This window comes from Paraburkholderia sp. Tr-20389, assembly GCF_017104565.1.
GTDB lineage: Bacteria > Pseudomonadota > Gammaproteobacteria > Burkholderiales > Burkholderiaceae > Paraburkholderia.
In genome coordinates, this window is record NZ_JAAGPD010000027.1 from 1 (window position 1) to 115,343 (window position 115,343).

Genomic DNA, 115,343 nt, shown 5'->3' on the forward strand with positions numbered 1-115,343 from the left:
TGGGGGCCCGCAGGCAAGAACACGGGCTGGCGGTGTGAGCCCGCTTTCTTTGCTTACTTTCTTTGCGGCGGCAAAGAAAGTAAGTGCCGCCCCGCACAGGGGCAACGCCAGCAAACCAGAAGCAAAAAGCGGATGCCGACGCAGAGCCAAAGCCTCAACGTAAATGCATGAACACCGACATGAATACGCGGATGCCAGCGAAACCAAGGCGCTCGCCAGCGAAAAAACCCAGAACGACGACCAGCGTCGCAGACATCGAAAAAAGGACCCAGCTATGTTAATAGCCCAGATCAGCGATCTCCACATCAAGCGCCCGGGCGCACTGGCCTACCGCCGTGTGGACACGGCACCTTATCTGAAACGCTGCGTCGAGCGTCTGAACCAGCTGGACCCACGGCCAGCCGCAGTGGTCATCACCGGCGACCTGGTCGACCAGGGAACCCCGGACCAATACGAACACCTCAAAGCACTGCTAGCGCCGCTGGCCATCCCCTACTACCTGCTGCCAGGCAACCACGACGACCGCGCCAATCTGCGCGCAGCGTTCCCGGACCGCGCAGAACTCCACGCCGGAGGCGACTTCATCCAGTACGCCATCGACATCGGCCCGCTGCACCTGATCGCACTCGACTCGATGGTCCCCGGCCAAAGCGCCGGCCTGCTCTGCGACGCACGTCTCGCCTGGCTCGAACAGCAACTCGACAAGGCCCGCAACAAGCCCGTGATCGTCGCGCTGCATCATCCGCCGTTCGTGTGCGGCATCGGCCATATGGATGAACTCCGGCTCGACCCGGCATCGGCCGAAAAAATGGCGGCCATCGTCGCGCGGCATCCGAATGTCGAACGCGTGATCTGCGGGCATGTGCATCGGCCGATGTTCGTGCGCTTCGGCGGCACGATCGCGTCCGCCGTGCCCGCGCCCGCGCATCAGGTCGCGCTCGATCTCCGCGACGATGCGCCGTCCGCCTTCGTGATGGAACCGCCCGCGTTCGCGCTGCACCGCTACGACAGCGTGAACGGCCTCATCACGCATCACGGCTATGTCGAAGCGGCCGATGGCCCCTATCCGTTCTACGAACCGGAAGGCACCTTGATCGATTAAGTCCGCACGAGCGCGCCACGACGGCCCAGCAAGCGAAAACAGGACGGCGGCAGCGCCCAGCACGATCCGCCCCGCTCCGGTATGATCGGCACGCTCGACTCTCTCCCGCCGGTCTCGTGCCGGCCGCCGCATCATGCCCACACCCGACACCCACCCTGCCGCGTCCGACCGCTCGCTGCGCGGCCTTCTTCTGCTGCTCGCGACCATCGCAGGCGTGTCCGTCGCGAACATCTACTACAACCAGCCGCTGCTCGACGACTTCCGCCAGTCGTTTCCGCAAAGCGCATCGTGGATCGGCGTCGTGCCATCGATGACGCAACTCGGCTACGCGGCGGGCATGCTGCTGCTCGCGCCGCTCGGCGACCGCTTCGACCGGCGCACGCTCATCCTGCTGCAGATCGCGGGCCTCTGCATCGCCCTGCTGTGCGCCGCCGTCGCGCCAAATCTTTCCGTGCTCGTGATCGCGAGCCTCGCGATCGGCGTGCTCGCGACGATCGCGCAACAGGCCGTGCCCTTCTCCGCCGAACTCGCGCCGCCGTCGCAACGCGGTCATGCCGTCGGCACCGTGATGAGCGGACTGCTGCTCGGCATCCTGCTCGCGCGCACGGCGGCCGGCTTCGTCGGTCAGTACCTCGGTTGGCGTGCCGTGTTCGGCGCGTCGATTCTTGCGCTGATCGTGCTGGCCGTCGTCATCCTGTCGAAGCTGCCGCACAGCAAGCCGACCTCGACGCTCGGCTACGGCAAGCTGATCGGTTCGATGTGGCATCTCGCCGTCGAATTGCGCGGCCTGCGCGAAGCGTCGCTGACGGGCGCTGCGCTGTTCGCCGCATTCAGCCTGTTCTGGTCGACGCTCGCGCTGCTGCTCGCGGGCGCACCGTTCCACTACGGGCCGCAAGCGGCGGGACTGTTCGGCATCGTCGGCGCGGGCGGCGCGATGGCGGCGCCCATCGCGGGCAAGTTCGCCGACCGGCGCGGGCCGCGTGCCATCGTGTCGCTGTCGATCGCACTGGCGGCCATCTCGTTCGTCGTATTCGCGGTATCGGGCACGAGCCTCGTCGGTCTGGTGATCGGTGTGATCGTGCTCGACGTCGGCGTGCAGGCCGCGCAGATCTCGAACCAGTCGCGCATCTACGCGTTGAAACCGGAAGCGCGCAGCCGCGTGAACACGGTGTTCATGGTCTGCTATTTCATCGGCGGCGCGGCGGGATCGGCTGTCGGTGCATTCGTGTGGCCGCTGTTCGGTTGGGTCGGTGTGAGCATCGCGGGTCTGGTGTTCACGATGCTCGCCGGCCTCAATCATCTGCGCGGACGTCCCGAGCCGCTGAAGGCCTCCGGCGCAGCGGACTGATTGCCGCCAACGCACGCACGCGAATCATCCGTCCCGGCTTATCGTTCGTCCAGACGCGCCTGCGCATATTCGTGCAGCGCGTCGAGCACCCGGTCGAACTCGAAGGACTTGTCGTAGAAGTGCCGCACGCCGTACTGCTGGCAGCGCTCGCGATAAGCAGGCAGCGCATGGTTGGTCAGCACGGCGGCGAAGGTCGACTCGATCAGGCCTTCCTTTTGCATATAGGCAAGCACGGGCACGCTCGATCCGCCCTTCAGCTGCAGATCGACGATCACGGCATCGAACGCTTCACCGTCCAAGAGCGCGATCGCCTCGTCGGCGGACTCGGCCTGCGCGGACACCTGCATCAGACCTGACGCGTCGATCGCCTCGACGATGCTGCGCCGGATCAGCGGCGAATCCTCGATCAGCAGCACACGCAGCGGCGCGTGGCCGGGATCGTCGTGTGCGGTGGCGGAGTCGGGGTTCATCGGTGGCGTTCCATGCGCGGGTCGTCGAACCGTCATTCGATCAAGCCATTCTTGATCGCGTAGTACGTGATGTCCGCATTGTTCGTCATGTGCATTTTCTCGAGCACGCGCGCGCGGTACGTGCTGACCGTCTTCACCGACAGATGCAGTTCGTCAGCGATGTCGGTCGGAATCTGCCCGGACGCGAGCTTGCAGAAAATCTGGAATTCGCGCTCCGACAACAGCTCATGCGGATGTGAAGTCGCGGGTCTGTCGAGACTGTTCGCGAGCGTATCGGCGACGGCCTCCGACAGATAGCGATGCCCGCGCGCGACCGAGCGGATCGCGCGCACGATCTCGTCGGGCTCGCAATCCTTGTTCAGATAACCGTTCGCGCCCGCGCGCAGCAGGTTGATCGCGTACTGGCTCTCCGGATAGCCGGAGAGGATCAGCACGTTCTGCTCGGGACGCAGCTGACGGATCACACGCAACGTGTCGATGCCGTTCTTGTCGGGCATCGCGATATCGAGCAGCACGACGTCGAACGGGTCGCCGTCCTGCTGCTCGCGCACGAGGCGTATCGTCTCGTCGCCCGTTGCCGCTTCCGCCGCGACGCACATGTCCGGCTCGTCGGCAACGAACTGCCTGAATCCGCCCCGGACGATCGCGTGATCGTCCGCTATCAGCACTCGAATCATCGTTCGTGTTTGACGCAGTGTAGAGAGCAAGGAAGCGCCGACGGCCGAACGCGCGGCGGCCACAGATGCATGCCGCCCGGCGCGTTCGCGTCACGCGTAACACATCCGCCTATTCGCGGCCCGTCAGCAGATCGGCCATGTCGTCCGCATGCTCTTCCTCGACGGCCAGAATCTCCTCGAACAGACGCCGCGTCGTCACGTCGCCGTCGCCGAGGTAACGGATGATTTCGCGGTACGTGTCGATTGCGATGCGCTCCGCGATCAGGTTCTCCCGAATCATGTCGGTCAGTCCGTTGCCTTCCTTGTATTCGGAATGCGAGCGCGCCGTCAGACTGTTCGGCGCAAAATCGGGCTCGCCGCCCAGCTGCACGATACGCGCGGCGAGCGTATCCGCGTGACCCTGCTCTTCATTCGCGTGCTCGAGAAACTCCTGCGCAACCGCTTCCGAATTGATGCCCTTCGCCATGAAGTAGTGGCGCTTGTAGCGCAGCGTGCAGACCAGTTCCGTGGCGAGCGCGCCGTTGAGCAGCTTGAGCACGGTATCGCGGTCCGCGCCGTAGGTCGACGTGACGGGACCTTCGTCCATATCCTTGCGGGCCTGTTGACGAATCCGTTCGAGATCCATCACGAACTCGCCTTTCGATGACTTCGACATTGACTGACTCCTTGTACCGGTATTGTGGGAATCGCACGCTGCCGCCCGCTATGCTGCGCGGCGTGCCGGCGTGCGCCGTGGCGTGAAGCGTCCGCTATGTCCGGAACACGCCGAGCAGCAGCGTGACGACGAACACGACCAGAAAGATGTAGAACAGGATCTTCGCTATTTCGGCGGCGCCGGCAGCAATGCCGGTGAAGCCGAACACGGCGGCGATGATCGCGATCACGAAGAACACGAGTGCGTAATGCAGCATGACGACGGTCCTCCCTGTTTGAGCGATGTGCTTGCGCTGAGCGGTGTGCTTGCGCGGCTCCGTTGAACGGTCCGCTACCAACGTTGCCGTCGGTCGTCGCTAATCGACTATCTTTTTCGTCACGACGAAGCCGAGCACGAGGAACACGACGCACAGGATCAGGAACAGCACGAACAGGAACTTCGCGATAGCCGCCGCGCCTGCCGCAATGCCCGTAAATCCGAGCAGCCCCGCGATCACCGCGATCACGGCAAAGAACAACGCCCACTTGAGCATGATGGCAACCTCCCTGGCTGATGTGTGGCGAATGGAACGCTAACCTTCATCGTAGGGAGCAGTTTGCGTACCCGCATTCGGGCGCGCGCTGTTTTTCATGTGGGAATCCGCCGACACCCGCTTTCGGCCGGCCTTCCGGCGCGTCGTCACGAACGCAAGCGCGCCGCATGACGCTACACTGTCGATGACTTCATGGCATGGAGATGGCAGTGTCAGGTGAAGCTCGAACGGGAGCCGACGCACGACTCGCGACCAGGTTGTCCAACTGGATGCACGAGCGCAGCTGGGCGATCGCGATGACGGTCGCGATCGTCATCACGTGCGGCGGTCTCGTCATTCTCGAAACGGCGCGGCAGCGTATCGCATCGGAATACGAAGCGGCCCTCGAAGCGCGCGGCGTGAGCATGCAACTGGGCGAACTCGACGGGCATCTCGCACGGTTGCAGGCGCACGAAAGCCGTTTTCTTCTGACGACCGGCGACGGCGACGCACGTGACTACTGCGCGAGTGCAGCGGATATCCACCGCAACATTCGCTCGCTCGATGCATATTTCAGGCGCGCCGCCGACAGTGCCGAGTTGGCCAGCTTCACGCAGATTGCCGCGCTGATCGACGCGCGCATCGGCAGCGGCGCACAGGCTCTGCAACACGCTTCGCCCCATCCACTCGATCTCGCCGCGTGCGGCAGCGCAACGCCGAAGAATGGCGTCGACGCGTCGCTCGTGACGAGCACGCTCGCCTTGCTGCGCGACAACGAAGAACGCCGCGCGCAACGCGCGCTCGATGCGAGCCGCGCCGACCAGCGCGTATCGACGCTGGTCGCGGCGGGCCTGTCGGCGCTCAACATCGTGTTGTTCATCCTGCTGTTCCGCAACCTGGGCCTCCAGCTCGACAGCCAGGCGCGCGCGCAGAAACAGTTGATCACGCAGCAGGAAGAACTCGATCGCCTCGTCAACGAGCGCACGCGGCAACTCGAAGCGTTGGGCTGGCATCTGCAGGCCGTCAGCGAAAACGAAAAGACCCAGCTCGCGCGCGAACTGCACGACGAACTCGGGGCCATTCTCACGGCGAGCAAGATGGACGTCGCGTGGGCACGCCGCAAACTGCAGGCGGCCGATCCCGTCGTCGCGGAGAAACTGACACGCGCGCTCGCGACGCTCGATCAGGGCATCGCGCTCAAGCGCCGCATCATCGAAGACATGCGGCCGACGGTGCTCGCGAATTTCGGCCTCGTCACCGCGCTGCGCACGCTCGGCGACGAAGCCGCGCAACGCAACGGCTGGGTGCTCGACCTGCATCTGCCCGACGACGAACTGCATCTCGACGAACAGGTCGAGATCGCGCTGTTCCGCGTCGCGCAGGAGTCGCTGACCAACGCAGCGAAGTACGCGCACGCGACGCAGATCACGATCGCGCTGAGCGCGGGCCACGGCGAAGTGGCGCTGCATATCGCCGACAACGGCATCGGCATCCTGCCCGGCGATCTGACGCGCACGCATACGCACGGGCTGATGGGCATGCGCCAGCGCGTGGCCGCGCGCGGCGGACGTTTCGATATCCGGCGCGGCGAACTGCACGGTACGGATATTCGCGTCGTGCTGCCCGTGCCGACCGTCGGCGTGACGCCTGAGTTGCAACCGCGCGAGCCTGACACGTCCGTCGGACAGGCGCCCCTCGAACGTCTTTGAGATAGCGTGTGCCGTCCTCGCCGCACCGCGTAGGATTGCGCCGACAAGAAAATCGTCGCGTCTCCGACAGCATCGCGGCAACGCGTCTCTTACCATGAAATCAGACCGGATCGGCTGGCGCAATGCCCCGGTCGGACGACAGGACGCGCATGACGCGCGAATCGATCGAAGCATCCGTCGAATATTCCTTCGAATATTCCTGAAAAGGGAGAAGACTCATGACACGATTTATCGCACTCCTGCTGCTCGCGGGCACCACGCTGATCGCCGCCTGCAACACGATGGCCGGCGCAGGCCAGGACATCTCGAAGGGCGGCAACGCCATCACGAACTCGGCCGAAAAACATTCGGACTGAATCCAAAGCCATTCCGCCGATTCGATCCGGTTCATCACGTACTGCAAGCCGCCGCGTCTAACGCGGCGGTTTTTTTTCGCCGACGCCAAACAGAACGGCGGCTCATTTGCATGAGCCGCCGTGCCGTTCCCCCTGCTACTGCTTTTTATCGGGCCTTGTCGTCTGTATTCGTTATTGGCCGTTCAACGTATTCGTCAATTCGAGCGCGGGTTGCGAGGTGTTGCCCCCCTGTGCGACCAGCAGGTGGATCTGGTTCGGCAGCAACTGGGTGAGCACGCCGCCGATCGGCACCGACGTCACCAGCCAGTCCGCGTTGTTCGCGAGATCGAACGAGTTCGACTGGAAGATCGGCGTCTTGCTGCCCGCCGTCGTCGCAATCAGCACATACGTGCCGCCCGATACATAGACGGAATCCTGACCGCTCGCGGGCACCGCGTTCTTGTACGACACGCCCGCCAGCGTCGGACTCGCGCTCGATATGTTGGTGTTGTTCGACGGCACCAGATACAGGTCGAGGTTCGAGGCATTCAGCGAGGCGTTGAAGCCACGCACGCGCGCGCTGCCCGACAGCAACCCCTTGTCGAACGGATCGTCGATCAGGCCGATATCCGCGCCCGACGCACCCGGCACCGCGATCACCGTGTATTCGTGACCCTTCGCGACATCCGGAAACGAACCACTTGCCAGCGGCGTCGTGCTGCCCGCAGTCGCATAAGCAACCGTGGTCGCACCCGTGTTGATATTCGCGAAGTTGGTCACGTTCTTGTACGCGATGTTCTTCTGCAACGCGCTGCCGTTGACGAGGAAGTCGACCGTCGGCCCGCTCGGAATCGCGTGCACGAAATGGATCAACGGATTCTGCAAGCCAAGCTCCTTGCCGACGTCGTTCGAACCTCCGCCGCACGCCGATACCAGCGCGGCTGCCCCGACGAGCGCCGCAATCGTTCTGATCGTTTTCATTTGCCACCTCTCCCTGTTGGGCCGAAGCCCGTTGATCTGCAGACGTGTCGCCTGCGCGGGCGGCCTGTTCGTCGTCGACGTTATGGTGTCGTTTTTCGTCGAGCCGGCGCGCCGGCGCATTCGCAATGGCGACGCGCCTTTCATGCGTCCACGAGGTCGGTCAGCGCGCGAATGATCGGTTTTGCCCGCATCGATTGGACGACTGCAAACAGCAATCGCTGTGCCGGGGCGGCCATTCGCGACGAAAGGCGAATAACGCGTCGTCAGGAATCCGGGGTTGGAAGCAATTAGAATTTTTCCTCGGAGGTTTTGCGTGCGCCCGCGTGTATCGTTCGAGCGCGTCCAACTTTACATGGTGCCTTGCATGTCTTACCCGCGGCTCTTGTCCGAACTCGATCTGGGCTTCACGCGCCTGCGCAATCGCGTCGTGATGGGTTCGATGCATACGGGCATGGAGGACCGCTTCTGGAACTATCCGAAGCTCGCCGCGTACTTTCGCGAGCGCGCGAAAGGCGGCGTGGGACTCATCATCACGGGCGGCATCTCGCCGAATCGCGAGGGCTGGCTGCTGCCGTTCGGCGGCACGCTGAACTCGGTCTTCGATCTGCACAATCACCGCAAACTGACGCGTGCGGTGCACGAAGAAGGCGGCAAGATCGCGCTGCAGATCCTGCATGCGGGGCGCTACGGCTACCAGCCGTTGGTTGTGTCGGCGTCGGCGTTGAAGTCGCCCATCTCGATGTTCAAGCCCCGCGCGCTGTCTATCGCGGGCATCGCGAGGACGGTGCGCGCTTACGCCCGCTGCGCGCGGCTCGCGCAACGCGCGGGCTACGACGGCGTCGAGATCATGGGCAGCGAAGGCTATCTGCTGAACCAGTTTCTCTGTCCACGCACGAACCGGCGGGACGACGCCTACGGCGGTTCGCTCGACAACCGGATGCGGCTCGCGCGCGAAATCGTCGAGGCCGTGCGCGCCGCGTGCGGCGAGCGTTTCATCGTCGTGTACCGGCTGTCGCTGATCGATCTCGTCGAAGGCGGCAACACGTGGGATGAAACCGTGCAGGTCGCTCGCGCGCTCGAAGCGGCGGGCGTCACGATGTTCAACACGGGTATCGGCTGGCACGAGGCGCGTGTGCCGACCATCGTCACGTCCGTGCCGCGTGCCGCGTTCGCACCGTTGACGGCGCGTCTGAAGGCAGCCGTCGACGTGCCCGTGATCGTCTCCAATCGCATCAACACCCCGGAGGTCGCGGAAGATCTGCTCGCGCAAGGCGCGGGCGATCTGGTGTCGATGGCGCGCCCGCTGCTCGCCGACCCGGACTTCGTCGCGAAAGCCGCCGAAGGCCGCGCGGACGAAATCAACACCTGTATCGCGTGCAATCAGGCATGCCTCGATCACACGTTCCAGAACCAGCGCGCGACCTGTCTCGTCAATCCGCGCGCGGGCCGCGAGACGGAACTCCTGTACACGCCGCTCGGTGCACATCGGCAGCCGCGCGCCGTCGCCGTGATCGGCGCGGGACCGGCGGGATTGTCGGCGGCGACGGTGGCGGCCGCGCGGGGTCATCGCGTGACGCTGTTCGATGCGGCCGACGCGATCGGCGGCCAGTTCAATCTGGCGATGCGTGTGCCCGGCAAGGAAGAATTCAGCGAGACGATCCGCTACTTCGGCAGCCAGTTGCGCAAACATGGCGTCGACGTACGGCTCGACACGCGCGTCGACCCTGCTCTGCTCGCGGCCACGCCCTTCGACGACGTGATCGTCGCGACGGGCATCGTGCCGCGCCGCCCGGCGATTCCAGGCATCGACGGGCCGAACGTGCTGTCGTATGTCGACGTGCTGCGCGGCGCGCAGGTCGGGCGGCGCGTTGCGGTGATCGGCGCGGGCGGCATCGGCTTCGACGTCAGCGAATTCCTGCTGCATCGGGCGGGCGAACCGCTGCCGCTGTCGCGGCAAGCATGGATGGACGAATGGGGCGTCGATCTGTCCGTCAGCGAGCGTGGCGGCCTCAAGACGCCGGCCCCTTGCGTTCCCGGGCGTGAGATCTGGCTGTTGCAGCGGAAGGCCGGCAAGCTCGGCGCGGGACTCGGCAAGACCTCGGGCTGGGTGCATCGCGCGGCGCTCATCCGCAACCAGGTGAAGATGCTCGATGGCGTGTCGTACCGGCAGATCGCGGGGCGCGGTCTGTTGATCGAGCGCGCGGGCAGCGAGCAATGGCTCGACGTCGATACGGTCGTGGTATGCGCCGGACAGGAGTCGCTGCGCGATCTCTACCCAGCTGGGTCCGCTGCTGCATCCGGCTCGGGTGCTACGTCTGCGGGCGGCGGTCCGCGCTTCCACTTGATTGGCGGTGCGTCGGTGGCGGCAGAACTCGATGCAAAACGAGCGATCCGCGAAGGCGCGGAACTGGCAGCGCGGCTGTAGTTCTTCGCGGCGGCGCCATCGCCGCTGCCGTCCTGCCGCTTATGCCGGCTTGCCGCGCCGCCGGTAGTCGAACCAGAACGACAGCCCGACGCTCGCCAGAATCACGCCCGTCGCGATCACGGTCGAGCGCGTCACGGGTTCGCCGAGCAGCAGCGCCCCCAGCGCCACCGCGACGACCGGGTTCACGTACATGCACGAACTCGCGATGATCGGGCTCGTATGCCGGATCAGAAAGCCGTACGCGACGTAGGCGGCCATCGTGCCGATCAGCATCAGATACAGGAACGCGAGCATCGGCAGGAAGTGCAGGTCCATCATCCGCTCGCCCGACACCCACGCGACCATCGTCGACATCGCGCCACCCAGTCCGATCTGGAGCGAAGTCGACAGAAACAGGTCCGACGGCAGCTTCAGGCGCGACGCGAGGTGCGCGCCGCCCGCCCAGAACAGCGCGCCGCAAAGGATCGCGAGACTGCCGCCCGCCGAGCCTTGGGTCTGGTCGCCGTGGCTGAGAATCGCAATGCCCACCAGCCCGAGTCCGACGGCGAACCATTCGCCCCTGGCGATCTTGCGCCCCGCAATGGCCGCGATGACGGTCGCGAAGAGCGGCACAGTCGCGACCATCACGGCTGCCGTGCCCGTGCCGACGGTACGCATCCCGTACGCGAGCATGCCGCTCGACAAGCCCACCAGCATCGTGCCGACCAGCCCGGCATTGCGGATTTCCGTCAGCGGCGGCCAGACGGGCTTGCGGCGCATCGCGAAGATGAACAGCCCCACGCCGGCGAAGAAATTCCGCAATCCCGACATCAGGAGCGGCGGGAACGAACCGAGCGCGACGTGCACGGCGAGATAGGTCGAGCCCCAGACGATATACACGACGCCGAGCGCGAGCGCGATCTGTCCGCCATGCGATTGCGGCAACCGGAACGGAAAACGGTCAGGAAGGTTGAACGCCACGTTAGCCCACCCGTGCCGGCAATGGCGCCGCGGCCCCGCTGAAAACCCGTGAACAGGACGGCAGACGCCGTGTCGACGACACGGCATGAAGGGCAAAGCGGGCTGGCATGGCAGTAGAGCGGTAAACGACGGTCGAACGGTTGTCGGACGGCAAGGGAGCACCAGGTCAATGGCGCGAATTGATGGCTTTCTTGATGCAGAATGCAACAACAGCGGCCAACGGGCGCGAATCGCCGCGCCGCCGAGCATTATGCAATATCTGGACAACGCTTCGGCAAGAGAATCGTAACTTTCGTTGCAAGGGAGACGAAAACGCAAAAATAGGCCGCGAGCGCGGGGCGCTACCGTTATCGCGTGTCGTTTGCTTAGGCTGACTGATTAATGAGCCACCCCGATCGAGCGCGAGTGCTTGCATCGGACGACGCCGGAGCGACTTCCCGGGCATTAATGAGAAAACAGCCTGAGTCGCAGACAGTTCGACCGACGACGCTGCAATCTCCCTGAAAGCCAGCCGCTGCGCGCCTGCCGCGCAGGTCGACACCACCTGCGCCCGCCGTTATCGCCACAATTTCAAGACGTGTTGCCAAACCCCGTCCCGCCAGGTTATCGTGTGCGCTGCTAACGCGGGGGTCCTGCGTTGTGCGTCGCCGGGAAGCAAGACGGCACTGCACGGCGTGGGTGAGAAATACCCTTTGAACCTGATCTGGATAATGCCAGCGCAGGGAAGCGTTCGGGCTCGCCGCTTCACCTGCCGTACCGTTTCACCCTCCTCGCGCGAACCCGGTCCACTTCCCCTCCGTCTCGTTCTCCTGCGTAGCTGTAACGCCCCACAATTGCATGGAGAGACGCATGAACGCCAACCCGAAATTCATTTCCGCGAACGCGCACGTCGACGAGGCCGCCGTCGCGCCGCTGCCGAACTCGCGCAAGGTCTACGTGACCGGTTCGCAACCCGACATCCGCGTGCCGATGCGTGAAATCACGCAGGCCGATACGCCGACGGGCTTCGGCGGCGAAAAGAATCCGCCCATCTACGTGTACGACACGTCGGGCCCGTACACCGATCCCGACGCGAAAATCGACATCCGCGCCGGCCTGCCCGCGCTGCGCCAGCGCTGGATCGAGGCGCGCGGCGATACGGAATCGCTGCAGGGGCTGTCGAGCGAATACGGCCGCGAGCGCGCCGCCGATCCCGCCACCGCGCAGCTGCGCTTTCCCGGCCTGCACCGCACGCCGCGCCGCGCACAGCCCGGCAAGAACGTGTCGCAGATGCACTACGCGAAGCAAGGCATCATCACGCCGGAAATGGAATACATCGCGATTCGCGAGAACCAGCGCCGCGCCGAGTATCTGGAAAGCCTGAAGACGAGCGGCCCGAACGGCGCGAAGCTCGCCGCGATGATGGGCCGCCAGCATCCGGGCCAGGCGTTCGGCGCGACCGCGTTCGGTCCGAACGGGCTGCAGGCGATCACGCCCGAGTTCGTGCGCGAAGAAGTCGCGCGCGGCCGCGCGATCATCCCCGCGAACATCAATCACCCGGAAAGCGAGCCGATGATCATCGGCCGCAACTTCCTCGTGAAGATCAACGCGAACATCGGCAATTCGGCCGTGACGTCGTCGATCGGCGAGGAAGTCGACAAGATGACGTGGGCGATCCGCTGGGGCGGCGATACGGTGATGGATCTGTCCACCGGCAAGCACATTCATGAAACGCGCGAATGGATCATCCGCAATTCGCCCGTTCCCATCGGCACGGTGCCGATCTATCAGGCGCTCGAAAAGGTCAACGGCAAGGCCGAAGATCTGACTTGGGAGATCTTCCGCGACACGCTGATCGAACAGGCCGAGCAAGGCGTCGATTACTTCACGATTCACGCCGGCGTGCGTCTGCAATACGTGCCGCTCACCGCGAACCGGATGACGGGCATCGTGTCGCGCGGCGGCTCGATCATGGCGAAGTGGTGCCTCGCGCATCACAAGGAAAGCTTCCTGTACGAGCACTTCGAAGATATCTGCGAAATCATGAAGGCGTACGACGTGAGCTTCTCGCTCGGCGACGGCCTGCGCCCCGGCTCGATCTACGACGCGAACGACGAAGCGCAGCTCGGCGAACTGAAGACGCTCGGCGAACTCACGCAGATCGCGTGGAAGCACGACGTGCAGGTGATGATCGAAGGCCCAGGCCATGTGCCGATGCAGCTCATCAAGGAAAACATGGACCTGCAGCTGGAATGGTGCGACGAAGCGCCGTTCTACACGCTCGGACCGCTGACGACGGACATCGCGCCCGGCTACGACCACATCACGTCAGGCATCGGCGCGGCGATGATCGGCTGGTTCGGCACGGCGATGCTCTGCTACGTGACGCCGAAGGAGCACCTCGGCCTGCCGAACAAGGACGACGTGAAGACGGGCATCATCACCTACAAGCTCGCCGCGCACGCCGCCGATCTGGCGAAGGGCCATCCGGGCGCGCAGGTGCGCGACAACGCGCTGTCGAAGGCGCGCTTCGAGTTCCGCTGGGAAGACCAGTTCAACCTCGGCCTCGATCCCGACAAGGCGCGTGAGTTCCACGACGAAACGCTGCCGAAGGACTCGGCGAAGGTGGCGCACTTCTGCTCGATGTGCGGCCCGCACTTCTGCTCCATGAAGATCACGCAGGACGTGCGCGACTATGCCGCGAAGGAAGGCATGAGCGACACGGACGCGCTGAAGAAAGGCATGGAAGTGAAGGCCGTCGAGTTCATCAAGAGCGGCGCGGAGATTTATCAGCGTCAATGATGCGCGCGTCGTTGCAACGCGCTCTCTAAAGCGAAGCCCGCCTGTCGTTCAAGGCGGGCTTTTTTGCGTGCGATTTTTACCGCGTTGGGTGGTATCACGCAGGTTCTTTTTACGTCACGCCGTGATTATTCGAGAGAGCGAAACATTTGATTACCAAACCGACACTTTCCTGACAAGCCCATACAAACAGAAACGGCACCCGGCGATACCATCGAATCACCCGATCGGGAGCGCAATTTGCGAATCCCGTCGATAGAAACATAAGGGAGTCGAATCATGAAAACCTTCCATCGAGTCGGTGCGCTGGCCACGCTCGTGGCCGTGGTAGCCAGTCTGTCCGCCTGCGACGGCATGACCCGACGACAACGCGATACCGCGATCGGCGCAGGCGTCGGCGGCGCAGCGGGGGCGGCCATCGGCGGCAATGCGCTGTCGACGCTGGGCGGCGCGGCCGTCGGCGGGGTGATCGGCAACCAGGTCGGCAAGTAACGCAGCGAAGTTTTGACTGAAGCGCGACCACGTGGATGACGCGGTCGCGCGCAACGTGAAATACGACAAATCGCCGTCGAAGGCGATGCAGGCAAACGGCCTCGACATCTCGCGCCTGCGATGCTGCGGGCGCGAGACTTCGGAAGCCGAAGGGAGATGGGCAGAGTCCGGCGCGCACGTACGCGCCGGACATGACCCTTGCCGTTCAGCTGTGCGCGCGGACCGTCCGCGTGAAATACCCCGTTACCACTTTGTGACGTACCCGCCGGAACGCTGACGTACTCTCAATAGATAGCACGCGTGAAACCGCTCGAATCGGGCGGGTGGAGTGCGCGCGCTGCGACATAACGAGGAGCACGTCATGAATCCGCTCGATGCAACGTTGCGCACCGCCGGCGCCGTTGCAGCGCTGGCATTGTCGGGCGCGTTGTCCGGCTGCTACTACTATGCGCCGTACGGCTACTATCCTGGCTACGGATACTATCCCGGCTATCCCGCCGCCTACCCCGCTGTGCCGACGGCGGCAACCCAGCAAGCCTACCCCGTCGCACCCGGCGACGCCGCGGCGCCGCCGTCGGGGCACGAAGAGTTCTCGATGCCCACCGATGCCGCGTACGGCATGCCGCCGGCCGGTTCCGACGTCGGCTCCGCCTATGCCGCGCCTGCGTACTATCCCGTTGCTTATCCTCCCTATCCTGCCTACCCGTATGGCTATCCTTACTACGGTTACCCCTACTACGGATGGCCCGGCTGGTGGGGGCCGTCGATATCGCTGAGCTTCGGCTACTGGGGCGGCTGCTGCGGCGGCCACTACGGCCACTACGGCTACTACGGACATCACGGCTATTGGGGAGGCGGCGGCCACGGAACCTGGGGCGGCAGTCACGGCGGATGGGGCGGCGGAAATACCTGGGCGAGCGGCGGCCACGGGCGGTCGCATTGAAACGACGCGCGCTGCATGCACGCCTTGTATCCGGGCGATGACGCGCGCGCGCCGATTACCAGGCGCTGCTACGAACCAGCGCCTGCTTCTATTCCCGCAACAGCTTCCTTCGTTTTCCCTGCTTGACGGAAATCGCCAGCGTTCTATGCTGGCGGTTGCTAGTGCAACACCTGTTTAATTACGCAGTCCCCCGCCCCCGCGTTCCCACTCCGCGCCGGGCACAGCCTTCATCCGTCCAGCCCTGCCGCTTCGCCGCGTAGGCGTAGTCTTCGCGTCGAATCGAACAACAACGAAGGAGACGTGATGTTTCATCAGCTATTGACGCCCATCGGCAACTCGCTGTTGCCATCGTTCATCGTTGCCGCCTTGCCTATCATCGTCGTGCTCGTACTGCTTGGCTGGGCTCGGCGCCCGGCGTGGCAGGCCTCGCTTGCCGGTCTCGTCGTCGGCTTGCTGATCGCGATTTTCGGCTGGCAGTTCCCCATCGGTCTCGCGCTCGATTCCGTCGCGGCAGGCGCCGTGTTCGCCTGCTGGCCCGTGATGTGGATCGTCGTGACGGCGATCCTGCTCTACAACATCGCGCAGTATTCGGGACGCTTCGCGGCCTTCCGCATGTGGATGATCGACAATCTGCCGAACGACCGGCGCATCGTGCTGGTCGTGATCGGCTTTTCGTTCGGCGCGCTGTTCGAAGGCATCTCGGGCTTCGGCACGCCGATCGCGATCACCAGTTCGCTGCTGATCCTGCTCGGCTTTCCCGCCCTCGAAGCGCTGACCTTCACGCTGATCTTCAACACAGCGCCCGTCGCGTTCGGCGCGCTCGGCGTGCCCATCACGGTGCTCGGCGCCGTCACGCACCTGCCCACCGATGCGCTCGCCAAGATGGTCGGCCGCCAGTTGCCGTTCTTCGCGCTCGCACTGCCGTTCTACGTGATCGGCGTGTACGCGGGCTTTCGCAACATGCTGCGCGTGTGGCCCGTGCTGCTCGTGTCGGGCGGCAGCTTCGCGCTCACGCAGTTCGTCACGTCGAACTTCATCAACTACAGCCTGACGGACGTGCTGTCGTCGCTGGTTTCGCTGATCCTGACCATCGCCTTCCTGCGCGTCTGGCGCCCCGCCGCCGATCCTGCGTTCGCCATCAACGTCGATCGCGTGAACGAGACGCGCGGCAAGATCACGGGCACGCAGGGCTGGTATCCGTGGCTGATCGTGTCGGCCGTCGTGATCGTCTGGACGATCGCGAAAGTTTTCATGATCGGCGACGTGAAGGTGCCGTGGCCGGGTCTCGACAAAGCCGTCTACATCACGCTGTACAACACGCCGTACGGCGCAATCTGGGACTTCCAGCCGCTCGCGACGGGCACTGCGATTCTCGTCGCCGCGATCATCACGGCACTCGTCGTGAAGCTGTCAGCGGCCGACTTCGGCCGCGCGATCGTCGATACCTGGGTGCAAACGCGCATCGCCATTCTGACGGTGGCTACCATCGTCGGCCTCGCGTATCTGATGAACTACTCGGGGATGAACTACACGTTGGGGCTCGGTGTGGCGTCCGTCGGCGCATTCTTTCCGCTGGTGTCGGCGTTCCTCGGCTGGGTGGCCGTGTTCCTGTCCGGTAGCGACACGTCGGGCAACGCGCTGTTCGGCAATCTGCAGGTGGTGGCCGCCAATCAGCTGAACCTGAACCCGGTGCTGATGGCCGCGACGAACTCGTCGGGCGGCGTGATGGGCAAGATGATCTCGCCGCAGAATATCTCGACGGGCGTCGCGACGACCGATCTCAAAGGCAAGGAAGGCTACGTGTTCGCGAAGACCTTCAAGCATTCGATCCTGCTGACCGTTCTGCTCGGCATTCTCGTATGGCTGCAGCAAAACGTGCTGCAGTGGATGATTCCGCATTGACGCATTGCACTACCGAAGCGGGCGCGATCCGTACGCGCCCGCTTCGCTGTACGTGCGCGCGCGTATTACGCGCATGCGCGATAACCCCCTTCCCCGCCGGCGAATTGCCGGTTCTTGCTATTTCATTCCATCGTGAAACGATGCGCGTAGGGCCGGTGTTAACATGCGTACGCATCGCGACTCAACTGCGCGCGACACCCTCACGATGAATCCAGTCAATGTCTTCCAGCTTCTGATCCTCGCCGCGCTATGGGGCGCGTCGTTCCTGTTCATCCGCGTCGGCGTCGGTGACTTCGGTGTCGCGCCGCTGATGGCGCTGCGCGTCGGCATCGGCGCGCTGTTCCTGCTGATCGTGCTCGTCGCGCGGCGTCCGCTGCGCGAGTCGGCCGCGACGCTGCGTAAGCGCGCATTGCCGCTGCTCGTGGTCGGCATTCTCAATTCGGCCGCGCCGTTCTGTCTGTTCGCGTATGCGGAAATCACGCTGTCAGCGGGCGTCACTTCCGTTATCAACGCGACCACGCCGCTGTGGGGCGCGCTCGTCGCCTTCGTGTGGCTCAAGGACCGTCTGAGCGCGCTGCGCAGCATCGGCCTCGTGATCGGTTTCGCCGGTGTGCTGATGCTCGTCTGGGATCAGATCGCCGCGCCGAGCGGGACCAATGTGTCGCCCACGACGACGGCGCTCGCGGCCGCCGCCGCGCTGGGCGCGACGCTGCTCTACGGTGTCGCCGCCAGCTACACGAAAAAGCATCTGATGGGCGTCGACGCGCTGACCGTCGCGACGGGCACAATGATCGGCGCGACCATCGTGCTCTTGCCGCTCGCCATTGCGTCGTGGCCGGCGGTTGCGCCGTCGATGAAGGCATGGGGTTCGGTGATGGCGCTGGGCGTCGCCTGCACGGGCATCGCCTACATGCTGTTCTTCCATCTGATCGCCATCGCCGGTCCGGCGCGCGCGATTACCGTCACGTTCGTCATTCCGATCTTCGGCATCCTGTGGGGCGCGCTGTTTCTCGGCGAACGCGTGTCGATCGGCATGGTCGAGGGTTGCGCGGTGATTCTCGTCGGCACGGCACTCGCGACGGGCGTCATCAAGCGTATTCCGGGCTTCGGCGGACGACGCGTTGGAGAACGCTGCTGAGTCGCGTGGCTGCCGGATTACGTTCGGCGCGTTAAACGCCGCCGCAGAGAAGAACAATAGCCTGCGCTTTGATCCTGGAGCGCAGGCCTTCACACCGTTCACCGCACATTCGCCGCGAAGCGCCCGGCATAGCGTTTTGCGGCTGACGGCGCACAAATCTCTGATTCGACGTGAAAAGCAGCGAAGGACGAGATTTCTCGCCACGACGCATGGCGGACGTTACGCCGTCACATCACGTGGAGCGCGGGCAGCGGCGGATCGACGGTCCGGCCCATACCGCGATCATCTGAACTTGTGCGGGCCGTGTTGACTTCGCCGGACGCGCGGCACGACACGACGCCCCGACTCACCGAACGACAGCATCGCGCCGCACATCACGGCAAGCACGATCAGACTTACAACCCACATCCAGTACGGTATGACGTCGAACATGGCCGGTCTCCTCGCGATGGCTGGCTGTCCGATGTACCAGCAAGACCCGTGCACGCGCGCTTCCCACCTTGGCCCGATTTGCAGGCAACAAAAAACCCGCGTGACCGATCCGTCACGCGGGTTTTTTCAGATGGCTGCGCAAGAAGCGCGGCCGTGACTATCAGTGCAGTTGATCGACCATCAGCGACATGATCTGCTTCGCCTGCGACGACGCATCGATATCGCCCTTGTCGTCGACGACAGCAACACGCGTCTGATTCGGCGTCACCGCGCGAACATTCACGCGATATTGCTTGGCAACCTTTTCCTTGCGGCCGTGGAACACCTGGCTCCAGAAGCCCTGCTCCGCCGACGTCATGTCCTTCGGATCGACATAGCGCACGAAGTAGAGGCCGCGCGTGCGATCGCGATCGTCGACGGTAAAGTTGCTGCGATCGAGCGCCAGACCGACGCGCAGCCACGCGCGGTCATACGGCTCGCCCAGCGTCAGTTCAGTGGACGACAACTGCGCCGAGGTCTCCGTCGCTGCCGACGATGGATCGCGGGTAGGCGTTTGCGCGGCCAGCGCGACGTTCTGCGCAGCCGTAGCAGCCGCCGCCGACTTGGCGCCCGCAGCCGCGTTCGGCGCCGTTTGCGACCCGGCGGGCGACACAGGCGCGACGGCTGCCGCATTGGCGGTGCGCGTGCCCGTATCGTTCTTGGCCAGCGTCGCCATCAGACGCTTCAGGTATTCGGTTTCGAGCGCGGGGTCGTTCGGCTTCGGTTCCCACTTGCTCGTGTCGTTGTTCGTGCCGCTGAGCGCTTCGCGCAAACCCTTCTGGCTGATGAACACGTACGTGCCGCCGTTCGGCGCCGCTTCGAGACGCGTACGGTATTTGTTGCGTTCGGCCGTCACGTACGAGTTGCCCATCGCCTTCGACAGCGTGCTGCGGATCAGGCCGTCGTTGATGGACGGATGCGTTTCGTTCCAGTCCGTCTCCATCACGCCCTTGTCGCGCTGGTCGACGACGAGCAGAAAGCCTTGCTCCTGCCAGAAACGGCGGATTTGCGGCCACGCCTGATCGGGATTCTGGTTGTCGAGCACCAGCCAGCTTTCCGTGCCGTCGCGCTGGATATGCATGCCGCTGACGACGGGCGCGACGGCTGCCGTGGCCGGCGCCTCGCTTTGCACCTGCTGCAGCGTGGACAACGACGTCTGACCGCTTTGCGGCGGCAGCGAACGCTGGTCCGCGGTTTCCTCCATCATGTTCGGCGGAACAGCGAGTGACACTTCCTTCGATTTCGAGTCGCTCTTGTAGTCGATTTTGGTCGGCGACGACGTGCCGCAGCCGGCGACCAGACCGCCTGCCATCAGCAATGCTGCAAACCGCTTGGTGAGACGAAGTTCAGTCATGTTCTGGGAATCCTTCCGCTACGCCACGGCAAGTCCGTGGACTAACCCATCATTTTACCGGCCCGGCGACGCGAAGTGCAAAAAGCAGGCGTTACCTTGCCTTCTCGCGAAGTCGATCGCGGCCAGATTGCGGCCCGGCCTGATCGTGGCCCGGCCTGATCGTGGCCCGGCCTGATTGCGTCGATCGGCGTCTCGCCGCCTGAGTTCGAATGGCGAACTTCGGCGCGCGCCGGCCCCGCGACGCAAAAACCGCCCGCATCATCTCACAATGAATCGGCACGCCGGCATTTCAGCCCATCTGACCGCCAGAGATTTAACGATTCGCCACAGTTTCCCGATTGTCCGCATGGGCCATTACCCCGCATTTAATCCCTTGATTTTATTGTACAAAGCCGCGAGAACGGGTTCGGCTCTTTTGAGATAGATACCTGCTCTGTGCGTCTAGTCGAATCGTGTCTGAAAACCCCGGTGATATCTTGAAAAAACGATCTCAAAAACGTTCGAGGCCCTCGGGAGACGCAGCATGACACGCATCGACACGCATCGCGCAATCGTAATCGCCGCTTCGGCCGCGTTCGTGTTGTGCTCGAATACGCTGACTACACGCGATGCGCGTGCCGAACTCGGCGGCACGATGACCGCGCTGCAAACCAATGACAACTGCCCACAGCGCGCGGTGCCGGGCAGCGCGGTCCGGGTAAGGTCGACCGTCGATGCCGGCGGCACGACCATCAACGAATACGCTACCTGCGGCGGGCTCGTCTTCGCCTACACATGGCAAGGTCCGACCATGCCGGACCTCACGCGATTGCTGGGGCCGTATGCGGAGCGGTATCGAGCGAAAGCGGCGACGCAACTCGGCGCATTTGGCTATCTTCACGCCTCACGCGTCGAACAGCCGGACGTCGTCGTCGAGTCGGGCGGACAGATGCGCAGCTATGTGGGTCGCGCCTGGCTGCCCGCTGCCGTTCCGAGCGGCTTTTCGCTCGCCGATCTGCGCTGACGTGAGCGTCACGATGACCAAGGCTCCGACATACGCAGCCCGATTGGCGCGGGACACGCTCATGGCGCTCGCTGTGCTCTTTGCGCTGATGGGCTGCGGCGGCGGTGGCAGTTCAGGCACACCGAACAGCGCCGGGAATTCAGCCCCGACCACGCCCGCATCACCGGCTGCCAGCGGCACGCTCACGGCCAGCGCGCCCGTGGCTGACAGCGCACCCAGTGCGACGGTGCCGCAATCGACTGTCCCCAATGTTCATCCGGTTGTCGTCGCCTCGACGCCCACGCAGACCCGCAACATGCTCACGACGAGCGTCACGGTCTGCGCGCCCGGCTCCACCAATTGCGTGACGATCGATAACGTGCAGGTCGACACGGGTTCGCAGGGCTTGCGCGTGCTCGCATCGCAGCTGCCCGCGAGCCTCGCGCTGCCAGCCGTCTCCGCCGTCACACCGGCGGGAACGACGAGCACAATCAGCGCGGAATGCAGCGTGTTCGGTACCGGATTCACATGGGGCGCGGTGCGCACCGCCGATGTCCGCATGGCCGGCCAGCTCGCCGCCGGCATTTCAATCCAGGTAATCGGCGATCCCGCCACCCCCAACGTCCCCGCCGACTGCGCCGCGTCGGGCCTGCCGATGATGACGCCCAGCGCGCTACGCGTGAACGGCATTCTCGGCATCGGCCTGTTCTCCGCCGATTGCGGCGGCGCCTGTATCACGTCGGCCGTGCCCCGCTGGTACTACGCGTGCGACGGGACGGGCGCGTGCGCGTCGACCACCCAGCCGCTCGGACAACAGGTCACCAATCCCGTCAGCCGGTTTGCGCTCGACAACAACGGCGTCGTGATCGACCTGCCCGCCGTCGGACCAAACGGCGCTGCGGCCGTCAATGGATCGATGATCTTCGGCATCGGCACGCAGGCCAACAACACGCTCGGCAATGTGACCGTACTGAAAACCAACAGCATCACGGGCTACGTGACGACCGCTCTCAACGGGCAACCGAACTCGCAGAGCTTTATCGATAGCGGATCGAATGGCCTGTTTTTCCCGAGCACGACACTCGCGCGTTGCGGTTTCTGGTGGTGCCCCACGTCGACGCAAACGCTGACGGCGACGCTAACGGGAACCGATGGTGCATCGGCATCGTCGGCTTTCTCGATCGCGAATGCGCAGACACTGTTCGCCACACAGAACTACGCGTTCGACAACCTTGGTGGGCCTTCGAGTGCGTTCGACTGGGGACTGCCATTCTTCTTCGGCCGCCGCGTCTACACTGCGATCGAATCCCGGTTGACGTCCGCTGGCCGCGGGCCGTATTACGCGTTTTGAGCATGCGTCGAAATTAACGCGCACGTTCCGATCGGCCTTCCTACGTAAGCGGGCGTGCCGCCTCGAAACACCACGCCCGCTTTCAGGCCAGGATCAGTTGCCGAGCACGATACCGATCCCGGCGCGCACAATCGTGCTGTTGCTTCCCGAGGACGCTACGCCCGCGTTGAGATTGATCGTCCCTTTTTCATTCCAGCGCGACACGCCCAGGCCGAATGCGGCCTGTCCACGGTAGCCGGCAACGCCGGCGTTGAGTGTCGTACGTCCCGGCAAATAGGGGGTGACGATCTGCAACGCCGAAGCGGACGCGATGCCCTTGCTGGTGCTTCTGTCGAGATCATGAATCGACCGGTAGGTTTGATCGACGGCGGCATTCAGCTGGTTCAGGTTGACGGCATCCGTACCGCGAGTGCCCGGCGCAACGTTGACGATCTGCCGCTCACTGCCCGCCTGACCGACCGACACGGTATTCGCCCGATCCGCGACCGAGCCCGCGCCTAACGCGACCGCCCCGCTGGCAAGCGCCTGGCTGCCCGCGCCGAATGCCGACGCATTGGCGCCGTTCGCGGCAGCCTGCGCGCCGATGGCTGTCGCTGCCACCGCGTTGGCCTGCGCGCCGCCGCCGAGCGCCGTCGCCCGATCGCCGTTTGCGACTGAGGCCGGACCGACTGCAGTCGCGTGCGTACCCGTTGCGGACGCCGCTTCCGCCGTGGCGTCTCCATTCGCGCTCAGGAACGGCGAGGATCCACTCAGAATCTGCGCATTAGCGACCTGATTGATCGCATCGTTCAATTGCCCGACATTGACTGCGTCGCTCGCCAACACACCATTGGCAAGATTGTGGATCGTCGTGCCGCCCGCCACGCCCTGCCCCAAGGTCACGCTCGAGTAGTCGACCTGTCCACTCGCACTGTCATACACCACCGCACTCGCCACGTGGCCATTGCCGTCGACCAGTCCGGCCTGCTTCAGTTGCGCGACGTTGACGGCGTCGGTGTCCGCCGTGCCTGCGGCGACATGCGTGATTTGCCTTTCGCTACCCGCCGAGCCGACCGATACCGAATTGGCGCGATCGGCCACCGCGTTGGCACCGAGCGCGACCGAATTCGAAAATGCAGCTTGCGCGCCGCCGCCGATCGCAACGGAATCCGTGCCCGTGGCGAGCGAATCGGCAAGCGTCGAATTGGCATGGAAGAAGCGCGGCTCGATACCGTTGTTGATCACATTGCCGAGCGCGACGTTGAGGTCGTTGATCGCGCTGGTGTTGCCCGTCACCCGGACGTCGAGATTACCGAGCGCGTCGCCAACGTTGCGAAACACGCTGCCGCCCACCCGATAGCTCGGCGGAACCACCGAGCCGTCCGTCGCGACCGACGCGCCGCCGCCGAGCGCCGATGCCACGCTCGTGCCCAGTCCGTGTAACTGGCTGCCATTGATCGCGTCATGGCTGGCCGCATCGACGACGCCATTCGCCACGTTGCCGAGTTGCACGGGCGCACCCGCTGCCGCGCCGCCCAACGTCACGCTGTCGTGTGCCGGAGAGTCGTACATCACCGCATCGGCCAGCCCGGAAGTCACGGCGCCACGCAATTGGCCGACGTTGACCGCGTCGGTGTCGGCCGTTCCCGCCGCGACGTTGATGATCTGGCGCTGCAGCGTCGCGTTGCCGACCGACACTGTGTTCGCCCGGTCGGCGTATGCGTTCGCGCCCAACGCGACTGCGCCATTCGCGAACACCTGACTGCCGGAACCTAGCGCCAGCCCGTCCACGCCGGCCGTGCCCGTGTATGCATCGGCCCCGATGGCCAGGGAACGCTGGCCGCCCGCCATCGCCCGCGAGCCGAGCGAAAGCGAATCCGCCCCGTCCGAAGACGCCATGTAACCGATCGACACCGCCCGGTCCGCATTGAAACCCGTCGACGCGCCGTAGCCGATCACCGTCGATCTGATGGCCAATGCCGCGGTACGCGCGCCTACCGCCGTCGATCCTATGCGCGCTGCGCCGGCGCCCGCCCCGACTGAGAGTGCGTCGTTGCCCGACGCGTTCGCGGACGGCCCGATGGCCATCGTGTTCAGTTCGTTCGAAACCTCGGTCGGCGCCCCCGTCATCACGTTAGTGCTCACCGCGATGTAGTCGGTGACGGAGGCTGCGAGCACGGCCGGTGACCAGGCCATGGCACCGACACTCACGGCGACGGCCACGCCGACGCAGCCACCCTGCGTTGGCCGCCAGTCCGGGCGACCATACAACCAAAATGCCCGCTCACGCTTCACACGCATTCCGCTCTGCAAATTGCTCATCGAAAACCTTGATACGAGAAACCACTTCTCTCCCCAAAACGCAGCACCACCCGGTTCCCGGCGCCACTGTTTCGGATACCGAATCATTGTGGACACGGTATTCGATGAGCGACGGCGCCTACGCCCCGCAGGGATGCCTCCTACGTACCGTCACTTCTTCGATGTCGGTTACGACAGGCAAATCCTACGGAGACGATGCAGCCGTCAATACAAGAAAACTCCCAAAGTCTGGATCGTTTGATTTGCGAATGCGACACGGTAGGCACGTCGACACGCAGCGTCGTGCGAAGAGAAAACGGCCGGGAGCAAACGCGCGATACGGGCGCACGTGCACCGACGAACGGTGATCACCGGCAGCGCGCCACGGCTGCCTGGTGATGGCGCAGGGCTATGCTCCGCCGCCGGCGAGGACCTGTTCGAGCGCCATCGAACGCGCGGCCTCCTCGGCTTCTTCGGGGGTATCGAACACACTGCCGGACACGTGGACCTGATGCCACTCCGGCTTGTCGGCGGCATTGCGGAAAATGCGAAAGCGCGCGCAGTAGCCGCGCGGCGTGACGGGGACCACGTCGATATCGACGGATGCACCTTCGATCTGATGTCTGACGAAGCCGTCCATGCTGCCCTCCTGACCTCTGCCTTGCACGCAGAAATCCTAGCATGGGGGTTCGAGGACTGCCGGTGCGATGCAGCATCCCCGCTGCACTAGCGCATCAACGCCGCGCGCAGCGGCGCCGCTCAGATCACTCGTCGGACGGGGCTTCGTCGGCCTTCGGGGCGTCCTTCACGAGGCGCGAGGGCGCGAGCCAACGGAAACCGGTCTGGCCGTTCGCGTCGTACGTGCACTCGGCTGCCGCGGCCACCACGGTCTTGTGCGGCCGGGACTTTTCGATCGCGGCGGTGACGGGCGCAAGCAGGCCCGCTTCGATGATGTTGGTATTGGGCGCCTTGGCGACGGCCGCTTCGGAAGCGGTTTGCGGATGCTCCAGCGTGCCTTCGACGACGACGCGGCTGCCGTGGATCGACGTGCCGGTGTGAACCACCTTCAGCGTGTCTTCGCCGGAGAGTTCCTTCGCCGACTCCCGCATCGTCTGCTCGCATGCGCCCGGATTCTTGTACATGGCCGCGCATCCCGCGGACAAGGCGGCGGCGAGCATGCAACATGCGATAACAGGAGTGCGGGTCTTCATCGATGTTCCGGAATTCAGGGCGACGGCCATTGTAGCCTGGCTCGCAGTCGCGAGCATGAAGCGCCGGCCGCCCTCAACAGGCAAAGGGCGCCCGCGGGCGCCCTCGAAGCAGTTCATGTGCGGCCGGAGCGCGCTCAGTCTTCCCAGCTATCCGGCAAGCTTTGCGTGAGCGTGGACACGAAGGTCGCCGTTTCAGGCTGCTGTGGCTGCGTGAAGATGTCGCGCGAACGGCCCTGCTCGACGATCGAGCCGTTGCTCAGAAACACCACATTGCGAGCGATCGACGCCGCGAGCCGCAGGTCGTGCGTCGCCATCAGCATCGTCATGCCTTCTTTCGCGAGCTGGCGCAGCACTTCCACCACTTCGGCGGCAAGGCCGGGATCGAGCGCCGACGTCGGTTCGTCGCACAGCAGCACTTCCGGCGAAGGCGCGAGCGCTCGCGCAATGGCGACGCGCTGCTGCTGCCCGCCCGACAACGTGACGGGCCACGCATCGGCCTTGTGCGCGATGCCGACTTTCTCCAGCAGCTCGAGCGCACGCACGCGGGCCCGTTCGCGCTCCCACCTCTGCACGGTGATGAGCCCTTCCATCACGTTCTCGATCACCGTGCGATGCGGGAACAGCTGGAAGTTCTGGAACACCATGCCCGTGCGGCGGCGAATCGCGAGCACGGCTTCCTTCGACGGCTTCTCCGTGCGGCTGAAGCGGATGCCCTGATCGCCGAGTTCGAGCGATCCGGCCTCCGGAATTTCAAGCAGGTTCACGCAACGCAGCAGCGTGCTTTTGCCGCTGCCCGACGGTCCGATCAGCGCGGTCACGTTGCCCTGTTCGAGCCTGAGATCCACGCTGTTCAGCACGCGATGATCGCCGAAATACTTTTCGATTTTTTCGAGGCGGATCATCGCTCAGTTACCCGACGTGAAAAGCGCGTGACGCCCGAAGCGGCGTTCGAGGCGCACCTGCGCGGACGACAGTACCGAGCTGAACACGAGATAGATCAGCGCGGCTTCCGTATAGAGAATCAGCGGCTCGTAGGTCACCGACGCAATGCGCTGCGCGGCCTGGAAAATCTCCGGCACCGTCAGCACGGCGGCAAGCGACGTATCCTTCACGAGCGCGATGAACGAGTTCGACAGCGGCGGCAACGCGACGCGTGCCGCCTGCGGCAGGATCGCGCGGCGCAGCGCCTGCGCGCGCGTCATGCCCATCGAGTACGCGGCTTCCCACTGTCCTTTCGGAATCGACTCGATCACCCCGCGTATCACTTCGGAGTTGTACGCGCCGACGTTCAGCGAGAAGCCGATGATCGCAGCCGTCAGCGGATCGAGCACGATCCCGACATTCGGCAGACCATAGAAGATCACGAACAACTGGACCAGCAGTGGCGAGCCGCGAAACAGCCACACATAGAAGCGCACGATCGCGACCGACCAGTTCGGCCCGAACAGCCGGATCAGGGCGACGATGAACGCGAGCGCGATCCCGATCGCAAACGACACGAGCGTCAACGGCACGGTGAACACGAGGCCCGCGTAAAGCAGCGGCCACAGTGATTCACCCATCAGATGCAACCAGGCAGGCATGATTCAGGCTCGCCCTCGTGCTTACTTCGAAACGTCTTTGCCGAAGTACTTTTCGGAGATTTTCGCGTACGTGCCGTCGACCTTGATCTCTGCCAGCGCCTTGTTGATGGCGGCCTGCAGTTCGGGGTTGCCCTTGCGGATCAGCACGGCCGAGTGATCGGAGCTATCCGATGCCGTGTCGACTGCGGCGATCTTTACCTTCGCGTCCGGCTTGTGCTTCTTGAAGTCGAGGAACGACAGCGAGTCGTTGACCGTCGCGTCGACGCGGCCCGACGTCAGCAGGTCGATCGATTCGTTGAAGCCCTGCACGGGCACCACTTCCGCGCCGTGCGCGGCCGCGATCTTGCCGAAGTTGCTGGTCAGCGTGTTGGCCGACTTCTTGCCCTTCAGGTCATCGAAACCCTTGATCGCGCTGTTGTCCGAGCGCACGATCAGTGCCGCGTGCGACACGATGTACGGCTCCGAGAAGTCGTACTTCTGCTTGCGCGCGTCGGTGACGGCGACTTCGTTGATCACGGCGTCGTAGCGGTTCGCATCGAGACCGGCGATCAGACCGTCCCATTTGCCTTCGATGAACTCGGCCTTGACGCCCAGCTTCTGCGCAATCGCACGGCCGATCTCGACGTCGAAGCCCGTCAGCTGGTTCGACGCATCGTGGTACGTGAACGGCGCGTACGTGCCTTCCGTGCCGATCTTGAGGGCGCCGGCGGACTTGATCTTCGCCAGGTCGTCGGCGGCGAACGCGGCCGTGGCCGTCGCGACCTGCAGCAGGCCGATCAGCAGAAGGGATCGAATCGACTTCATAGAGGTGGGCTCCGAGTTTCGTTATGTTGTTGACCGGCTGCGCGGCCGGTGTCCCACGGACTGGCGCGTCCTGGTGTCTCGCGGACTGCGCGTCCGGTTGCGTGGCGGACTGTAGCAAACAGGCCTTATTTCCACAACGCATTTCAAGCTTTATGAATATGCTGCGGCGGAATATGGCGGGGCGAAATACGTAAGTATACGGGGTTGTGGGCGGGGGCGCTTTTCGTTGTTGTTTTGGTTTTTTTTGCTGGCGGCGCCTTTCCTGGTTCAGGCTTTTGCGCTGGCATCCGCGCTATGTCTTTGGTTTGCGGCGGCGCCTCTCCTGGTTCGGGCGTTTGCGCTGGCATCCGTGCTATGTCTTTGGTTTGCTGGCGGCGCCTTTCCTGGCTCAGGCTTTTGCGCTGGCATCCGTGCTATGTCTTTGGTTTGCTGGCGGCGCCTTTCCTGGTTCAGGCTTTTGCGCTGGCATCCGTGCTATGTCTTTGGTTTGCTGGCGGCGCCTTTCCTGGTTCAGGCTTTTGCGCTGGCATCCGCGCTATGTCTTTGGTTTGCTGGTGTTGCCCCTGTGCGGGGCGGCACTTACTTTCTTTGCCGCCGCAAAGAAAGTAAGCAAAGAAAGCGGGCTAACCCCGCCAGTGCTAGTGATTGCCTGCGGGCCCCCGTCAGTTCCTACGCTTCATGCGCCAACGCGTTTGTTTGCGCCCGTTGCCAGCGTGCTAGCTGCACGCATCACCCGCTTCACATTGCCGTATCACGGCCTGCGTTACCAGATGGCCACCGCCGCCCAGGTGGCAAACTGTGTGTAGGCAGTCTCGACGTAGATGCTCCACTCCGGACTGAAAAGCGGATCGGTGTCGTAGGATCGCCAACGCATATGGTGCAGCAACCTACACACCGTTTGCCACCTGGGCGGCGCCGACGGGTCGCTGCCGCTGGCTGCGCTACGGGTGACTGGAGTGGGTGATGCGCCGGTTCGAGGCGCTGGCAACGGGCGCAAAACAAAGTGTTGCCGTGTGGAGTGCGGGACCCGTTGAGGGCCCGCAGGCAGGAACCAGCACTGGCGGTGTGAGCCCGCTTTCTTTGCTTACTTTCTTTGCGGCGGCAAAGAAAGTAAGTGCCGCCCCGCACAGGGGCAACGCCAGCAAACCAGAAGCAAATCGCGGATGCCAGCGCCGGAAATCGCGGATGCCAGCGAACAAAAGGCGCCCGCCAGCAAAAAAAACCAAACCGGCGACTGCGTCGCAGACAAAAAACGTCAACGCTCAACAGGCCGCGGCTCCCTAAGCCGATTAACGACCCTCACAGCGTCGTAATAAGCTGCATTGGGCGGACGCTTCAAATACTGCCCCGCGCCGCGCTGCGCGCGAAGATCGCCATCAGCCCACACATGCGCGCCGCGCGCAAATGTATGCACAGCCACGCCCTGCACCGTCATCCCTTCGAACACATTGAAGTCGACTTTCTGATGATGCGTCTTCACGGAAATGGTCTTCGTCGCAGCCGGATCCCAGATCACAAGATCTGCATCCGCGCCGACCTGCACCGCCCCCTTCCGCGGATAAAGATTGAAAATCTGAGCAGCATTCGCCGAAGTAATGCGCACAAACTCGTTCGGCGTAATGCGCCCTTGATTTACGCCCTCGTGCCACAACACCGACATCCGGTCTTCAACCCCACCGCATCCGTTCGGAATCTTCGTGAAGTCCTCACGTCCCATCGCCTTCTGCGATGCACAGAACACACAATGATCGGTGGCCGTCGTGTGCAACTGGCCCGCCTGCAAGCCGCGCCACAACGCCTCGCGATGCTCGCTCGTGCGAAACGGCGGGCTCATCACGTGCGCAGCGGCACGCGCCCAGTCGGGATCGCGATACACGCTTTCATCGATCACCAGATGCCCCGGCAGCACTTCGCCAAATACACGCTGTCCTTCATTGCGTGCACGTGAAATCGCTTCGACGGCCTCCCGCGACGACACATGCACGATGTACACAGGCACACCCAACACCTGTGCAATGCGGATCGCCCGATTCGCAGCCTCGCCTTCGACTTCGGGCGGACGCGACAACGGATGCGCCTCCGGTCCCTTGAAGCCCTTCGCCAACAGCTGCTTCTGCAACTGGAATACGAGTTCGCCGTTCTCCGCGTGCACGGTCGGCAGCGCGCCGAGCTCGAGCGAACGCGAGAAGCTGTTCACGAGCACTTCGTCGTCGGCCATGATCGCGTTCTTGTAGGCCATGAAGTGCTTGAAGCTCGACACGCCATGCTCATGCACGAGCGTCCCCATGTCGCGATACACGGATTCGTCCCACCACGTCACGGCCACGTGAAAGCCGTAATCGGCCGATGCCTTCTCGGCCCAGCCGCGCCACTCCTTGAACGCATCCATCAGCGGCTGCTTCGGACTCGGTATCACGAAGTCGATGATGCTCGTCGTGCCGCCCGACAGCCCCGCCGCCGTGCCCGTGTAGAAGTCGTCGCTCGCCGTCGTACCCATGAACGGCAGTTCCATGTGCGTGTGCGGATCGATGCCGCCCGGCATCACGTACTGATCGTGTGCGTCCACGATGTGCGCGCCCGCGGGCGGATCGATCGTGCGATCGACCTGCAGGATCGTACCGCCGTCCTGCGGGTCCGCAATCAACACGTCGGCTCTATGCGTGCGGTCCGCATCGATCACCGTGCCGCCGCGAATAAGAGTTGTCATCGCTTGCCTCCTCCGTCAAACGTCGAAATCAGATCACGCACTCGCCATGCTGGCGCCGGGACTGCGGCGCAGCTTCATCCACGTGCCGTACACGATGGATGCCAACGCCAACCCGACGAACCACGCATACGTATAGAGCGTATTGAAGATCGCGGGCACGTTCGGAAACGACGCGGGAAACGCGGTATGCAAAAAGCCGGGCAGATTCGGCAGCACGCCGATCACCAGCGCGACGACAGCGGCCATGTTCCAGCCGCCCGTGTAGCTGTATTCGCCGTGCTCGTCGAAGAGTTCGTGCTGGTCGAGCCGCGTGCCGCGAATGAAGAAGTAGTCGACCATCAGGATGCCCGCGACAGGTCCGAGCAGCGCCGAGTAACCGACGAGCCACGTGAAGATGTAGCCTTGCGTGGTCGCGAGAATCTTCCACGGCATCATCACGATCGCGATGGTCGCCGTAATCAGACCGCCCGTGCGATACGAAATACCCTTCGGCCAGAGACTCGAAAAGTCGTACGCGGGACCGACCAGATTCGCCGCGAGGTTGCAGCACATCGTATCGAGCGTGAGGATGATGAGCGCAACGCCGACGCCGATGCCCGTCATGCGGCTCGTCAGATCGATCGGGTCCCAGATCGCCTTGCCGTAGATCACGACCGTCGCCGACGTGACGACCACGGAGATCACCGAGAGCAACGCCATCGGCACGGGCAAGCCGATCGACTGCCCGACGATCTGATCGCGCTGCGTCCTCGCGAAGCGCGTGAAGTCGGGGATATTCAAAGCAAGCGTCGCCCAGAAGCCGACCATCGCCGTGAGCCCAGGCCAGAACGTGAGCCAGAACAAGCCTTCCTTCTTGCCGCCCGGCGCGAACTGCGAAGGCGCCGAGAGCATCGAGCCGACGCCGCCCGCCTTCGACGTCGCCCACCACACGAGCGCGATGCACATCACCACCTTGATCGGCGCGGACCAGCTTTCGAGCCAGCGGATCGAATCCGTGCCGTGCACGATGAAGTAGATCTGCAACGCCCAGAACGCAAGAAAGCACGCGAGCTGCCCGACCGAAATGTCGAGAAACGGCAGCGCCGCGCCGTGCAGCGCATTGCCCGTCAGAATATTGAGCAGCGTATAGATCGCGCTGCCGCCGAGCCACGTCTGAATCCCATACCAACCGCACGCGACGATCGCGCGCAACATCGCGGGCAATTTCGCGCCCTGCGTGCCGAATGACGAACGCACCAGCACCGCGTACGGTATGCCGTGCTTCGCGCCCGCATGGCCGATCAGCAGCATCGGCACCAGCACGATCAGATTGCCGAGCAACACCGTCAACACCGCCTGCCACGGCGACATGCCCTCTTCCGTCAGCCCGGCCGCGAGCATGTAAGAGGCGATGTTCATCACCATGCCGACCCACAGCGCGGCGAAGTGATACCACTTCCACGTGCGCTGCGCCGGACCCGTCGGCGCGAGGTCGTCGTTATAGAGACTGCTGCCGTGCGCGCCGGACGCGTGCGACGCGTCGGCGGATTGCGCTGTCTGCTTCATCGATGAATCTCCACTTGACCGCTTGTTGACTGTGGGTGCTTTTTCAGACCGTTGTATCTTCAGGCTGCTTTGGCAGGGTGCCGTGCATCTGCCGTTTCAGGTGCATCCGCCACGACACGTGCCGGATTGTTCGGATGCGTGGTCCAGTTCGCGTACTCGCCGCTATCGACGCGCTCCATCGTGATGCATTGCTCGACGGGACACACATGCATGCAAAGATTGCACCCGACGCATTCCGCATCGATCACTTCGAAATGACGCTTGCCGTCCTTCTCGCGCGTGATGGCCTGATGCGATGTGTCCTCACAGGCGATATGGCAAAGGCCGCATTGAATGCACTTGTCCTGATCGATGCGCGCCTTGATGTCGTACTTCAGGTTCAGGTATTTCCAGTCGGTCACGTTCGGCACGGCACGGCCACGAATATCGTCGAGCGTGGCGTAGCCCTTTTCGTCCATCCAGTTCGACAGACCGTCCGCCAGATCGGACACGATGCGAAAGCCGTAGTGCATCGCCGCCGTGCACACCTGCACGCTGCCCGCGCCGAGCACCATGAATTCGGCGGCATCGCGCCACGACGAAATGCCGCCGATGCCGGAGATCGGCAGCCCCGGCGTTTCCGGATCGCGCGCGATTTCAGCCACCATGTTCAGCGCGATCGGCTTCACTGCGGGACCGCAGTAGCCACCATGCGTGCCCTTGCCGTCGACGGTCGGCATCGGCGCCATCTGATCGAGATCGACGGCGACGATCGAGTTGATCGTGTTGATCAGCGATACGCCGTCCGCACCGCCCTTATATGCGGCGCGCGATCCCATACGGATGTCGCTGATGTTCGGCGTGAGCTTCACGAGGCACGGCAGCCTGGTACCTTCCTTCACCCAGCGCGTGACCATCTCGACGTATTCCGGCACCTGGCCGACAGCCGAGCCCATACCGCGCTCGCTCATGCCATGCGGACAACCGAAGTTCAGTTCGACGGCATCGGCGCCCGTGTCTTCGACCAGCGGCAGGATCCATTTCCAGTCGCGTTCGTTGCACGGCACCATCAGCGATACGATCAGCGCACGATCGGGCCAGTCGCGCTTGACCTGGGCGATCTCGCGCAGATTGACGTCGAGCGGCCGGTCGGTGATCAGTTCAATATTGTTCAACCCCGCGATGCGCTGACCGTTCCATTGCACCGCGCCGTAACGCGAACTGACGTTGACCACATGCGGATCGAGCCCGAGCGTCTTCCACACGACACCGCCCCAGCCCGCTTCGAACGCGCGGTTCACGTTATAGGCTTTGTCGGTGGGCGGCGCGGACGCGAGCCAGAAAGGATTCGGCGACGTGATGCCGGCAATCGTGCAGCGTAGATCGGCCATGTTCGGCTCCGTGGGGTTCGGTTTTATCTTTTGCTATCGGACTGGCGCGTGTCAGGCGGCTTTCACCGCGGCCAGCGCAAACGCCGCGTCGATCGATGCCGCCGCGAGCTTGCCGTCCTGCACCGCTTGCACCGTCAGGTCGATACCGCCCGACGCCGCGCAATCGCCGCCCGCCCACACGTTGTCGAGCGTGGTGCGCATGTCCGCGTCGACTGCGATGCGGTGTTGATCGAGCGCCAACAGTGCGTGATCGAGCCCGACGGCGACCAGCGTCTGGCCGATGGCCTTGAGCACCATGTCGGCTTCGAGCGTGAAGCGCTCCGTACCGCCATCGCTCGCGGTCCGTTCGAATTCGACTGCGGTCACCATGCCGTCGCCGCCCATCAATCGCACGGGCTTCGCATGCGTGACGAGCGTCACGCCCTGCGTCTGCGCGAACTCGCGCTCGGCCCAGGTCGCACTCATCGATTCGACGCCGCGCCGGTACACCATCGTGACGCTCGTCGCGCCGAGCTTGCGGCTTTGCACTGCCGCATCGACGGCCGTATTGCCGCCGCCGATCACGACCACGCGTCGCCCGACAGGCACGCTCGCAAGGTCTTGTGCCTCGCGCACCTGCTCGATGAAATCGACCGCATTCATCACGCCGCTCAACGCTTCCCCTTCGAGTTCGAGCGCGCGCACGCCCGTCAGACCGATCGCGAGAAATACGGCATCGTGCTGCTGCCGCAGCGCATCGAGCGTCACGTCTCGGCCCAGCGCAATACCTGTTTTCAGTTCGATCCCGCCCACCGACAGCAGCCATTTCACTTCGCGCTGCGCGAAGTCGTCGACCGTTTTGTACGCGGCGATGCCGTATTCGTTGAGTCCGCCGCCCTTGTCGCGTGCGTCGTAAATCGTCACACGATGCCCCGCCGCTGCCAGGCGATGCGCACAGGCGAGTCCCGCCGGTCCCGCGCCGACGACGGCCACATGACGTCCGCTATCGGGCGCCCGCTGCCACTGCACGGCGTCGTGCGCCATCGCCCAATCCGTCGCATGACGCTGCAACGCGCCGATCGCGACGGGCTTCGCATCCTGATGATTCCGCACGCATGCCCCTTCGCAAAGAATCTCCGTCGGACACACACGCGAGCACATGCCGCCCAATGGATTCGCAGACAGAATGTCGGTCGCGGCGCCCTTCAGATTGCCGTTGCCGATCTTGCGGATGAAGCTGGGAATGTCGATTTGCGTGGGACATGCCTGCACGCAAGGCGCGTCGTAGCAGTAGTGACAGCGGCTCGCGGCCGCGGCAGCCGCCGTGGGATCGAGCAGCGGCGCGATGTCGGCGAACTCGCAGGAAAGCTGATCGGGCGACAGGCGGTGCGCCGCGATATCGCCTGTTTGCTTGATGGCCATATACGTTCCTTCGACAAGGTGAGGACGTAGCCGTGCCTGCCGGCTTCGCTGGAACGAAGCCGGGACGGCGTGTTGTATGGATACAGCGTTGAAGCCTTAAAGCGTCATCGATTGCTTACGATGCAGGTTCGCAGGCGCGCTCTAGCATCGCGTGCAGCAACACGTTCGCGCCCGCCTCGATCCATTCCGGCGTCGCGTCTTCGATTTCGTTGTGACTGATGCCGTCCACGCATGGCACGAACACCATCGATGTCGGCGCGACTTGCGACAGATAGCATGCGTCATGACCCGCGCCCGACACCATGTCGCGATGCGCGTAGCCGAAACGCTCGGCCGCTGCGCGTACGGACTTCACGCACGCTGCGTCGAACTTGACGGGCGCGTAGTAAAAGATCTGTTCGAGCTGTGTTTCGAGGCCGATGCCGCCCGCGATCTTCATGACGCCCTCGCGCAACGCGGCATCCATCTTCGCGAGCACGGCATCGTCGGGATGACGGAAATCGACGGTGAAGAACACGCGGCCCGGAATCACGTTGCGCGAGTTCGGATGCACCTGCATCATGCCGACCGTCGCGCACGCAAGCGGCGCATGATCGAGGCCGATGCGGTTCACGAGATCGACGACGCGCGCCGCGCCGAGCAACGCGTCCTTGCGGCGCGGCATCGGTGTCGGACCCGCATGTGCTTCCTGACCCGTCAGCGTGATTTCGTACCAGCGCTGCCCCTGTGCATCCGTGACGACGCCGATCGTCTTGTTCTCGGCTTCGAGTATCGGCCCCTGTTCGATGTGCAATTCGAACGCCGCATGCAGTGGACGGCCGCCGCATTGCACGTCGCCCGCATAGCCGATGCGCTTCAGTTCTTCGCCGATCGTCTTGCCGTCCACATCTTTGCGCGAGAGCCCGTAGTCGAGCGTGAAGACGCCTGCGAACACGCCCGATGCCACCATCGCTGGCGCAAAGCGAGAGCCTTCCTCGTTGGTCCAGATTACGACTTCGATGGGATGCCCGGTTTCGATGTTGCGGTCATTGAGGCTGCGGATCACTTCGAGGCCGCCCAGCACGCCGTAGATACCGTCGAAGCGGCCGCCCGTCGGCTGCGAGTCCGCGTGCGAGCCCGTCATCACGGGCAACGCATTCGGGTTCGTGCCCGCGCGCCGCATGAACACATTGCCCATCTGATCGACGCTCACCGTGCAGCCTGCGTCCTTCGCCCAGCCGACGATCAGATCGCGCCCCTCCTTGTCGAGATCGGTCAGTGCGAGACGGCAGACACCGCCCTTCTGCGTCGCACCGATCTTCGCCATCGTCATCAGGCTGTCCCACAGGCGCTTGCCGTTGACGGTGATCGACGTATCGAGTCCTTGTTTCAACGCTTCGGATACCGCATTCATTCGTCTTGCTCCTCTGGATCAACACGCTTTGCAGTTCAAGCGCGAGCGGCGCAACAGGCGTCAGGTCTCTCGCGACGAAGTGAAACTGGTGCATCGGATTCGCTTTGGGGCACCGTTGCACGCGCGGCGTGCACGCTTCGATTTGCGCTCCCGTCGCGGTAAACCCTGGGCCGCGCGCATATCGCGAATCCTGTCCGACTGGACAGGTTGTAGCCGACTAAAATCTTTAAATCAATGTCTTTTGTGCGGGCTGGTACAGATCGCAGAGAGAGCGAGAAGCATGCCATTGCGATGCAGCATCGCCCGATGCGTGCAGAAACATGCGGCACACGGTTCCGCGCCGATCGCGACGCGAGCGGCTAGAATGAAGCGCGACGCGGCACAGAGGCCGCGCGAGGCCAACGATGAGACACGACAAGCCAGTGGAAGAAGCGGCAGTGAGCGACACGAATACCGACGACGCGCCCGCACCTTTGCGGCGGCGCAAGGCTCACATCCGCGAGAGCAACGAAGCGCATCTGCTCGCGTGCGCGGAGGCCGTTTTTGCGGAGCGCGGCTTCGAAGGCGCGAGCACGGCGATGATCGCGGAACGCGCGGGCTTACCGAAAGCCAACGTCCATTACTACTTCCCGACGAAGCTCGCGCTCTATCGCCGTGTGCTCGAAGATCTGTTCGAAGACTGGCACCGCGCGGCCAATACGTTCGAAGGCAGCGACGACCCGGTCGCGGCGATCGGCGGCTATGTGCGCGCGAAGATGGAACTGTCGCGGCGGCGGCCGCTCGGCTCGAAGGTGTGGGCGAACGAGATCATCCACGGCGCGGAGCACATGGCCGACATTCTCGAACAACGCGTGAAGCCGTGGCTCGATACGCGCGTGACCGTCATCGACGACTGGATCGCGCGCGGACTGCTTGCGGACGTCGATGCAAAAACGCTGCTGTACATGATCTGGGCAACGACGCAGCACTACGCGGATTTCGACGCGCAGATACGGGCACTGGGCGGCAAACGGGCATTGTCACAGAAGGCCTTCGACGCAACGACGGACCAGGTCGTGCAACTCGTGATTCGCGCATGCGGGGCGAAGTCGCCTGCTGCGTAGACGTGACGCCCGCACGCGTTCAGTACGTTTCCAGATGCAGACGCCCTTCGCGCTTGAGCTTTTGCCATAGCACGTCCCATTCGAGGCCGTGCTGATCGGCGATGTCCTTGAGCGACTGCAATACACCGTCCTCCATGCCCTTCAACCCGCACACGTAGATATACGTGCTGTCGTCGCGAAGCAGTTGCGCGACATCGACGGCACGCGCGCGCATGGCATCCTGCACGTAGCGCTTCGGCTCGCCCGGCGTGCGTGAAAACGCAAGGTTCGTGTCGATGAAGTCTTTCGGCAGATTCGTCAGCGGACCGAAGTACGGTAGCTCGGCTTTCGTGCGCGCGCCGAAGAACAACATCAGCTTGCCCGTGGCGCCCTTGAGCCTGCGCCGGCGGCGATACTCGGTCATCGCGCGCATCGGCGCGGACCCCGTGCCCGTGCAGATCATCAGCAGATGCGAATTCGGATGATTCGGCATCAGGAACGTGCTGCCGAACGGGCCGATCACGTTGACCACGTCGCCCTTCTTCAGATCGCACAGATAGTTCGAGCACACGCCGTTCGCCGCGTTGCCGTGATAGTCCTCCGTGACGCGCTTCACGGTCAGCGACACGTTGTTGTAGCCGGGCCGCTCGCCGTCGCGCGGACTGGCGATCGAATACTGGCGCGCGTGATGGGCGCGGCCATCGGCGCCGCTGCCTGGCGGCAGAATGCCGATCGACTGGCCTTCCAGCACGGGAAACGGCATCGATCCGAAATCGAGCACGATGTGATGGATATCGCTCGCCGTCCCCTCGTCCGTCAGCCGGTAGTTGCCGACGACCGTCGCCATCGTCGGGTTCTTGTGGGTGTAGAGATTCACATACGGGCGCGCCGCGGACCACGGCGGCACCACCGCGCCGCGCACCGTGTCGACTTCGATGCCTTGCGCTTCATCGGTGCTGTCGCTGCCGGCGGGTGTCGCGTTGCCCGCGGGCTCGGGCGTCGCGGGCAATGCCATCGTGCCCTGCTCGGGCAGCACGTCCCACGTGTACTGCTCGTCGATACTCCATGCGTCGGCCTTCAGCACCGTGCGCCAGTTGTCGATTGCGCCTGTCGGGCACGGCGGTACGCACGCCATGCAGCCGTTGCAGACGTCCGGCATCACGACGTAGTTCGTGCCGTCGTGCGTAATCGCATCGATCGGGCAGGTCTCTTCGCAGGTGTTGCAGCGAATACAGATCTCCGGATCGATCAGATGCTGCTTGAGTACTTCGACCGATACAGGCGCGTTCATGAATGTCTCCTGCCTCTGCTTTTCCTTGCCGTCGCGCTTGATGTCTAGTTGAAGCGCACGTATTCGAAATCGACGGGCTGACGGTTGATGCCCATCGCGGGCGGCGCGATCCAGTTAGCGAACTTGCCGGCCTCGACCACGCGGCCCATCAGCGACGCCACGTACGCGCGGTCTTCCGGCGTCGGCAGCCACTTCGCTTCGTTCGCGGCCCACTCTGCTTCGTCGATCACCCGGCCGTCGGGCGACACACGCGTGCCCGCGAAAGTGCCGATCTGCCGGTTGAACGCCTTGTGCGGCACGGTCAGACGGAAATCGATGCCGGCCTTCTCCAGCACCTTGTTCCAGCGCCCGACGCCCGCAACGGAATCCTTGATGTAATCGTCGCGCAGCACTTCGTTCATCGCATTGAGCATGGGCACTTCGCGTTCGACCAGCTTGCCGTCCGCGACATCGAGCAGCTTGTAGCTTTGCCCGTTCAACTGATGATCGTCGTCGCGCTTCGTTTCCTCATAGCGGCCCTTGAGACCGGAGTTGTAGAACGTCGCCGCATTCGACGACTGGTCCGCGCCGAACAGGTCGATCGTCACCGAATAGTGGAAGTTCAGATAGCGCTGAATGGTCGGCAGATCGATCACGCCTGCCGCGCGGATCCTGCTCACGTCGTCCGTCTTCAGTTCGTTCATCACTTGCGCGGTGCGCTGCACGACGCGCGACACACCGGACTCGCCGACGAACATGTGATGTGCTTCTTCCGTCAGCATGAACTTTGTTGTACGCGCGAGCGGATCGAACCCGGACTCGGCGAGTGCGCTCAACTGGAACTTGCCGTCACGATCGGTGAAATACGTGAACATGTAGAACGCTAGCCAGTCAGGCGTCTTCTCGTTGAACGCGCCGAGAATGCGCGGATTGTCGTCGTCGCCGGAGCGGCGGCCGAGCAGCGCTTCCGCTTCTTCGCGCCCGTCCCGGCCGAAGTAACGATGCAGCAGATAGACCATCGCCCACAGGTGCCGCCCTTCTTCGACGTTCACCTGGAACAGGTTGCGCAGGTCGTACATCGACGGCGCGGTCAGTCCCAGATGACGCTGCTGCTCGACGGAAGCCGGCTCGGTATCGCCTTGCGTGACGATGATGCGGCGCAGATTCGCGCGATGCTCGCCGGGCACATCCTGCCACGCCGCTTCGCCCTTGTGCTCGCCGAAGTGGATCTTGCGATCCTGATCGCCCGGCGTCAGAAAGATGCCCCAGCGATAGTCAGGCATCTTCACGTAGTCGAAATGCGCCCAGCCGCCGGGATCGACGCTCGTCGCGGTGCGCAGGTACACGTCGTAGTTGTGCGAGCCGTCGGGGCCCATGTCGCCCCACCACGACAGGAAGTTCGGCTGCCATTGTTCGAGCGCGCGTTGCAGCGTGCGGTCGTCGGCGAGGTTGACGTTGTTCGGGATCTTGTCGCTGTAGTTGATCGTGGACATGTCGGTTCCTTGAGCGCGATGCGGTTTCGGGATGTGCGTGCGCGTGCGTGGCTCAGACGCGCGAGACGTCGAATTGCGCCTTGCTGCCCTTGCCGTACACCTTGAGCGCACCCTTCTCGCCCACCGCGTTCGGCCGGTTGAAGATCCAGTTCTGCCAGGCCGTCAGACGACCGAAGATGCGCGTCTCCATCGTCTCGCGGCCGTTGAAACGCAGATTCGCTTCCATGCCCGTCAATGCATCGGGCGACATCGCCGCACGCTCCTCGAGTGCGATGCGGATCTCGTCGGCCCAGTCGATATCGTCCAGCGAAGCCGTCACGAAACCGAGGCGTTCCGCCTCCACCGCTTTCACCGGCTGACCGATCTTCGCGCGCGCGGCATCGAGCGGCTCGGTCTCTTCGTAGAAGCGCCGATCGAGCCGCGACTGATGCGTGACCATCGGATAGAGACCGAAATTGACTTCCGACAGCGTGATCGCGGGCTCTTCGTCTTCGTTCGCGGGCAACGCGGCCATGTAAGTGCGGTCGGCGGCGAACGCGAATTCGGCGAACGTACCCGCGAAACACGAACCCGGCTCGATCAGCGCAAACAGCGAACGCGACGACACATCGATGCGCGCGAGCGTGCGGCGCAGCAGACCGATCGTTTCACGCACGAACCAGTGATCCTTGTGCTGCAACAGCGTGGCGTCGGCGGCGAGCACGGCGCGCGCGTCGCCTTCCGTCTTCAGGATCCACGTACCGATGTCGAGTTCGTTGGTGCGCATCGACAGAATCGCGTCGTCGAGTTCGCGCGCGAATTGCAGCGGCCACCAGTTCGCGCCCTTCGCGACGATGCCGTCGATATCGGCTGGTTGCTCCGTCGACGGCGCTTTCGCCGTGAAGGTGGCCGTGCGCCTCGCGCGATCGATCGTCACATCGAGCGTCGCATACGTGAGGCCGTCTTCGCGGTCCGTGCGTTCGACGCGCGTCAGCGTCACGCCTCGCGCATCGGCCGGACGGTCGCTTTGCGCCGCGAGTTCCAGTGCGCGTGCCGCGATCGCCTGCTCGAACTGGTTCGGCTTCACGACTTCATCGACGAGACGCCACTCTTTCGCACGCGTGCCGCGAATGCCTTCGACCACCGTGCAGAAAATGTCGGCGCGATCGTGCCGCACCTTGCGCTTGTCGGTGACACGCGTGAGCCCCCCCGTGCCCGGCAGCACGCCGAGCAACGGCACCTCCGGCAGCGCTACCGACGACGAACGGTCGTCGACCAGATAGATTTCGTCGCAGGCGAGTGCCAGTTCATATCCGCCACCCGCACATGAACCGTTCACGGCTGCAAGAAACTTCAGGCCCGAATGCCGAGACGAGTCTTCGATTCCGTTGCGCGTTTCGTTCGTGAACTTGCAAAAGTTGACCTTCCATGCATGCGACGACAGCCCCAGCATGAAGATGTTTGCACCCGAGCAGAACACGCGATCCTTCAGGCTCGTGACGACGACCGTGCGCACTTCCGGATGCTCGAAGCGGATGCGCTGAAGTGCATCGTGCAGTTCGATGTCGACGCCGAGATCGTATGAATTCAGCTTCAGCTTGTAGCCGTCGCGAATGCCGCCGTCTTCGGCGATGTCGATGCCGAGCGTGGCCACCGCGCCGTTGAACGAGAGCTTCCAGTGCTTGTACTGCGAGGGATCGGTGCGGTAGTCGACTCGTGCGGCGGCAGTGTCTGCCGGGGACATGGCTGCGGACATGGAGCGTCTCCTGAGACGGTGCAGTTCGTTTAAAAGAACAATAGTGCACTGTACCAGCCGTGTAAAGCACTTTACTTCATGTTTTCGGGTTATCCCCTAACGGAACGGGCGCGCTACCAGCGCCGCCGCATGCATTACGTTTCGTCGCCCAGTTCGGCGGCCAACCGCGCGGCAAGTCGATCGCGCAACTGCAGATAAGCGTCGGCGAGCGTGCGCTCGCTCGTGTCGAAGATCATGTCGGCGCGGTTATAGAGTTCGCTGCGGCCCGCCAGGATGCGCTTCAGATCTTCCATCGCCTCCTTGTTGCCCGACATCGGCCGCAAATCGCCCTGCGCGACGACGCGGCGCATGTGCTCTTCCGGACTCGCCTGGAGCCACACGGTGAAACAGTGCGCGAGCAATGCGTTGAAGGTGGCGGGCTCCGACACCAGCCCGCCCGGCGACGCGATCACTGCCCGCTCGTGCTCGCCGATCACGGCCTCCAGCGCGCGCTGCTCGTAACGTCGATAAGCGCTCGCGCCATACAGCGAATGAATCTCCGACGGCGGACAGCCCGCCATCTGCTGGATCACCTTCGTGATCTCGATGAACGGCACCTTGCGCTCCTGCGCGAGCATGCGGCCGAGCGTCGACTTGCCCGCGCCGCGCAGGCCGATCAGCGCGATACGGTCCTTTCGATGCGGGTCGCGCGGCGCCTGCGCGAACATCTCGGAGAGGGCAACACGCGCGCGCTGCAGCGCCGCCTGATCCCGGCCGTGCAACAGTTCGCGGATCAGCAGCCATTCGGCCGACGACGTGGTTTCGTCGCCGATCACTTCAGCGAGCGGACAGTTGAGCGTCGCCGCGATCTGCCGCAGCACCAGCACCGAGGCATTGCCCACACCGGACTCGAGATTCGCGAGGTGGCGCTCCGACAGGCCCGTTTCCGACGCCAGCGTCTTGCGCGTCATGCCGCGGCGCGCCCGCAGCAGGCGCACACGCTCGCCCATCGCGGTCAGAAACGGATCGCGTTCTTCGCGCTCGGCTTTCGGCGCTTCGTCGTCGGCGCGCTGGGCTTGGGCCGCATCAGCGGAGTAAGTTTGATTCATATCGGACAGCCTCATCGCCTAGGTATATGTACTATAGTGCTTGACATGCTCAGGGTGAACGGTTAATTTTCGCCGCATATCGACGCAATAACAACGCCGCCAGCCCTCGTCCGGATGGCATAGGCGAAATCGGAGACGCTCGGCGATTGCGCACATGAACTAACGTGCGTGCCGACCGGCAGCAACCAGGTTGCAGGAAGCCAGGGCAACGCACGGGACGCGAGCGCGCCAACGCGCCAGTTCGGTTCTCGACACGCCGGGCCGTAAGGAGGCAAGCATGTCCCCCCAAGACTTTCAGCGTCTGATTGCAGGCGTGACGGCGGAGCTGGACGGCCGCTCGCTCGATGCATCGCTCGGCGCGTGGCTCAATGCGACCTGGCCCGCCGGCAGCGCGACCTACGACGTACTCGCCGACGCATGCCGCACGGGCGTCGCCGAAGGCTGGCTGTGCATTCGAGAGCATGGCGGCATCCGTTTCGGCCGCATCATCAAGCCCACGCCCGACACGCATGGATTTTCCGTCGACGTCGTCGACATGCTGGACATTGCCGGCCCTCATCACGTGCACCCGCACGGCGAAATCGATCTGATCATGCCGCTCTCCGAAGGCGCGACCTTCGACGGACATCCCGCCGGCTGGTGCGTCTACGGTCCCGGCAGCGCGCATCGTCCGACGGTTGCGCATGGTCAGGCGCTCGTGCTGTATCTGCTGCCGCAAGGTGCAATCGAATTCACGCGGGACACAGCCGCTGTCTGATGCGACGACACGTAGCCCTCACCCCTGCACTTCCGTTCCCACGCACGCCGCACCTCGCCGGAGGACACATGCAAGCCTTGCTGGAATCGCTGCCAGGCGAGCCCGCGCCGAAAGTCGAGCCGCCGCCCGCGCAGTTCAACTTCGCGTCGCATCTGTTTCGACTGAACGACGTGCGTGCCGACAAGCCCGCCTATATCGACGATGCTGGCGTCATGTCGTATGCGCAGCTCGAGGAACGCGCGCGCCGCTTCGCTTCCGCGTTGCGCTCGCTCGGCGTGCACGCCGAAGAGCGCGTCCTGCTCGTCATGCTCGACACAGCGGAATTGCCGGTCGCGTTTCTCGGCGCGCTGTATGCAGGCGTCGTGCCCGTGGTGGCGAACACGCTGCTGACGGCCGCCGACTACCTGTACATGCTCACGCACAGTCACGCACGCGCGGTGATCGCTTCGGGCCCGCTGGTGCCGGCTGTCGAGCAGGCGATGAGCGAAGCAGAACACGACGGCTGCCTGCTGATCGTGTCGCAGCCGGTACAGCTTGATCCGCCGCCGATGCATGTGCTGAGCCAGCTGATCGATGGTGCCGAGCCTTCATTGAAACCGAATGCATGTAGCGGCGACGACATTGCATTCTGGGTCTACTCATCGGGTTCCACCGGCAAGCCGAAAGGCACCGTGCATACGCATGCAAACCTGTACTGGACTGCAGAGCTTTATGCGAAGCCCATACTCGGCATCACCGAACATGACGTCGTGTTCTCCGCAGCCAAGCTGTTCTTTGCCTATGGCCTCGGTAACGCGCTGACGTTCCCGCTCTCGGTCGGCGCGACAGCGGTATTGATGGCCGAACGTCCGACCCCGGATGCGATCTTCAGGCGGCTCGTCGAGCATCGGCCGACGATCTTCTACGGCGTACCGACGCTTTACGCAAACATGCTGGTGTCGCCTAATCTGCCGCCGCGCGATCAGGTGGCGATGCGCGTATGTGCGTCAGCGGGAGAAGCGTTGCCTCGCGAAATCGGCGAGCGGTTCACGGCCCATTTCGGTTGTGAGATTCTCGACGGCATCGGTTCGACCGAAATGCTGCATATCTTTCTGTCGAACCGCGCAGGTGAAGTCGAATATGGGACGACAGGCCGTCCTGTGCCTGGATATGAAGTGGAGTTGCGCGACGAAGCAGGCCAACCGGTGCTGGACGGAGAAGTCGGCGATCTGTTCATCAAGGGGCCGAGCGCCGCGCTGATGTACTGGAGCAACCGCGAGAAGTCTCGCGCGACCTTTCTGGGCGAATGGATTCGCAGCGGCGACAAGTACTGCCGCCTGACGAACGGCTGCTACCAGTACGCAGGCCGCAGCGATGACATGCTGAAAGTGAGCGGCCAATACGTGTCGCCCGTCGAGGTGGAAATGGTGCTCGTGCAACATACTGCCGTTCTGGAAGCCGCCGTCGTCGGCGTCGATCACGGCGGTCTCGTGAAAACGCGTGCATTCGTCGTGCTGAAACAGACTGCCGATGCATGCGATGCACTCGCCGATGAACTGAAGTCGTTCGTCAAGGGCAAGCTCGCGCCGCACAAGTATCCTCGCGATATCGTCTTCGTCGACGATCTGCCGAAGACGGCAACAGGTAAGATTCAACGCTTCAAATTGCGAGAGCAGCTCAATAGCTGAAGAACGGAATGGCTGAACCTGTGACGACCTTGCGCGAGGCATCCGAAAGCGCCTCGATCGCGTTGCCGGCAAACGCGCAACGCGGCGCGCTGACGATCGAATATCGCTGGCTCAATGCGCACCTCGTCGATGCGCCCCTTGCCGTTTTCCTGCACGAAGGGCTCGGTTCCGTCGCGATGTGGAAGGACTGGCCGCAGACCTTGTGCGAGCGGCTCGGCATGCGCGGTCTCGTGTATTCGCGCCCAGGCTATGGACGCTCGACGCCGCGTCCGCATGACGTGAAGCTCCCCGTCGACTTTATGTCAGTGCAAGCGCGCGATATTCTCCCCGCGCTGCTCGATGCACTCGATGTGAATGCAGCGGAAAGAAAACGCATGTGGGTAATCGGTCACAGCGACGGCGGATCGATCACGCTGCTTTACGCTGCCGCTTTTCCCGATGCACTGGCAGGTGCGGTGGCGATCGCGCCGCATGTTTTCGTCGAGGACATTTCCGTCGCGAGCATCGCCGAAGCAAAGGCGGCCTACGAACAGACCGATCTGCGCGACAAGCTCGCGCGGCATCACGACGACGTCGATTCGGCATTCTATGGCTGGAACGATGTCTGGCTGAGCGACGCTTTCCGGTCTTGGAGCATCGTCGATGAACTCGGCTGCATTCGCTGCCCACTGCTCGCGGTGCAAGGGTATGACGATCACTACGGCACGATGGCTCAGATCGACACGGTCGCGCAGCGCGCTGTACAAACGCAACTGACGAAGCTCGATCGCTGTGGCCACTCGCCTCATCGAGATGCGCCAGAGGCGCTCAACGATGCGATCGTCGCGTTTATCCGCAAGCAGAGCGGTTCTGCTTCGAACTGAGTCGCGCATCGTGAAGTTCTCCACAGAATCCGTGACCAACCCTGTGGACAAACTGCCGATAACGCGGCCAAGTCATTGAACCGTCACACGGAATGCGCACTGCATCACATGCAGTGCGTTTCATGCTTATTCCGCACTTCAATGCATGCGCCGGGTGAGCATTTTTACCTGCATCTTGCTGCACATCGTTTCGCACTTCCTTTCCTCAGCTCACGCTTCATATTAGCTACACACGAGCTGGCTATCCTTTCGCGTCTCTCAAGCATGACGCCGGAGGATGACGATGCCCGCTCTGCACGAAACTGCATGTAGCCCGCGACGCAACCGTTTGCGTTTGACATTCGTCGTTATCGCGGCGTCCGTGGTTGTGGCAGCGTGCGGAGACGACGCGTCCAGCGAGTCGGCCTCGCAAGAACGCCCACAGCAGCAGACGCAACACCCGCAGCACCCGGCACTCGCGACGACATTCAATGCCGCGACCACGTCCGACACCACGCTTCAGACCCCGCAACCTTCCGCAGCGCAGGCACACGCCGTCGCACCCGGCGGCGCCAGCGCAGCCGATTCCACTGTTCTCGCACCACCCGTGATTCACACCGTCGACTGAGTTCGTCCCGTCGGCTTTCATGCCCCCGCGTGGAAGCCTCACCTTACCGTTTCTTTCCTCTCACGATCGAAGCCAACATGACCTCAAAAAACCGCCGTGATTTCTTGCGCGCAGCCGCCCAGGCAGCCGGCTCCGCCACCGCATTGACGATGCTCCCCCTCGGCATCCGCAATGCGCTCGCGATTCCCGCGAACAACAAGACGGGCAGCATCCGCGACATCGAACATATCGTCGTGCTGATGCAGGAAAACCGCTCGTTCGACCACTACTTCGGGACGCTCAGGGGCGTGCGCGGTTTCGGCGATACGCGCGCGATCAACCTGCCGAACGGCAAGTCGGTGTGGCATCAGCCGGGACTTGGCGGGGTCGGCGAAGTACTGCCGTTCCGTCCGACGGCGCCGAACCTCGGCTTGCAATTCCTGGAGGATCTGCCGCACGACTGGCCGACGACGCACGGCGCATGGAACGGCGGCCGCCACGACCAGTGGGTGCCGAAGAAAGGCACGACGACGATGGCGTACCTCACGCGCGACGACATTCCTTTTCACTATCAGCTCGCCGACTCGTTCACGATCTGCGATGCGTACCACTGCTCGCTGATGGGCGCGACCGATCCAAACCGCTACTACATGTGGACGGGCTGGGTCGGCAACGACGGTTCCGGCGGCGGCCCGGTCGTGGACAACTCGGAAGCGGGTTACGGCTGGTCGACATATCCGGAAGTGCTGGAAGCCGCGGGCATTTCGTGGAAGATCTATCAGGACGTCGGCACGGGTCTCGATGCAAAGGGATCGTGGGGCTGGACCAGCAACCCGTACATCGGCAACTACGGCGACAACTCGCTGCTCTACTTCAACCAGTATCGCAACGCGCAGCCCGGAAATCCGCTGTACGACAAGGCGCGCACGGGCACGAATGTGTCGGCGGGCGACACGTACTTCGACATCCTGCGCAAGGACGTGCAGAACAATCAGTTGCCGCAGGTGTCCTGGATCGTCGCGCCGGAAGCGTACTCCGAGCATCCGAACTGGCCCGCGAACTATGGTGCGTGGTACGTCGATCAGGTCTTGCAGATTCTGACGTCGAACCCCGAGGTGTGGAGCAAGACCGCGCTTCTCATCAACTATGACGAGAACGACGGTTTCTTCGATCACATGTCGCCGCCGTTCGCGCCGTCGTCGAGTGCGAACGGACTGTCGACCGTCGACACGACAAATGAAATCTATCCGGGCGGCAATAACGGTCAATATGCGGCCGGCCCCTACGGTCTCGGACCGCGAGTGCCGATGCTAGTCGTGTCGCCGTGGTCGAAGGGCGGCTGGGTGTGCTCGGAAGTGTTCGATCACACGTCGGTGATTCGCTTCATCGAAGCGCGTTTCGGTCACGGCCACAAGCTGTCGGAGCCGAACATCACGCCTTGGCGCCGTACCGTGTGCGGCGACCTGACGTCCGCATTCAACTTCAAGAATCCGAACGATGCATTCCCGACTCTGCCTTCCACCGCGTCGTACAAGCCACAGGATCAGCAGCGCCATCCGGATTACACGCCCGTGCCGCCGCTGGTCGGTTCCGTGCCGAAACAGGAATCGGGTGTGCGCCCTGCGCGCGCGCTGCCGTATGAACTGTTCGTGCGAATCAACGACAACAGCAACGGCAAACTGTCGATGCGCTTCGTCAACACGGGCGACGCCGGCGCGAACTTCCTCGTGTTCGAAGCACTCAGCGCCGATGCGCCGCGCACGTACACGGTCGAAGCAGGCAAGCGTCTCGTCGATCAGTTGCCCGTCAAGGCGGACGGATCATACGACTTCACGGTACATGGACCGAACGGGTTCCTGCGCCGCTTTGCCGGCAAGCAGACCACGCAGCACTTCTGGAACAGCCGCGATCGCGCGAATCCGGAAGTCGCGGAAGGCTACGATGTGGCCAACGGCAATCTGCAGCTGCGCCTGAAGAATGAAGGCAACACGCGCTGTCAGTTCAAGATCGTCAATGCTTACGACTCGGGCACGACATTGACGCATACGGTGCGCGGTGGCGATAGCGATACCGTCTATCTCGATCTGCGCCAGGTCTATGGCTGGTACGACCTGACGATCACGGTCGATAGCGATGCGTCGTTCACGCGCCGTATTGCAGGTCACGTCGAGACGGGCAAGCCGAGTATGAGCGATCCGGCGCTGGGCGCGTAAGCCGGCCTCGTTCCGGCATCAGTAAAAGCCCGTACCGTTGCCACGGTACGGGCTTTTCGATGTGCTGATGCCTGAAGCCAAGAAGGGTTATCCGCGCTTCGGGATATCCAACCCTCTGACGACGGCGGGACGCGCCAGAAAGGCGTCGAGCGCGCGCTTCACATGCGGGTAGTTGTGGAAGCCGACCAGATCGCCCGCCTCATAAAAGCCCACCAGATTTCGCACCCACGGGAACGTCGCAATATCGGCGATCGTGTAGTCGTCGCCCATGATCCACTTGCGCGTGGCGAGCCGCTCGTTCAGTACGTTGAGCAAACGCTTCGATTCGTTGATGTAGCGGTCACGCGGACGCTTGTCCTCGTACTCCTTGCCGGCGAACTTATGAAAGAAGCCAACCTGGCCGAACATCGGACCGATGCCGCCCATCTGGAACATCACCCACTGGATCGTCTCGTAGCGAGCGGACGCGCGCTGCGGCATCAGTTGTCCCGTCTTGTCGGCGAGATAGATCAGGATCGCGCCCGACTCGAAGAGCGGCAACGGTTCGCCGTCGGGTCCGTTCGGATCGATGATTGCGGGAATCTTGTTGTTCGGGTTGAGCGACACGAATTCCGGCGACAACTGATCGTTCGAATCGAAGCGCACCAGATGCGGCTCATACGCGAGGCCCGTTTCTTCCAGCATGATCGACACCTTGACACCGTTGGGCGTCGGCAGCGAATAGAGCTGGATCCGCTCGGGGTGCGCGGCAGGCCACTTCGTCGCGATCGGGAAAACGGATGGGTCAGGCATGAAAGATCCTTGTCAGTGTAGGTCGGTCGACAGCGGCCAATATAGACCGATTGAGTGGACTTTGCTTGCGGCTGAACGGCTGGGGATGCAACGCCGATCGCCGTCAATGCCGATGTCTGTGCCGATGGTGGATATCGGGAAAATGCGCATGCGTGTGCGTAATGGGCGCATGCCGGTGCGGGTGCACATGCGGTTCCACGCCGTCCCACTCGAAATCGTGTGTGTGCTGATGATGCGCGTCGTGCCGATGCCGATGGTTGTGTTCGAGCGCCTCGTGTGTGTGTTCGTGCACGTGACGCTCGCGCAGATGCAGCCAGACGCCGAGCGCCATCAGCATCGTCGCGATCCAGAAGGACAGCGGCGGCTGTTCGGGCCATAGCGCAAACGAAATCGCGATGCCGAACAACGGAGCCACGGAAAAATAGGCCCCCGTACGTGCAGTTCCAAGATGGCGCAGCGCGACGACGAACAGAACGAGGCTCACGCCATAGCCTGCGAGACCCGCGACCATCGACGCGCCGATCAGCACGGGCGCTGGCAGCGGTGCTCCCAGCCAAAGCGCGATGCCGGTATTCACGACGCCAGCCACCAGCCCTTTGACGCAGGCGATGAACATCGCGTCGTTGTTCGAAACCTTGCGCGTCAGATTGTTGTCGATGGCCCAGCACAGGCACGCACCGGCGACCAGCAGCGCGCCCGTACCCGCACCACCCTCGCCGGGCTGCCACGACAGCAGCGCGCCGCCGGCGACGATCGCCATCATCCCGAGAAACACCTGCGTATCGACATTTTCGCGAAACACGAACCACGCGATCAGCGCCGTGAACACGCCTTCGAGGTTCAGCAGCAACGACGTCGTCGCGGCCGGCGTCGTGCTGAGTCCGAACATCAGCAGCGCGGGCCCCGCGATACCGCCCGCGACGATTGCGCCGACCAACCACGGCAATTCGTTGCGCGGCATGGCGGGTGCCCGCTGTTCGCTCGCCTCCGGATTTTGCCGACAGCGTCGAACGAGCATCGCAATGGCAAGCCCGCAACCGCTGCCGAGGTAGAACAGGCCCGCCACCATGAACGGCGACAGTGCGCCGAGCAGCGCCTTGGCGAACGGAGTCGTCGCGCCAAAGAGCGCAGCAGCGAGGATGGCCGTGAAGGCCGCGCTATGACGTGGGTTCATGATGCGCTTTGCTTGCCTCGCCTCAACCCGCGCTGACCCGCTCGCCTGCCACGGTCTCGTCGGACTCGCCCGCGACGCGCGCGAGCACGGGTTCGAGCGCGCGACCCGTATGGCTCGCAGCGACGCGCACCAGTCCTTCCGGATCCGTCGACGCAACGATCGACCCGCCGCCTACACCGCCCTCCGGCCCGAGATCGATGATCCAGTCCGCTTCCGCGATCACGTCGAGGTCGTGTTCGATCACGACGACGCTGTGCCCCGCATTCGCGAGCCGATGGAGCACACGAATCAGCTTCGCGACGTCGGCCATATGCAGGCCGACGGTCGGTTCGTCGAGTACATACAGCGTGTGCGGCGCCTTCTGACCACGACGCGTGATGTCGTCGCGCACCTTGCTCAGTTCGGTCACCAGCTTGATGCGCTGCGCCTCGCCGCCCGATAGCGTCGGCGAGGGCTGGCCGAGCGTCAGATAACCGAGGCCCACGTCCTTCATCAGTTGCAACGGATGCGCGATATTCGACATCGACGCGAAGAAGTCGACGGCTTCGTCGATTTCCATGGTGAGCACGTCGCCGATGTTCTTGCCGCGCCAGGTCACAGCAAGCGTTTCCGGATTGAAGCGCTGACCGTGGCAGACATCGCATGGCACCTTCACATCGGGCAGGAAGCTCATGCCGATCGTGCGTACGCCTTGCCCTTCACATGCAGGACAACGCCCGTCGCCCGTGTTGAACGAAAAACGCGATGCGGTGTAGCCGCGCGCACGCGCTTCAAGCGTATCGGCAAAGAGACGTCTGATGGTGTCCCATACGCCGATATACGTGGCCGGACACGAGCGCGGCGTCTTGCCGATCGGCGTCTGGTCGACCTCGAGCACACGATCGATCGACTCGAAGCCACTGAGCGATTCGCAGCCTTGCCATGCATGCGCGACGTTCAGCGACGGCCGGGGCGCGCTGCGTGCGAGCACGCTCGAACGGCGATTCGCAGCGGGCGCGGCGTCCGCTTGCGCGGCCTTGCGCGCACGACGCACAGCAGGCGACGACAACACGGAGCGGCCGACGGCATCCAGCAGATTCGTCATCAGCACGTCGCGCGCGAGCGTCGATTTGCCGGATCCGCTCACCCCTGTCACGGCGACGAGGCGCCCAAGCGGAATACCGACCGTCACGTCGCGCAGATTGTGCAGCGTCGCACCATGCACCGTCAGCCAGTTTTCCGGAACAGCGGGCGCACGTTTCGTCGCAAGAGCAACGGGACGCCGCGCTTGCAACGGATGCAGGATCGGCTTCGCGAGGAATTGTCCCGTCAGCGAATCGGACTGCGCAGACAGATCGCCGACCCGCCCCTGTGCAACCAGCGTGCCGCCGCGCTTGCCGGCGCCCGGACCGATGTCGATGATGTGATCGGCTCGGCGGATCGTATCTTCATCGTGCTCGACGACGACGAGCGTGTTGCCCTTGTCGCCAAGCTTGCGCAGTGCATTCAGAAGAATCTGGTTGTCGCGCGGATGCAGACCGATGGTCGGCTCGTCGAGCACATAGCAGACGCCCTGCAGATTGCTGCCGAGTTGAGCCGCGAGGCGGATGCGTTGCGCCTCCCCGCCCGACAGGCTCGGTGCTGCACGGTCGAGGCTCAGATAACCAAGACCGACTTCTTCGAGAAACTGCAAACGGCTGCCGATTTCGCTGATCACGTCGCGTGCGATCTCCGCATCGCGACCGATGAGTTCGAGCCCGTCGATCCAGCGCCGCGTATCCGACACCGTCCATTGCGCGACGTCGACAATCGAGGTTTCGTCGAACGTCACGGCGCGCGCGGACGGATTCAGACGCGTGCCGTGGCAATCCGGACACGCCTCCTCGCCGACACCTTCCGGCTCCTGCTCATCCGACGGCAAGGTCTGCTCGCGGCCGCGATTGTCGTCGACGAGCACGGTGTCGTCATACGCGGCGCGCTGTTCGCACGTCAACGCGAGACCCGTACCGACGCAGGTCGTACACCAGCCATGCTTGCTGTTATACGAGAACATGCGCGGGTCGAGTTCCGCGTAGCTGGTGCCGCACACGGGGCAGGCGCGCTTCACCGACAGCACCTTCACTTCGCCGACATGTGCCGTAGGACCGTTGCGTGTCATCGCGTGTTCGAGGCCGTCGAGCGGCGCGAGCAGATGCATCACGCCCTTGCCTGCTTCGAGGGTTGCGTCGAGCAGACGGCGCAATTCAGATTCCTTGTCGGCCGACACGACGATGTCTCCGACCGGTAGCTCGATAGTATGTTCGCGGAAGCGATCGAGCTTCGGCCACGGATCGACGGGTACGAATTCGCCGTCGACGCGCAGATGCGTATTGCCACGCGCCTTCGCCCACTTCGCGAGGTCGGTATAGACACCCTTGCGGTTCACGACCAGCGGCGCCAGCAATCCGACGTGCTGGCCTTTGTGGTCGCGCATGAGCTGCGCAAGGATCGACTCGACGCTCTGCGATGTAACGGGCGCACCGTCATGAACGCAGTGCTGGATGCCGAGTTTCACATAGAGCAGGCGCAGGAAGTGCCACACCTCCGATGTCGTCGCCACCGTACTCTTGCGTCCGCCACGCGACAAACGCTGTTCGATCGCGACGGTGGGCGGGATGCCATACACGGCATCGACTTCGGGACGGCCTGCGGGCTGCACGATCGAGCGCGCATAGGCATTGAGCGACTCGAGATACCGGCGTTGTCCTTCATGGAACAGGATGTCGAACGCGAGCGTCGACTTGCCCGAACCGGATACGCCCGTGATGACGTTGAACTTGCCGTGCGGAATGTCGACGTCCAGCGCTTTCAGGTTGTGCTCGCGCGCGTTCACGATACGTACGACGTCCTCGCCTTCCACGGCACGCCGTGCGCGTGCAGCGTTCAGCGCGGTCTGCAGCGGCATGCCATGCGCAGCGGCTTCCGCCTTTTCAGCGGCTTCGGTTGGCTCGATGGCCTGGCCCATCGCGCGGTCGTATTGCACGAGCGCTTCGCCTGTGTGCGAACCGGGGCATCGCTTGACGTCTTCCGGCGTACCTGCGCATACCACCAGGCCGCCCGCATCGCCGCCTTCGGGACCGAGATCGATCAGCCAGTCAGCCGCGCGGATCACGTCAAGATTGTGCTCGATCACGATCAGTGAATGACCGCCCGCGAGCAGCTTGCCGAAGGCCTGCATCAGCTTCGCGATATCGTCGAAATGAAGGCCCGTGGTCGGTTCATCGAACATGAACAGACGTGCCGGTGCCTGCCTGGCGCCACCTCGCGCCGTCCGCGCCTGCGCGGTTTCGGCGAGAAAGCCCGCGAGTTTCAGACGTTGCGCTTCACCGCCCGACAGCGTCGGCACCGGTTGGCCCAGCTTCACGTATTCGAGACCGACATCGACGATGGGTTGCAGCACGCGCAGCACTTCACCGTCGCCGGCGAACACGCCGACCGCTTCGTGCACGGTCAGTTCGAGCACGTCTGCGATGCTCAGCACGCGCTCGCCGCGCTCGATCTTCACTTCGAGCACTTCAGGCCGGTAGCGGCTGCCGTCGCAATCCGGGCAACGCAAATAGACGTCGCTCAGGAACTGCATTTCGATATGTTCGAAGCCCGAGCCGCCACATGTCGGGCAGCGGCCGTCGCCCGAGTTGAAGCTGAACACGCCCGCGCCATACCCGCGTTGCAGCGCGAGTGGCGCCTTCGCGAACAGTTTGCGAATTTCGTCGAACGCGCCGACGTAGCTCGCAGGGTTCGAGCGCGTGGTCTTACCGATGGGGGACTGGTCGACGAAGATAGCGTCGCTGATCTGCTCGACGCCCGTCAGACTGCGGTGTGCACCCGGCGCTTCCGTCGCCTTGCCGAGTTGGCGCGACAGCGCGGGATACAGCACGTCCTGAATCAGGGTCGACTTGCCTGAACCCGACACACCCGTCACGCAGACCAGGCGTTGCAGCGGAATCTCCACCGTCACGTCGCGCAGGTTGTGCTGGCGCGCGCCTTCGAGCGTGATGCGCGGCGTACCCGCGTCGACGGGCCGGCGCGCCCAGTGCGCCGCGTCGGCGACATGCTTGCGCCCGCCCAGATACTCGCCCGTCAGCGTACCCGCCGAGCGGATTGCGTCGGGTGTGCCGTCGTAAATGATCGTGCCGCCGCGTTCACCGGGCCCCGGCCCCATGTCGATCAGGCGATCGGCGGCGAGCATCACGGACGGATCGTGTTCGACGACGACGAGCGTATTGCCCGCGTCGCGCAGACGCTGCATCGCCTCGACGATCCGGTTCAGATCACGCGGATGCAGACCGATGCTCGGCTCATCGAGCACGAACAGCGTCTTGGTCAGCGACGTGCCAAGCGCCGTCGTCAGGTTGATACGCTGAACCTCGCCACCCGACAGCGTGCGGCTCTGACGGTCGAGCGTCAGATAACCGAGGCCGACGTCGCACAGATATTTGAGGCGCGTGCGCACTTCGGCGAGCAGCAGTTTCAGCGCGTCGTCGAGCAGCGCACTGGGCAATACGATCTCGTCGAAGAAGCGCCGGATGCGCTCGATGGGCAGCAGCATCAGGTCGTGCACCGTCAGGCCCGGCAATGCTTCGAGCTGCGCACGTTTCCAGTCGACCCCGCGCGGCATGAAGCGCTGCGCCGGCTCGAGCACGGCGTCTGCATTCTGTTTCGAACCCAGGCGCCACAGCAGCGATTCCGTTTTGAGACGCGCGCCACCGCATGTTTCGCAGGGCGTGTAGCTGCGGTATTTCGACAGCAACACACGGATGTGCATCTTGTACGCCTTCGACTCCAGATAGCCAAAGAAACGCTTCACGCCGTACCACTGCTTCTGCCACTCACCGTCCCAGTCCGGCGAACCGTTGATGACCCAGTCGCGCTCGTCGTCCGTGAGTTCTGACCAGCGTGTATCACGGCGGATGTTGGCCTTCGCCGCATAGCGCATCAGGTCGTCCTGACACTCCTTCCATGCAGGCGTTTGCATCGGTTTGATCGCGCCGCCGCGGAGCGTCTTGCGCTCATCCGGAATCACGAGCCCCAGATCGACGCCGATCACACGCCCAAAGCCCCGGCACGTGTCACACGCGCCGTAGGCCGAATTGAACGAGAACAATGCGGGTTGGGGATCGGCATAGCGCAGGTCGCTGTCGGGGTTGTGCAGCCCCGTGGAGAAGCGCCAGATCTGCGGCTCGAGGTCTTCGCCATCTTGCGCCTGCGACAGCACGTAGACATTGATGCGGCCGCCGCCACGCTTTAGCGACGCCTCGATCGCCTCGACCACTCGCGACTTTTCGACCTGATGCAGACGAAAGCGGTCGGCGACCACGTCGAGCACCTTGCGCATGCCTGTCGGCGATGCCACTTCGCGTTGCGCCTGGACGCGCGTGTAGCCGCTCGCGGAGAGCCATTGCTCGACTTCCGCCTCGCTCGTCGTGTCCGGCAGTTCGACCGGAAACGTCAGCACGATGCGCGGGTCGTCGGTGACCGTGCGGGCGTCCAGTTCCGCGTAGATGGTTTCGGGCGTATCGTGCCGGACAGCCTGCGCGTTCTTGCGATCGAACAGTTCGGCGGCGCGTGCGTAAAGCAACTTCAGGTGGTCGTTCAGTTCCGTCATCGTGCCGACGGTCGAACGCGAACTGCGCACGGGATTGGTCTGGTCGATGGCAATGGCGGGCGGCACGCCGTCGACGCGGTCGACCTGCGGCCGGTCCATCCGGTCCAGAAACTGCCGGGCGTACGCGCTGAACGTTTCGACGTAGCGCCGCTGCCCTTCTGCATACAGCGTGTCGAACACGAGGCTCGACTTGCCCGAGCCCGACGGGCCTGTCACCACGGTCATTTCGCCCGTGCGAAGGTCGAGGTCGACGTTCTTCAGGTTGTGCTGGCGTGCGCCACGAATTCGGATAGTTCCGTTAGATGACAATTTGCCTGTCCGTCTGAATGAGTTGGCCGGGGCATGATGGCGGGCGGAAAGCGGCCATACCTGCCGATGCGGCGAGGTTCGTGCGGCGCGCGGAGCCTGCTTCAACGAAGGCCGCCACGCCGGGTAGGTGGATACTATACTGTATGTTTATACAGTTTTGCACGCCGATTGCCCGATGATCGCGTGGCAAACGGCATAAGGCAGATGACCAGTGTACGACGCCGACGGGCTCGCCTGGTTCAGGTGGGAATCGGGTCAATATCGGCGCAAGTTGTGCTGACCACTGGCTGTTGACGCCGGAAAAGAAAAACCCGGTGGAGCACCGGGTTCGAATGGCCGTCCCCCACAGCCCTCGGGCGAAGGCTGATCGGCCGCTTACCACACGCCATCTGTCGCCTTGCGGCGGTCGAATGCGCATCGACGATGGTCTTCGTCTGGTTCGCCCCCCGGCGGACCACGAAGCGTCGGACGACTCCTCGCAGCACTTCTTGCATCGTCCGAACGCCGAAACAATGTATGAGCCCAGCCTTAACGGAAACTTAAATCGTGCCGATCCGGCGGATCGAATGCGGTGCGCCGCACAGAAAATCCTGGAATACGACCACCTGGTTGATGGCAGTTCGACAGGCGCTACCTATCATTCTTGAGAACGCCGAGGTGGCGGCATCGAGTTGCAGATCCAGTGGGAAGGATCCGCGCGCGGTGCGGGCTCCCGAGCGCCGCGAACTGCGGCGCCCGTCACGGTGACGGCTTGCCACTGGCCGGCATCGCGACGACCGAAGTGGAGGTGCGCAATGAAGTTCATTGTTCAGTGGAACGGGCTGCCGACGGCGCAGCAATCGGCTGTCGAGCGCTTCATGAAAACGGGCGGCGCGTTGCCGCCCGACGGCGTCAGGTTGCTCGGACGCTGGCATTCGATCGGCGAGTTGAGCGGATTCGCGATCATCGAGTCCGACAACACAGCGCCGATGGCCGCATGGGTGCTGCAATGGGGCGATGTGTTTACGTTCAGGGTCTCGCCCGCCATGACCGATGAAGAACTTGGGGCTGCGTTGGGTGCGTATCAGGCGGGGAAGTGAGGGGATCGCGTGACGGGCTGAGGGCCGGCTCCGCTTTTTCTATTGCACGCGGATTAATCAGGATGACGATACAGTTGCATCCGCACCGAACAATGCGCTGAAACCGTCCGTGCAAAGAAAAAAGGACTTACGGTTTGCACCGTAAGTCCTTTTTATCCATCTGGTCGGGGCGAGAGGATTTGAACCTCCGACCACCTGCACCCCATAAATGTGAAAGCTGTTTCGCCAACGTTCGCCAACATCCGGAGTTTGCCCCGCAAGCCTCATCCCATATACGATTCACTCAAGTCACCTCTTCGAGCACATTCGCGAAATTTCGAGGCGACCCGCGCTCCAGGTATGGGTAAAAGTATGGGTAAATTCTAGAGGCGAGTAATGCCAACACTAACAGAGTTGAAAATGAAGGCGCTCCGGGCCGACGACAACGGGAGCACGCTGAGCGATGGCGGAAATCTGTTTGGACGTGTCCGCAGCAAAACTTCAGGCGCGATTGCTGTGAGCTTCACGTACCGGTACAAACGCGATGGCAAGTTCCGAGACCTTTCATGCGGCACTTGGCCGAGCAACTCACTTAAGGAGATTCGTCAGCAGAGAGACGCGGCGCGGGCGCTGCTGGAGCGCAGCATTGATCCGCTGGAGCGCAAACGCGTCGACAAACTCGAGATTCGTGTCGCTGAAACAACACGCCTAGCGTCGCTTCAAGAGAGACTCGCGCGCCCAACGGTACGAGAACTCTATGGCCGATGGGTCTCGCTTGAGTTGTCGAAGCGCAAGGACGGTGGCAGCGAAACCATGCGAGGCTTCGAGAAGGACGTCTTGCCAGCGATTGGCCATATGCATGCAGAAGACGTCGCTCGCTCGCACGTAATGGCGATACTCGACGGCGTGCTCGCACGCGGTGCGAACCGTCTGGCAAATCGTCTCCTGGGGGAAATGCGCCAGATGTTTGGATTTGCACATGTTCGGGACATCGTGCAAACCGATCCGACCTTCCGAATCGCGAAGAAAGACGTCGGCGGACGAGACACGGAACGTGACCGCGTGCTGGCCGAAGCGGAAATCCGCACACTGCCAGCGGCGCTCGCTGAATCGAACCTGCTCAAGTCGACTATACATGCAGTCTGGCTAATGCTCGCAACCGGCGCGCGGGTTGGAGAGGTAACGCTCACGCGACGAGGCGAGGTTGATTTGGACGCTGGTACATGGACGATCCCCAAGGAGCACGCAAAAAACGGACGTGAGCATGTGATCTACCTATCGGAATTCGCGAAGCGCCATCTTGCCTCGCTGCTTGAACTGTCTAGCCATAAGGTCTGGGTGATGCCCTCGCGTAAGGAGGAGAGACCAACCTCCGCTAAGGGCATTACCAAGCAGATTGAAGATCGACAGGTTGCCCACTACAAGCGTGCGGCGCATTCAAAGCGTACTGCCCACGCTCACACGTTGGAGCTTGCAGGCGGCAAATGGACGCCACATGATTTGCGTCGCACGGCAGGTACGCTAATGGGCGAACTCGGCGTCGATAGCGACGTGATTATCAAGTGTCTTAACCAGACACAAGAACACAAGGTTAAACGGGTCTATCAACGACAAATTCGCCTTAACGATCAGATTGAAGCGTGGCGCCTCCTCGGTGAACGCTTAGATTTGCTCACTGACGAACAAAATTTCAACGTCGCAACGATGTCCAGTTCGCGCGCCGCTTGACAAGTGGTAAACCCGCGCCTTATTCTGTGATCGTCACTGAAACAGCAGTGACCAGGTTTGGCGACCTGGATAACCTATGGCGGACAACCGCCTTCCGGCGGTATTTTTTCGTCCGCACGCCTGCGCACGTCCCTTCAATGGGCGGGCCCTGGCGGGGAGACTTTCGAGTCTGCCGGTTTCCATAGGTGCCGGTTCGCCAACCCTGCCATGTGCCCGCTCACCCCGTTTGGCGACGGGAAGCGAGCCCCAACATACCTACGGAGCCCGCATCATGCAGTCACAAGTCTTTCACTCCGGGCATCAAGCCCAGCCTTCCGAGATAATACGCGCCGCCCTCCGAGACGCAGCGATCGCACCGACCATCTACGACGCGTTAGATGTCACGGGTGATGCGCTCCGACGAGTGTTGGAGCTTGTCTCGGAGGGCGGACATGTCAAAGCTTAGACTCGTGGTTTCGAACTCTGCGCCGACTACCCGGCGGCGCGCCACTCGACGAGCCGAAACGGTTGGCTCTGTCACGCGTGTCGCGAGGGAGGTACCCAACTCGAACGCCATCGCGGCACTCGAGAAGATGCTGGGACAAGCGCGCGCCGGTGAGATAACGGGGATGGTGGCGGCGTTCATCGATCCGGAAGGAGCATGTACGTACATGCTAAGTGGCGCTGCCGTAGATTCGCCTGCCGTAACCGCCGAGGTCACAGCAATGCTTGCGGCAAGATTCGGATAAGCGCCACCAGCGGCCAGGATCATTGAGCCCCCTCGCGGGCTCTTTTCACATCTGCGGATCGGTCCGCGCGACCTGGGACCAAGATGCACAGACGAATGACCATGCAAAGCTTCTTGCAGGCTCATTTCGCCACTCTGCGAACGATCAAAAAACAAACTGCTAATCCATTAGCGACCCGCCGCGACGTACAACCGATTGATTGTTAGGCAACTTATAGCCCTGCGATGCGCATATTGTGGCGCTCGCGCAACCAACGTGTTAGCAACGCAATAACAGGTGGCGCGTTCATTTAGGAGGTGCCCGTTTCGCTTCGCCATAATTCGAAACATCACGCGAGGTTCCGACCCGCGTGGGGTTTTTATCCAACCATTTTGGATATCTGACGATGACCGAGGAGCAGCGAACCGTGAGCCTAGCAAACGCATACCCATTTGATCATCCTGCCACCCGCACAAAGCCGACGCCCACGCATTCCGCCTCGTTGGCTGCCTTCAACTCGAATAGGGAGCGCGCGATTCGGCTTCCCGAAGTAAAGCGAATCACTGGCTTAGGTACGACGACGATCTATGAACTCATGGGTCAAGGCAAGTTTCCGAAGAATTTCTCGACAAGCGCGAAGGCAAAGGCGTGGCTTGAGTCCGAGGTCCAGGACTGGTTGTCTAGGCGGGCCGCAACGCGGAACGCCGCATAACACAGAGATTCCTGAGATGACGATATCTATGACCAGCGGTGGCGCGCAGGAGGATGGACAATCTCGCTCCTGCAACCAGCGCAACCCGAGGAAGGATCACGGAGGAAACGCCTTGTGATCGTCGCCCCGGACTTTGTCGACCATTGGAAGACCCGCACGCTGGTCGGCCTCCTCGGCGACGACGAGGTAGCACCGGTCTATGTCATACGGCTCTGGGCGCACTGCCAGCAGCGACGGACATCCGTGTTCGAGTCGCTACCGACGCCAGCACTCCGAGCCATATGCCGTTTCCCGGGCAATGCCGAGTCATTCGAGTCCGCCATGGTCGAAAGCGGGTTTATTTCGCGAGATGGTCAATCCATTCGAGTGAATGGATGGGATGAGTACAACGCCGCGCTCATCGCAAACTGGTCGAACGGCCAGAAAGGCGGTCGACCGCGCAAATGCGGGCATCAAAGTACCCAGACCGAACCCGAAACAAACCCAAAAGAAACCCTTGGGTTTCCTGAGCAGAACCCAACGGAAACCCAAGGGGTAACCCACGACGAACCGATAAGAGAAGATAAGAGTAGAGAAGACAAGATAGGACCACAACAAACTTATGTCGAGTTGGCACTCGACGACGCTTCGCTGGGCGAGAATCGCAATGGTGAGCAAGGCGTGCAGCAACCGCCTGCCGAAAAGCCGAAGCGGACCCGCAAGGCTACGACGTCAATCGAAGACGTAGAGGCGGTGTTCGACTACTGGAAGGCGAAGCGCGAACATCCACGCGCCAAGCTCGATGCGAAACGTGAGAAGAACATCCGCGCACGCCTCGCTGACGGCTACATGGTCGCCGAACTGTGCCAAGCAGTTGACGGCATCGCGAAATCGGCGTTCCACATGGGCGAAAACGACCAGCAAACGGTCTACGACGACGTCGAACTGATCTGCCGCAACGCAGGGAACGTCGACAAGTTCATCCGGCTTGCTGACGCCCCGTCGCCGTCATCGCTGTCGAAGGCTGGCGCGAAGACCGCCGCAGCGGCACAACGCTGGCTCGCACGACAAGTAAGCGGCAATGGTTAACGGCGACAAACGACACGAACTGTCCAATCCGCCTACTTTTTCACATGTTCAACGATCGGCCGTAGATGTCTGCGGCCGGTCCCATTGGAGACGCAAGTGCTCAAGATTTTCGGTGGCAAGGCAACGACGAACGAAGTAGCGCAATCGGTGAGCGCAGAAGCTGAGGAGATCCGCCTCGACGAGCAGACGGTGCAACGCTTGCTCAGCAACCTCGAGGCGATGAGGCTGGTCCTTGACCGCTCAAAGGCTGAAGCTGTGCGCTGCCTCGCGGACCCTGCGGCAGTACTGCCGCAAGAACTGCAGCGGGCGCTGGTTTCCGAGCGCGACGCCCAGGCCGCCTATGACGCGGCGGTCAGCGAACATCGATGCGCCGCCGACGCGCTCTTCGAGCGTCAAAAAGAGATCACCGAGCGAAGGGCCCGTGAAGACTCGGCCGCGAGAAAGACCGCGTTCGAGGCGGCGCGGTCAGCCTATTGGGCGCAGTGCGAGGCGCTGATCAAGCCCGCGTTGGAGGTGCGCTGTCTCGCCGCCGCTGCTGGCGTGTGGATGCCGACCTGGCAACCCGGTGATCTGCTTTTCGCTGACGACTCCGATATCAGCGTGGCGGGTCAGGTGTTGTCGATTTGGCGGAGCATGACGCCGTGACGCAACACTGGACGCGTTGATACGCCACGGGATTTAGGCTTTGGTTGTCCAACGCTGATAGCATTGATGTATGTTGCTTTTGGTGCGCCCGATTATCTCGCGATGGTCTGGCGCTTTTCGTTAGCGCCCGCATTGCGATCTGCAATCGGGCGTTTTTCGTTTGGAGCCCCGTATGTCTCAAAGGATCATTCGCTGCCCGGACGTTTGCGGTCGCATCGGAGTTAGCAGGAGCAGCCTCTACCGGCTCGTCGCTGTGGGAGAGTTCCCGCAGCCCGTCAAGCTGTCGACTCAAGGCCGCGCGGTAGGTTGGCTTGCAACGGACGTCGACCGGTATATCGAAGCGCGTGCGGCAACTCGCCCAGTCGCATAGACGGCCCGGCATTTCCCCTGATCCGCCGCCTACCACTGCTCCCTCCTAAGCACCGCTCCTCACATCCCCCGTAGTCCCTGTAGCTACTCCCCATCATTCGCGCACAGTCCGCCAATCGTGGCGTCGCTTGCGCGCCAAACACCAACTATGACAACCATCGCATCACCACTCTCCGGAAGCGAGATCGGCGGCGCTTTGCTTTGGCCGATCCCCTCGAGCAGCCTCAGTTTGCCGACAACGATCAACGGGAATTCGAGCGTTTGATCGGCGCTGATTCAATCCTGCGGCTACCAGAAGATCACCGTCGGCCTGAAATCTACGCAAGCTGGACAGATCCAAATTCAGCGATTCCTTGACGCCGCCGGCTCAGCGCCGCAGGGAGCGCCGATCACCGCCGCCCTCTCGGCGAACACTGCTGGTGTCGCGAACGCAATCGACGGCGTACCGTTCCAGTCCTTCCAAGTCACAGTAACCAACACCGGCAGCTCGGCGGCAGCACTGTCGGGCGTGCAGGCAATTCTCCAGAGTGCTTAACCCATGACCACACTTCCGCAAGAAAGCTCAACACCAACATCGCGGGACCAGATCGTAGGTCGGCAACGCGAGGACCATTCGATCGCGGATGACCGTCCAACCATTTATCAGGAACCTGCCACCGTCATCGGTGGTGTTGGCTACGGGAGAGCCGGTTGGTACAGCGTGCCAATCCGGGCGCAGTAGTGGCCCCACTGCGCTCGGCGATCGATCGCCCGCCGCTGCAGCACTCAACTCGGTGAGGCCTCCCCCCCCGTATCACCCTCTCGCGATCGCTAAACGCGCGCTTCTAAACGAGCCCGCTGACACGATCTACCCCGCTGACTAGCCGTCTGCGTCAGCGCGTCCCCCGAAGCCCCGCAAACGCGGGGCTTTTTCTTTTTTGGAGCCCCCCTTGGACCGCCAATCGGTTTATCCCGGCCAAATCCCTCTTGAAACCGACCTCCTGAACACGAACCGCAACGTGCTGATCGCGGTCGGAAAGATGCTCTCGGACATGCTCGGCACGTCGACGTATGCATCGGGTCTCGGGTGCGTGGCGACGGCGCCCGCATCTCTGAGCGTGCAGGTGCAGCCCGGTCAGCTCTATGCGCTGCAGAACCTCGACAACACGGCGTATTCGTCGCTCGCGCTGGACCAGACGCATCAGATCGTGAAGCAGGGCATCGCGCTCGACGCGACGACGCTGGCGTGCGCCGCGCCGACGACGGCGGGCTACTCGATCAACTACCTAATCGAGGCGAACTACGCGGACGTCGACACGAATGCGGTGGTGCTTGCCTATTACAACGCGACCAACCCTGCACAGGCGTTCAGCGGGCCCGGCGGCAACGGCCAGCCGAGCATGACGACGCGCGCGGGTAAGGTGGTGCTTACGCTCAAGGCTGGCGTCGCCGCCGCAACCGGCACGCAGATCACGCCGGCGGTCGACAGCGGCTGCGTGGGCCTGTGGGTCGTGACCGTGGCGAACGGCCAGTCGACGATCACCTCGGCGAACATCTCGCAGTACCCTGGCGCGCCGATCCTGCCGACGTCGCTGTTGCAGTCGATGATCTCGAACAACCTCGAGTACGGCATCGACAGCGGCGCGGCTAACACAGTACAGGCTACGTTCCCGCTGCCGCCGACGTCGCTCGTCGACAACCAGCAGTTTTGGGTCAAGATCAAGACGACGAACACGGGCGCAACAACCTTTACGCCCAACCCCGGTGTGATTGCGGCCGCCCCGGTTGTCGGTGGAGCGCATGCAGCGCTGCAGGGCAACGAACTGGTCGCGAACGGCCGCGCACTGTTCGTCTATCGCACCGACATCGCTTCGTATGTACTGGAGTCATGCACGGGCGCTTCGCTGCAGACCTCTCCCGCGACGCAGAGCCAACACGCTGCTCAGATTGGGCAATCCTTCCCGTCCGTGAGCTCGTCGGTTGCATCGAACGCGCTCACGGTCGGTCTCACAGGCCCGACCGCACTCGCATTTCGCAACCCGACGCTCACCAATGGCGCGCCCGTCGTCGGTTCCGTCTCGGTATCGCAGTCGTTGACCGTTCCTTCTGGCGCGACGCTCGGCAGCGCCAACGGGGTTCAGGCGACGTTCGCGATCCTCGAGTTGTACAACGGCGGCTTGCCGCAACTCGGCATCGTGAACCTGTCTGGCGGCGTTGACCTGTCCGAAACCGGTTTGATCAGCGCGACAGCGATCTCGTCGGGCGCAACTTCAGCGAGCACGGTCTATTCGAGTTCCGCAGTCTCGAATAGTCCGTATCGGGTCGTCGGCGTGATTCAGTTGACGGAAGCCACTGCCGGCACATATGCAACTGCTCCGACATTGGTGCAGGGGATGGGCGGCCAGGCGTTCGCGGCGTTGCAATCATTCGGGGTGGGCCAGACTGAACAGAGCATGGTGGGCAGCCGGGCTATCGGTACCACGTATTACAACACTACGGGCCGCACGATCTGGGTCAGCATCCTCATGAGCAGTGCATCAGTTGCCAACGCTCGATTGCAGGTGGGAGTCGGTAGCGCGATCTTCTACGGAGACGGCGCGCAGGTCGCTGGTGGAGCGTTCGGGATTCAATTTCCTGTTCGTCCCGGTCAGTCTTATGGCGTCGGCTATCAGGCCGGCAGTGGAACGCTTGCTTCTTGGTGGGAGATTCGATAAATGACGTTTGCTGACCAGTATTACTTGGACGCGTCGGGCGGCCTGCACTTTCTGTCCCAGCAAGACCACGCCAACGCCATCGCGCAGGGACTTTCGATCCCGGAAGACTCATGGACGATCGCTACGCCCGAACAGGTCGAAGCACTCCAGAACCCACCTCTTACGACTAAGCAAAAGGCCGAGCAGATCCTTGCGGGCGGATTGACCGTCACGAGTGCGGGTACGCCGGCGCTCAACGGCACCTTTCCGGTCGACGCGCTGAGCCAGTCCGACATCATCGCGATCGAGACCAGCCTGAATGCCGGGAAGGGATTCCCGGGTGGCGCGACCACCTTCAGCTATCCGGACGCGACTGGCGCGATGCGCGCGTTCAGCGAGTCAAACTTCACGGACTTCGCGGCCGCTGTGCGTGACTTCGTGTACGGCTGTCGCGGGGTGATAGCTGGAGCGTCGACGGTGCTGCCGGTAGCTTCGGTGGCCATCCCGTAATTTAGTCAGCCTCCGGATGACGCAGAAACCCCCGCCGGCAGCGCCGCGCGGGGCTCTTTCCGCTTACTTCGCCTTCAGGTTGTGCCAAACGCGAGCGACCGACTCGGTAACGATGACCTCGAACTCGAGTCCTGTGGACTTAGCAGCGGTCTTTGCCTTCGACAGAACTTCATCGCGAGTCGCGGTCCCGTCGTAGTTGTATTCAGCGGTCGGGAGGTGATATCGATTCCCTTTGCTGTCTGCGATGTAACGCGAGAACCCCTGCTTCTCCATTGCGCCGTGCAGCTTTTCGTAGTCGTCGCTTTCTCCGTCGTGCAATTCGACCCGCGTGGTGAACTTCGTCATTTCGAATCCTTTCGATTAAGCCGTCGGCAAACCGTTCCAGCGCGCGTCATTGAACTGCACCGTGATGATCGAACCAGTCTTCCCAATCGATGCAACGGCCAATTTCGCGAGTTCCAGGACGGCGTTGGTATCGATCTCAGCGACGGAGTAATACTCTGCCGTCGGTAGCTGGTAACGCACTCCTTCGTCATTAGGGATGGTCCGCATGAACTTCTGCGCTGCCATCGCCGCGTGGAGATTCTGATAGTCCGAAGCGTTCGCGTTGTGTAGTTCGACGCGTGTCAAATAGCTGTTCGCCATTCTTAAATCCCTTTGCGCGTGATTGACGGTGTCCGGCCCCCGAACACCTTTCGCGCAAATGGGGGGCGCGGCCCAGATCTTCAATCCCCTTCGAGAAATTTGGATAGGGGCTGGCGGCCCGTGGCCGCCCCGACCTCTACGAGAATCAATGTGAGAGAAACCCGTGAAAACCTGAAAACCCGGACCAGAGCGTCCGGCAAATCACTCCGCGAACAGGAGCACGAGATCGAGAACGGACGACGCGCGATCCTTGAGCAACTGGAGCCGATCGAAGACCCGTCCGTACGCCTCAAGGTTCTATACCGAGTTTGTCGGCGAGCCGAGGATCAAGGTGATCTCGTCACCGTGCTGTGCGCACTAGAGCGAGCCGCGATAGAGGCCTGGTTACTTGAATCTTCTTTAATGGATTCTGGAAGATGGCTGCACTGACTGACGAGGTTAAGGCCTTTATCGTGCGGGGGCTTGCGTGCTTCGAGACCCCCACGGAAGTGGCGAGGTACGTTAAAGAAGAATTCGGGATTGTCGTGACCGCGTCTCAGGTGCAGGCGTACGACCCGACGAAGCGTCAGGGGCGCTCACTTAGCGAAAAATGGCGGGCCACGTTTGCGGCGGATCGTGCGGCGTTCCGCGCCAAGGTCGAGGAAATTCCGATCGCCAATCTGGCCTTCCGGCTTCAGGAACTCACGAAACTCTATCGGAAGGCGACTTCGCAGGGCAATGTTGTCGCTGCTTCCTCACTACTCGAGCAAGCCGCCAAAGAGGTGGGCGGGGCATTCACCAACAAACAACGACATGAGGTTGCCGGGCCGAACGGCGCGCCTGTGGCTGTCACGCAAACGACGATGACAGCCGAAGAGTTCGATGCACGGGCGAAGCGTCTGCTAGATGCCTACTGACCCGCAAGGCGGCGAAACTGGCAACCGCTTACCTTGATACAACCTTGATGGATTTCCAAAGATGGCGGTACTTACTGAAGACTTGAAACTCGCGATTGTGCGGGCGCTTGCGTGTTATGACTCGCCGAAGCAGGTCGCTAGGTGCATCAAGGAAGAATTCGGTGTGACGGTGAGCCCGCAACAGGTCGAGTCGTACGACCCGGAAAAGTATGCGGGTCGCGCGCTCAGCAAGAAATGGCGGGCGATTTTTGAGCAAACACGGAAGAGCTTTCTGGAAGATATCGGTAAGGTTTCGGTCGCAAACGCTGCGGTCCGCCTGCGTCGCATCGAGCGACTGGCCAACAAAGCCGAAGATCAAGGTAACGTGGCGTTGGCTCTGAATGCGCTTGAGCAGGCTGCGAAGGAGGCCGGCGGAGCGTTCACGAATAAGACTCGCGTCGAGGCGTCCGGCCCGAACGGCGCGCCGATTCCGCATGCCCATGCACACGCGCATGCACACATCGCGTCGGACGTGACGCCAGACGAGTACGCGAAGGTCGTACGCCAGGTGCTCGACGAGTATTGATCGAGCCACACGTGCAAGGGGCGCCCGCCCAAGTCTGCGGCCGACTTGGGGCATACGTGAGACTGAAATCCGCTTTACAGCTGCTACAGTAATTACCCGGATTTATGTTGACAGTCGCGTCGGGAGTGATAACCTACAAGCGAGCAGTGAAAAGGCCCGGCTCAGCGCGAACTGAACACGGGCCGCCGACCATCAGTGACCGGTGTAAGCCATCAAGGCATACACCACCGCAGCCGCGGCATAAATCCACGACATGGCAAGGCAGTAGCTGCTCATAGGCAGTTCCCCCTGTAAAGGGTTAAACGGAACGCGGATCGACAAACTGTCTTGGCGGGCACGAGTCGATCCGCGTTTGCTTTTGAGGCATGCAATGTGCTGCGCATTCCTCAGCAACGATCCTAAACCCTTTTAAAGTTTTTTTCACGAATTTGGGGGTTTCGGCTGTTAGTCAAAGCATTGATATCGCGCAAACCCCCGCTGCGTAAGGCCCTTGCGCTAAAAAGTGGACTTTTTTGCGCGCGCAAGAGGTAGACGGTTCTATGCATAAATTGGCCGCACCAAGTTCCAAGACTGCCCAAACTCAATCGCCCTCTTGTCCCAAGCTCATCCAAGAGCAAGGCCGCACCTTATAGAAGAACGCGACTAGGCGGCCTAGTTCGAATTCTGTTAGAGCCGGATGATTGCCTGTCGAGTCGTTCAAAAGTCAACGCGCAATCGCAGCGATGAACGCGTCGGCGGCCATCAGCCAGCAATCAATGCCCAAACGGCACCGACGGCGAAGATGACCGTGCCAATGAGCGCGGCAGCGAAGAACAGCGACCAGAAAAGGCCGAGCAGCCCGAGCGCGAGGCGCATGAAACCGGGCATCGGGTTCTTCCAGACCAGCCGCAACGGCTGATTGTCGGCCGCCGTCACCTTCCGCACGGGATGATGGGCGCGCATCTGTGGGTATTGTGCGACGTGTGTCTTGTCGGCGAGCCATTCTCGCGCGGAAAACAGGAAACATCTTCTCGTGGAAGTGATGCCTCCTGCGCGGCTCAGCTTTCTATCAGATGGCATGGATGTAGGAGCGTCGTTCGCTTATGTCTCGATTTCCGTTGCCTAGAATATCTCGCCCCACCCCGCGACGCGATTCTCAGTTGGGTCGCCCGCATCACAAGCCGCTCGCGCGCGCGCAAGCCAGACTCCGAGTTTTGACTGCGGCCCGAGGTCGTAACCTTTGGTCTCAGCAACGTGGGCGAGGTGTGCAAGGTAAGATCGAGTCACTTCCGCCCTCTGCCATCGAGCGGCCTCATCGACAAGCGACTCGACGTCGGGCGTGCCAATTGAGTCGTATGGAACCTGTTCACTTCGTATTACGTCGATTGCCCGGGACACAATTCTCTGACACTGCTCGCGCCAAGCATTTCCAGCTTCGAAGTCCCGCACATAAACCTTGTGTGCAACGGCGAACTCGACCGCGCGTGTCATTAAACGGCCAATCTTGCCCTCCAATGGTCCTTGCGCGTCATCCCTGATTGAGAAATGGAGCTGATGCCGCCCCCTAGCCGTCATGCGCAGCCCCGATACTCCACGAGCCTCTCCTACCGACATCCGGATGTAGATGGGTACGTCTAAAACCGAAAGTCGCGTCTCGCCCGATAGTGCTTCCGGTTTAAAGCCGCGTGACTCAGCGGCTTTCATGAACGTATCGAAAACTAACAGGGCCCGGTCGACGTGCTCACCTTCCACATAGATGCCCGCAAAGCCGATCTCGGCATACGACGCCAGCTTCTTGGATTTTCGCTTAAATTGCCGGGTAACCGCGTGTGGATTCACCAAGTTAGCCGGCACAACGATCCGGTTGTGCTGTTCAAATTCCCGTCGGGCCGCTACGGTGCTTGCCTCTTCCGACGTCGGCATCTCCGGTGCCGGCTTGGATGGCAGCGGGATCACAATTTCAGCCGGCCCATCGTAGTGAGGCAACCGAGGCGGCGGCGGTGTATTTGAGCCGCGCCAATAGCCAGCACCCGGAATCGGCACATTCAGTTGTCGACATATCACGTGCAGTTGTTCGACGCTAATGCCCCACTCGCCGGCCGCATATTCAATCCGCTGTCTCCAGACCGCACGATATACAGCATCACGGTTGAACACGAGCGATTCCCGATCATCCACGCTAGCCCCTCCATTCTTCCCTGCCGACCGCTGTCCCCCGAGCAAACGGGAGCGCGCGCGACCACGTGTCAGTTTAGGGTGTACTCAAACCCGACAGATCAGACCCACGACTTCGTTCGCCCAAAACCGTCAACTTAGGGTCATTTTCTGATTTTCTTGACATATGTCCATATACGTCTAGAATTCATCCTGACACATTGATGAACGGCCTCGGACGAACATGAACAACGGAAAGAAAATTGGCTACGTACGCGTAAGTTCAACCGACCAAAATACCGAGCGGCAGCTTGAGGGCGTTCATATTGACCGTGTTTTCACGGACAAGGCAAGCGGCCGCGACACACACCGCCCACAACTCCAAGCTGCGCTTGATTACCTGCGAGACGGTGACCTGCTTGTCGTGCATTCAATGGATCGACTGGCGCGGAACACGGAAGATCTGTTGCGCATCGTTCGGGAGTTGACCGCCCGTCAGGTTTGCGTCGAGTTTGTAAAGGAGCGCCTTACTTTCAGCAGCGATAACCATGATCCGATGGCGCATCTCATGATGACCATGCTTGGAGGCTTTGCGCAGTTCGAGCGCGCACTGATTCGCGAGCGACAGCGGGAAGGGATCGCTGTCGCCAAAGCCAATGGCGTGTACCGAGGCCGAAAGGCAAAGCTAAGCACTGGGCAAGTGGGAGAAATCAAGGCACGTGTGGCTGCCGGCGAGAAGAAGGCAGCGATCGCCCGAGAATTCGGTGTGAGCCGTGAGACGCTCTATTCATACTTGGATGCTTAGCGCAACTGGCCAGCAACCTCGCGGGCCGGACGGCTAGAACCGTCCGGGACGGCCGCATCGCAACGGAACTACGTTACTTCGCTCGCGAAAAGAGACTCGGCCTTGACAATGCCGACCGATTCGGTGAGCCAATCCAAAACTCGCGCGCCGTCGACACGGCCTTCCAAAAACGCACAAAACGCCTTGAAGAATTCCACGGTCGACACAAGCGCAATATCCAACTGCAATGCTCGCTTGCGGACATTCTCGGGGAAGATCGGTTGATCGTTTGTGTCTCGCTCCTCCGGAGGCAACTCGCGCCAAGCATTCCCGAAAAGGATGCCCTTGCCGGCCGAGCCCTCGTCCTCCTCATAGCGAAGCAGGTAGTCGGCTAGCTGGCGCAAGTGAGTCAACGCAATGCTCTTGTTTACACCTTTGCACTCAGCAAGCAACACCTTACCTTGATGCTCTAAAACAAACTCCTCTTGCGAATACCGGGCCGGCTTCACCTCCCCGCCCAATTGCTTAAGACAGTCGGCGACCAGTTTTTCAAGTTCAAAACTGCTGACATACAGCAGCCCCTTGAATCGCTCGTATTCCGTTTTCCTTGAAGTTTGTTCGACCATCTCGGCTTCCAAGACTTCGATTTGCTTTCGGATTGCCAAGATTTTCGAGTCGATTGGCGCAACTACGGGCATCTGCAACGCATTAAGCCACGGTGGAAACGATACAGTCGCTTGGTCTCTCCCCAGCAAGTCCTCAAGCACCAGTTTGACCGCGAAGTCAGGATCTAGGTCGGGAATACGCGGCAGCAATGCGATGTACCCGGGCAAGTTGGCCCATCCATCCGATGCACTGTCGAAGGTAACGCACCCTGCTAGCACGCCACCATATCTGTTGGCAGCAAAGGACGTGAACGAGGTCCTGATCTGCGGCGCGGGCAGCCCGTATGCTCGCGTCAATTCACTGGACATCTCTTGTACGACGTAGTGGAAAGACCATCGATCCAGGCGATCGAGCAGCTTTTTGAATTCTCCGGTATTACGCTCGACCGTATCGCCCTCTTCTGCAACCGGCTGCACGTCAAGTGGGCACCACTCCCAGTTGTCGTGCCCTTTATTAACGGTCGTCGGGAGCAACGGAGCCCCAAGTATGAAAAGACTGCCGCCAGACGCCACAAAGCGCGCCATTTTGCTTCTCAGTTGGTATAGACGGGTTCGGTCGTTTGCGATCAGAACATCGGCATTCAGCGACGCGAGGTTGACGACGATGTTGTCGTAGTCGATCACATTCATCAGCGCCGCGTCATGCCAATCTGCGCAGGTTACAAATTGATGCGGCCCAGACCCGATCACCAGCGTTTTCTCTTCTTTCTCACCCACAGTGGGCCCTCCCGTCATTTACCGATGCCATCTTATCCACCGTCACCCGCCCTTTGATCGATTGCCGGCGACCCGTGAGCGGACTACGGCAGGCTGGAGTTGATCGCTCAGCACATCATCAAACACAGCAGCCATCAGCGATCCGGGCGCGTTCGGCACCGTCTCAGACTTCAGGACCTCGCCGCCAAGAATAATCTTGGTCTTGACGTATTCGCATGGAGACTTGCACTCCAACCGGTAGATGGCGCCGGTGTCGTTCGGCATTTCGACCGTGTAAACGTCGTTCTTTTGGCCACGATATCGGACCATTACGAGGGCCTTCGTCGCCACGCCCTGGTTGCGCTCCGCGTCGCTGATCGCAGGCTGATAGCCGTAGAGGTCACCATCGCGCATGACGTAGTTGTGGGTCGGGAGTTGCGGGGCTGGTGGTTCGGCATGAGGGTTGACGTCCACCGTCGTCGCCTGTGAACTGGGTTCGGCAGTCAAACTGGGGCTGCTGTCGTTTCGTGCACTTTTCGACGGTTGTGATCTGCCCACCAGTGCGCCGCCGGCGATGCCGAAGACCAGAAAAGCCAGCGTGAAGCTCCAGAGGATTTTGACGCGGGGTAGCGGCGGCTTACCCTTCGGTGAAACGGTTTTGGGTGAGACTAGTCCCATGAGCCCTACGGGCACCGTTACCACCGCCAAGAAAATCAGCACACCCCCGACGATTTCCATCGTTTCCCCCGGTCGCAAATCAAATGTATTTCGGCGACATGTCGCCGTACGTTTTCGGTTTATATTACGCGCGAAAGATTCTGATCCTATATGGCTTTAAACGCAACGACAGCGAGGCGTGCCCTTGTTCCCGACAATCGAAGACACTCGCCAGCTTCTCGAAACTCTTTCAGAAAGCTACGCGGTAGAGGTCAAACGTTGGTTTGATCCGGCTCAGCCAGAGGGCCAAGCAAAGCTTGTTAGAACGTTGATGGCGTTGCGAAACAACGGCGGCGGTCGGCTCGTGGTCGGCTTCGACGATGCGTCCATGAAGCCAACATCTGAAGGGCGGCCGAAATCAGTTCGCGCAGCTTTCGACCAGGACCAGATTCAAGCGCTCGTGAGCCGATTCGCGTCAGAGCCGTTTGAAGTGTTGATACAGTACGCTGATCTCGCCGATGAAGCGTTTCCTGTCATATGCGTCCCGGCGGGCGTCCGCACACCAGTTGCCACGAAATCCGAGCTGAAAGACGCCGCGAATCAAAAGACTCTCGTTCCTATCCATGCAGTGTTCGTGCGCACACTCTCAAGCAACAACGTCGTTAGTACAGCAGCAGCCCAGTGGCGCGATTGGGATAGACTCGCCGAGATTTGCTTCGATAACCGGGAAGCCGACATCGGGCGCTTCATTCGACGCCATCTTGCTCCGGCGTCCATCGCGGGGCTGAGCGAGGCGCTAGGCGGTCTGGGTGTCGCCATGCCGCCCGTTGCAACGGAACAAGCGCTCCTACTACTAGACGAAGGGCACAACGCTTTCGAACTCGCAGCGGCACGTGACAACCACATCTTGCCCCAAATCGGATATTTCGAGTTTGCGGCGGTCATATCTGGAAGGCTCAAGGCAGGCCTCGAGCCCGATCGTTCGCTGCTCAACTTGATGACCGCGGCGAATCGTCGCTTAACCGGCCGACCATTTTTCTCAGCTGTTCGCACCTCAAGTGAGCCAAAGTGGGCCCCGCAGCACGTGAATGATGGGTGGGAAACCGTAGTCATCGATCCAACTCATGCCTACATTGACTTTTGGCGCGTTCAAGCGGACGGAAAGCTTTATACGGTTCGCGGTTTCGACGAAGATCTCCGCGGCGCAAATAAAACGCTTGGAATCTCAATCCCCATTTGGCGCGTCGGCGACGCTCTAGTCGAAGCCCTCGCAATTGCGAGACAAATGGTGGACGCCGCTGCGGAAGCGAACTTGCACGTTGCGCTCCGTTGGACCAGCCTCGCCGGCCGTCGATTGTCAAGCGACGGACAATGGTTTGTGTCGTTCGCGGGTAGTGTTGCTCGAGACGATTCAGCTGTTTCTCAACTGACCGTGCCCGTCGATTTGCCCGATTCGGCTGTTTCGCAGCATGTCGCTCTGGGGCTCAAGCCGTTATATCGTCGGTTTGAAGGCATGGAGATCGAGCAACAAATGGTCGAGGCCGAGATCAAAAAATTGCTGTCACAGAATTGACAGCCGGTCCTTATGTCGACATCGGACCAGCGTCCGCAAGAACAACGACAACAAACGGAAGCATCTTATGGTGAGCGGTAAACGACGCGCAAAACACCCGACGGACGAAGAAATCACGAAGCCAATTACGGAAAAAATTCGTGCGCTCATCGAGCCTGCGCCAGAAAACGCCGTCGGCGTAAAAATCGATCTTCCTTTACTCATTGATGCGTCGAAGTTCCTTACCTCGAGGTCGCCTTGGCAAGAGTGGGCTACATACTCCGAAATGGCGATCTACATCTATGAGTTGATCAGGCGAACCGTAAGTCCGCCCGCTGACGGTGTCGGAGTTGCCAGCCTAGACTCATCGATCAACGCCGTTGTCGCAAAAATCCTAGCGTTCCCCAAAACGTACACGGTAGCCTTCGAACTGCCTGCAGTTGTCGCCCCTGACCTCGACTCTATTCAAATTGCTCCAAACGTCACCCTAGTTCGAGCTGAGGCCGGAAAACACTTTCCCGACGTACTTTTCAACAAACAGGCGGCCGCGACGTTGCTTGGTCTCGCGGGAATACGACCCAATCCGAGCGTCGCGGAAGGTAAATGCTATTTGCTGGTAGCAACACAAGGCTTGGGTACAACGTCCGCGAGTTCGTCGGCGATCGCGGCCGCCACAAGCAATGTCAAACAAATACTGCACTTGTGCGCGGTTCACGGCACCGGCTTCAGTCAGACCGTTGTTCCCGACGTTCCACGACAGAAGGTCGAAGTGTTCGCGTTCGAACACTCAATTTCCCCAACGCCGTTTCATGTCGACCTGTCGGATGAGTTTCAGCGACTTCTGTGTGGAGTTGAAATTTCTGACTTCACTGCGCCAGTCGGCCTCTTTGGATTGGGCGGGCAAGAGGTAAAGACTGGGGGCGACGCGTTGATCGCGGCGCTTGCCCCCTATCGAGCGCTCCTCGACGCAGCCGACGGAAACCAAGACGCGCAGCGATTGCGAGCGGGGCTTGAATGGGGCTTCGACGCTGAACTATCCGGCGACGAAACCCAAGCGTTCATACAAGCCTCAATCGGTATCGAGGCGGTGTTGGGCGAAGACGATGTCGAAAAAGGAATGACCGACAAGTTGGCTGACAGATGCGCCTATCTCCTCGCTACATCCATGCAGGGCCGTAGAGAGTTGATTGCCTCATTTAAATCACTGTACAAGTTGCGGTCGCAACTCGTTCATGGGCGCCATAAGCGACTCCAGCCTCCTCAACGAGCGGCGCTATTTCAATTGCGCGACATCCTTACCAAGGTTCTGCGGACCGAGACGTCCCGTTTTGTCAACTGACTCAAACGGCGAGCAGATTATTCACGTCTACCGTGAGCCCAGCTGACCGTAGTTCTTGGGCAAGGGCGAAGCGCCAAGCGCCGCCAGCATCAAGCTGCACATATACGATCCCGTGTATGTCCGACGGGAGCTCGACCCCGGGTTCACACAGGGCGCACACTCTGTTTCGGCCAAGCGCGCCAAAAAAATATCCGAGTTCAAAGACAACGTTCTGCCTCGCACGGGCTCGCGTCGCGCCGTCCTTTAGCGCGCGGCCCTCGTCGTCGCCCGTTAGAAGGACGACGGCGAAATCGACATCCGCCTGTGCTTCGAACTTTTCAATGATCGTCCGTCCGGAATTAGGCTGCTCGTGCAGGATCGTAGGCGTCAAACCCAGCCGCTCGACCACTCGAGCGACCGACTCCCGCAGCGCTTCATGATGTCCGTGAACAATAAACACGCGGGTACCTGGCACGCGCGCCTCCCCGCTTCTCATTTCGTCGGCCATCTGCGGAGCATACAGTTCGAGCCTTCCGACTATCGACTTGAGGGCCGCCAGTTTGGCAGCATGGTTATCGATGCGGGCCTGCTGAGACGGGTCGCGCTCCCCTGCGAGACGCCAAAGCCGCGGGCCGGCCAAATTAAACTCCTTGACCAGTTCGTCGCTCGTAAAAAGGCGGCGCAGGAGTTGCGCGTTGTACGCGTTCCACGCAGCCACCTCCTCGAGGATGTCTCGCCCTCCGGCGCCTCTACTTTTAAGCCGGGCCAATAGCTCTACGCCGATCTCGATTCGGGCGGTGAGTTTGGTTTCCGCGTCGCCCACTGTAGTTGAAAGCAGCGTAGCCGTATTGACGTCATCAGAGGGTTTCTTCGACACGGAACTCTCCCTAACCGAACCTCTTGCAGAGTATGGGTAAAGGTATGGGTAAAAACGAAAAAACCGGCTTTCGCCGGTTCTTCGCATCAAGCTAAGTGCTTGATTTTGTTTGGTCGGGGCGAGAGGATTTGAACCTCCGACCACCTGCACCCCATGCAGGTACGCTACCAGGCTGCGCTACGCCCCGAAAGCATGAAATTATAACAGACACTTCATGCGAATAGAACTGCAACAATCAATCTCGACACAACAATTCGTTCAATGCCCGAGCAGGTCGATCACCTGCAACAACTCCTTACGCAGCTGATCGACGTCGACGGTCGCGGTGGTCGGCTGCACGACCGTACCTTCGACCACCTCGCCTTCGCCTTCCGCGCCCTGCCCGGCGCCATGCGAATCGAGCCGGTTGCGCGCGCCATTGATAGTGAAACCCTGCTCGTACAGCAGCTCGCGAATCCGCCGGATCAGCAGTACCTCATGATGCTGATAGTACCGGCGATTGCCGCGCCGCTTCACCGGACGCAACTGCGTGAACTCCTGCTCCCAGTACCGCAGCACATGCGGCTTGACACCGCATAGCTCGCTGACTTCACCGATCGTGAAGTAGCGCTTCGCGGGAATCGGAGGCAAGACGACTTTTTCGATCGTCGCTGTCATCGTCAGTTAGCGGTCGATTGACCGTCGTAGTAGTTGCGCGGGCGCGCGAATCGATCAGCGCGCGAAGCTCTCTTCAGCGCCGTTCTCGACCAGCGCCTTCAGCTTTTGACTTGCGTGGAACGTCACGACGCGGCGCGCGGCGATGGGAATCGCCTCGCCCGTTTTCGGATTTCTGCCAGGACGCTGCGGCTTGTCGCGCAGCTGGAAGTTGCCGAAGCCGGACAGCTTGACACTGTCGCCGCTCTCCAGCGCGTCGCGAATCACTTCGAAAAACGCTTCAACCATGTCCTTCGCTTCCCGCTTGTTGAGCCCGACATTGTCGAACAGCAGCTCGGCAAGCTCAGCCTTGGTGAGCGTCGGCGCTTCGGCCGACGCGCTGGAGGTCGAGGTAGGAATATCGCGGATCATGGCGCTACGCTGCGCCGAAAGAAGGGCTTCGAAATCACTCGAGTTCATTTCATTCATATCTGTCAAATGGCGCGTCAACCAGAACGGAACTTGCGGAACAGCCGTTGACGGTTATCCGCGCAACCGGGCGCCATACACTCGAGCAAGACGATCCACTACAGTCTGAATGGCCAGATCGACCGTTTCATCCTGAAGGGTCCCACCAGTATCTTGCAAGGTTACACGGAACGCAAGGCTTTTCTCGTGCGCCGCCAGCCCGCCGGAAGTATTTGATTTTGCACGAAATTCATCGAAAAGCGCAACCCTTTGAATGGTCTTGCAAGCCTCTTCCGAAAGCGCCTTTTGCATCTCGTCGAAGAGCGCCTGTACCTCGATTTTCTGATCGACGACGATCGCGATATCGCGTCGCACGGGCGGGAATTTCGACACTTCCGTCGGGGTCGGCAACGCGCGCTGCATCAGCGCTTCCGCGTCGACTTCGAACAGAATCGGCGCATGCGGCAGGTCGTACTTCTGCATCCAGCGCGGATGCAGTTCACCGATCCAGCCGATCGCGCGGCCATCGAGTTCGATGCGCGCGCTACGCCCCGGATGCAGCGCCGGATGCCCGGCCTTCACGAAGCGTGCGTCAGCAGGCGCAAGCAGCGCTTCGAGATCGCCCTTCACGTCGAAGAAATCGACGGCACGCGTTGCCGCGCCCCATTGCTCTTCGATCACGGGACCATACGCGAGCGCGCCGATCATCTTCGGCTGCGCAAAGCCTTCGACGGCCAACTCGCCCGCCTTGACCGACGCGTCCTGCAGAAACACACGCCCTGCTTCAAACACGCGAATGCGATCTGCGCGACGGTTCAGGTTGTGGCGCAGCACGTTGATCAGGCTGCCGAACAGCGTCGTGCGCATCACCGAAAGCTGGCTCGCGATCGGGTTCAACAGGCGCACGGGTTTGTCGTTGCCTGCGAAGTCCTGCTCCCACTCGGCATCGACGAAGCTGAAGTTCACCGTTTCCGCATAGTCGCGTGCGGCGAGTGCATGACGCAACGAGTGAATCGAACGTTGCGTTTCGTTCGTACGGCGCATTTCGCTGCGGGCAACAGGCGGACGCGCAGGGATCTTTTCGAAGCCATAAATGCGCGCGACTTCTTCGATCAGATCTTCTTCGATTTCGATATCGAAGCGATACGGCGGCGGCGTCACGAGGAAGTCGTCGCCTGCACGCTCGAACGGCAAGCCGAGACGCGTGAAGATCTGCGCGATCTCGTCGCCGCCGATCGCCACGCCGATGATGCGGTTCGCGCGCGCGACACGCATCTTCACCGGCTCGCGCTTCGGTACGTTGACGATCTGGTCATCGACGGGACCGGCCTCGCCGCCGCAAATGTCGAGGATCAACTGCGTGATGCGCTCGATGTGTTCGACCGTCGTCGAGTAGTCGACGCCGCGTTCGAAGCGATGACCCGCATCCGTCGAAAAGTTGTAGCGGCGCGAGCGGCCGCGGATGCTATCGGGCCACCAGAATGCCGCTTCGAGATAGATGTTGGTCGTGTCGAGCGTGACGGCCGTGCTGTCGCCGCCCATGATGCCCGCGAGGCTTTCGATGTGCCGATCGTCGGCGATCACACCGACCGTCTCGTCCACCTCGACCGTGTTGCCGTTCAGCAGCTTCAGCGATTCGCCGCGCTTGCCCCAGCGCACGTCCATGCTGCCGTGGATCTTGTCGAGATCGAACACGTGCGACGGACGGCCGAGTTCGAGCATCACGTAGTTCGAGATGTCGACCAGCGCCGAAATGCTTCGTTGACCGGAACGTTCGAGCCGCTCGACCATCCACGCCGGCGACTTCGCGCGCGCGTTGACGCCGCGAATCACGCGGCCCGAGAAACGGCCGCACAGATCGGGGGCCGAGATCTTCACGGGCAGCGTTTCGTTGAGCTTGACTTCGACGCGCTTGATCTCGAGCGGGCGCAGCGGCGCGCCTGTGATCGCGGCCGTCTCGCGCGCAACGCCGAACACCGACAGGCAATCTGCCTTGTTCGGCGTGAGCTTGATTTCGAAGACGGTGTCGTCGAGATTCAGTGTTTCGCGGATGTCCTGGCCAATCGGCGTATCTTCCGGCAGGATCAACAGGCCGCTATGATCTTCCGACAGCTTCAGTTCACGCGCCGAGCACAGCATGCCTTCGCTTTGCACGCCGCGCAGCTTCGAGAGCTTGATCGCGAACGGCGCACCGCCTTCTTCGGCGGGCGGCAGTTGCGCGCCCACCAGCGCGACGGGCACCTTGATACCGGGCGCCACGTTCGGCGCACCGCACACGATGTTCAGCGTCGCGCCCGTGCCGGCGTCGACCTGACACACGTTGAGCTTGTCCGCGTCCGGGTGCTTGACGACTTCGAGCACGCGGCCCACGACGATCTTCGACGTCGGCGGCGCGGCGGGGCGCAGGTCTTCCACTTCGAGACCGGCCATCGTGAGTGCGTGCGACAGTTCGGCCGTCGTCAGTTGCGGATCGACAAAGGTTCTGAGCCAGGATTCCGGGAATTGCATGGTTCTGTACGTTCTAAACAGGTTGTGTCCGCGTCCGGCCGATACGTCGGCACCAGGCCGGAGGCGCTGTTTGCGGCGCGCCAGTCATGCCGACTGCCGGGCCGCTCTCGTCGCGTGCTTAAAGCCTGCTCGCCCGCTCAGGCGAACTGGCGCAGGAAGCGCAGGTCGTTTTCAAAGAACAGACGCAGGTCCTGAACGCCATAGCGCAGCATCGTCAGACGCTCGAGGCCGCTGCCGAAAGCAAAGCCGATGTAGCGCTCGGGGTCGAGGCCCATGTTGCGGATCACCGTGGGATGAACCTGGCCCGAGCCCGAGATTTCGAGCCATTTACCGGCGTTCTTGCCTTGCTCGAACATCATGTCGATTTCGGCCGACGGCTCCGTGAACGGGAAGTACGACGGACGGAAGCGCACGAGAATGTCGTCGCGCTCGAAAAATTTCTTCAGGAAGTCGGTGTAGACGCCCTTCAGGTCGGCGAAGCTGATGTTCTCGTCGATCCACAGGCCTTCAACCTGGTTGAACATCGGCGAGTGCGTCGCGTCGCTGTCCACGCGGTACGTGCGGCCCGGCACGATCACCTTGATGGGCGGCGTGTTGGTGCGCGCGTAGCGGACCTGCATCGGGCTGGTGTGCGTGCGCAGCAGCAGCGGGCGCCCTTCAGTGTCCTTGCCGTCGACGTAGAACGTGTCCTGCATCGAACGCGCCGGATGGTTTTCCGGGCTGTTCAGCGACGTGAAGTTGTACCAGTCGGTTTCGATCTCGGGACCGTCGGCCACGTCGAAGCCGATCGTGCGGAAAATCTGCTCGACGCGCTCCCACGTGTGCATCACGGGGTGCAGACTGCCCGTGCCGGCACCGCGGCCGGGCAACGTGACGTCGATGGCTTCGGCGGCGAGACGCTGGTTCAGCAGCGCGTCGGCAAGCGCCTGGCGGCGCGCCGTCAGCGCGGCTTCGACCTGCTGCTTGGCGATGTTGATCCGCGCGCCTTCCGTCTTGCGCGCTTCGGGATCGAGCTTGCCCAGCCCCTTCAACAGTTCCGTCAGTGCGCCCGACTTGCCGAGAAAGCGTGCCTTCTCGTTTTCGAGCGTGGTGACGTCGGAGGCTTGTTCAAAGGCGCTTTGTGCGTCGGCGACAATCTGGTCCAGATCCATTGATCCCATCTTTTCAACGTCAGTATTCAATCGAAGTAAACCTGGCTCGACCAACAAAAAAGGGGCTCGGTGAGGAGCCCCGTTTTTGTTGCAGCGTCACCGAGACTACCGGATGTTCGCTGCAACGAACCACGCAGTACTAGATGCTAACAGCGCACTCAGGCTGCAACGGCGGCTTTCACCTGCTTGACGATCGCAGCAAAAGCAGCCTTGTCGAACACAGCCATGTCGGCCAGCACCTTGCGGTCGAGTTCGATCGACGCCTTCTTCAGGCCGTTGATGAACACGCTGTACGTCATGTCGTGCTGACGCACCGCCGCGTTGATACGCGTGATCCACAGTGCGCGGAACACACGCTTCTTGTTGCGGCGATCGCGGTAGGCGTATTGGCCTGCGCGCATGACCGCCTGCTTGGCGATGCGATAGACGTTATTGCGGCGGCCGCGGTAACCCTTGGCCAGGTTGATGATCTTCTTGTGGCGGGCCCGTGCGGTAACCCCACGTTTGACTCGAGGCATGTTTCGCTCCTATGAGTGTCGGTTAAGGGTTAGGCGAACGGCAGCATTGCGCGTACGGAGTTCAGATCGGAATCATGAACTGCCGTGGCGCCGCGCAGGTGACGCTTGTTCTTGGTGGTCTTCTTGGTAAGAATGTGGCGCTTGAAGGCTTGACCGCGCTTGACGGTACCGCCCGGACGAACCACGAAGCGCTTCGCAGCGCTCTTCTTGGTCTTCATCTTCGGCATGACAGACAACTCCATTATTTGATGGACATGGGTGTGCGGTTGGCTCAGAAAGCCCTCTCCCGCCCTTCGAAACCCACTCCACTTGGTATGCAGACGGCGTGAATGACTGGCCGCTGCTTTTCAGGAACGGCGCATACACGATACAAACCTGCGTGTGCCATTCCGAAACCTGCGTCGTACACGTCGTCTTCAAGACGACGCGAACTCAAACTTTTCCGACAAACACGCCGCTCATCGAGATGCGCAGCGGATGTCTGCTTACTTCTTTTTCTTCGGCGCCAGCACCATGATCATCTGGCGGCCTTCCATCTTCGGCATTTGCTCGACCTGACCGACTTCGTCCAGATCGGTGCGCAGGCGCTCGAGCATGCGCATGCCGATTTCCTGGTGAGCCATTTCGCGGCCACGGAAACGCAACGTGATCTTCGTCTTGTCGCCATCTTCGAGGAAGCGGACGAGATTGCGCAGCTTGACGTTGTAGTCACCGTCATCCGTACCCGGCCGGAATTTGACTTCCTTGACCTGGATGACCTTCTGCTTGAGCTTGGCCTCGTGCTGCTTCTTCGCTTCCTGGTACTTGAACTTGCCGTAGTCCATCAGGCGGCAGACAGGCGGAACCGCTTGCGGGGCGATTTCAACCAGATCCACGTCCTGCTGTTCCGACAGGCGGAAAGCTTCAGGGAGTTTTACGATGCCGAGCGGTTCGTTGTCGACTCCGACCAGACGCACCTCGGGTGCAGTAATTTCACCGTTGATGCGATGCGACGACTTATCAGTAGCGATGTTACGTTTCCTCTAAAAATTAAAAAAACGAGCCGCGCTGCCTGGGTGGCTTAGTTGAACGTCTGCACGTCCTGGCGCAGACGCTCGCTGAAGGCATCGAGGGACATCACGCCCAGATCGACGCCGCCACGGGCACGCACGGCTACCGTTTGTGCATCACGCTCCTTGTCGCCGACAACCAGCAAATACGGGACCTTCTCAAGCGTGTGCTCGCGTATTTTATAGCTAATCTTCTCATTGCGCAAATCGGCCTCCACTCTAACCCCTTGTTTTTGCAACGATTGGGCCAGAGATTGTGCGTATTCCGACTGACTTTCCGCGATATTCATCACCACAACCTGCATCGGCGCCAGCCATGCAGGCATTGCACCAGCATGGTGCTCGATCAGAATGCCGAGAAAACGCTCCATTGATCCGACGATTGCCCGATGCAGCATGATCGGGCGGCGGCGGCTATTGTCTTCCGCCACATATTCCGCGCCGAGGCGCTCCGGCAGCACCATGTCGAGCTGCAGCGTGCCGCATTGCCACGAACGGCCGAGCGCGTCCTTGATGTGATACTCGACCTTCGGGCCGTAGAACGCACCCTCGCCCGGCAACTCTTCCCACGTCACGCCGCAGGCCGTCAACGCGTCGCGCAGACCCTGCTCGGCACGATCCCAGATTTCGTCCGTGCCGGCGCGCGCGTCCGGACGCAGCGACAGCTTGATCTCGACGTTGTCGAAGCCGAAATCCTTATAGACGCTCATCGCCAGCGTGTTGAACGCGATCGATTCACTGATGAACTGATCTTCCGTACAGAAAATATGGGCATCGTCCTGGACGAAGCCGCGCACGCGCATCAAACCATGCAGCGCACCCGATGATTCGTTGCGGTGGCACGAGCCGAACTCGGCGTAACGCAGCGGCAGGTCGCGGTACGAACGCAGGCCGTGATTGAACACCTGCACGTGACCGGGGCAGTTCATCGGCTTGATCGCGTAATCGCGCTTTTCCGATTCCGTCGTGAACATGTTTTCACGATAGTTCTGCCAGTGACCCGACGCCTCCCACAGCGAGCGGTCCATGATCATCGGCGTCTTGATTTCGAGGTAACCGGCGTCGTTCACGCGACGGCGCATGTACTGTTCGACTTGCTGCCACAGCGTCCAGCCACGCGGATGCCAGAACACCATGCCCGGCGACTCGTCCTGCATGTGGAACAGGTCGAGTTGCTTGCCGAGCTTGCGGTGGTCGCGCTTTTCCGCCTCTTCGAGCATGTGCAGGTAGGCGTCCTGGTCTTCCTTCTTCGTCCAGGCCGTGCCGTAAATGCGCTGCAACTGCTCGTTCTTCGAGTCGCCGCGCCAGTACGCGCCTGCGACCTTCATCAGCTTGAAGACCTTGAGCTTGCCCGTCGACGGCACGTGCGGGCCGCGGCACAGATCGGTGAAACCGCCATGCGAGTACAGCTTGATGTCATCGCTGGTGGGAATCGACTCAATGATCTCGGCCTTGTACTTCTCGCCGATGCTCTTGAAGTAGTCGACTGCCTCGTCGCGCGACACGACGCGGCGCGACACCGGCTCGTCCTTCTTCGCGAGCTCCTGCATGCGCTTTTCGATCTTCTCGAGATCTTCAGGCGTGAAGGGACGGCTGTACGAGAAGTCGTAGTAGAAGCCGTTGTCGATCACCGGCCCGATCGTCACCTGCGCTTCAGGGAACAGATCTTTTACCGCATACGCGAGCAGGTGGGCCGTCGAATGGCGAATGATGTCGAGGCCGTCGGCGTCCTTATCCGTCACGATCGCAAGCGCGACGTCGTGATCGATCAGCGCGGACGTATCCACCAGCTCACCGTCGATCTTGCCGCCGAGCGCCGCCTTCGCGAGACCGGGGCCGATCGAGGCCGCCACTTCGGCGACCGTCACGGGATGCTCGTATTGTCGAACAGAACCATCGGGCAGTCGTATCGAAACCATTGCGTTCTCCGTAATGCCGGCCGGCGGCACAGGCAACTTAAAGACAAAAACCGGGACAAAAAAAATGCGGCCCCGCTTTCGAGGGGCCGCATTCACGTTTCTGCATACTGCAAACACAAGGGCGAAAGTGGTCCTCGACTAGCGTCGCTCCGAAACAGTTCCGGTCAACGTTCGCGGTGTCATAACCATGTTCGCTTTGTTCGCCATTTGCGCCGAAGCGCTCATTGCAACTTGCGTTTGCGAAACCTCGGGAAACCGAAGCTTCGGATTCGTTGGTAGGCTCGATTGGACTCGAACCAACGACCCCCACCATGTCAAGGTGGTGCTCTAACCAGCTGAGCTACGAGCCTAGAGAAACGAGATTATATGGAGCGTATAGAAAGTTGGCAAGCGTTTTTATGCAGAGACATCAAAATTCTCTTGCCCACATCATGTCGTCCAACGACGTCCCTCACTTGCGCGTCGCCCTCACGACGCCGGCCACTTCGCCCAGCATCGTGCACGCACGCTGGATCTGCGCAGCACTCGACACTTCCACCGTGAACTGCATGAACGCCGCGTTGCGTCGCGACTGCGTCTTCACGCCGACGACGTTCATCTTCTCGCGCGCGAAGACTTCGGAGATGTCGCGCAACAGACCTTGCCTGTCAGTCGCTTCGATCGACAGGTCGACGGGATAGACCGACCTGCCCCGCCCGCTCATCACATCCGCGGACCACGCTGTTTGCAGCACGCGCTCCGGCGCATGCTCTGCCATGCGCAGGAACGTCGGACAATCGCTGCGATGAATCGACATGCCCTTGCCGCGCGTGACGAAGCCCGCGATGTCGTCGGGTGGTGCCGGCCGGCAACAACGCGCCAGTTGCGTCAGCAATGCATCCACACCAACGACGAGCACACCCGTCGACGCGCCATGCGCGACGCTCGCGCCACTGCTGCGCTTCTCGAACTGCTCCGGTGCTTCGACGACAGGTTCGGCGGGCGGCGCATCGCTGAGCGCCTGCTCGACGAGCCTAAGACTGAACTCTTCCTTGCCGACTACCGAGAACAGATCGTCGGTAGACTTGAAACCGAGCTTCGCGGCCAGCTGATCGAGATTGACGGACGTCTTGCCTTCGCGCTGCAAGGTCTTTTCGACCATCGCCCGACCGGTTGCAATGTTCTCCTGCACGTCGACCGCGTTGAACCACGCGCGTACCTTCTGACGTGCGCGATTGCTTTGCAGATAGCCGAGCTGCGGATTGAGCCAGTCACGCGACGGGCCACCCTCTTTCACCGCGATGACCTCGACCGTCTGTCCGTTCTGCAGCGGCGTGTTCAGCGGCACCATCGCGCCGTCGACGCGCGCGCCACGGCAACGATGCCCAAGCTCGCTGTGCAGGTGATACGCGAAGTCGAGCGGCGTCGCGCCTTGCGGCAATGGAATCACGCGAGCCTGCGGCGTGAGCGTGTAGATGTGATCGTCGTCGAGCGTCGCCTGGCGAAGCTGCTCCCAAGGCCTGACCGCGCCCTGCTCGCCCGGCTTGCCCTCGGACACATCGTCCTTCCACGCAAGCAGCTGGCGCAGCCACGCGATCTTCTCGTCGTATTTCTCGCTGGCGCTGAACTGGCCGCCATAACCGCGCGTGCCCGCTTCCTTGTAGCGCCAATGCGCCGCCACGCCGTATTCGGCGAACTGATGCATTTCCTGCGTGCGGATCTGCACTTCGAACGCGCGGCCATCGTCGCCGATCACCACCGTGTGCAGCGACTTGTAGCCATTCGGCTTGGGCCGCGAGATGTAGTCGTCGAATTCCCTCGGCACCGGCTGCCACAGGTTGTGCACGATGCCGAGCACCGTGTAGCAATCCTTGATGTCCGGCACGATGACGCGAAACGCGCGCACGTCGTAGAGTTCGGAAAAATCGAGCTCCTTGCCGCGCATCTTCCGCCAGATGCTGTAGATGTGCTTGGGCCGGCCGCTCACTTCGGCCTTGATATGCGCCGCGGCAAGTTCCTGTTGAAGCCGCGCGATCGCTTCGGCGACGTAGCTTTCGCGTTCGACGCGCTTCTCGTCGAGCAGCTTCGCGATGCGCTTGTAGGTTTGCGGCTCCTCGAAGCGGAACGCGAGATCTTCGAGCTCCCACTTCAGTTGCCAGATACCCAGCCGGTTCGCGAGCGGCGCGTAGATATCCAGCGTCTCGCGTGCGACATCGGGCGAAGGTGTGATCTTCGCCGCCGCGTAGTAGCGCAGCGACTGCAACCGCGAAGCCAGCCGGATCAGCACCACCCGAATGTCCTGCGCGAATGCAAGCAGCATCTTGCGCAGCGCCTCGACCTGCACTCGACGCGCAGCCTGTGCGTCACGCCCTGCTTCAGGCATCGCGTTCTGCGCGGCACGCATGCTCACCGTGCCGAGCCGCAGCAGCTTGCGCACATCGCTCACCAGTTGCGCGACTTCCTCGCCGAAGTTGTCGGCGATGGTCTGCTCCGGATTCTGCAAATGCGGCGTCAACGAGAACAGCGCCGCCGCCAGCACGGCTGGCGGATCGACGTTGAGCGTACGCATGATGGCGGCTGTGCCCGCCGCATGGTCGGCGAGCAACTCGCCCGACGACAGGCGCGCATCGCCCGCATGCTCGCGCACGAACGCGAGCGCGTCCTCGAAAGACGGCGTCGGATTGGTAGCGGTCGTGGCGATATCGGTGTTCATCGTGCGGCGGCCCGCGGCATGCGCGGACGGGTCAGTCTGATACTCGAAGCAATTTTTTGATTAGCTGCGCTGGGCGGCAACGACCACCACTTCGACGAGGCACTTGGGATTGGCAAGTTTCGCTTCGACGGTTGCGCGCGGCGGCGTATTGCCTTGCGCGACCCACTCGTCCCACACGGCGTTCATGCCGGCAAAGTGCACCATGTCCGAGATATAGATCTGCACCGACAGCAGATGCGCCTTGTCGCTGTTGACCTCACCGAGCAGGCGGTCGATGTGGCCGAGCACTTCGCGCGTTTGACCGACGATGTCCTGTTCGGTGTCTTCGGCGATCTGGCCGGCCAGATACACCGTGCCGTTGTGAACGGCGGTTTCCGAAAGACGCTTGCCGACGTGATGACGAATGACTGCCATGAAATGTCCTGTCCGTTGAGAATGAAAAACAGCGACGCACGCAAATGCGTGATGCGTGAAAACCGGTCAGTCGAGACCGGTCAGCGACGCCGCGCCAATCTCATATTATGACGCGTCGGCGGCATCCCCGAGAAAGAACCGTTTCGCGATATCGATCTGATCGGCGGAGAGAAACGCGGGCGCATGGCCTACAGCGGGGATTTCGACGCTCGCCACATTGCGCCCCTTCGCGATCATCTGCGCGACGGTTTCGCGCGACAGCAGATCCGATTGTTCGCCTCGCACGACGAGCACAGGACCTTCGATCGCGGCGAACGATTGCCACAGCGCCGCCTCGCCGAGTGCCGCCAGCTCCGGCGTGGTCTGCCTGAACGGCTCCGCGATGCGCGGGTCGTAGCGAAAGCGCCAGACGCCGTCCCGCTCGTGCACGAGCGGCGTATTGATCTCGCGCCATTCGTCCGGGGTCAGCGGGCCGAACGATTCCGCGAGCAACGCCGCGTGATCGATCGCCTCCTGCTGCGTGGCGAACGACACCGGCTGCCCCAGATAGCTGCCGATGCGCTCGATCGACGCCGGCTCCACATGCGGCCCGACGTCGTTGACGATCATCTTGCGAACGGGCGAGTCCTTGAGTCCGGCGAACGCCATGCCGATCAGCCCGCCCATCGACGTGCCGAACCAGTCGACCGATTCCACGCCGAGCCGTGCCACGAGCGTGACCATATCGCCGACATATTGCGGAATGCCGTAGTAAGCGGGGTTGACGAGCCACGACGACAAGCCGCGGCCGACCACGTCCGGACACACCACGCGATACACGGACGACAGTGCCGCCGCGAGCCGGTCGAAGTCGCGCCCCGAACGCGTGAGGCCATGCACGCACACCAGCACGCGGGGGTTGTCCGGCGCGCCCCATTCGGTGTACGCGATGCGATGCAGACCCGCAGGGCTCGCGCATTGCACATAGCGCTGACGGGGCACAGCGGAATCGATTGCAGGCGAAACGGCGACGGGCGTAGCGGTCATCAGGATTTCCCTCGATCGAAAGATGGTGGCGCAGACACGCGCATAAGACACGATCGATTCTAAACCGCTTCGCCTCGTGCGCTCATCGGTGCAACGGCATAGGACGAATGCACGAAACGCAAAAAGAAAAGCGGGCGCGACCTGCATCGCACCCGCTTCAAGGCAACCGCTTCCGGCGCACTGCCGGGCAAAACTTATTTCACAGCGCTCGTGTCGAGCGGCGCGCCCGTCTTCGCCTTGATCTCGTCAACCGTCACGCCGTCAGCCAGTTCGACCAGCTTCAAGCCGCCGTCGACCACGTCGATCACGCCGAGATCGGTGATGATGCGATCGACCACGCCCACGCCCGTCAACGGCAGCGTGCATTCTTCGAGGATCTTGTGCTGGTCGCCCTTCGCGACGTGCTCCATCAGCACGACGACCTTCTTCACGCCGGCCACGAGATCCATTGCGCCGCCCATGCCCTTGATCATCTTGCCCGGGATCATCCAGTTCGCCAGATCGCCCTTCTTGCTGATCTGCATGGCGCCCAGAATGGCCAGGTTGATGTGGCCGCCGCGAATCATCGCGAACGAATCGGCCGACGAGAAAATCGACGAGCCGGGCAGCGTCGTCACCGTCTGCTTGCCGGCGTTGATCAGGTCCGGGTCGACTTCGTCTTCATAGGGCGACGGGCCGATGCCGAGCAGGCCGTTCTCCGATTGCAGCCACACCTCCATGCCCGCGGGCACGTGGTTGGCGACGAGCGTCGGCAGGCCGATGCCGAGGTTCACATAGAAGCCGTCCTGCAGTTCCTGCGCCGCGCGCGCGGCCATCTGGTCACGATTCCAAGCCATGGTTACTCTCCTTTCGCGCGGACGATGCGTTGTTCAATGCGTTTTTCCGGGTGGGCATTCAGCACGAGGCGCTGCACGAAGATGCCCGGCGTGTGGATCGCGTCCGGATCCAGCTCGCCCGTCTCGACGATCTCCTCGACTTCCGCGACCGTGATCTTGCCGGCCATTGCGCACATCGGGTTGAAGTTGCGCGCCGTGCGGCGAAACACCAGGTTGCCCGACTTGTCGGCCTTCCATGCCTTGACGAGCGCAACGTCGGCCGTCAGCGAATGCTCGAGCACGTAATGGTTCTCGCCGAACTGGCGCGTTTCCTTGCCTTCCGCGATGACCGTGCCGAAGCCGGTGTTGGTGAAGAATGCCGGGATGCCCGAGCCGCCGGCGCGCAGCTTCTCGGCCAGCGTGCCTTGCGGCGTGAATTCCAGCTCGAGTTCGCCCGCCAGATACTGGCGCTCGAATTCCTTGTTCTCGCCGACGTACGACGAGATCATCTTCTTGATCTGGCGCGTCTCCAGCAGCAGGCCGAGGCCGAAGCCGTCGACACCGGCGTTGTTGCTGATGCAGGTGATGCCCTTGACGCCGGAATCGCGCAAAGCCGCGATCAGCGCCTCGGGGATGCCGCACAATCCAAAGCCGCCGACGGCGAACGTCTGGCCGTCCTTGACGATGCCTTCGAGCGCGGCCGCCGCGCTTGCGTAGACTTTATTCATCAGTGTGTCCCTTCCTTGATTGGATACCGAAAAATCCGGATCGATGCGACGCCGTTTTTTATTCGACTGGCGCGACGGGCGTGGCCCGACATGCCATTCTAGTCATCTGCGGCGAACGGTGGCGTGACATGGACAAAGCTGCTTTCCAGCGTCCGCCAGGTCCCATCCGGCGCGTCTGCGACGCATCTTGTGATGTGCCGAAAGCGTACGACGCGGCGGCCTTGCGGCACAATACGCAAAAATACATAAGTATTCGTACCGCATCCCTCGCCGATTTCATGCACGCTCTGGATTACCAAACCGCTTTTCATCTCGCCCCGATCGGCCTCGTGCTGGCGCGCGACCGGATCATCGAAGACTGCAACGAGCAGCTTGCCGCGATTTTCGGCCGTACGCGCGAGTCGTTGCTCGGGCAATCGTTCGCGGTGCTGTATCCGTCGCCCGACGAGTTCGAGCGGATCGGCGAACGCATTCCGCCCATCATGACGGCGCAAGGCAGCTACGCCGACGACCGCATCATGAAGCGGGCGAACGGCGAACTCTTCTGGTGCCACGTGACGGGGCGCTCGCTCGATCTATCCGTGCCGCATGCGGCGGGCGTCTGGACGTTCGAAGATCTGAGCGCGACGCGGCGCGTCGCCGTGGAGCTGACGCCGCGCGAACGCGAAATCGCCGCGCAACTGGTGACGGGAAAAACCAGCAAGCAGATCGGACGGATTCTCGACATCAGTTCGCGGACCGTCGACGTCTACCGCGCGCGCCTGATGCGCAAATACGGCACGGGCAACGCGACCGAACTGCTGCAGCGTCTGCTCGGGAACTGACTTCCGATGAATTGCGGCGCCCGCCGTGAACGCGGGCGCGCGTGGACTGCGTGAACGGACTCAGGCCTTCACGAGTTGAGCGTGTTCGATCGTCGAGCGCAGCAGATCCGGGATCGGCACCGACTTGCCGGCCGCGTAGTCGATCCACACGCATTTCGCGGAGCCGCGCGCGTACAGCGTGTTCGGATCGTCAGCACGGAACAGCTCGAAGCCCGTGTCGAAACTGCTGCGCCCCGGTGCGCCGACCGTCATCCGGCCGATCACATCACCCGGATAGTGCAGCTGCTTCAGAAATTCCATCGATGCATTGACGATCACGGGCCCCTGCCCTTCGCCATTGCCGCCGGCGATGCCGAGTTGCTCGAACCAGGAAATCCGCACCTGCTCCATGTAACGGAAATAGACCGTGTTGTTCACATGGCCGAACGCGTCCATGTCGCCCCAACGGATCGGCATGGACATCTCAAAAACGGGGTGGTAATCGCTCATTGCACTTCTTCTACGAGTTGAATCTGGTTTAAAGCGGAATTGCTGGCGTCGCGCCTTCGGTCGCGGCGCCGGCTGGCGTCGTACGCAACGTGCTGAGCGGGCGCAAATCGCGCCCGCCGCGCACGGCTGTCAATGATCGCGCGTTTCGCATTTTCGTGCTGCGAGGCGCGCCAGGCACCTCGCGCCCGTCAGGACAGGCCGAAGCCGTCGTCGGCGGCAATCACTGAGCCGTTGATGAACTGCGATTCGTCGGCGCACAGAAGCAGCAACAGCCCATCGAGATCTTCCGGCTTGCCGACGCGATGCCTCGGCAGCATCGACACCAGCTTTTGCCCCTGATCGGTCGACCAGTGATGATGGTTGATCTCGGTATCGATATAGCCGGGGCAAATCGCGTTCACGTTGATGCCGTGGCGGCCCCATTCCTGCGCCATCGCCTTCGTCATGTGCACGACAGCCGCCTTGCTCATCGAATAGAGCCCGATTTGCGGCAACACCCGCAAACCCGCCACCGATGCGATATTGATGATCCGGTACGGCGGCTTGTTCGTGCCGCCGCTGCGCATGATCATCCGTTTGGCCACTTCCTGCGCCACGAAAAACGCGCCGCGCGTGTTCGTGTCGAACACATATTCGAAATCGGCGGGTGTCACGTCGGTCAGCTTCTGCGTCGTCGAAACGCCCGAATTGTTGACCAGAATGTCGATCGTGCCCGCCTCCGTTTCAGCGTGCGCAACTGCCGATTTGATGCTCTGATAATCGGTCACGTCGAGCGAAACGACCGCTGCCGCGCCGCCCGACGCCTCGATCTCGGCGCGCAATTCTTTCAGGCGTTCGATACGTCGGCTTGCCAGCACGACCTTTGCGCCTGCCTGCGACAACACCATCGCAAACCGCTTGCCGAGTCCACTCGACGCGCCCGTAATCAGCGCCACCTTCCCTTCCAGATTGATCGAACGGCCCATTGTGCTTGTCCTTGGAACGTGGATGTGAAGGGGCGACGAACCGGCGCGGCACGCGCACATGGGTCAACCCCAATTCACAATAATAGAACGATCGTGCTAATCTTGCCTCGTTGTGTTGCAGCGCAGGGATCATTCACTGACAATACGATCCCGAAAAAAGCATTCTAACGGTAAGAGGAGCATCAATGACCCCCGCAAGTCTGATCGAGCAATATGGCCCGCGCGAGTCGATGGAATATGACGTGGTGATCGTCGGCGGCGGCCCGGCGGGCCTGTCCGCGGCCATTCGCCTGAAGCAGCGTGCCGCCGAAAAGGGGGTCGAAATTGGCGTCTGCGTGCTCGAAAAGGGCTCGGAAGTCGGGGCGCACATCCTCTCGGGCGCCGTGATGGACCCGCGCGCGCTGAACGAGCTGATTCCCGACTGGAAGGAAAAAGGCGCGCCGCTGGACGTCGAGGTGACGGAAGACCGCTTCCTGTTCCTGAACGAGACGGGCGCGAAGTCGGTGCCGAACTGGGCGCTGCCCGACAACTTCAAGAATCACGGCAATTACGTGATCAGCCTCGCGAACGTTACGCGCTGGCTGGGCCAGCAGGCCGAAGCGCTCGGCGTCGAGATTTTCCCGGGCTTTGCTGCCGCTGAGGTGCTCTACAACGACGACGGCTCGGTGAAGGGCGTCGCGACGGGCAACCTGGGCATCGGCAAGGACGGCGAGCCGACGGAAAACTTCCAGCTCGGCATGGAACTGCACGCGAAGTACACGCTGTTCTGCGAAGGCGCGCGCGGGCATCTGGGCCGCCAGCTGTCGGACAAGTTCCGGCTGCGCGACGGCGCCGATCCGCAGGTATACGGCATCGGCATCAAGGAACTGTGGGAAATCGATCCCGCGAAGCACAAGCCGGGTCTCGTGATCCACACGGCCGGCTGGCCGCTCGATTCGCAAACCTACGGCGGCTCGTTCCTCTATCACATCGACAACAACCAGGTGATGGTGGGCTTCGTCGTCGGCCTCGGCTATTCGAACCCTTACCTGTCGCCGTTCGAAGAATTCCAGCGCTACAAAACGCATCCGGAAATCCGCAAGTTCCTCGAAGGCGGCAAACGCGTGTCGTACGGCGCGCGCGCGATCACGGCAGGCGGTCTGTTGTCGCTGCCGAAGCTGGTGTTCCCAGGCGGCGCCCTTGTGGGCGACGATGCTGGCTTCCTGAACGCCTCGCGGATCAAGGGCTCGCATGCCGCGATCAAGACGGGCATGCTCGCCGCCGACGCTGCGTTCGACGCCGTGCAAGCAGGACGCCAGAGCGACGAACTCGCGGCCTACCCCGAGTCGTTCAAGACCTCTTGGCTGCACACCGAGCTTTATCGCGCACGCAACTTCAAGCAGTGGATGAGCAAGGGCCTGTACCTGGGCACGCTGATGGTCGGCATCGAGCAGAAGCTGATGGGCGGCAACGTGCCGTGGACGCTGCATCACCAGCACTGGGATCACGAGATGCTGAAGCCGGCGTCGCAGTGCAAGCCGATCGAGTATCCGAAGCCGGACGGCAAACTGACGTTCGACCGTCTCTCGTCCGTGTTCATCTCGAACACGAACCACGAAGAGAACCAGCCTGCGCACCTGACGCTCAAGGACGCGAGCGTGCCCGTCAAGGTGAACCTGCAGACCTATGCAGGCCCGGAAAGCCGCTACTGCCCTGCCGCCGTCTACGAGTTCGTGAAGAACGACGACGGCAGCGAGCGGCTCGTCATCAATGCGCAGAACTGCGTGCACTGCAAGACCTGCGACATCAAGGATCCGACGCAGAACATCGTGTGGGTTACGCCTGAAGGCGGCGGCGGTCCGAACTATCCGAACATGTGAATTCGGCGAGTAACGCCACCAGGTCCGCAAACGGAAACGCCGCTCGATGAGCGGCGTTCTTGCATCATGGCCCGGTTACCGCACGGCGCTCACGCCGCCAGCGCTTCCAGCCGCGCGCGGACCTGATCGAGCACGGGCGCCCATGTACCGACGGACGGCTGACGGAACAGTTCGACCGACTGATACCACGGCGTGCGCTCCGTCTCTTCGCCCCAGAACCACGCGGAAACGTGGTCGAGCATGAGCCAGGTCGGCACGCCGAGCGCGCCTGCCAGATGCGCCGGACCGCTGTCGATGGTCACCAGCGCATCGAGATTCACCAGCAGCGCGGCCACATCGTCGAAACCCGCTTCGAACTGCGGCGTCAGGTCGACGACATCCAGGCCCTGCGCCCGCCACTGCCCGACCGTCTGTTCACGCCCTGGCGAAATTGCAAAAAAGCTCACGCCCGGCACGTCGAGGATCCGTACGACCTCGCGAGTGTCGATCGAACGGCGCCTGTCGCGGATATGATCGGGATTGCCGTTCCACACGATGCCGACCTTCCGGTTCCCCGCCGCCGTCGCCGCAGCGACGCGCTCGCGCCAGACCTCGACCCGCGCCGGGTCGGCGCTGAGATACCGTCGCCCCCAGGTGGAAGGATCGTTGACGCCGAGCCGCAGCGGCAAGCTCATCAGACCGCAGTGATAGTCGGGCTTCGTGATGAGGCTCGTTTCGATTGCGATGCCGGCGGGCAGCATGCGCTCGAACAGGTGCTGCATCGGCCCCGCGTAACCGCACACCACGCGACCGCCTTCGCGTTGCGCACGCTCGGCCAGCATCGGCAGAAAGCGCACGGCCCACAGACAGTCGCCATTACCCTGTTCGCCGTAGACGACGAGCGTCTTGCCCGCCAGCGACTCGCCGCGCCAGTTGGGGCTGATGGCAGCCAGCGCAGCCTTCGCGGCGTTCGCATCGTGCGCGAAGGCGACACGCGCTTCATAGTCGAGCCAGCCTTGCGCGTAGCGTCCCGCGCGCACTTCGAGTTCCGACAGATCGAACAACGCATGCGCGTTGTTCGGCGTCATTTCCAGCACGCGATGCAGCAGTGCCTCCGCTTCGCCGAACCGGCCCTGCTCCTTGATGCACAACGCCAGCTTGTGCAACACGATGTGATTGCCGGGCGCCGAGCGAGCGGCTTCGTGAAGCAGACGCTGCGCTTCGGCGAAATCGTCACGGTCCTGAGCGGCGGCTGCACGCCAGACGAGTGCGTTCGCGTCGTTCGGGTCGCGCGCCAGCAGCAGCGCCGTGGAGGATTCGACGAGCGCCCAGTCGCGCAGGATGAAGGCCGTCTGCGCGACGTTGTGCAACAGGCGGGGATCGCAATTCGCGTCCAGCCGGTAAGCCCGCACGAGTGCGTCGACGGCCTCGCGCAGTTGAGCCCGTTCGCCGTTCGCGTGATCGAGCAGCGCATTGCCGAGCGCGAGCCAGTCGGCCGCGACGGCGTCAGGCAAAGCCGTGCGCGCGCGCAGCGGCTCGAACGGGTCGGCCATTGTGAGATTGCTATCGTTCATGTTGACGCCCGTCAGTAGCCGTCGAGTCAGCCGGATCGCGTCGACTTTACGGCGCGCTGGCGGCGATCTTCGGCGTACCGACCACCACATCGCCGCATTGCGCACGGTGCCGCAGCGCATGGTCGATCAGCACGAGCGCGAGCATGGCTTCGGCGATCGGCGTGGCGCGAATGCCGACGCAGGGGTCGTGGCGGCCGAACGTTTCGACGATGGCGGGCTGCCCGCTCTTGTCGATCGAGCGGCGCGGCGTGCGGATGCTCGACGTCGGCTTGATCGCGATCGAGACCGTGATGTCCTGCCCCGTCGAAATGCCGCCGAGCACGCCGCCCGCGTGATTGCCGACGAAGCCTTCCGGCGTCAGTTCGTCGCCGTGCACGGAGCCGCGCTGCGCCACGCTGGCGAAGCCCGCGCCGATTTCGACGCCCTTCACCGCGTTGATACCCATCATCGCGTGCGCGATGTCGGCGTCGATCCGGTCGAACAGCGGCTCACCAAGGCCGACGGGCACGCCCGACGCGACCACGTTGATGCGCGCGCCGATCGAATCGCCGTCCTTGCGCAGCGCGTCCATGTACGCTTCGAGCTGCGGCACGACGTCCGCGTTCGGCGCGAAGAACGGGTTCTCGCGGACGAATTGCCAGTCGACGAACGGCACGTCGATCTCGCCGAGCGCCGCCATGTAGCCGCGAACTTCCGTGCCGAATTTCTCGCGCAGCCACTTCTTCGCGACGGCGCCTGCTGCCACCGTCGGCGCCGTCAGACGCGCGGACGACCGGCCGCCGCCGCGATAGTCGCGAATGCCGTACTTCTGCCAGTAGGTGTAGTCAGCGTGACCGGGGCGGAACGTGTCGGCGATATTGCCGTAGTCCTTGCTGCGCTGGTCCGTGTTGCGGATCAGCAGCGCGATGGGCGCGCCCGTCGTCTTGCCCTCGAAGACGCCGGAGAGAATCTCGACCTTGTCTTCTTCCTGGCGCTGCGTCACGTGACGCGAGGTGCCCGGCTTGCGGCGGTCGAGTTCGAGCTGGATGTCGGCTTCGGCGAGCGACATGCCCGGCGGGCAGCCGTCGATCACACAGCCGATAGCCGGGCCATGCGATTCGCCGAAGGTCGTGACGGTGAAGAGCGTACCGAGGGTATTGCCGGACATGAGCGTCGTCCAAAGAAATGCGGGGAGAGCGATATTATGCCAGCCCCGCCGCTCTGTCGTAGCGCGCAACGGCGCCGCCGGTGGTCATAGGACAAACGGATGACGTGTTCCAGCTGTACCGGGCGCCTGGGTCTCGCACGTTACTTCCGCGCGCCGCGCAGTTCCGTCACGATCTGTTGCAGGCGCTCCGGCACCGCGTCGACCGGTTCGAGCGGCTCGCCGACAGCCAGCGTCAACCGGCTCATCACGCCTTTCTGAATCGGTCGCGGAAAGCGTGCATCCTCGTTGCGCGACCAGAAACTGCCCCACAGGCCGCGCAACGCGACCGGCACGACGGGCACGGGCTTGCGCCGCAAGATTTCCGTCACTCCACGCCGGAACGGATTCATGTCGCCGGTTTTGGTGAGCTTGCCTTCGGGAAAAATGCAGACGAGGTCGCCGTCTTCGAGCGCTTTCGCGCAGGCGTCATAGGCACGCGCGAGCAATGCGGGATCTTCGTGCGCGGGAGCAATTGGAATCGCCTTGGCGTGTCTGAACAGCCATCCGACGAAGGGCGTGCGGAAAATCCGGTGATCCATCACGAAGCGGATCGGCCGCGGGCTTTCCGCCATGATGACGATGGCATCGACATAGCTCACGTGATTGCACACCAGTACGGCCGCGCCTTCATCGGGGATGCGCTCCTCGTGAACGAGCCGGATCCGATAGAACGTGTGCACGAGCAGCCACGCGGCGAAGCGCAGCAGGAACTCGGGCACGAGCGAATAAATGTAGAGCGCGACGACCACGTTCAGCAGCGCCGTCACGAGGAACAGCCCCGGAATGCCGACGCCCGCCGACGTCAGCGCAACGGCCATCAGCGACGACACGATCATGAACAGCGAATTGAGGATATTGTTCGCCGCGATGATCCGCGCGCGATGGCTCGGCTGGCTGCGGCTCTGGATCAGCGCGTAGAGCGGCACGCTGTAAAAGCCGCCGAACATCGCGAGCAGGAACAGATCGGCAAGCACGCGCCAATGCGCGGGCCGTGCCATGAATTCGGCCACCGTCAGCAGATGCCCGGCGGCAGGCAACGCGTGGCTCGCAAAGAACAGATCGATCGCGAACACGCTGATGCCGATCGAGCCGAGCGGCACGAGGCCGATTTCGATGCGCTTCTTCGACAGCCGCTCGCACAGCAGCGACCCCGTACCGATGCCGATCGAAAACGTCGCGAGCAACACGGTGACGACGTCGGGATTCGCGGACAGCACGTCCTTCGCAAAGCGGAAGAACGACGACAGAAACGTCGCGCCGACGAACCACAACCAGGAAATGCCGAGCAGACTCAAAAAGACCGCCCGGTTCTGGCGTGCGAGTTTCAGGTTGCGCCAGGTTTCGCTGATCGGGTTCCAGTTGATGCGCAGATCGGGTTGAGACGGTGTCGACGGCGGCACGAAGCCCGACGCCATCCGCCCGATGACGGCGATCGCCACGCAGCCGAAAGCCAGAATGGCCGCGCCATGCGCGTCCGAGCCCGCCGCCGCGCCGCCCATGATCGTGCCCAGCAGGATCGCGACGAAGGTGCCCATCTCGACCATGCCGTTGCCGCCGACCAGCTCCGATTGCTCCAGATGCTGCGGCAGATAGGCGTATTTGACGGGACCGAACACCGTCGAATGAACGCCCATCAGGAAGGTGCACAGATACAGCAGCACCGCGTTGTGCAGCCAGAAGCCCGCGCCGCCCACCAGCATCACGGCGATCTCGAAGGTCTTCACGAAGCGCGTGAGCATCGCCTTGTCGTACTTGTCGGCAATCTGACCGGAGGTGGCCGAGAACAGGACGAACGGCAAAATGAAGATCGCGGATATCAGAAAAGCTGCGGTATCCGCGTTGACGCCTGAGAAGCGCGCCGCCTGATACGTGACAAGCGACGTGAAGCCGATCTTGAACACGTTGTCGTTCATCGCGCCGAGAAACTGCGTCCAGAAGAACGGCGCGAAACGGCGCTCGCGCAACAGACGGAACTGCGAGCCGTGCTCGCGTGCGCTGCGCTTTGCGCGTTGGGCGGAGGACAACGGACGATCGCTCATGAAGTGCTTGACGGTGGGCAAGTTTCGCCCGGTTTCACGGCCGTTTTGCCGGAACGGCGGACACAAAAAAGCGCGCGGGACACGCGCGCTTCGAGGATGCTGCAGTCATGCGACAGCGGCATGTCGGCAGGCTTCGCGCCGACATCGTGCCGGGCTCAGCGCGACGGCTGCTCCTGTTGCGGCTCGTCTTCGGCGGGCCAGTCGCGGATGTACGCCTTCAGCATCCGGTTTTCGAAGCCCTGCTCTTCGACGACGGCCTTCGCGACGTCGTAGAACGAAATCACGCCCATCAGCTTGCGGCTTTCCATCACGGGCAGATAGCGCACGTGATGCTCCAGCATCATGCGCCGCACTTCGTTGACATCCGTTTCCGGCGTGCAGGTAAGCGGGTGGTCGTCCATGATCTTGCGGATCGTGGTGCTGCCGACACTGCCGCCATTGCGGCTCAGCACCATGATGATCTCGCGGAACGTCAGCATGCCGACGAGGTCGCCGTACTCCATGACGACGAGCGAGCCGATATCGTGTTCGGCCATCGTCGTGACGGCTTCGTTGACTTCCGTATCGGGCGTGACCGTGAAAAGCGTATTGCCCTTGACCTTGAGAATGTCGCTGACGCGCATGATTCGTCTCCTGTCGACGGAAGTTGGCGTGACACCACGCACTCCCGCCCCATACAAAATTGTCGACGGGAGTCAGCGCGTGGCGCCCTACCCCGGTCCCGTGCAACGTGGTTGCGGATGAAGCCTTCAGAAGCATGAAAAGGCATGACTGACTTTCGATCCTAGCGGAAAGGCCTGCAAAAAGGAAGCGGAGGCCCCCGCCGACAGCGCGCCAGCGAACGCCCGACGGGCCCCGCGCCCGGGGCTGTCAGCCGATCCGGAAAGCGTGCCGCGCACCGCATCCGCGCATGTAAGGCACCCGACTGCACTTCGGGCGATAACCGAGTGGTTCGCTTGCGGCACGATGTTACGATGGCCTCCACGCTCACCTTTGCCGGGCTGTCGAGGCCTGGCCGCCCACGATGTCCGCCAACCGTTTCGACACGCTCGCGCTGCATGCGGGTGCCGCCCCCGATCCCGCGACGGGCGCGCGCGCGACGCCCATCTACCAGACCACCTCGTTCACGTTCCGTGATTCCGATCACGCTGCCGCGCTCTTCAACATGGAGCGCGCGGGCCACGTCTACTCGCGCATCTCGAATCCGACCGTCGCCGTATTCGAAGAGCGCGTCGCCGCACTCGAAAACGGCGCGGGCGCGATCGGCACGGCAAGCGGCCAGGCCGCGCTGCATCTGGCCATTGCGACGCTGATGGGCGCGGGCTCGCATATCGTCGCATCGAGTGCCCTCTATGGCGGGTCGCACAATCTGCTCAACTACACGCTGCGGCGGTTCGGTATCGAGACGACCTTCGTCAAACCCGGCGACATCGACGCATGGCACGCGGCGCTGCGCCCGAACACGAAGCTGCTGTTCGGCGAGACGCTCGGCAATCCCGGCCTCGACGTGCTCGATATAGCGACGGTCGCGCAGATCGCACATGACCACCGCGTGCCGCTGCTCGTCGATTCGACGTTCACCACACCGTACCTGCTGAAGCCGTTCGACCACGGCGCCGACTTCGTCTATCACTCGGCGACCAAATTCCTCGGCGGCCACGGCACGACGATAGGCGGCGTGCTCGTCGACGGCGGCACGTTCGACTTCGAAGCGTCAGGGCGCTTTCCCGAATTCACCGAGCCCTACGAGGGCTTTCACGGCATGGTGTTCGCCGAGGAGAGCACGGTCGCGCCGTTCCTGCTGCGCGCCCGTCGCGAAGGACTGCGTGACTTTGGCGCGTGCCTGCATCCGCAAGCCGCGTGGCAGCTGCTTCAAGGCATCGAAACGCTGCCGCTGCGCATGGAGCGCCACGTCGCGAACACGCGCAAGGTGGTCGAATTCCTCGCCGCGCATGCCGCCGTCGAATCGGTCGCGTACCCCGAGCTGCCGACGCACCCCGATCACGCGCTCGCCCAACGCCTGCTGCCGCGTGGCGCGGGCGCGGTGTTCAGCTTCAACCTGCGGGGCGACCGCGCCGCCGGCCGCGCGTTCATCGAGGCGCTGTCGCTGTTCTCGCATCTCGCGAATGTCGGCGATGCACGTTCGCTCGTCATTCACCCTGCATCGACGACGCACTTCCGCATGGATGCCGCCGCGCTTGCTGCGGCGGGCATAGCGGAAGGCACAATACGGCTGTCGATCGGACTCGAAGATCCTGACGACCTGATCGACGATCTCAAGCGCGCGCTCAAGACCGCGCAAAAATCCAGCGAGCGTTCCGCCCAATCACCCGCCGCGGCCCCGCGCAAGGAGTCGGCATGATCGTCGACGTCAACGGCAAATCCGCCTATGTCTACACGGGCGGCAAGGCGTTCGACGCCGCCTTGCCCACCGCCGTCTTCGTTCACGGCGCCGAGCACGATCACAGCGTGTGGGCATTGCAGACACGCTACTTCGCGCACCACGGCTTCGGCGTGCTGGCCGTCGATCTGCCCGGCCATCATCGCAGCGCCGGCCCCGCGCTGAAAACGATCGGCGAGATGGCCGACTGGCTGGCCGCGTTGCTCGACGCCGTGGGCGTGTCGCGCGCATTCGTCGCCGGGCACAGCATGGGCTCACTCGTTGCGCTCGACTTCGCGGCCCGTTACCCGTTGCGCGCGACGCACCTTGCGCTCGTCGCGACAGCCGTGCCGATGGCCGTCTCCGACGCGCTGCTCGACGCCGCCCGCGAACGCGAGCCGGATGCGATTGCGATGGTCAACGCGTGGTCGCATTCGACCCTCGCCGCCAAGCCGTCCTGCCCTGCACCCGGCTTCTGGCTGCGCGGCATGAACGCGCGTCTGATGGAGCGCGTCTCGGCGACAGGCGAGCCGCTGCTCTTTCACACCGATTTCACCGCCTGCAACGCCTACACGGACGGTCTCGCGCGCGCCGCGCAAGTGACGTGCCCCACGCGTTTGCTGGTCGGCCAGCGCGACATGATGACGCCGCCGCGCGCAACCAGGGCACTCGCCGACACGCTGCGCGCTGCGAATGTGCCCGTCGATACCGTCACGCTCGACGCCGGCCATGCGCTGATGTCCGAGCAGCCCGACGACACGCTCGACGCGCTCTTTACATTCGCGACGGCACGCGCTGCCGGCCGTCCACAAGCAGCACATTAACGGCCCGGAGCAACGCCCGCCATTGGCCGGATGGCCAGCTTGCACGCATCTGACGATAGCAGCAGAATGACTCCATACCTGTGCGGTTCGGGCGGCGCCACGGCGCTCCCGAACGTTCGGCAGGCGGGCAACGGAGGCGATCATGAGCCATCAGACAACGCACGACGAACACTTCGCGAACTTCGCGCAGTTCTATCCGTACTATCTGACCGAGCATCGCAACACCGTGTCGCGGCGGCTGCATTTCATCGGATCGCTGGGTGTGATCGGTTTTGCCGCGATGGCGCTCGCGACGGGCGACTGGCTGTGGCTGCCGGCCGCCGTGGTGTGCGGCTACGGCTTTGCGTGGGTCGGCCATTTCTTCTTCGAGAAGAACCGGCCCGCAACCTTCCGGCATCCCATCTATAGCCTGATGGGCGACTGGGTGATGTTCAAGGACATCTGCACGGGGCGCATTTCGCTGTAGCGTCGCCGCCAGGCGTAAACGCTCAGGTCACGCTTACGCCGTCTGACGGGGTAAGGCCGCCGCCCCGTCCATGCCTCCAGCGTTCTGTTGCGCGGCGCCACGCGCAACAGCCCGCGCCGCCAGCAAGCTTGCAAGGCTCACCTTGAGACTATCGTTATCGAGCGCGCCAAGCAGTGTTGCGCTGTCCACTCGCGTCGAGTCGAGATTCAGCTGATACGTCAATTCCGCGCGGTCGACCACGAACAGATCGAAGAGTCGTTCGACGGTAATCTGGTTCGGGTTCGCGACCAGCAGAAAACGCGGACGTTGGCCGTTTTCATCCAGCTGCACGATCCAGTCGATCGCTTCGAGCTGCTGCAACAGGCGCACCGTCGTTTCCATGTCGCGGCGCAACGCGCGCGCGAGTTCCGGCACCGTGTAGCCGTGCGTGCCCGCGTCGCGCGCTTCGACGAGGCGCGCGAGCAGTTCGAGCGTGTCCAGCAGATCGCTGCCCGGAAAGTCCGGACGATGGAATTGCCCCGTGCGGATGGCGGGCAGCGCCGACGCGATCATCGCGCCCGCCAGTGTGATGAACCAGCTCAGGTACATCCACAGCAGGAAGAGCGGCACGACGGCGAACGCGCCGTACACGGCCGTATAGGTCGGAATGCGCCGGATATAGAAGCCGAAGCCGCGCTTGGCCAGTTCGAACGCGATCGCGGCCGTCACGCCGCCGACGATGGCATCGCGCCATTCCACCCGGCAGTTCGGCAGAAACACGTAGAGCATCGTGAACGCGAGCACCGTCAAGGGCAGCGTCGCACCCGCGAGCGCCCATTCGATCAGCGGCGTGATGCGCTGCGCGGCCGTGTAGGTCATCGACTGCGTGAACAGATAGGAAGAGATCGACAGACTCACGCCGATCAGGATAGGACTGAGCGTCAGGATCGCCCAGTAGGCGAGCACGCGCTGCGCGAAAGGCCGCGCCTTGCGCACGCGCCAGATCACGTTGAACGCCGACTCGACCGTCATCATCGTCATCACCGACGTGACGAACAGGATGATCATGCCGAGCGTGGTCAGTCCCTTCGCTTTCGATGCGAACTGATTCAGATATCTGAAGATCTGGCTGCTGACCTGGTCGGGCATCAGATGCTCGGCGAGAAAAGTCTGCAGCGATACCTGGAACTGGGCAAAGATCGGAAACGCGGTGAAGAGCGCGAACGCGACCGTCGCCAGCGGCACCAGCGATAGCATTGTCGTGAACGTGAGACTGCCCGCCACCTGCGGAATGCGATCCTCGCTGCTGCGCTTCGCGGCGAACTCCGCGAGACGTTTGAGCGTGTCGAGATCGAGACGCAACCTGGACAACAAACCGACCTCCTCCACTTCAGTGCACGCGAACCACGGACAGCCAACCCGCGATCGACCCTCAATGGGCCGCAAGACCTGCGCGAACAAGCCGCGCAGACGAACTCACGGCACCGCCAGCGAACCCACCCCTATAATACCCGTTCACTGCCAATGCCTATGAAAGACATCCTCGTGCTTTACTACAGCCGTCACGGCGCCACGCGCGAACTCGCGCTGGCCATCGCGCACGGCGTCGACAGCGTTCCCGGCATGCAGGCGCGCGTGCGCACCGTGCCACCCGTCTCGACGGTCTGCGAAGCGACGCAGCCCGACATTCCCGCAGAAGGCCCGCCGTACGCGGAACTGCGCGACCTCGAAGAGTGCGCGGGACTCGCTCTCGGCTCGCCGACCCGCTTCGGCAACATGGCCGCCTCGCTCAAATATTTTCTCGACGGCACGACGCCGCAGTGGCTCTCGGGCGCGCTTGCGGGCAAGCCGGCCTGCGTGTTCACGTCGACGGGCAGCCTGCACGGCGGCCAGGAATCGACACTGCTGTCGATGATGCTGCCGCTCCTGCATCACGGCATGCTGATCGTCGGCATTCCGTACACCGAAAGCACGCTGACGACGACGCAAACGGGCGGTACGCCCTACGGCGCGTCGCACTTCGCGCGTGCGGACTCGGCGGGCCACGGCATTTCCGCCGACGAGAAGACGCTCGCGATTGCGCTCGGCGCGCGGATCGCGCGCACGGCCGCATCGATGACCGAGCGGCCCTGACCATGCCGCGCGACGCCGCCGCTTCGACCGGTCACCCGCAGGGCAACCGCGCCGCCGCATCGGGCGCGCTGCTTGCGCTCGTCGCACTGATCGCGCTGTGCGTCGCGTGGGAGTGGTGGCTCGCGCCGTTGCGCACGGGCGGCTCGCTGCTCGTGCTCAAGGCCGCACCGTTGCTGCTCGCGCTGCCGGGCGTGTGGCGCAAACGGCTTTACACACTGCAATGGGCGTCGATGCTGAGCCTGCTGTATCTGATGGAAGGCATCGTGCGCGGCATGTCCGATCGCGGCCTGAGTGCGCGGCTCGGCTGGTGCGAGGCACTGCTCGCCGCCGCGTTTTTCGTCTGCGCGCTCGCTTATGTCGCACCGTTCAAGCGTGCGGCCAAACGCCGTGCAGGCGGTGAAAGCGGGCCGGCAGGCGGTCCCGTCTGATCGTCCGGCGCGGAGGCGGCCCCAGCCAGGTCTCCCCGCGCGTCATCGCAGCTAATGCAAGCCTCGCCTCACGCAAGAGCCGCACACGTTCCACCGCACTGACCGACCAACATGAATTCCGTTGCTCCATCGTCCTTCATCGCGGCATGCGCCAAAGCCATCGGCGCTGCGCACGTCCTCGCCGATCCGCACGACACCGCCCCTTACCTGACCGACTGGCGCCGCCGCTATACGGGTAGCGCGTGCGCGGTGCTGTGTCCGTCGACCGCCGAAGAAGTCGCCACGCTCGTGCGCCTCGCCAATGAACGCCGCATCGCACTCGTGCCTCAAGGCGGCAACACGGGCCTCGCGGGCGGCGCCACGCCGGATGCGAGCGGCGCACAAGCCGTGCTGAGTCTCAGGCGCCTGAACCGCGTGCGCGACGTCGATCCGCACAACAACACGATCACCGTCGAAGCGGGCGTCGTGCTGGCCGACGTGCAGGCACGCGCCGAAGCGGCGGAACGCCTGTTCCCGCTGAGCCTCGCGGCGGAAGGCAGTTGCACGATCGGCGGCAATCTGTCGACGAACGCGGGCGGCACGGGCGTGCTGCGCTATGGCAACACGCGCGAACTGTGTCTCGGGCTCGAAGTCGTGACGCCGCAAGGCGAGTTGTGGGACGGGCTGCGCGGACTGCGCAAGGACAATACCGGCTACGATCTGCGCGACCTCTTCATCGGCGCGGAAGGCACGCTCGGCATCATCACGGCCGCTGTCATGAAGCTGCATCCGCAGCCGGCCGCGCAGGTGACGGCGCTCGCCGCGCTGCCGTCGCCGCATGCCGCGCTGGATTTCCTGTCTCTCGCACAACGTCACGCCGGACCACTGCTGACGGGCTTCGAACTGATGTCCGATTTCTGCCTGCGGCTCGTGAACCGCCATTTCCCGCAAATGCGCTATCCGTTCGCCGAGCCGCACGCGCAGATCGTGCTGCTCGAACTGTCGGATAGCGAAAACGAGGAACATGCGCGCGCCCTCTTCGAACGGTTGATGGAAACGGCGCTCGAAAATGGCCTCGTCGAGGATGCCGTGGTCGCGGAAAATCTCGCGCAATCGCAGGCGTTCTGGGATCTGCGCGAACACATTCCGCTCGCGCAGGCCGAGGAAGGGTTGAACATCAAACACGATATCGCTGTGCCGATTTCGCGCATCGGCCACTTCATCGAGGAAACGGACGCGTCGATCTCGGCGGCCGTGCCGGGCGCGCGCATGGTCACGTTCGGCCATCTCGGCGACGGCAATCTGCATTACAACGTGCAGGCACCCGAAGGCGTCGATGCGAAGCAGTTTCTCGCTCAGTACCAGAGTGCGATGAATCAGATCGTCTACGACAGCGTCCATCGGCATCGCGGCAGCATCAGCGCGGAACACGGACTCGGTCAGTTGAAGATCGACGAAGCGGCGCACTATAAGTCGGACGTCGAAGTGCGTCTGATGAAGACGCTGAAAGCCGCGTTCGATCCGCTGAACCTGATGAATCCCGGCAAGGTGCTACGCTAAGAGCATGAGAATCTGCGAGAGGCGTTCATGAAAATTCGCGTGCTGTCCGATCTGCATCTGGAAAACGACGCGCCGGAAATCATCCCGCATGCGGACGCCGATCTCGTCGTGCTGGCAGGCGACATCCACAATCACGCAGAAGGATTGCGCTGGGCAGCCGAAACGTTCGACGGCGCGGTCCCCGTCGTCTATGTGCCCGGCAATCACGAGTATTACGACGGTGAGTTCGGCGCACTGGAAGCCGCGATGCAGGATGCCGCCACGAGCATCGACAACGTGCACTACCTGAACAACGCGGCGCTCGTCGATCCACGCGGACAGTGGCGCGTGCTCGGCACGACGCTGTGGACCGACTTCGATCTGTACGGCACGGATGAGGAGACGCGGGCGACGTCGATCGCCGCTGCCGAGCGTGCGATGCTCGACTACCGCGGGCTGATTCAGGTGACGTGGACGGCGGGCAACGATGCGAACCGTGCGGGCGGGTCAGGCGGATTGCAGGACGGATTGCCGGACAACACGCCGCGCAATCTGACTCCCGCCGATACGCTTGCGATGCATCGCCATGCGCGTGCGTGGCTCGAAGGCGAACTGGCGAAACCGTTCACGGGAAAGACGATCGTCGTCACGCATCACGCGCCCCATCGGCGCAGTCTCGCCGAGCGTTACGCGGATGACCCTGTGTCGTCGGGCTTCGTCAATCATTTGCCGTCGCTGGTGCGCGAGCCCGTGGCACTGTGGGTGCACGGCCATACGCACACGGCATTCGATTACGTGGAAAACGGCACGCGTGTGGTATGCAACCCGCGTGGTTACCTTGACCGGCGCACGCGCGCGCTCGAGAACGCGGTGTTCGCGTGGGACAAAGTGGTCGAAATCTGACGCAGCTTCTGACGCAGCCGAAGCCTGCGGATCAGACCACCCTCACATTCCGCCGATATCGCGCGAGCGGCGCACCGGCCGCTCGATGCGCACGGGCACCAGCCGCGGCTGCGGCCGCAAACGCCGCAGCAGATCACGCGACGCGGCAATTCCAATCAGTCCGACCATGACGGCGACGCCGATCATCAGCAGATGCGTATCCATGTTGTCCTCTTCGATTCCAGATGTGCTTGCGTGCCGAAATAGCCGGCCTTGATGAAACGTTAGCAAACCCGATGCCGCGAGGGAAGTAAGCAAGTGTTGCAATGCGACAGCCGGATGTAACAGTCCGTCAAGGCTGTTCCACGGACATTGCGCCGTCGGATGCGAATTTCAAGTGCGCGCGAACTTGCGCAGTTCGGCCTGATCGGCGGCGAGCGTGGCGGGCAGTTCGTCGCGCAGGAACTCGACCCACGTGCGGATCTTCGCGTCCAGGTACTGCCGCGACGGGTACAGCGCGTACACGTTCATCTCCTGCGAGATGTACTCCGGCAGAATCCACACGAGTTCGCCGCTGCGCAGGCCGGCAATCGCCGAATAGATGGGCAGCACCGCGACACCCATGCCTTCGCGCACCGCCACGGCCATCGCCTCGGCGACGTTGATCTGGAACGTCGCCGCGCCCAGATGCAGCGTTTCCTGTCCGTTCGGACCGTCGAAGGTCCATTCGTCGGCGGGCATCACGGGTGTGATCATCTGCAGGCATGTGTGCCCGCGCAGATCGGACAGCGTCTGCGGCACGCCATTGCGCTCCAGGTAATCGGGCGAAGCGCACGCGATACTGAACGCGCTGCCCAGACGCTGCGACACCAGGCCGGAATCCGGCAGGGTCTGCGCGAGCACGAGTGCCACGTCATACCCTTCGTCCAGCAGGTCGGGCATGCGCTGCGCGAGTGTCAGTTCGAGATGAACGTCGGGATACTTCTGTTGATAGCGGCCCACGGCGGGCACCACGTAGTGCTGGCCGAAGCTCGTCATCGCGTGAACTTTCAGCTTGCCGGACGGGCGCGCATGCGCGTCGCTGGCCTCGGCTTCCGCCTGATCGACATACGCGAGAATCTGCTCGCACCGTTGCAGATAGCGCTCGCCTGCTTCCGTCAGCGCGATCCGGCGCGTCGTGCGGTTCAAGAGACGCGTGCGCAGATGCGCCTCCAGATCGGACACGGCGCGCGACGCGTAAGCCGTCGTCGTATTGAGATGCTGGGCCGCGCCCGTAAAGCTGCCCGCTTCGACGACGCGGACAAATACGCGCATGTTCTGAAGCGTATCCATGGTCTACATCCAATCAATCTTTCAGTATGGGAAGGATTGTTGCACGATTTGGAAAGGCGATTATCTCATTTTCGGTAAGTATGCGTTACACCCTTGCTGGTTATTCGCTAATTGATCGAAAAATATAATTCTCCATAAGGGTCTATCGCCATTTGGGGAGCAAATCGTGCAGTTTCCGGTAAAAAAAGGGATCGCCGCGCTGTCGGTTCTTACGATCTCGTTGATAATCGCCGGTTGCGCGAGCACGGGACACATTGCGCCCCAGTCGACCAGCACCGAGCCCGCCTCGCTCGACGTCGGCGCCGCGATCCGCGCAGCCAACGCCGACGCGCAATGGCCCGCCGCCGACTGGTGGCGCGCCTATAACGATCCGCAGCTGAACGCGTGGATCGAGCAGGCACAGGCGGGCAGCCCGTCTCTCGCGGCGGCGCAGGCGCGCGTGCGCGAGGCGCAGTCAATCGCCGGCGTCGCGAAGTCGGCCGAATTGCCGCAAGTCAACGGCAGCATGCAGATCCAGCGCAAGCAGTGGCCGGACAACGTCTTCTACGGTCCGGGCGAACTGGCCGGCCAGCAGTCGTGGAACAACACGGCGGAACTCGGCCTCTCCTATCACCTCGATCTGTGGGGCAAGGACAAGAACGCCACCGAGGAAGCGCTCGACCTCGCGCACGCGCGCGCCGCCGATTACCGCGCCGCGCAGCTCGAACTCGAAGCGAACATCGTGCGCGCCTATATCCAGATGTCGCTGAACTACGCGCTGCTCGACATCGCGAAGTCGACGCTCGAACAGCAGCAACAGGTCGCCGCGCTTGCGAACCGGCGGTTGAAAGGCGGCATCGGCACGCAGCTCGAAGTCGCGCAGGCGGAAACGCCGCTGCCCGAATACGAACGCCAGATCGACGCGATCGAGGAATCGATCGCGCTCGGCCGCAATCAGCTAGCCGCGCTCGCAGGCAAAGGTCCGGGCGCGGGCGATTCGATTACGCGTCCGCAACTCGCACTGTCCGGCTTCGCCGGTCTGCCGTCGACGATGCCTGCCGAGCTGATCGGTCATCGCCCGGACATCGTCGCGGCGCGCTGGACGGTCGCCGCCCAGGCGCGCGGCATCGACGTCGCGAAGGCCGACTTCTATCCGAACATCGATCTGCTGGCGTCCGTCGGCGGCTATGCGGCGATGGGGCCGCTGTTCGGCTTCCTGAAGTCGCAGGCGGGCGGCTGGACGGCGGGCCCCGCGCTGTCGCTGCCGATCTTCACGGGCGGACGTCTGCGCTCGCAACTCGGCGCCGCATCGGCGGGCTACGACGTGGCCGTCGAGCAATACAACCAGTCGATCGTCAATGCGCTGAAGGAAATCGCCGACGAAGTCGTGCGCATGCGTTCGCTCGATACGCAGTTGAACGACGCACAACGTTCCGTCGCGACGGCGAACAAGACCTATCAGCTGGCGCGCGAAGGTTATCGCCGCGGCCTGACCGACTACGTGAACGTGCTGATCGCGCAGACGCAACTGCTGCGCGCACAGGAAGGTGTCGCGAAGGTCCGGGCCGGCCAGTTGCAGGCGCACGCGACGCTCGTCGCGGCACTGGGCGGCGGCGTGATCGATCCTGCCGACGGTCCTTCGCAAAAGGACGTGCTGCCCGCGCACGGCAAGGGCAAAGACAAGGGCTCGAAAGCGGACGCTGCGGCGACCGCTTCGACGGGCACGCCCGCTGCCCACTGACAGGAGCGACGTCAATGTCCTCGAACTCTCCCGTCTCCCGCACGCATCGGACACCCGGCGCGTTCTACGCCGCGTTCCTCGACTGGGCGCGCACCGACGGCCGCACCTGGATCTATCTGTTCAAGGCGCTCGCCGCGTGCTTTCTCGCGCTCGGCGTCGCGATGAAGCTCGACCTGCCGCAGCCGCGCACCGCGATGACGACCGTGTTCATCGTGATGCAGCCGCAAAGCGGCATGGTGTTCGCGAAGAGCTTCTACCGGATCTGCGGCACGCTGATCGGCCTCGTCGTGATGATGGCGCTGATCGGACTGTTTTCGCAGCAGCCCGAACTGTTCATCATCGCGACGGCGATCTGGGTCGGTATCTGCACGGCGGGCGCCGCGCGCAACCGCAATTTCCGCTCGTATGGCTTCGTGCTCGCCGGCTACACGGCCGCGCTGATCGGTATCCCGGCGTCGCAGCATCCTGACGGCGCGTTCATGACGGCGCTCACGCGGGTCGCCGAAGTCGTGGTCGGCATTCTCTGCTCGGGCGTGGTGAGCGCGCTCGTGTTTCCGCAGCACGCGGGCGAGCAGATGCGCAGCACCGTGCGTGCGCGCTTTTCGTCGTTCGTCGACTACGTGTGTGCGGCGCTCTCGGGCAAGGTCGATCGCGCGCGCATCGAGGACACCAACGCGAAATTCGTCGCCGATGTAGTCGGCTTCGAAGCCGTGCGCAGCGTCGCCGTGTTCGAAAGCCCCGACTCGCGGATGCGCAACGGCCGCCTGTCGCGTCTGAACAGCGAGTTCATGATGGTGTCGACGCGCTTTCACGCGCTGCATCAGTTGATGAACCGCCTGCGCGTGTCGGACACGGCGGGCACGACGGCTGCCGTCGACGCGCTCGAACCGTATTTCCGCGAGATTTCGCCGTTGCTGAGCAAGTCGGGCGAACCGGTGCTGACGGCCGCCGACGCTGCGCACGCGGCCGCGCAGCTCGAAGCGTTCAAGGCGGACTTGCCGAAGCGCGTACGCGTGACGCGCGCCGAACTCGAACGTCACGCCGACGTGCCGCTGCTCGATTTCGACACGGGCGCTGAACTGCTCTACCGCTTCGTCGACGATCTGCATGCGTACGCCGCGACCTACGCGTCGCTTGCCGTCGCGACGCACGAGCGCGAACGCTGGATCGCGCGCTACGAGCCTAAGACGAACGGCATCGCGGCAGGTGTCGCGGGCTTGCGCGCGGCGATCGTGATGATGATTCTCGGCGCGTTCTGGATCGCGACCGCGTGGCCGAGCGGCTCGACGCTGACGCTGAACGCGGCTGCCGTGTGCGCGCTGGCGTCGTCGTCGCCGAACCCGACGCGCACCGCGTTCCAGATGGCGGCGGGCACGATCCTGTCGTCGATGCTCGCGATGTGCCTGACCTTCGGCATCTATCCGCATATCGACGGCTTTCCGCTGCTGTGCGCCGCGCTCACGCCGTTCCTCGCGTTCGGCGTGTGGATGACGACGCGCCCGAAGCTCGCGGGTTACGGCGTCGGCTACTGCATCTTCTTCTGCTTTCTCGCCGGTCCGGACAACGTGATTCACTACGACCCGAGCAGCTTCATCAACGACGCGATGGCGCTCGTGATTTCGATGCTGGTTGCGTCGATCGCATTCGCCGTGCTGCTGCCGCCGTCGACGCCGTGGCTACGCAACCGGCTGCTGGTCGATCTGCGCGCGCAGGTCGTGCTCGCGTGCCGAGGGCGCATCGGACGGCTATGGCGGCTGCGCACGCGCTTCGAGAGCGGCGCGCGCGACCTGATGCATCAGATCAACGCGCTGGCGGCGAGCGAAGCGGAAGTCAGACGCGAGACGATGCGCTGGATGTTCGCGGTGCTGGAGATCGGCAATGCCGTGATCGACCTGCGCAGCGAAGTCGCGACGCTGCCGCGCGATGCGCGCTATGCGCCGTCGATGCCGTGGCGTGTCAGTCTGCGCGTGACCTGTTCGGCTGTGAGCCGCCTGTTCGAGCGTCCGCGCGCCGAGCGTCTCGACGGTGCGCTGGCCGCGACGGCCGACGCGATCGCCGCCGTTCAGCAGACGCTCGCGACCTTCACGCCGCCGCGCGACGAGCGTCATCAGTTGCAACGCATTTTGAGTCATCTGCATTTCATCCGGAGCGCGCTGCTCGATCCGCAATCGCCGCTGGGGCAACTCGACGGCGCTGGCGGCACGAACGGCGACGCGCCACAAGGAGTTCGCCATGCCACGTGAGATTGCCGTTCTCGACGCGTACGTTCCCGCCATCGTGCTGCTGTTCATCGCGGGCGCCGCGATCACCTGGGTGCTCGATCGCGCAGTGGCCTGGACGGGCCTGTATCGCGTCGTGTGGCACCCATCCCTGTTCCGCGCGAGCCTGCTCGTGTGTGTGTGCGGCGTACTGGGCCTCGCCGTTTATCGTTGAACCGAGTCGAATCGAATCATGACTATCAGAAACATCATTGGATTTATCGCGACGGCCATTGTGTTCGTCGTCGCGATCCTGATCGGCCGTGCGCTGTGGGTGCACTACATGGACGAGCCGTGGACGCGCGACGGCCGCGTGCGCGCCGAGGTCGTCAACATTGCGCCGGACGTATCGGGCGCGGTGGTCGAACTGCCGGTGCGCGACAACCAGTTCGTGCACAAGGGTGACCTGCTGATGCAGATCGACCCATCGCACTACCAGATCGCCGTCGAGCAGGCGCAGGCTGCCGTTGCCGCGCGCAAGGCCGAGTTGCAGATGCGGCGCGACGATGCGCAGCGTCGCGCGGATATGGACAGTCTGGTGGTGTCGAAGGAAAACCGCGAGAACGCGACGCATACCGCCTCGGCCGCCGAAGCGCAGTATCAGCAGGCGCTGGCCGCTTTGGATGCTGCGAAGCTGAACCTCGAGCGCACGCGGGTCGTGGCGCCCGTCGACGGCTACGTGACCAACCTGAACGTGTATCGCGGCGATTATGCGATTGCCGGGGCGGCGAAGCTGGCTGTGGTCGACAGCAACTCGTTCTGGGTTTATGGGTACTTCGAAGAGACGAAGCTGCCGCATG

At 62.6% G+C, this 115,343-nt stretch carries 99 protein-coding genes, 2 tRNA genes and 1 riboswitch (1 of these 102 running past the window's edge); of the genes, 43 read left to right on the plus strand and 58 right to left on the minus strand.

Features of this window, described 5'->3' with window-relative positions; genetic code table 11:
- The first annotated feature begins 274 nt into the window (after positions 1-274).
- Together G3N95_RS23165 and G3N95_RS23170 are read left to right on the plus strand one after the other, a co-directional pair.
- Complete coding sequence (locus tag G3N95_RS23165; protein WP_205972407.1) at positions 275-1,102, plus strand: phosphodiesterase; 828 nt, start codon at positions 275-277, stop codon at positions 1,100-1,102.
- A gap of 133 nt (positions 1,103-1,235) precedes the next feature.
- Positions 1,236-2,450: an MFS transporter gene (locus G3N95_RS23170; protein WP_205972408.1), complete on the plus strand. Its 1,215-nt coding sequence runs from the start codon at positions 1,236-1,238 to the stop codon at positions 2,448-2,450.
- Between the two features lie 38 nt (positions 2,451-2,488).
- Here the strand turns inward: G3N95_RS23170 and G3N95_RS23175 are convergent, their stop codons facing one another.
- The 5 genes from G3N95_RS23175 to G3N95_RS23195 all read right to left on the minus strand — a co-directional run bounded on the left by G3N95_RS23175 (position 2,489) and on the right by G3N95_RS23195 (position 4,784).
- Positions 2,489-2,920, minus strand: coding sequence for a response regulator (locus G3N95_RS23175; protein ID WP_205972409.1), 432 nt, complete (start codon positions 2,918-2,920; stop codon positions 2,489-2,491).
- 32 nt (positions 2,921-2,952) lie between these two features.
- The gene (locus G3N95_RS23180; RefSeq protein ID WP_205972410.1) at positions 2,953-3,597 is read right to left on the minus strand and encodes a response regulator transcription factor; all 645 of its coding nucleotides are present in this window, start codon (positions 3,595-3,597) and stop codon (positions 2,953-2,955) included.
- A gap of 109 nt (positions 3,598-3,706) precedes the next feature.
- Positions 3,707-4,252 (minus strand): ferritin-like domain-containing protein, encoded by a 546-nt coding sequence (locus G3N95_RS23185; RefSeq protein ID WP_205972411.1) that lies wholly within the window; start codon positions 4,250-4,252, stop codon positions 3,707-3,709.
- Positions 4,253-4,346: 94 nt separating this feature from the next.
- Positions 4,347-4,508, minus strand: a complete 162-nt coding sequence (locus G3N95_RS23190) for a DUF1328 family protein (protein WP_012400904.1) — start codon at positions 4,506-4,508, stop codon at positions 4,347-4,349.
- A 99-nt stretch (positions 4,509-4,607) separates the two neighbouring features.
- A complete protein-coding gene (locus tag G3N95_RS23195) occupies positions 4,608-4,784 on the minus strand; it encodes a DUF1328 family protein (protein ID WP_109483203.1) in 177 nt (58 codons plus the stop codon).
- A 203-nt stretch (positions 4,785-4,987) separates the two neighbouring features.
- On the opposite strand from G3N95_RS23195, the gene G3N95_RS23200 reads away from it, so the two are divergent.
- Together G3N95_RS23200 and G3N95_RS23205 are read left to right on the plus strand one after the other, a co-directional pair.
- A complete protein-coding gene (locus tag G3N95_RS23200; protein ID WP_241018844.1) occupies positions 4,988-6,472 on the plus strand; it encodes a sensor histidine kinase in 1,485 nt (494 codons plus the stop codon).
- A gap of 218 nt (positions 6,473-6,690) precedes the next feature.
- Positions 6,691-6,828, plus strand: a complete 138-nt coding sequence (locus tag G3N95_RS23205; protein WP_205972413.1) for an entericidin A/B family lipoprotein — start codon at positions 6,691-6,693, stop codon at positions 6,826-6,828.
- Between the two features lie 171 nt (positions 6,829-6,999).
- Here the strand turns inward: G3N95_RS23205 and G3N95_RS23210 are convergent, their stop codons facing one another.
- A complete protein-coding gene (locus tag G3N95_RS23210; RefSeq protein ID WP_205972414.1) occupies positions 7,000-7,788 on the minus strand; it encodes a DUF4397 domain-containing protein in 789 nt (262 codons plus the stop codon).
- 364 nt (positions 7,789-8,152) lie between these two features.
- Here G3N95_RS23210 and G3N95_RS23215 point away from each other — a divergent pair, with 364 nt between their 5' ends.
- Positions 8,153-10,213 (plus strand): NADPH-dependent 2,4-dienoyl-CoA reductase, encoded by a 2,061-nt coding sequence (locus G3N95_RS23215; RefSeq protein ID WP_205972415.1) that lies wholly within the window; start codon positions 8,153-8,155, stop codon positions 10,211-10,213.
- 39 nt (positions 10,214-10,252) lie between these two features.
- Here G3N95_RS23215 and G3N95_RS23220 read toward each other — a convergent pair whose 3' ends face one another.
- Positions 10,253-11,173, minus strand: a complete 921-nt coding sequence (locus G3N95_RS23220; protein ID WP_205972416.1) for an EamA family transporter — start codon at positions 11,171-11,173, stop codon at positions 10,253-10,255.
- Between the two features lie 615 nt (positions 11,174-11,788).
- Positions 11,789-11,916: riboswitch (TPP riboswitch) on the plus strand.
- A 106-nt stretch (positions 11,917-12,022) separates the two neighbouring features.
- On the opposite strand from G3N95_RS23220, the gene thiC reads away from it, so the two are divergent.
- From thiC to G3N95_RS23245, 5 genes are all read left to right on the plus strand, one after another.
- Complete coding sequence (gene thiC / locus G3N95_RS23225; protein WP_205972417.1) at positions 12,023-13,954, plus strand: phosphomethylpyrimidine synthase ThiC; 1,932 nt, start codon at positions 12,023-12,025, stop codon at positions 13,952-13,954.
- Between the two features lie 276 nt (positions 13,955-14,230).
- Positions 14,231-14,443 (plus strand): glycine zipper 2TM domain-containing protein, encoded by a 213-nt coding sequence (locus G3N95_RS23230; protein ID WP_205972418.1) that lies wholly within the window; start codon positions 14,231-14,233, stop codon positions 14,441-14,443.
- A 361-nt stretch (positions 14,444-14,804) separates the two neighbouring features.
- Complete coding sequence (locus G3N95_RS23235; RefSeq protein ID WP_205972419.1) at positions 14,805-15,386, plus strand: hypothetical protein; 582 nt, start codon at positions 14,805-14,807, stop codon at positions 15,384-15,386.
- Positions 15,387-15,689: 303 nt separating this feature from the next.
- Positions 15,690-17,288, plus strand: coding sequence for an L-lactate permease (locus G3N95_RS23240; RefSeq protein WP_205972420.1), 1,599 nt, complete (start codon positions 15,690-15,692; stop codon positions 17,286-17,288).
- A 163-nt stretch (positions 17,289-17,451) separates the two neighbouring features.
- On the plus strand, positions 17,452-18,426 hold the full coding sequence (locus G3N95_RS23245; protein ID WP_205972421.1) for a DMT family transporter: 975 nt from the start codon (positions 17,452-17,454) through the stop codon (positions 18,424-18,426).
- 282 nt (positions 18,427-18,708) lie between these two features.
- Here the strand turns inward: G3N95_RS23245 and G3N95_RS23250 are convergent, their stop codons facing one another.
- Both G3N95_RS23250 and bamC read right to left on the minus strand, forming a co-directional pair.
- On the minus strand, positions 18,709-18,858 hold the full coding sequence (locus G3N95_RS23250; protein WP_205972422.1) for a hypothetical protein: 150 nt from the start codon (positions 18,856-18,858) through the stop codon (positions 18,709-18,711).
- Between the two features lie 160 nt (positions 18,859-19,018).
- Complete coding sequence (gene bamC / locus G3N95_RS23255) at positions 19,019-20,251, minus strand: outer membrane protein assembly factor BamC (RefSeq protein ID WP_205972423.1); 1,233 nt, start codon at positions 20,249-20,251, stop codon at positions 19,019-19,021.
- Between the two features lie 523 nt (positions 20,252-20,774).
- Here bamC and G3N95_RS23260 point away from each other — a divergent pair.
- Positions 20,775-21,254 (plus strand): DUF2844 domain-containing protein, encoded by a 480-nt coding sequence (locus G3N95_RS23260; RefSeq protein ID WP_205972424.1) that lies wholly within the window; start codon positions 20,775-20,777, stop codon positions 21,252-21,254.
- A 61-nt stretch (positions 21,255-21,315) separates the two neighbouring features.
- Positions 21,316-22,584 (plus strand): DUF3443 domain-containing protein, encoded by a 1,269-nt coding sequence (locus G3N95_RS23265; RefSeq protein WP_241018846.1) that lies wholly within the window; start codon positions 21,316-21,318, stop codon positions 22,582-22,584.
- Positions 22,585-22,677: 93 nt separating this feature from the next.
- Here G3N95_RS23265 and G3N95_RS23270 read toward each other — a convergent pair whose 3' ends face one another.
- From G3N95_RS23270 to G3N95_RS23295, 6 genes are all read right to left on the minus strand, one after another.
- On the minus strand, positions 22,678-24,759 hold the full coding sequence (locus tag G3N95_RS23270) for a YadA-like family protein (protein WP_241018847.1): 2,082 nt from the start codon (positions 24,757-24,759) through the stop codon (positions 22,678-22,680).
- Between the two features lie 514 nt (positions 24,760-25,273).
- Complete coding sequence (locus G3N95_RS23275) at positions 25,274-25,504, minus strand: hypothetical protein (RefSeq protein WP_205972427.1); 231 nt, start codon at positions 25,502-25,504, stop codon at positions 25,274-25,276.
- A gap of 124 nt (positions 25,505-25,628) precedes the next feature.
- The gene (locus G3N95_RS23280; RefSeq protein ID WP_346778393.1) at positions 25,629-26,042 is read right to left on the minus strand and encodes a hypothetical protein; all 414 of its coding nucleotides are present in this window, start codon (positions 26,040-26,042) and stop codon (positions 25,629-25,631) included.
- Positions 26,043-26,209: 167 nt separating this feature from the next.
- Positions 26,210-26,977, minus strand: a complete 768-nt coding sequence (locus tag G3N95_RS23285) for an amino acid ABC transporter ATP-binding protein (RefSeq protein WP_205972429.1) — start codon at positions 26,975-26,977, stop codon at positions 26,210-26,212.
- A 3-nt stretch (positions 26,978-26,980) separates the two neighbouring features.
- Positions 26,981-27,658: an ABC transporter permease subunit gene (locus tag G3N95_RS23290; RefSeq protein ID WP_205972430.1), complete on the minus strand. Its 678-nt coding sequence runs from the start codon at positions 27,656-27,658 to the stop codon at positions 26,981-26,983.
- Between the two features lie 21 nt (positions 27,659-27,679).
- Positions 27,680-28,462, minus strand: a complete 783-nt coding sequence (locus G3N95_RS23295; RefSeq protein ID WP_205972431.1) for an amino acid ABC transporter substrate-binding protein — start codon at positions 28,460-28,462, stop codon at positions 27,680-27,682.
- Between the two features lie 206 nt (positions 28,463-28,668).
- Between G3N95_RS23295 and G3N95_RS23300 the strand changes: the two genes are divergently transcribed.
- Positions 28,669-29,268 carry a hypothetical protein gene (locus tag G3N95_RS23300; protein WP_205972432.1) on the plus strand — a complete coding sequence of 200 codons (600 nt, stop codon included), beginning with the start codon at positions 28,669-28,671 and terminating at the stop codon, positions 29,266-29,268.
- Between the two features lie 449 nt (positions 29,269-29,717).
- On the opposite strand, the gene hydA is transcribed toward G3N95_RS23300, so the two are convergent.
- The 5 genes from hydA to G3N95_RS23325 all read right to left on the minus strand — a co-directional run bounded on the left by hydA (position 29,718) and on the right by G3N95_RS23325 (position 36,878).
- Positions 29,718-31,169, minus strand: a complete 1,452-nt coding sequence (gene hydA / locus G3N95_RS23305; protein ID WP_205972433.1) for a dihydropyrimidinase — start codon at positions 31,167-31,169, stop codon at positions 29,718-29,720.
- 33 nt (positions 31,170-31,202) lie between these two features.
- Positions 31,203-32,714 (minus strand): NCS1 family nucleobase:cation symporter-1, encoded by a 1,512-nt coding sequence (locus G3N95_RS23310; RefSeq protein ID WP_205972434.1) that lies wholly within the window; start codon positions 32,712-32,714, stop codon positions 31,203-31,205.
- Between the two features lie 59 nt (positions 32,715-32,773).
- A complete protein-coding gene (gene preA, locus G3N95_RS23315) occupies positions 32,774-34,084 on the minus strand; it encodes an NAD-dependent dihydropyrimidine dehydrogenase subunit PreA (protein WP_205972435.1) in 1,311 nt (436 codons plus the stop codon).
- A 51-nt stretch (positions 34,085-34,135) separates the two neighbouring features.
- Positions 34,136-35,485, minus strand: coding sequence for an NAD(P)-dependent oxidoreductase (locus G3N95_RS23320; protein WP_205972436.1), 1,350 nt, complete (start codon positions 35,483-35,485; stop codon positions 34,136-34,138).
- 115 nt (positions 35,486-35,600) lie between these two features.
- Complete coding sequence (locus G3N95_RS23325) at positions 35,601-36,878, minus strand: Zn-dependent hydrolase (RefSeq protein WP_205972437.1); 1,278 nt, start codon at positions 36,876-36,878, stop codon at positions 35,601-35,603.
- Between the two features lie 404 nt (positions 36,879-37,282).
- On the opposite strand from G3N95_RS23325, the gene G3N95_RS23330 reads away from it, so the two are divergent.
- On the plus strand, positions 37,283-37,981 hold the full coding sequence (locus G3N95_RS23330) for a TetR/AcrR family transcriptional regulator (RefSeq protein ID WP_205972438.1): 699 nt from the start codon (positions 37,283-37,285) through the stop codon (positions 37,979-37,981).
- A 19-nt stretch (positions 37,982-38,000) separates the two neighbouring features.
- Here G3N95_RS23330 and boxA read toward each other — a convergent pair whose 3' ends face one another.
- From boxA to G3N95_RS23350, 4 genes are all read right to left on the minus strand, one after another.
- Positions 38,001-39,251, minus strand: a complete 1,251-nt coding sequence (gene boxA / locus G3N95_RS23335; protein WP_205972439.1) for a benzoyl-CoA 2,3-epoxidase subunit BoxA — start codon at positions 39,249-39,251, stop codon at positions 38,001-38,003.
- Positions 39,252-39,295: 44 nt separating this feature from the next.
- Entirely contained in the window at positions 39,296-40,723 is a 1,428-nt protein-coding gene (gene boxB / locus G3N95_RS23340; protein WP_205972440.1) for a benzoyl-CoA 2,3-epoxidase subunit BoxB, read from the minus strand.
- Positions 40,724-40,775: 52 nt separating this feature from the next.
- On the minus strand, positions 40,776-42,446 hold the full coding sequence (gene boxC, locus G3N95_RS23345) for a 2,3-epoxybenzoyl-CoA dihydrolase (protein WP_205972514.1): 1,671 nt from the start codon (positions 42,444-42,446) through the stop codon (positions 40,776-40,778).
- Positions 42,447-42,592: 146 nt separating this feature from the next.
- Complete coding sequence (locus G3N95_RS23350) at positions 42,593-43,546, minus strand: helix-turn-helix transcriptional regulator (RefSeq protein ID WP_205972441.1); 954 nt, start codon at positions 43,544-43,546, stop codon at positions 42,593-42,595.
- Between the two features lie 277 nt (positions 43,547-43,823).
- Here G3N95_RS23350 and G3N95_RS23355 point away from each other — a divergent pair, with 277 nt between their 5' ends.
- From G3N95_RS23355 to G3N95_RS23370, 4 genes are all read left to right on the plus strand, one after another.
- Positions 43,824-44,303 carry a DUF4863 family protein gene (locus G3N95_RS23355; RefSeq protein ID WP_205972442.1) on the plus strand — a complete coding sequence of 160 codons (480 nt, stop codon included), beginning with the start codon at positions 43,824-43,826 and terminating at the stop codon, positions 44,301-44,303.
- Between the two features lie 68 nt (positions 44,304-44,371).
- Positions 44,372-45,970, plus strand: a complete 1,599-nt coding sequence (locus tag G3N95_RS23360; RefSeq protein ID WP_205972443.1) for a benzoate-CoA ligase family protein — start codon at positions 44,372-44,374, stop codon at positions 45,968-45,970.
- Positions 45,971-45,978: 8 nt separating this feature from the next.
- Positions 45,979-46,833 carry an alpha/beta hydrolase gene (locus G3N95_RS23365; RefSeq protein ID WP_205972444.1) on the plus strand — a complete coding sequence of 285 codons (855 nt, stop codon included), beginning with the start codon at positions 45,979-45,981 and terminating at the stop codon, positions 46,831-46,833.
- A gap of 684 nt (positions 46,834-47,517) precedes the next feature.
- Positions 47,518-49,632: a phospholipase C, phosphocholine-specific gene (locus G3N95_RS23370; RefSeq protein ID WP_205972445.1), complete on the plus strand. Its 2,115-nt coding sequence runs from the start codon at positions 47,518-47,520 to the stop codon at positions 49,630-49,632.
- Between the two features lie 87 nt (positions 49,633-49,719).
- On the opposite strand, the gene G3N95_RS23375 is transcribed toward G3N95_RS23370, so the two are convergent.
- The 3 genes from G3N95_RS23375 to uvrA form a co-directional block, all read right to left on the minus strand.
- Positions 49,720-50,424, minus strand: coding sequence for a glutathione binding-like protein (locus G3N95_RS23375; protein ID WP_205972446.1), 705 nt, complete (start codon positions 50,422-50,424; stop codon positions 49,720-49,722).
- Between the two features lie 103 nt (positions 50,425-50,527).
- Entirely contained in the window at positions 50,528-51,598 is a 1,071-nt protein-coding gene (locus G3N95_RS23380; protein WP_205972447.1) for a DMT family transporter, read from the minus strand.
- Positions 51,599-51,620: 22 nt separating this feature from the next.
- A complete protein-coding gene (gene uvrA / locus G3N95_RS23385) occupies positions 51,621-57,530 on the minus strand; it encodes an excinuclease ABC subunit UvrA (protein ID WP_205972448.1) in 5,910 nt (1,969 codons plus the stop codon).
- 794 nt (positions 57,531-58,324) lie between these two features.
- Between uvrA and G3N95_RS23390 the strand changes: the two genes are divergently transcribed.
- From G3N95_RS23390 to G3N95_RS23425, 7 genes are all read left to right on the plus strand, one after another.
- Positions 58,325-58,609 carry a DUF3303 domain-containing protein gene (locus tag G3N95_RS23390; RefSeq protein ID WP_205972449.1) on the plus strand — a complete coding sequence of 95 codons (285 nt, stop codon included), beginning with the start codon at positions 58,325-58,327 and terminating at the stop codon, positions 58,607-58,609.
- A 375-nt stretch (positions 58,610-58,984) separates the two neighbouring features.
- Positions 58,985-60,316 carry a site-specific integrase gene (locus G3N95_RS23395; RefSeq protein WP_277398028.1) on the plus strand — a complete coding sequence of 444 codons (1,332 nt, stop codon included), beginning with the start codon at positions 58,985-58,987 and terminating at the stop codon, positions 60,314-60,316.
- A 1,113-nt stretch (positions 60,317-61,429) separates the two neighbouring features.
- The gene (locus G3N95_RS41030; RefSeq protein ID WP_205972451.1) at positions 61,430-61,735 is read left to right on the plus strand and encodes an AlpA family phage regulatory protein; all 306 of its coding nucleotides are present in this window, start codon (positions 61,430-61,432) and stop codon (positions 61,733-61,735) included.
- Positions 61,736-61,849: 114 nt separating this feature from the next.
- Positions 61,850-62,803, plus strand: coding sequence for a hypothetical protein (locus G3N95_RS23405; RefSeq protein ID WP_205972452.1), 954 nt, complete (start codon positions 61,850-61,852; stop codon positions 62,801-62,803).
- A 96-nt stretch (positions 62,804-62,899) separates the two neighbouring features.
- Positions 62,900-63,448: a hypothetical protein gene (locus G3N95_RS23410; RefSeq protein WP_241018850.1), complete on the plus strand. Its 549-nt coding sequence runs from the start codon at positions 62,900-62,902 to the stop codon at positions 63,446-63,448.
- Between the two features lie 1,298 nt (positions 63,449-64,746).
- Positions 64,747-66,510: a hypothetical protein gene (locus G3N95_RS23420; protein WP_205972454.1), complete on the plus strand. Its 1,764-nt coding sequence runs from the start codon at positions 64,747-64,749 to the stop codon at positions 66,508-66,510.
- Positions 66,511-66,999, plus strand: coding sequence for a hypothetical protein (locus G3N95_RS23425; RefSeq protein ID WP_205972455.1), 489 nt, complete (start codon positions 66,511-66,513; stop codon positions 66,997-66,999).
- Between the two features lie 63 nt (positions 67,000-67,062).
- Here the strand turns inward: G3N95_RS23425 and G3N95_RS23430 are convergent, their stop codons facing one another.
- Together G3N95_RS23430 and G3N95_RS23435 are read right to left on the minus strand one after the other, a co-directional pair.
- The gene (locus tag G3N95_RS23430) at positions 67,063-67,344 is read right to left on the minus strand and encodes a type V toxin-antitoxin system endoribonuclease antitoxin GhoS (RefSeq protein ID WP_205972456.1); all 282 of its coding nucleotides are present in this window, start codon (positions 67,342-67,344) and stop codon (positions 67,063-67,065) included.
- 15 nt (positions 67,345-67,359) lie between these two features.
- On the minus strand, positions 67,360-67,644 hold the full coding sequence (locus G3N95_RS23435) for a type V toxin-antitoxin system endoribonuclease antitoxin GhoS (RefSeq protein ID WP_205972457.1): 285 nt from the start codon (positions 67,642-67,644) through the stop codon (positions 67,360-67,362).
- 416 nt (positions 67,645-68,060) lie between these two features.
- Here G3N95_RS23435 and G3N95_RS23440 point away from each other — a divergent pair, with 416 nt between their 5' ends.
- Positions 68,061-68,540 (plus strand): DUF2280 domain-containing protein, encoded by a 480-nt coding sequence (locus tag G3N95_RS23440; protein ID WP_205972458.1) that lies wholly within the window; start codon positions 68,061-68,063, stop codon positions 68,538-68,540.
- 61 nt (positions 68,541-68,601) lie between these two features.
- Positions 68,602-69,105 (plus strand): DUF2280 domain-containing protein, encoded by a 504-nt coding sequence (locus tag G3N95_RS23445; RefSeq protein ID WP_205972459.1) that lies wholly within the window; start codon positions 68,602-68,604, stop codon positions 69,103-69,105.
- Positions 69,106-69,846: 741 nt separating this feature from the next.
- On the opposite strand, the gene G3N95_RS23450 is transcribed toward G3N95_RS23445, so the two are convergent.
- Entirely contained in the window at positions 69,847-70,020 is a 174-nt protein-coding gene (locus G3N95_RS23450) for a hypothetical protein (RefSeq protein WP_205972460.1), read from the minus strand.
- A gap of 186 nt (positions 70,021-70,206) precedes the next feature.
- Positions 70,207-71,262, minus strand: a complete 1,056-nt coding sequence (locus G3N95_RS23455; RefSeq protein ID WP_205972461.1) for a hypothetical protein — start codon at positions 71,260-71,262, stop codon at positions 70,207-70,209.
- Positions 71,263-71,482: 220 nt separating this feature from the next.
- Between G3N95_RS23455 and G3N95_RS23460 the strand changes: the two genes are divergently transcribed.
- Positions 71,483-72,043 carry a recombinase family protein gene (locus G3N95_RS23460; RefSeq protein WP_205972462.1) on the plus strand — a complete coding sequence of 187 codons (561 nt, stop codon included), beginning with the start codon at positions 71,483-71,485 and terminating at the stop codon, positions 72,041-72,043.
- Between the two features lie 68 nt (positions 72,044-72,111).
- On the opposite strand, the gene G3N95_RS23465 is transcribed toward G3N95_RS23460, so the two are convergent.
- On the minus strand, positions 72,112-73,404 hold the full coding sequence (locus G3N95_RS23465) for a hypothetical protein (protein ID WP_205972463.1): 1,293 nt from the start codon (positions 73,402-73,404) through the stop codon (positions 72,112-72,114).
- A gap of 42 nt (positions 73,405-73,446) precedes the next feature.
- Positions 73,447-74,121, minus strand: a complete 675-nt coding sequence (locus G3N95_RS23470) for a hypothetical protein (protein WP_205972464.1) — start codon at positions 74,119-74,121, stop codon at positions 73,447-73,449.
- Positions 74,122-74,245: 124 nt separating this feature from the next.
- Between G3N95_RS23470 and G3N95_RS23475 the strand changes: the two genes are divergently transcribed.
- Both G3N95_RS23475 and G3N95_RS23480 read left to right on the plus strand, forming a co-directional pair.
- Positions 74,246-75,613 carry an RNA-binding domain-containing protein gene (locus tag G3N95_RS23475; protein ID WP_205972465.1) on the plus strand — a complete coding sequence of 456 codons (1,368 nt, stop codon included), beginning with the start codon at positions 74,246-74,248 and terminating at the stop codon, positions 75,611-75,613.
- A gap of 67 nt (positions 75,614-75,680) precedes the next feature.
- Entirely contained in the window at positions 75,681-76,931 is a 1,251-nt protein-coding gene (locus tag G3N95_RS23480) for a HEPN domain-containing protein (RefSeq protein ID WP_205972466.1), read from the plus strand.
- Position 76,932: 1 nt separating this feature from the next.
- Here the strand turns inward: G3N95_RS23480 and G3N95_RS41035 are convergent, their stop codons facing one another.
- The 16 genes from G3N95_RS41035 to G3N95_RS23560 all read right to left on the minus strand — a co-directional run bounded on the left by G3N95_RS41035 (position 76,933) and on the right by G3N95_RS23560 (position 91,708).
- Complete coding sequence (locus G3N95_RS41035) at positions 76,933-77,787, minus strand: nucleotide-binding protein (RefSeq protein WP_346778394.1); 855 nt, start codon at positions 77,785-77,787, stop codon at positions 76,933-76,935.
- A 110-nt stretch (positions 77,788-77,897) separates the two neighbouring features.
- Positions 77,898-77,974: transfer RNA gene (locus tag G3N95_RS23490), tRNA-Pro, on the minus strand.
- Positions 77,975-78,045: 71 nt separating this feature from the next.
- On the minus strand, positions 78,046-78,444 hold the full coding sequence (locus G3N95_RS23495; RefSeq protein ID WP_205972467.1) for a MerR family transcriptional regulator: 399 nt from the start codon (positions 78,442-78,444) through the stop codon (positions 78,046-78,048).
- A 54-nt stretch (positions 78,445-78,498) separates the two neighbouring features.
- Positions 78,499-78,909: an integration host factor subunit alpha gene (locus G3N95_RS23500; RefSeq protein WP_028368821.1), complete on the minus strand. Its 411-nt coding sequence runs from the start codon at positions 78,907-78,909 to the stop codon at positions 78,499-78,501.
- Positions 78,910-78,963: 54 nt separating this feature from the next.
- Positions 78,964-81,396: a phenylalanine--tRNA ligase subunit beta gene (pheT, locus tag G3N95_RS23505; protein WP_205972468.1), complete on the minus strand. Its 2,433-nt coding sequence runs from the start codon at positions 81,394-81,396 to the stop codon at positions 78,964-78,966.
- A gap of 137 nt (positions 81,397-81,533) precedes the next feature.
- Entirely contained in the window at positions 81,534-82,547 is a 1,014-nt protein-coding gene (gene pheS, locus G3N95_RS23510) for a phenylalanine--tRNA ligase subunit alpha (protein ID WP_205972469.1), read from the minus strand.
- A 158-nt stretch (positions 82,548-82,705) separates the two neighbouring features.
- Positions 82,706-83,065, minus strand: a complete 360-nt coding sequence (gene rplT, locus G3N95_RS23515; RefSeq protein WP_004192938.1) for a 50S ribosomal protein L20 — start codon at positions 83,063-83,065, stop codon at positions 82,706-82,708.
- Positions 83,066-83,094: 29 nt separating this feature from the next.
- Complete coding sequence (gene rpmI / locus G3N95_RS23520; RefSeq protein WP_004191477.1) at positions 83,095-83,292, minus strand: 50S ribosomal protein L35; 198 nt, start codon at positions 83,290-83,292, stop codon at positions 83,095-83,097.
- A 258-nt stretch (positions 83,293-83,550) separates the two neighbouring features.
- Positions 83,551-84,075 (minus strand): translation initiation factor IF-3, encoded by a 525-nt coding sequence (infC, locus tag G3N95_RS23525; RefSeq protein WP_205972517.1) that lies wholly within the window; start codon positions 84,073-84,075, stop codon positions 83,551-83,553.
- A 50-nt stretch (positions 84,076-84,125) separates the two neighbouring features.
- Entirely contained in the window at positions 84,126-86,033 is a 1,908-nt protein-coding gene (gene thrS, locus G3N95_RS23530) for a threonine--tRNA ligase (RefSeq protein WP_205972470.1), read from the minus strand.
- 273 nt (positions 86,034-86,306) lie between these two features.
- Positions 86,307-86,383 (minus strand) — tRNA-Val (locus G3N95_RS23535).
- Positions 86,384-86,484: 101 nt separating this feature from the next.
- Positions 86,485-88,725 (minus strand): bifunctional (p)ppGpp synthetase/guanosine-3',5'-bis(diphosphate) 3'-pyrophosphohydrolase, encoded by a 2,241-nt coding sequence (locus G3N95_RS23540; RefSeq protein WP_205972471.1) that lies wholly within the window; start codon positions 88,723-88,725, stop codon positions 86,485-86,487.
- A 60-nt stretch (positions 88,726-88,785) separates the two neighbouring features.
- Positions 88,786-89,139: a RidA family protein gene (locus tag G3N95_RS23545; protein WP_205972472.1), complete on the minus strand. Its 354-nt coding sequence runs from the start codon at positions 89,137-89,139 to the stop codon at positions 88,786-88,788.
- Positions 89,140-89,244: 105 nt separating this feature from the next.
- On the minus strand, positions 89,245-90,165 hold the full coding sequence (locus G3N95_RS23550) for an alpha/beta hydrolase (RefSeq protein ID WP_205972473.1): 921 nt from the start codon (positions 90,163-90,165) through the stop codon (positions 89,245-89,247).
- A gap of 194 nt (positions 90,166-90,359) precedes the next feature.
- Complete coding sequence (locus G3N95_RS23555) at positions 90,360-91,001, minus strand: CoA transferase subunit B (protein WP_205972474.1); 642 nt, start codon at positions 90,999-91,001, stop codon at positions 90,360-90,362.
- 2 nt (positions 91,002-91,003) lie between these two features.
- Positions 91,004-91,708: a CoA transferase subunit A gene (locus tag G3N95_RS23560; protein ID WP_205972475.1), complete on the minus strand. Its 705-nt coding sequence runs from the start codon at positions 91,706-91,708 to the stop codon at positions 91,004-91,006.
- Positions 91,709-91,986: 278 nt separating this feature from the next.
- Between G3N95_RS23560 and G3N95_RS23565 the strand changes: the two genes are divergently transcribed.
- On the plus strand, positions 91,987-92,532 hold the full coding sequence (locus G3N95_RS23565) for a PAS and helix-turn-helix domain-containing protein (RefSeq protein ID WP_205972476.1): 546 nt from the start codon (positions 91,987-91,989) through the stop codon (positions 92,530-92,532).
- 60 nt (positions 92,533-92,592) lie between these two features.
- Here the strand turns inward: G3N95_RS23565 and G3N95_RS23570 are convergent, their stop codons facing one another.
- Together G3N95_RS23570 and G3N95_RS23575 are read right to left on the minus strand one after the other, a co-directional pair.
- Positions 92,593-93,021 carry a thioesterase family protein gene (locus tag G3N95_RS23570; RefSeq protein ID WP_205972477.1) on the minus strand — a complete coding sequence of 143 codons (429 nt, stop codon included), beginning with the start codon at positions 93,019-93,021 and terminating at the stop codon, positions 92,593-92,595.
- A 188-nt stretch (positions 93,022-93,209) separates the two neighbouring features.
- A complete protein-coding gene (locus G3N95_RS23575; RefSeq protein ID WP_205972478.1) occupies positions 93,210-93,986 on the minus strand; it encodes an SDR family oxidoreductase in 777 nt (258 codons plus the stop codon).
- A 185-nt stretch (positions 93,987-94,171) separates the two neighbouring features.
- Between G3N95_RS23575 and G3N95_RS23580 the strand changes: the two genes are divergently transcribed.
- Positions 94,172-95,845 carry an electron transfer flavoprotein-ubiquinone oxidoreductase gene (locus G3N95_RS23580; RefSeq protein WP_205972479.1) on the plus strand — a complete coding sequence of 558 codons (1,674 nt, stop codon included), beginning with the start codon at positions 94,172-94,174 and terminating at the stop codon, positions 95,843-95,845.
- An 89-nt stretch (positions 95,846-95,934) separates the two neighbouring features.
- Here G3N95_RS23580 and G3N95_RS23585 read toward each other — a convergent pair whose 3' ends face one another.
- From G3N95_RS23585 to G3N95_RS23600, 4 genes are all read right to left on the minus strand, one after another.
- A complete protein-coding gene (locus G3N95_RS23585; RefSeq protein ID WP_205972480.1) occupies positions 95,935-97,398 on the minus strand; it encodes a tetratricopeptide repeat protein in 1,464 nt (487 codons plus the stop codon).
- Between the two features lie 46 nt (positions 97,399-97,444).
- Positions 97,445-98,545 carry a chorismate synthase gene (aroC, locus tag G3N95_RS23590; protein WP_205972481.1) on the minus strand — a complete coding sequence of 367 codons (1,101 nt, stop codon included), beginning with the start codon at positions 98,543-98,545 and terminating at the stop codon, positions 97,445-97,447.
- A 140-nt stretch (positions 98,546-98,685) separates the two neighbouring features.
- Positions 98,686-100,623 (minus strand): MFS transporter, encoded by a 1,938-nt coding sequence (locus tag G3N95_RS23595; protein WP_205972482.1) that lies wholly within the window; start codon positions 100,621-100,623, stop codon positions 98,686-98,688.
- Between the two features lie 155 nt (positions 100,624-100,778).
- Positions 100,779-101,246, minus strand: coding sequence for a CBS domain-containing protein (locus G3N95_RS23600; protein ID WP_205972483.1), 468 nt, complete (start codon positions 101,244-101,246; stop codon positions 100,779-100,781).
- Positions 101,247-101,647: 401 nt separating this feature from the next.
- Here G3N95_RS23600 and G3N95_RS23605 point away from each other — a divergent pair, with 401 nt between their 5' ends.
- From G3N95_RS23605 to G3N95_RS23615, 3 genes are all read left to right on the plus strand, one after another.
- Positions 101,648-102,985 carry an O-acetylhomoserine aminocarboxypropyltransferase gene (locus G3N95_RS23605; RefSeq protein WP_205972484.1) on the plus strand — a complete coding sequence of 446 codons (1,338 nt, stop codon included), beginning with the start codon at positions 101,648-101,650 and terminating at the stop codon, positions 102,983-102,985.
- Positions 102,982-103,827 (plus strand): alpha/beta hydrolase, encoded by an 846-nt coding sequence (locus tag G3N95_RS23610; protein WP_205972485.1) that lies wholly within the window; start codon positions 102,982-102,984, stop codon positions 103,825-103,827. Before G3N95_RS23605 ends, G3N95_RS23610 begins: the two co-directional genes overlap by 4 nt.
- A 142-nt stretch (positions 103,828-103,969) precedes the next feature.
- Positions 103,970-104,293: an Mpo1-like protein gene (locus G3N95_RS23615; protein WP_205972486.1), complete on the plus strand. Its 324-nt coding sequence runs from the start codon at positions 103,970-103,972 to the stop codon at positions 104,291-104,293.
- Positions 104,294-104,326: 33 nt separating this feature from the next.
- Here the strand turns inward: G3N95_RS23615 and G3N95_RS23620 are convergent, their stop codons facing one another.
- Positions 104,327-105,646: a YihY family inner membrane protein gene (locus tag G3N95_RS23620; RefSeq protein WP_205972487.1), complete on the minus strand. Its 1,320-nt coding sequence runs from the start codon at positions 105,644-105,646 to the stop codon at positions 104,327-104,329.
- Positions 105,647-105,802: 156 nt separating this feature from the next.
- Here G3N95_RS23620 and wrbA point away from each other — a divergent pair, with 156 nt between their 5' ends.
- The 4 genes from wrbA to G3N95_RS23640 all read left to right on the plus strand — a co-directional run bounded on the left by wrbA (position 105,803) and on the right by G3N95_RS23640 (position 109,254).
- Positions 105,803-106,405 carry an NAD(P)H:quinone oxidoreductase gene (gene wrbA, locus G3N95_RS23625; RefSeq protein WP_205972488.1) on the plus strand — a complete coding sequence of 201 codons (603 nt, stop codon included), beginning with the start codon at positions 105,803-105,805 and terminating at the stop codon, positions 106,403-106,405.
- A gap of 2 nt (positions 106,406-106,407) precedes the next feature.
- The gene (locus G3N95_RS23630) at positions 106,408-106,833 is read left to right on the plus strand and encodes a DUF2069 domain-containing protein (RefSeq protein WP_205972489.1); all 426 of its coding nucleotides are present in this window, start codon (positions 106,408-106,410) and stop codon (positions 106,831-106,833) included.
- A gap of 111 nt (positions 106,834-106,944) precedes the next feature.
- Entirely contained in the window at positions 106,945-108,372 is a 1,428-nt protein-coding gene (locus tag G3N95_RS23635) for an FAD-binding oxidoreductase (RefSeq protein ID WP_205972490.1), read from the plus strand.
- A gap of 27 nt (positions 108,373-108,399) precedes the next feature.
- Positions 108,400-109,254 (plus strand): metallophosphoesterase, encoded by an 855-nt coding sequence (locus G3N95_RS23640; protein ID WP_205972491.1) that lies wholly within the window; start codon positions 108,400-108,402, stop codon positions 109,252-109,254.
- 42 nt (positions 109,255-109,296) lie between these two features.
- On the opposite strand, the gene G3N95_RS23645 is transcribed toward G3N95_RS23640, so the two are convergent.
- Both G3N95_RS23645 and G3N95_RS23650 read right to left on the minus strand, forming a co-directional pair.
- Positions 109,297-109,458 carry a hypothetical protein gene (locus G3N95_RS23645; RefSeq protein ID WP_205972492.1) on the minus strand — a complete coding sequence of 54 codons (162 nt, stop codon included), beginning with the start codon at positions 109,456-109,458 and terminating at the stop codon, positions 109,297-109,299.
- Between the two features lie 168 nt (positions 109,459-109,626).
- Positions 109,627-110,565: a LysR family transcriptional regulator gene (locus G3N95_RS23650; protein WP_205972493.1), complete on the minus strand. Its 939-nt coding sequence runs from the start codon at positions 110,563-110,565 to the stop codon at positions 109,627-109,629.
- Positions 110,566-110,731: 166 nt separating this feature from the next.
- Between G3N95_RS23650 and G3N95_RS23655 the strand changes: the two genes are divergently transcribed.
- The 4 genes in view from G3N95_RS23655 to G3N95_RS23670 are tightly spaced (at most 18 nt apart) and all read left to right on the plus strand, a layout consistent with a single transcriptional unit that may run on beyond the window.
- Positions 110,732-112,285, plus strand: a complete 1,554-nt coding sequence (locus tag G3N95_RS23655) for an efflux transporter outer membrane subunit (RefSeq protein ID WP_205972494.1) — start codon at positions 110,732-110,734, stop codon at positions 112,283-112,285.
- 14 nt (positions 112,286-112,299) lie between these two features.
- A complete protein-coding gene (locus tag G3N95_RS23660) occupies positions 112,300-114,528 on the plus strand; it encodes an FUSC family protein (protein ID WP_205972495.1) in 2,229 nt (742 codons plus the stop codon).
- Positions 114,518-114,718: a DUF1656 domain-containing protein gene (locus tag G3N95_RS23665; RefSeq protein ID WP_205972496.1), complete on the plus strand. Its 201-nt coding sequence runs from the start codon at positions 114,518-114,520 to the stop codon at positions 114,716-114,718. Before G3N95_RS23660 ends, G3N95_RS23665 begins: the two co-directional genes overlap by 11 nt.
- A gap of 18 nt (positions 114,719-114,736) precedes the next feature.
- Positions 114,737-115,343, plus strand: the 5' portion of a protein-coding gene (locus tag G3N95_RS23670; RefSeq protein WP_205972497.1) for an HlyD family secretion protein. It continues 254 nt past the right edge of the window; the window shows 607 of its 861 coding nt (coding positions 1-607); the start codon lies at positions 114,737-114,739; its stop codon lies off the right edge, out of view.

Bases quoted from the DNA above. Each gene is read 5' to 3' on its own strand.
- G3N95_RS23320 (WP_205972436.1), bottom strand. From the start codon at position 35,485: ATGGCCATCAAGCAAACAGGCGATATCGCGGCGCACCGCCTGTCGCCC.
- G3N95_RS23310 (WP_205972434.1), bottom strand. From the start codon at position 32,714: ATGAAGCAGACAGCGCAATCCGCCGACGCGTCGCACGCGTCCGGCGCG.
- G3N95_RS23180 (WP_205972410.1), bottom strand. From the start codon at position 3,597: ATGATTCGAGTGCTGATAGCGGACGATCACGCGATCGTCCGGGGCGGA.
- G3N95_RS23230 (WP_205972418.1), top strand. From the start codon at position 14,231: ATGAAAACCTTCCATCGAGTCGGTGCGCTGGCCACGCTCGTGGCCGTG.
- G3N95_RS23295 (WP_205972431.1), bottom strand. From the start codon at position 28,462: ATGAAGTCGATTCGATCCCTTCTGCTGATCGGCCTGCTGCAGGTCGCG.
- G3N95_RS23365 (WP_205972444.1), top strand. From the start codon at position 45,979: ATGGCTGAACCTGTGACGACCTTGCGCGAGGCATCCGAAAGCGCCTCG.
- G3N95_RS23635 (WP_205972490.1), top strand. From the start codon at position 106,945: ATGAATTCCGTTGCTCCATCGTCCTTCATCGCGGCATGCGCCAAAGCC.
- G3N95_RS23470 (WP_205972464.1), bottom strand. From the start codon at position 74,121: ATGGAAATCGTCGGGGGTGTGCTGATTTTCTTGGCGGTGGTAACGGTG.
- rplT (WP_004192938.1), bottom strand. From the start codon at position 83,065: ATGCCTCGAGTCAAACGTGGGGTTACCGCACGGGCCCGCCACAAGAAG.
- G3N95_RS23480 (WP_205972466.1), top strand. From the start codon at position 75,681: ATGGTGAGCGGTAAACGACGCGCAAAACACCCGACGGACGAAGAAATC.
- G3N95_RS23175 (WP_205972409.1), bottom strand. From the start codon at position 2,920: ATGAACCCCGACTCCGCCACCGCACACGACGATCCCGGCCACGCGCCG.
- G3N95_RS23550 (WP_205972473.1), bottom strand. From the start codon at position 90,165: ATGACCGCTACGCCCGTCGCCGTTTCGCCTGCAATCGATTCCGCTGTG.
- G3N95_RS23585 (WP_205972480.1), bottom strand. From the start codon at position 97,398: ATGAACGATAGCAATCTCACAATGGCCGACCCGTTCGAGCCGCTGCGC.
- G3N95_RS23350 (WP_205972441.1), bottom strand. From the start codon at position 43,546: ATGAATCAAACTTACTCCGCTGATGCGGCCCAAGCCCAGCGCGCCGAC.
- G3N95_RS23360 (WP_205972443.1), top strand. From the start codon at position 44,372: ATGCAAGCCTTGCTGGAATCGCTGCCAGGCGAGCCCGCGCCGAAAGTC.
- G3N95_RS23440 (WP_205972458.1), top strand. From the start codon at position 68,061: ATGGCTGCACTGACTGACGAGGTTAAGGCCTTTATCGTGCGGGGGCTT.
- G3N95_RS23265 (WP_241018846.1), top strand. From the start codon at position 21,316: ATGGCGCTCGCTGTGCTCTTTGCGCTGATGGGCTGCGGCGGCGGTGGC.
- pheS (WP_205972469.1), bottom strand. From the start codon at position 82,547: ATGGATCTGGACCAGATTGTCGCCGACGCACAAAGCGCCTTTGAACAA.
- G3N95_RS23210 (WP_205972414.1), bottom strand. From the start codon at position 7,788: ATGAAAACGATCAGAACGATTGCGGCGCTCGTCGGGGCAGCCGCGCTG.
- G3N95_RS23600 (WP_205972483.1), bottom strand. From the start codon at position 101,246: ATGCGCGTCAGCGACATTCTCAAGGTCAAGGGCAATACGCTTTTCACG.
- G3N95_RS23430 (WP_205972456.1), bottom strand. From the start codon at position 67,344: ATGACGAAGTTCACCACGCGGGTCGAATTGCACGACGGAGAAAGCGAC.
- G3N95_RS23185 (WP_205972411.1), bottom strand. From the start codon at position 4,252: ATGTCGAAGTCATCGAAAGGCGAGTTCGTGATGGATCTCGAACGGATT.
- G3N95_RS23630 (WP_205972489.1), top strand. From the start codon at position 106,408: ATGCCGCGCGACGCCGCCGCTTCGACCGGTCACCCGCAGGGCAACCGC.
- G3N95_RS23555 (WP_205972474.1), bottom strand. From the start codon at position 91,001: ATGGCTTGGAATCGTGACCAGATGGCCGCGCGCGCGGCGCAGGAACTG.
- rpmI (WP_004191477.1), bottom strand. From the start codon at position 83,292: ATGCCGAAGATGAAGACCAAGAAGAGCGCTGCGAAGCGCTTCGTGGTT.
- boxA (WP_205972439.1), bottom strand. From the start codon at position 39,251: ATGAACGCGCCTGTATCGGTCGAAGTACTCAAGCAGCATCTGATCGAT.
- boxC (WP_205972514.1), bottom strand. From the start codon at position 42,446: ATGTCCCCGGCAGACACTGCCGCCGCACGAGTCGACTACCGCACCGAT.
- G3N95_RS23390 (WP_205972449.1), top strand. From the start codon at position 58,325: ATGAAGTTCATTGTTCAGTGGAACGGGCTGCCGACGGCGCAGCAATCG.
- pheT (WP_205972468.1), bottom strand. From the start codon at position 81,396: ATGCAATTCCCGGAATCCTGGCTCAGAACCTTTGTCGATCCGCAACTG.
- G3N95_RS23165 (WP_205972407.1), top strand. From the start codon at position 275: ATGTTAATAGCCCAGATCAGCGATCTCCACATCAAGCGCCCGGGCGCA.
- G3N95_RS41030 (WP_205972451.1), top strand. From the start codon at position 61,430: ATGACCGAGGAGCAGCGAACCGTGAGCCTAGCAAACGCATACCCATTT.
- aroC (WP_205972481.1), bottom strand. From the start codon at position 98,545: ATGTCCGGCAATACCCTCGGTACGCTCTTCACCGTCACGACCTTCGGC.
- G3N95_RS23290 (WP_205972430.1), bottom strand. From the start codon at position 27,658: ATGCCTGCCTGGTTGCATCTGATGGGTGAATCACTGTGGCCGCTGCTT.
- G3N95_RS23500 (WP_028368821.1), bottom strand. From the start codon at position 78,909: ATGAATGAAATGAACTCGAGTGATTTCGAAGCCCTTCTTTCGGCGCAG.
- G3N95_RS23380 (WP_205972447.1), bottom strand. From the start codon at position 51,598: ATGAACCCACGTCATAGCGCGGCCTTCACGGCCATCCTCGCTGCTGCG.
- G3N95_RS23575 (WP_205972478.1), bottom strand. From the start codon at position 93,986: ATGGGCCGTTCGATCAATCTGGAAGGGAAGGTGGCGCTGATTACGGGC.
- G3N95_RS23595 (WP_205972482.1), bottom strand. From the start codon at position 100,623: ATGAGCGATCGTCCGTTGTCCTCCGCCCAACGCGCAAAGCGCAGCGCA.
- G3N95_RS23425 (WP_205972455.1), top strand. From the start codon at position 66,511: ATGACGTTTGCTGACCAGTATTACTTGGACGCGTCGGGCGGCCTGCAC.
- G3N95_RS23330 (WP_205972438.1), top strand. From the start codon at position 37,283: ATGAGACACGACAAGCCAGTGGAAGAAGCGGCAGTGAGCGACACGAAT.
- G3N95_RS23495 (WP_205972467.1), bottom strand. From the start codon at position 78,444: ATGACAGCGACGATCGAAAAAGTCGTCTTGCCTCCGATTCCCGCGAAG.
- G3N95_RS23460 (WP_205972462.1), top strand. From the start codon at position 71,483: ATGAACAACGGAAAGAAAATTGGCTACGTACGCGTAAGTTCAACCGAC.
- G3N95_RS23540 (WP_205972471.1), bottom strand. From the start codon at position 88,725: ATGAACACCGATATCGCCACGACCGCTACCAATCCGACGCCGTCTTTC.
- G3N95_RS23375 (WP_205972446.1), bottom strand. From the start codon at position 50,424: ATGCCTGACCCATCCGTTTTCCCGATCGCGACGAAGTGGCCTGCCGCG.
- G3N95_RS23570 (WP_205972477.1), bottom strand. From the start codon at position 93,021: ATGAGCGATTACCACCCCGTTTTTGAGATGTCCATGCCGATCCGTTGG.
- G3N95_RS23650 (WP_205972493.1), bottom strand. From the start codon at position 110,565: ATGGATACGCTTCAGAACATGCGCGTATTTGTCCGCGTCGTCGAAGCG.
- G3N95_RS23205 (WP_205972413.1), top strand. From the start codon at position 6,691: ATGACACGATTTATCGCACTCCTGCTGCTCGCGGGCACCACGCTGATC.
- G3N95_RS23355 (WP_205972442.1), top strand. From the start codon at position 43,824: ATGTCCCCCCAAGACTTTCAGCGTCTGATTGCAGGCGTGACGGCGGAG.
- preA (WP_205972435.1), bottom strand. From the start codon at position 34,084: ATGGCCGATCTACGCTGCACGATTGCCGGCATCACGTCGCCGAATCCT.
- wrbA (WP_205972488.1), top strand. From the start codon at position 105,803: ATGAAAGACATCCTCGTGCTTTACTACAGCCGTCACGGCGCCACGCGC.
- G3N95_RS23395 (WP_277398028.1), top strand. From the start codon at position 58,985: ATGCCAACACTAACAGAGTTGAAAATGAAGGCGCTCCGGGCCGACGAC.
- thrS (WP_205972470.1), bottom strand. From the start codon at position 86,033: ATGGTTTCGATACGACTGCCCGATGGTTCTGTTCGACAATACGAGCAT.
- hydA (WP_205972433.1), bottom strand. From the start codon at position 31,169: ATGACAACTCTTATTCGCGGCGGCACGGTGATCGATGCGGACCGCACG.
- G3N95_RS23235 (WP_205972419.1), top strand. From the start codon at position 14,805: ATGAATCCGCTCGATGCAACGTTGCGCACCGCCGGCGCCGTTGCAGCG.
- bamC (WP_205972423.1), bottom strand. From the start codon at position 20,251: ATGACTGAACTTCGTCTCACCAAGCGGTTTGCAGCATTGCTGATGGCA.
- G3N95_RS23645 (WP_205972492.1), bottom strand. From the start codon at position 109,458: ATGGATACGCATCTGCTGATGATCGGCGTCGCCGTCATGGTCGGACTG.
- G3N95_RS23250 (WP_205972422.1), bottom strand. From the start codon at position 18,858: ATGTTCGACGTCATACCGTACTGGATGTGGGTTGTAAGTCTGATCGTG.
- G3N95_RS23610 (WP_205972485.1), top strand. From the start codon at position 102,982: ATGATCGTCGACGTCAACGGCAAATCCGCCTATGTCTACACGGGCGGC.
- G3N95_RS23605 (WP_205972484.1), top strand. From the start codon at position 101,648: ATGTCCGCCAACCGTTTCGACACGCTCGCGCTGCATGCGGGTGCCGCC.
- G3N95_RS23565 (WP_205972476.1), top strand. From the start codon at position 91,987: ATGCACGCTCTGGATTACCAAACCGCTTTTCATCTCGCCCCGATCGGC.
- G3N95_RS23240 (WP_205972420.1), top strand. From the start codon at position 15,690: ATGTTTCATCAGCTATTGACGCCCATCGGCAACTCGCTGTTGCCATCG.
- G3N95_RS23580 (WP_205972479.1), top strand. From the start codon at position 94,172: ATGACCCCCGCAAGTCTGATCGAGCAATATGGCCCGCGCGAGTCGATG.
- G3N95_RS23370 (WP_205972445.1), top strand. From the start codon at position 47,518: ATGACCTCAAAAAACCGCCGTGATTTCTTGCGCGCAGCCGCCCAGGCA.
- G3N95_RS23560 (WP_205972475.1), bottom strand. From the start codon at position 91,708: ATGAATAAAGTCTACGCAAGCGCGGCGGCCGCGCTCGAAGGCATCGTC.
- G3N95_RS23445 (WP_205972459.1), top strand. From the start codon at position 68,602: ATGGCGGTACTTACTGAAGACTTGAAACTCGCGATTGTGCGGGCGCTT.
- G3N95_RS23660 (WP_205972495.1), top strand. From the start codon at position 112,300: ATGTCCTCGAACTCTCCCGTCTCCCGCACGCATCGGACACCCGGCGCG.
- thiC (WP_205972417.1), top strand. From the start codon at position 12,023: ATGAACGCCAACCCGAAATTCATTTCCGCGAACGCGCACGTCGACGAG.
- G3N95_RS23285 (WP_205972429.1), bottom strand. From the start codon at position 26,977: ATGATCCGCCTCGAAAAAATCGAAAAGTATTTCGGCGATCATCGCGTG.
- boxB (WP_205972440.1), bottom strand. From the start codon at position 40,723: ATGTCCACGATCAACTACAGCGACAAGATCCCGAACAACGTCAACCTC.
- G3N95_RS23245 (WP_205972421.1), top strand. From the start codon at position 17,452: ATGCGTACGCATCGCGACTCAACTGCGCGCGACACCCTCACGATGAAT.
- G3N95_RS23275 (WP_205972427.1), bottom strand. From the start codon at position 25,504: ATGGACGGCTTCGTCAGACATCAGATCGAAGGTGCATCCGTCGATATC.
- G3N95_RS23665 (WP_205972496.1), top strand. From the start codon at position 114,518: ATGCCACGTGAGATTGCCGTTCTCGACGCGTACGTTCCCGCCATCGTG.
- G3N95_RS23260 (WP_205972424.1), top strand. From the start codon at position 20,775: ATGACACGCATCGACACGCATCGCGCAATCGTAATCGCCGCTTCGGCC.
- G3N95_RS23280 (WP_346778393.1), bottom strand. From the start codon at position 26,042: ATGCTCGCCGCCGCCTTGTCCGCGGGATGCGCGGCCATGTACAAGAAT.
- G3N95_RS23190 (WP_012400904.1), bottom strand. From the start codon at position 4,508: ATGCTGCATTACGCACTCGTGTTCTTCGTGATCGCGATCATCGCCGCC.
- G3N95_RS23325 (WP_205972437.1), bottom strand. From the start codon at position 36,878: ATGAATGCGGTATCCGAAGCGTTGAAACAAGGACTCGATACGTCGATC.
- G3N95_RS23200 (WP_241018844.1), top strand. From the start codon at position 4,988: ATGGCAGTGTCAGGTGAAGCTCGAACGGGAGCCGACGCACGACTCGCG.
- G3N95_RS23170 (WP_205972408.1), top strand. From the start codon at position 1,236: ATGCCCACACCCGACACCCACCCTGCCGCGTCCGACCGCTCGCTGCGC.
- G3N95_RS23195 (WP_109483203.1), bottom strand. From the start codon at position 4,784: ATGCTCAAGTGGGCGTTGTTCTTTGCCGTGATCGCGGTGATCGCGGGG.
- G3N95_RS23545 (WP_205972472.1), bottom strand. From the start codon at position 89,139: ATGGCAGTCATTCGTCATCACGTCGGCAAGCGTCTTTCGGAAACCGCC.
- G3N95_RS23215 (WP_205972415.1), top strand. From the start codon at position 8,153: ATGTCTTACCCGCGGCTCTTGTCCGAACTCGATCTGGGCTTCACGCGC.
- G3N95_RS23615 (WP_205972486.1), top strand. From the start codon at position 103,970: ATGAGCCATCAGACAACGCACGACGAACACTTCGCGAACTTCGCGCAG.
- G3N95_RS23640 (WP_205972491.1), top strand. From the start codon at position 108,400: ATGAAAATTCGCGTGCTGTCCGATCTGCATCTGGAAAACGACGCGCCG.
- G3N95_RS23270 (WP_241018847.1), bottom strand. From the start codon at position 24,759: ATGGCCTGGTCACCGGCCGTGCTCGCAGCCTCCGTCACCGACTACATC.
- G3N95_RS23435 (WP_205972457.1), bottom strand. From the start codon at position 67,644: ATGGCGAACAGCTATTTGACACGCGTCGAACTACACAACGCGAACGCT.